The following is a 115,343-nucleotide window of genomic DNA, read 5'->3' on the forward strand; positions in this document are numbered from 1 at the left end:
AATTTGATGGCGGAGGAGGAGAGATTCGAACTCTCGAACGGTTTCCCGTCGCCGGTTTTCAAGACCGGTGCCTTCAGCCACTCGGCCACCCCTCCGCAATGAGGCGCACTATAAACATCCGCCCCGACGATGTAAAGCAGGTTTTAATTCAGTTGCTTTAAAAACAGGCAATTGATTTTTATTTGCCGTTAAAACCACCAGGGTGCGCGCTAAATCAGCACCTAATTGTGCAGGCTGGTTCGCTTTTCCCACTTTAGCCCTGACTCCGACACGGCGGCCAGATTGCAGCCCTGTTCCAGACATCAGACATCAGACATCAGACATCAGACATCAGACATCAGACATCAGACATCAGACATCAGACATCAGACAGCGAAGCTAAACACGATGAGTTCCCGCCCTGGGTTTTATTTTTTACCCGGAAAATTTGTTACACTGACCGCCGATCAACCACAGAGAGGTCACAGGGTGTTTTTTGAGGGTAAAGAAATTGAGCGCGATGCGCAGGGATATCTGAAATCGACGAGTGACTGGCATGAAGCCTTAGCGCCCCTGCTTGCCGCTGAGGAGGCGATTGTACTCACTGAGGCCCACTGGGATGTTATCCGGCTGGTGCGCAGCTTCTATCTGGAGTTCAACACCTCCCCTGCCGTCCGTATGTTGGTAAAAGCGATGGCGAAGGAGTACGGTGAAGAAAAGGGCAACAGCCGTTATCTCTTCCGTCTTTTCCCTCAGGGCCCGGCAAAGCAGGCCACTAAAATAGCGGGCCTGCCAAAACCCGCCAGATGCCTCTGAACCCTGCGCCCGCAGACGTGCGGTGATTAAGTGATGCGGCCGCATACGCGTAATCATTAATTTGTCGTAAACCCGCCGGGCTCGTCGCCCGGCGGGCAGGGTTCAGCAAGGACCTTATCCACGCGTGCGCTGCGTGGGCCCCCGGCTCTCAACCAGGTCAACAACGCCTCAACCCGTTCCTCTTCCCCCCATGCAACCACCTCAACGCTGCCGTCATCCAGATTCTTTGCGTATCCTTTCAGGCCAAGCGCCTTCGCTTCAAGCTGGGTGCTGTATCGGAATCCCACCCCCTGTACCAGGCCATGAACCCAGGCTCGTGTACACACTATCGCCATATTCCCTCCCGTAAAGACGCAGATTGCATTTTTCCGGCTGGCACCGGACAATAAACGCTGTTTTTCTGACTGTAAGCATAGCAAATATGAGTGTTCGTTTAATTCTTGCCAAAGGGCGTGAAAAGTCACTGCTCCGTCGTCATCCCTGGGTTTTTTCCGGCGCGATAGCCAAAATGGAGGGGAAAGCCCAATCGGGCGAAACCATTGATGTCTGTGACAGCCAGGGGAAATGGCTGGCCCGTGCAGCCTGGTCGCCCTCGTCACAAATCCGCGCCCGCGTATGGAGCTGGCAGCAGGATGAAACTATTGACGTCGACTTCTTTGTCCGTCGCCTTAAGGCCGCTCAGCAGCTGCGTAACTGGCTGGCCGCGCGTGACAATCTGGACAGCTATCGCCTGATTGCGGGCGAGTCAGATGGTTTACCGGGTGTCACCATCGATCGTTTTGGCCATTTCCTGGTGCTTCAGCTGCTTTCAGCCGGGGCTGAATACCAGCGCGCTGCCCTGATTTCCGCGTTACAAATCTGCTACCCCAGCTGTGCTGTCTACGATCGTTCCGACGTCAGCGTGCGTAAAAAAGAGGGCCTGCCTCTTACGCAGGGCACGGTGCTGGGCGACACGCCTCCCGACCTGCTGCCGATCACCGAACACGGTATGAAGCTGCTGGTTGATATTCAGACCGGCCATAAAACGGGCTACTATCTCGATCAGCGCGACAGCCGCCTCGCGACGCGTAGCTACGCAAAAGATCGTCGCGTGCTGAACTGCTTCTCCTACACCGGCGGTTTCGCTGTTTCAGCGCTACTGGGAGGCTGTAAGCAGGTCATTAGCGTCGATACCTCTCAGGGTGCGCTGGACGTGGCCCGTCAGAACATCGAACTCAACGGCCTTGACGTATCAAAAGCCGAATTCCTGCGTGACGATGTTTTTAAGCTGCTCAGACGCTATCGCGATGAGGGAGAAAAATTTGATCTTGTCGTAATGGACCCCCCGAAATTCGTTGAGAACAAAAATCAGTTAGCGGGAGCCTGCCGGGGCTATAAAGATATTAATATGCTGGCCATGCAGCTGTTGAATCCGGGCGGTATGTTGCTCACTTTCTCCTGCTCGGGACTGATGCCGACCGAGTTATTTCAGAAAATCATTGCCGATGCCGCGCTCGATGCGCAACGTGACGTTCAGTTTATCGAACAGTTCCGTCAGGCCGCCGACCATCCGGTGATCGCCAGCTACCCGGAAGGAATGTATCTGAAAGGTTTTGCCTGCCACGTGCTGTGACTTGAAAACATGCCCGCTGTCCCCATGTTATTGACAGGGCATTTTTCTCAGGAGGTTACGATGATTGCCAGCAAATTTGGACTTGGTCAGCAGGTGCGGCATCAGCTGCATGGTTTTTTAGGCGTGATAGTTGATGTCGACCCCGAATACTCTCTGGAGGATCAGGCGTTAGATGATACCACCACCAGCGGCTCGCTACGTCGTGCGCCCTGGTACCATGTCGTCATGGAAAACGCAGAGGGGGAAACGGTACACACCTATCTTGCTGAAGCGCAGCTCTCATGGGAACTGCCCGGCGAACACCCCGAACAGCCCTCCATGGACGAGCTGGCTGCCTCTATACGCCAGCAGCTCCAGGCGCCGCGCCTGAGAAATTAATTGTCGGGCTGAAACAGGCATCAGGTCTGATGCCGACACAGGTTTTCTGCCGCTATCCAAAGCCCGCGCTGCGGGCTTTGCTTTTTCCAGACGGACGCGGATCTCCTGTTACGCTTTTTGCAGGCCGAGGCGCGGTATTTCAATTTTGGGACAGCGGTCCATCACCACTTTCAGCCCGGCACTCTCTGCCAGTACCGCGGCTTGTTCATTGATTACCCCAAGCTGAAGCCAGAGCGATTTCGCCCCGATGGCAATGGCCTCCTGAGCCACACCGTAAGCGGCTTCCGAATTGCGGAAAACGTCAACCATATCTACCGGTTCAGGAATATCCTCGAGTTTTGCATAAGCCTTCTGGCCAAGCAGATCCTTCCCTGCAAGCTTCGGACTGACCGGCGTGACCTTATAACCCTGTGAGAGCAGGTAAGCCATTACCGTATAGCTGGCTCGCGCGGGTTTATCACTCGCACCCACCAGCGCAATATGCTGCGTACTGCCTAAAATTTCTGCGATCATTTTATCCTGCATAGCGCCCTCCTCTTTTTTGTCCCCTCTTATTTTATGCCCTTCTCCGTACTCCGTTAATGACCGGGCCGGTTTATTGCGTGTTCTCTCGCCTGAACCGCACTTAGAGTATGTAAAAATGTTAACACTGTGCCATAATGAAAGACTTTGATACATTCACTGTACTCGCATTTCCGCCTGCTGGAGAAAGAATGAAGCTGCGTCTGTCCCTGACAGGGCTACTGGCGATGCTGGTTGCGATAAGCACGCAGGCCACTACCCTGAAGCTTTCGCCTGATATCGATCTGTTGGTTCTGGATGGTCACAAAATATCGGGTTCGTTATTAAAAGGTGCCGAAGGCCTTGAGCTTGAACGTGGTCAGCATCAGTTTTTGTTTCGAGTCGAAAAAAATCTGCAAAAAGGGCCACAGCAGAATGAGATTTGGCTCTCAGCCCCAATGATTGTGACTTTTACCACGGTACATGCCCGTTCGGTTGCTATCCAGCTCCCCTCCCTGACCAGCCCCTCGTTAAGGAAGGCTTTTAACAAAAATGCAGATTTTCAGCTGGTCGATGAAAAAGGGACACTGATTGAGAGTCAGCGTGACCGCCTGAACACCGCAGGCAGTATTGATTTTGAACAGGCCATGGTTATCTACAATCTGAAAGGGAATGTCGCGTCGGTAGCACGTTTTGCCCGCCAGCCGAAGCCTGGCGCAGCGGCAAACGGCAGCCCGGACGATCTCGCCAGCAGTCAACATCCCGGTGGGCGGCTTCTTTATCTCTGGTATCAGCAGGTCGACTCCGCTACGCGCCAGCGATTTATGGTCCTTATGCAGGCACTGCGTACCAGTTGATGTATGCTACCCTGCCGCTTAAAATCGGCAGGTAAAGGGTTATCTCCCTCACCTTAAGTTGTGATATCAGGAAACCGGCATGGAACAAACCACTCGTACTATTCAGGAAAAAAAACATATTGCCCTGGTTGCGCATGACCACTGTAAAACGTCGCTGATGGAGTGGGTCGGTATCCATAAAGCGATACTCAGCGCCCACGCGCTGTACGCCACCGGCACCACGGGTAACCTGGTGCAGCGTGCGACCGGACTGCCGGTAACGGCCATGCTTAGCGGGCCAATGGGCGGCGATCAACAGGTTGGCGCACTGATTGCGGAACTGAAAATCGACGTGCTTTTTTTCTTCTGGGATCCGTTAAACGCCGTACCCCACGATCCGGATGTCAAAGCATTACTGCGCCTGGCAACCGTATGGAATATTCCGGTCGCGACGAATCGCGCGACGGCTGATTTCATCATCCATTCGCCACTTTTTACCCGGCCGGTCGAGATTAGCATCCCCGACTACCAGCGCTACCTGCAGGAGCGCCTGACCTGACCCTGTTGCAGCGGCTATTACCCCGCTGCAGCCATTATGGCTTGCGTAACACCGCCACGCCAAGCTGTCTGAACTCCTCCACAAAAACCGACGGATTATCTTTTTCATACAGCAGCCACGCCTGCTGCTTCGCACGGGTAAGGGCAACGTAGGCCAGTCGCCGCTCTTCGGCATCGGGAAATGCCTCTGGCTGCGGTAGCAACACCTGTTCGATCACCGATTCTCTTGCCTCAGCAGGAAAGCCCTCATTGCCCGCCTGCAGGCCCAGTAAAATCACATAGTCTGCCTGCTGCCCTTTACTGGCATGAATGCTGGTGAAATCTATCTTCAGCCTCGGCCAGCGGGTTTTCGCCTTATCCAGCAGCGGTGGACGCAGGTAATGGTAGCGGGCAAGGATCAAAATCCGCTCATCCGGCGCAGCGTAGCCGCTCATTTTGTCCAGCAATGCCTCCAGCTGTCCTTCCGGCAGCAGTGAAACGGCGCGTTTGCCCCCCTTACTCAGGCTGTTCAGCGGTTTTTTTAGCTGATGAGGATTACGCTGAATAAAGCGGTTTGCAACATCTCCGATGCGTTCGTTAAAACGATAGGTCGTATCAAGAAAGCAGCGATCGCCTTCGCCAAAATGGTGATGAAATGCAGTGGTTAGCGTCATTTCTGCCCCGCAAAACCGATATATTGCCTGCCAGTCATCGCCAACGGCATAGAGCGAGGTCTGTTTGTTTTGCCTTCTCAGTGCGGCCAGCAGCGCGGCACGCTGCGGCGAGATATCCTGAAACTCATCAACCAGAATATGCTTCCAGGGGCTGATGAAACGGCCTTTATTCAGAATATTCACCGCCAGGTGGATCAGGCCAGAGAAGTCCACCGCGCCCTCCTCTTTCAGCGCGCTTTTCCAGGCCTTAACAAGGGGGGCCATAAGTTTTACCCGTTTGGAGAAAACATCACGTATCGCCTCCGGTGCGAATGCAATCATCTCTGCCTGCGCCCCACCGTGCATACGCATTAAGCCCAGCCAGCGTTCCAGCCGGCTCGCCAGCTTTTTAGCCAGTCGATCATCCTGCCAGAACTCCCCTTCGCCAGGCGACCACGCCAGTTCATCCTGTAGCCACTGCCTCCAGCCGTTCGCGTGCGCTTTTTTCTCGCTGCACTGCTGACGCCAAACCGCAAGCAGTAGCTTTTGCCGCTCGGCACTGTCGGTCTCAAGCCTGCTTATCGTCGGCGATTTTTTACTTCCCTGGCTGATGATATTCAGAGCCAGGGAATGAAAAGTTCGGGCCTCTATGCCCTCCGTGTCCAGTCGCGCGCGGATACGATCGTTCATCTCACAAGCAGCCTGATGACCAAAGGCCAGCAGCAGGATTTGCTCTGGCGCAGCCTGCCGCCGCATTAACAGCCATCCCGCGCGCGCGACCAGCACCGAGGTTTTGCCGCTGCCAGCTCCCGCCAGTACCAGCAGTGAATCCTCGCCGTTGACCACTGCCCTAGCCTGAGAAGCATTAAGCGGCGAGGTTTCGACACTGTTGAAAAAGTCAGCATACTGCTCCAGCATTTTTTCTGTCCAGCTGGCATTACGCTGCTGGCGCAGTGCATCGCCGCTTTCCAGCCAGTGCAAACAAAACAGGGCCGCTTCCCGGCAGTTATCAAACTCGTTTAATCGCGTAACGGGCAGCGGTAAAGCGGTAAAGGCTTCTGTAATGACGCTGCGCCAGTCAGCGACATCACTGCGTTTCAGCCATTTGTCCTGCTGTTCAAGGGTGTGAAGTTTTTCGACGAGGCTGGTCAGTACGTCAGCGGCGACCCGGCTCATCTCTTCGCTCCAGAGCTGCCATGCGTGGCTGAGATGATGGTAAAAGCGCTGGGTTTCCTGCCATTCGGTGCCATGCAGCCGCACCACTTTGTCATCCGGCAGGGAGAATTCAAGTTCACCCCAGACCAGACCTCGCTTGCATTTGATGGCTAGCAGTTGATTAAACGGAATAAGGTACTCATGCTTTTCGCCACTGACCTCGACGCCGGCGTGCAGCAGCCGCACCCGATTGTAGGGATGTTGCGCCAGATGTTTACCCAGCGACGTTGCTTTCAGTTCCATGACGAGACCCTGGCTACTGTTGAATTCTCCAGGCGGTAGTTTACCCGGCGGGGGTGTACCGCTCCAGAGTTAAAAAACGGTATAATCAACCTATTATGCTATGCGATTTGTGTTCACCCTAAGGATTGTCCCCATGCGTACTGTTTTAAACATTCTGAACTTTGTTTTAGGTGGCTTTCTCACCACGCTCAGCTGGCTGCTGGCCACGGTATTGAGCGTGGTTTTTATCGTCACTCTGCCGCTGACCCGCTCCTGTTGGGAAATTACCCGGCTTTCACTGGTACCTTTCGGCAACGAAGCGGTACACGTTGACGAGCTGTACCCTGACCGGAAAAGCGCAGTGCTGAACTCGGGCGGGACGCTGCTAAATGTGCTGTGGTTTATTCTTTTCGGCTGGTGGTTATGCGTGATGCATGTTTTGACCGGCATTGCTCAGTGCATCACCCTTATTGGCATTCCTCTGGGTATTGCCAACTTTAAGATTGCCGCTATCGCACTGTGGCCAGTGGGCCGCCGTGTGGTGCCGGTTGAAGTGGCTCAGGCAGCCCGTGAAGCCATCGCCCGCCGTCGTTTTAACTGACCATGCAAATCACGCTTACGCGCGGCCTTCGGCGCTATGCTTACAATAGCGCACTGCTTTATAACCTGCGGATATTTATCGCCCTTGCTGGGACCACCGGCTTACCCTGGTGGTTAAATCAAATTACCTGGACCATTCCGCTAACGCTTGGCGTGGTCGCCGCTGCGCTGGCCGACCTGGACGATCGCCTGAGCGGCAGGTTACGAAACCTGCTGATCACCCTGGTCTGTTTTTGCGTGGCGTCGGTTTCAGTCGAACTTCTCTCCCCCCTGCCCTGGCTGTTTACCGCGGGTCTGGCGGTGTCAACCTGGGGGTTTATTTTGCTGGGAGCGCTTGGTCAGCGCTACGCCACCATTGCTTTTGGTGCCTTACTGATTGCTATCTATACCCTGTTAGGGATCGGTTTGTTCCCACAGTGGTATCTCCAGCCCGTGCTTTTGCTGGTGGGCGCTGCCTGGTACAACCTGTTAACCCTTACCGGCCACGTCATTTTCCCAATCCGTCCGCTACAGGAAAATATGGCCCGATGCTATGAGGGTTTAGCACTCTATCTTGATGCTAAGGCAGGCCTGTTCGATCCTGATGCCGAAGAGGGCGACAGCGATACTTTGATTGAGGTGGCAATGGCAAACAGTCAGCTGGTTGCCACACTGAATCAGGCAAAAATATCAATACAGTCCCGTCTGCGGGGTGACCGGGGCCAGCGTGGGACGCGCCGGACGCTACATTACTATTTTGTGGCTCAGGATATCCATGAACGCGCCAGCTCCTCGCACGTCCAGTATCACGCGCTGCGCCAGGAATATCGCTACAGCGATATTCTTTTCCGCTTTCAGCGCCTGCTATCCATGCAGGCCGGCGCCTGCCGCCAGTTAGCCACCTGCATTTTGATGCGGGAAACCTACCAGCACGATAGCCGGTTTGAGCGGGTGTTTGTTCATCTTCAGGCCGCGCTGGATCGGATAAAGCGCACACAGCCCGCCAGTAGCGAAGTGAAAGCCATGCACTATCTGCTGAACAATTTGCGGGCCGTCGATGCACAACTTGCCACAATTGAATCCGAGCAGCTGCAGGATGCAGGCACGCAAAACCACGACAGCACGCTTTCCAGTGAAGGACTGACGGGCTGGGCCGATATCAGGCTGCGACTAAGTCGCCACCTTTCCCCTGAATCGCCTTTATTCAGACACGCCGTACGCATGTCACTTCTGCTGTGCGCAGGCTATACCTTTATTCAGCTGACCGGGCTTCAGCATGGCTACTGGATACTGCTAACCAGTCTGTTTGTTTGCCAGCCTAACTACAATGCCACCAGGAGACGGCTGGCACTGCGTATTGCGGGCACGGTTATCGGTATCATTATCGGCCTGCCGCTGCTGTGGCTGGTGCCTTCTGTTGAGGGGCAACTGACCCTTATCGTGTTGAGCGGCGTACTGTTTTTCGCTTTCCGTCAGTCTCAGTATGCCCATGCAACTATGTTTATTACCTTACTGGTGCTGTTTTGCTTTAATCTACTGGGGGAGGGATTTGAAGTCGCTCTGCCAAGAATTATTGATACATTGCTCGGCTGCGCGCTCGCCTGGCTGGCCGTTGCCTTTATCTGGCCTGACTGGCGCTTCAGGCGGCTTTCCGCCGTCGCAGAACAGGCGGTAAGCGCCAACTGCCGCTATCTTGATGCCATTCTGGTGCAATATCACCAGGGTAAAGATAATCGTCTTGCTTATCGCATTGCGCGCCGTGATGCGCATAACAGCGACGCCGAGCTGGCATCCGTCGTGTCGGCGATTTCTGCCGAGAAAAATGCGGATATCCCCCTGCGGGAAGCGGCCTTCCGCCTGATGTGTCTGAATCACTCCTTTCTCAGCTACATCTCGGCGCTGGGGGCTCACCGGGAAAAAATTCAGCATCAACAGATGCTCAGGTTACTGGAGGATGCTGTCTGCTATGTTGACGACGTGCTACAGGTTGAAAGCGTTGATGAGATAAAAGCCACAGACGCACTGGCGCGCCTTTCTGAACGAATTGAAACGATGGAAGCCGAACCGGAAACGAAAGAGCCCCTCATTCTGCAACAGGTCGGCTTACTTATTGCGCTCCTACCCGAAATAGCGCTGCTGAAAAAGCAGGTCCTCATTAACAGGATTTAAGGGAATTACCCCCTTCATTGCGAGCACCGGAGCGTCATCCGGTGCCACTGACGCAGTTCTTCTTTAATGTCATCAGGCAGTGCCTGATGATGGCGCCCCAGAATGGCGCCCTGCAGCGCAAAAAGAACGTTAATGCTAAGATTCTTATTACCGGCCCGGAGCTTTAACCAGCTCTCCTTCGCCCCCTGCTCCTTTAACATTTGTACGCTGCAGATCCCCACTCTTCTTAGTTCGAGTTCAATACGTAGGCTCAGATTAGGCAGATCCTTAAGTCTTCGGTTCTGTAAAACCCCTTCCCGATGCTTACGTGCCCCTTGCAGGCAAAGTTTGGACAAAGCGATCAGCTGCTCCTGCTGGCACCAGAGCGCCGGATCCACGCGATAATAATCCAGCGTCACCGGTATTCCTCTTTTGTTAAAACAGAGAGGTTCCATCTGGCGCTCAACCAGATAGGGTTTGGCCTGTTCACAGGCACGCAGGTAAAGTTCCCCCTCCGCGATGAGCGCAAAAACCACTTTCCCCACTGACAGGCTGTAACCGCCAAATTGGCTGCGACTGTGGATATCTCCTAATGCCGCCAGGTCACGCTTGGCCTGCTCAATTTTTACTTTTGAATCATGCATTTCTCTCTCCTTGTGCCTAAGCCGTCCTTACGCAAAAACTTCATTCTTTGCTGCGCTGTAGAAAGTATGCAATGGGCGTTAAGGGTTCAATGAATAATTGCCTGAAAAGACATTTGCATTTCTTTTTTGCGAGGCATTTTCAAAAAATAAGGTTGATCTTTATTCACCCTGCCTATACTGTATATTCATACAGTAACCCTGAGGGCGAAGCCATTATGTATACTCATTCTCTGAAGCCACGCGCTCGCACCGCTGCGTTTAATACGACTCCAGCCTCTGCCGGTGACACACCTCATACAGAGGGCACAACGGGCCTGATCAGCGAACTTACCTACAGTGAGAATCAGCCAGGCATGACGCAAATGCTGTTACTGCCTCTACTGCAGCAGCTTGGTACGCAATCGCGCTGGCAGCTATGGCTAACACCACAGCAAAAATTGAGCCGCAGCTGGCTGCTGCAATCAGGTTTACCGTTGGATAAAGTCATGCAGGTGAGTCAGTCAGGCGCTATAACTACCGTTGAAGCGATGATTAAAGCACTGCAAACCGGCAATTACAGTGTGGTTTTAGGCTGGTTGCCCGGTGAAATTACGCTGGAAGATCGCCTCAGACTTCAGCATGCGGCTTCTGCAGGACACGCTCTGGGATTGATCATGCGGCCCGATCGGGCAAAAATCGCTATCTCCAGACCGTGCAATGGGCTAAAAATTCACTCTACTTTGTATCATTAAGTAAAAATAAGAATTTTCTCATGATTATTTTTCAATAACCCCGCGAACAGCGGCCGATAATGGGCTGACGCGGCGCGACAATGGTTTAGTGCCTCTTAATATCTCTTCTTTTAGGATGAAACCTGTCCACAAATGTGAAAATTTATGTGTGGAAGGAACTTTTTTTGCTGTTGTCGCTCACATCATACTTGTAACTTTGCTGGTACGTTGTAGACTTTACGTCGCCAGGGTGCTCAATAACCACCATTTTTTGGATGAGTCACAATCGAGCTTCATAACCCGGCGAAGGATTTAATCAAAGAGCTAATGAAAGCTCATTGCCTATTTGGATGATAACGAGGCGCAAAAATGAAAAAGACAGCTATCGCAATTGCAGTGGCACTGGCTGGCTTCGCTACCGTAGCGCAGGCCGCCCCGAAAGATAACACCTGGTACACCGGTGCTAAACTGGGCTGGTCTCAGTATCACGACACTGGTTACTACGGTAACGGTTATTCCAACAACGACGGCCCAACTCACGAGAGCCAGCTTGGCGCTGGTGCATTCGGTGGTTATCAGGCTAATCAGTACCTGGGCTTCGAACTGGGTTATGACTGGCTGGGTCGTATGCCTCACAAAGGCAACAACGTAAACGGCGCATTCAAAGCACAGGGCATTCAGCTGGCTGCTAAACTGAGCTACCCAATCGCTGACGATCTGGACGTTTATACACGTCTGGGTGGTATGGTATGGCGTGCAGACTCTACTCAGCAGAATACCCTGACTGGCAATCGTATCAGCGACCACGACACCGGCGTTTCTCCGCTGGCAGCTGTTGGTGTTGAATACGCACTGACCAAAAATTGGGCAACCCGTCTGGACTACCAGTGGGTTAACAACATCGGTGATGCAGGTACCGTTGGTACCCGTCCTGATAACGCTATGCTGAGCGTTGGTGTATCTTACCGTTTTGGTCAGGATGATGCTGCTCCGGCTCCGGCTCCAGCACCTGCTCCGGCTCCAGTTGTTGAAACCAAGCGTTTCACCATGAAGTCTGACGTTCTGTTCACCTTCAACAAGGCAACTCTGAAGCCAGAAGGTCAGCAGGCTCTGGATCAGCTGTACACCCAGCTGAGCTCACTGGATCCTAAAGACGGTTCAGTCGTTGTTCTGGGCTTCACAGACCGCATCGGTTCTGAGCAGTACAACCAGAAACTGTCTGAGAAACGTGCTCAGTCCGTCGTTGACTACCTCGTTTCTAAAGGCATCCCATCTAACAAGATTTCTGCACGCGGTATGGGCGAATCTAACCCAGTTACCGGCAACACCTGTGACAGCGTGAAAGGCCGTAAGGCTCTGATCGACTGCCTGTCTCCGGACCGTCGCGTAGAAATCGAAGTTAAAGGTATCAAAGACGTTGTAACTCAGCCACAGAGCTAAGTTCCTCCTTTGATAAAAAAACCCCGCTCCGGCGGGGTTTTCTTTTATAGCTCTTTGTTGAGCCGCTCTTCCTTCACCCGTCATTCCTGCTTAAAGTCGACTACCGCTTAACAACATTCCCAGCATTAACCCCTTTGCCTGGTTTGCCTGCCTCGTCTGTTTAGACCGCTTTCTCTGCTGCATGAAAGAAGTGACCCTGACCACTCAATGAACGCGCTGGTGCTGGCGTTTAATCTGGCTTACCCAGGATGGCCTTAAGATCCTGTTTGAGAGATGACATCTGGTTAGCGTACTGCTCTTTTCGCTCCGCATCCTCAATCAGCTGCACGATGGTTTCAGAGAGCGTGCTGCTCCTCCGCTGGGCCAGACCCGCCAGCCGCTGCCAGACCAGATATTCCAGATCGATCGACTTTTTACGGGTGTGTTGATGCTCCGCATTAAAATGGCGCTTGCGGCGTGCGCGTATGGTCTGCTTCATTCTGTTTTCGAGCGCAGGATTGATATGCCTGCTTATCCAGATAAGCACATCAACCGGTCTGTTTTCCATAGCCAGAAGTTCGTCGACAGCAACCTGCGCCGCGCTATATTCCAGATAGCGCGTAATGGCCTCACCCTCCCGGTGTTTTTTTACCAGGTATTTCCATTTCCAACCGCTTTCAAGATTTTCCAGTTGCTGATATTTCATCGGAATCTCATGCTGACTTCATAACGGGTTAAGAATAACAGTTTTTAACGTGCAGCCGCACACAAAACAAGGATGTTATCTTTATTGCGATCTGAACATGATGTGAAACACATGTCCCCGGTGCTTAACAGGCTGAAATCTTGTATAATGCCGCTTTTACTCATTTTAGAAAAATACGATAACTTTGACCAATAACAGATTAGAATGGCGTGCTTTACAGCCCGATATCGAAAGCGTCCAGCCCCTTTTTACGCAGGCTTTTGAAGCCGACGGCAGCTGTTTTGCTCTGGTGCAAGCGCGCCTGTTTAACGGTCTGAGCCTGCTTCTGCAAACGCCAGCGACATTCCCGCTGATGTTAATCAAGACGCCAGAAAATATTGAATATCAAATACTCATTGAGGAAGAGCTTACCCGCCTTGCTGAAGAGGACGACGAGTCGCTCTACGGTGGTCGTTATCAGGTTGAAGGGATGTCCGTTAGCTGGCAGCCAGCCGTCGCGCCAGAGGATAATTTCGCCAGCACGGGGGGGATTCATCGGGCAGACTGGATTGAAGCCGAACAGCTTTTCGGCTGCGTTCGTTTACAGCAGACTACCCTTCTTCCTGAACCCGGTCTGGTGCATAAGGCTAACGGCGGCACGCTGATTCTCTCATTACGTGCGCTGCTGGCTCAGCCGCTACTCTGGCTGCGATTGAAAAAGATTATGGCCACCGGGCAGTTCGACTGGCATTCTCCCGATGAAACCCGCCCTTTGCCCGCCGCAATCCCTTCAATGCCGATGCAGTTCCGTCTGGTTCTTACCGGCGACCGCGATGTACTGGCTGAGTTCCAGGAAATGGAACCCGAACTGGCCGCTCTCTCTCTTTATGGCGAATTTGAAGATAATATTCAAATTGTGGATGCGGGGGAGTTCACCCTCTGGCTGAGGTGGTTTAATGACATCGCCATCAGTCATGGTTACGGGCCCATCAAAGAAGACTTTTGGCCGGTAATGATTCGTGAGGCCGTGCGCTACACCGGAGACCAGGATACGCTACCGCTCTGTCCCGCCTGGATTTCACGTCAGCTACACGAAGCGGCGATGTACAGCGATGATAACAGCCTGAGCGGAGAAAATATCCTTAATGCCCTTGAAATGCGCGAGTGGCGTGAAGGCTTTCTGCCCGAGCGCGTGCGGGATGAAATTCTTCTCGATCAGATACTCATAGAGACGGAAGGCGAAATGATTGGGCAGATCAACGCCCTGTCGGTGATTGAGTTTCCAGGCCATCCGCGCGCCTTCGGCGAACCGTCGCGCATCAGCTGTGTGGTTCATGTTGGCGACGGCGAATTTACCGACGTGGAGCGCAAAGCCGAACTGGGTGGCAATATTCATGCGAAGGGCATGATGATCATGCAGGCGTGGTTGATTGCAGAGCTGGAGCTGGAACAGCAGTTGCCCTTCTCAGCGTCAGTCGTATTTGAACAGTCCTACTCGGAAGTTGACGGCGATAGCGCCTCCCTGGCTGAACTCTGCGCATTGATCAGCGCACTCTCCAGCCAGCCGCTGACTCAGCAAATTGCCGTGACCGGTTCGGTTGATCAGTTTGGTCGCGTACAGCCGGTCGGCGGGTTGAATGAAAAGATTGAAGGCTTCTTCCATATCTGTAATCAGCGTGACCTTAACGGCAGGCAGGGAGTGATTATCCCCGCCGCTAACGTGCGCCATCTCTCCCTGCAGCAGGAAGTGGTGGATGCAGTACGGGAAGAAAAATTTCATATCTGGGCAGTGGGCAGCGTAGATGAAGCCCTGCCGCTGCTCACTGGTACAGAATGGGATAAGGAAGAAGGTCCCTGCCTGTTACGGACCATACAGGAGCGCATTGCGCAAATTAACCAGCAGGAGCTGCGTCATCATCGCCCGTGGCCTCTGCGCTGGCTGAACTGGTTTAACCAGAACTGATTAGGCTTGTTCAGCGTACACCTGTTCGCTAAACTTCGTGCTTCACTAAAATAAGGCTTATTGACAACATGGTAGATAAACGCGAATCCTATACAAAAGAAGACCTCATTGCCTCTGGTCGCGGAGAATTGTTTGGGGCTGAAGGCCCCCCCTTACCCGCTGGCAACATGTTGATGATGGACCGCGTGGTCAAAATGACCGAAGACGGCGGCAACTACGGCAAAGGCTTTGTTGAAGCCGAGCTGGATATCAGCCCTGACCTCTGGTTCTTCGGCTGTCACTTTATCAACGATCCGGTTATGCCAGGCTGCCTGGGCCTGGATGCGATGTGGCAGCTGGTAGGATTTTATCTGGGCTGGCTGGGAGCCGAAGGCAAAGGCCGTGCGCTGGGCGTAGGCGAAGTGAAATTCTCTGGTCAGATACTGCCTACGGCTAAGAAAGTTTCCTACCGTATCCATTTCAAGCGGGTGATTAATCGCAAGCTGGTGATGGGCGTAGCGGACGGTGAAGTGCTGGTTGACGGGCATGTCATCTATACTGCCAGCGATCTGAAAGTTGGGCTGTTTAAAGACACAAACGCTTTCTAAAACGCAGAAACGCAAACCTCCGCTCAGGCGGAGGTTATTCGTTGGTTAAACAGGATGATTATACCGAAACCGTCCTGTCCTCCATGGCTTGTCGCCACCCTCCCAACCAGTGAGACCTCGGTTCTATCGTTTGATAGGGACATATCTCCTTGGATCGTCCGGTAATACCGGCCTGATAACCGCGTGAATGTGCCCGTTCGAGTCGATCTCGTTTCTGTCTCTTCATCATGCCTGTTGTCCCCTCTTCAGGTCAGGTGGATTCTGGTGGAAAGAAATCAGTGATTACCTGCTGCATAACCACTCTTAAGTTCTATCGCCATCAGCAAAAAAAATCAATGCGCAATTTTCACGCCATCGTCATCAAAATGACACGTCAGCGCGGAACGAGAACGCCACAAAATTGGCAGTTAAAGGCTTTAAATCGCTGTTTAAACATTAAAAAAGCCTTCGACCCCTGCAAATATCCGCTTGCAAAGATCAAAGGCTTACAGATAAAGATTAATTTATTTTAATTATTGCTAAGAATCGAATTAGCAATGACCTGTGCTTCCTGCTGCCATCCAGCCGCCAGCGTTTTTACCAGCGCATCGTAGCCATCTTTATTTTGCGGCAGCGTCAGCGAAAAACTGCGCTTTATGATCTGTCCCTGGTGCTCAAGGATCCAGTCCCCGCTGATAACCGCATGGCCGTCATAGCGCCCATGGAAGCCGGTTACGTTGACGTTTAGCTTATCCTGCGATTGTCCCAGCGGCGAAGCCGAAACCAGCCAGCCCGGCAGTGCTTCGCCAAGGTTGGCCACCAGCGTCTGCTGGAGCTGCTGATCCAGCGGGCTGGCCCAGAGGTTATTGCTGGCGATGACATACTGCACATCACTGCGCTGAAACACTACGCCGTTGCCCGCAAGGTAGTCGGGCACCGAGACATGCTCAACCCACACCGCCGGCCGGCTGGCGTCTTCACGGCTGCTTACCACCGTGCTTTTACTGGCTGACGGCAGCTGATAGTAGTTCATTTCCGGCGTACTGCTGCACCCAGCCAGCATTAGCGCCAGCGCAATGGGGATCCATTTCATCATTGTTTCGCCCTCTTCGGCTGTGGGTCCTGCCCTGGCTTAGCCTGAAAAACCAGCGCGTTACTTTTCGTATTCAGCGTCTTCAGGACCGGCTGAAGGTCGCGCATGACCTGATCGAGCCTCTGCATGTCGCCAACCATTTTAGTATAGGCCGGAGAGCCAGGCTGGAAGCCCTTCATGCTGCGATTCAGCTCGCGAAGGGTTTTCTGCATATCAGCAGGCAGATCCTTCATCGACTGACTGCTGGTTATCTGATTAACATTATCCAGCGTTTTCTGCAGTTCGCGCATTGTACGCTGAGTCTCTTTCAGCGTGCCGGTCGCCTGATTGATCATCGGGTTCAGCGGCAGATTGTTAATTTTATCCAGCGCATCCATCAGTTTTTGCTGGATCTGCGCCAGGCCACCGCTCATGGTTGGAATCAGCTCATAACCGGCAAAGGAGTCCGGACCAGTGAAAGGTTTGGCGTTACTGTAAAAATCGAGGTCAATATAGAGCGACCCGGTGATCAGGTTGGCCGATTTAAGCGAGGCGCGCAGGCCGCTTTTGATTCCGTCCTTAAGATGGCGTTCAATATCAAAGTCTTTACCCAGCATGCTCTGGAAGCGATCGGGTTCGATACGGATCAGCACCGGAATGCGGTAATCGTTGTTCAGTCGCTGAGCGATCTCCTTCGACTGGAACGGCACCTGAGCCACGGTCCCAAGACGTATGCCGCGGAATTCAACCGGTGCGCCCGCCTGCAGGCCGCGAATCGAGTCGCTAAAGAACATGACGAAGTCCTTATGCACCGTATAGAGCGAGTCCTGGATACTGCGCTGATCGTCAAACAGGGTGAATTCGCTTTTGTTTTCGGCGACCTTACCCAGCTCCCAGCCGTCGGGAACGTCAAAGCTTACGCCACCGCTAAACAGCGTGGTCAGCGACCCCATCTCCACGCGCATCCCTGAGGCTGACATATCTACCGCAATGCCGCTGTCTTTCCAGAAGCGCACATTGGTGGTGATCAAACGATCGTAAGGCGCAGCGATGAACAGCTGATAGGTCATCATGCGCTTGTCAGCGTCAAAATGGCTGGTTTCAACCGAACCCACGCGATAGCCACGGAACAGGACCGGATCGCCCGCGTTAAGCTGACCCGCTTTCTTGCTGTCCAGCGTAACGTGAATACCTTTGGCATCAGGTGGTGCCAGCGGGGGGGCATCAAGCAGCTGATACTGCTGCTTCATCTCACCCTTATTGCCGGGCTGTAATTCAATATAGGCCCCGGAGAGTAGCGTCCCCAGGCCGGTAACGCCTTCACGGCCAATGGTTGGCTTGACCACCCAGAAGGCGCTGTCGTTCTTAAGCAGTTTTTCCATTCCGGAATTAAGGCGGGCGGTGATCTCAACGTGATGCAGATCGTCCGTTAGTACCGCACTCTGCACGACGCCCACATCTACGCTGCGGCTCTTGATGGTGGTTTTACCTCCTTCAATACCCTCAGCATTGGTGGTAATCAGCGTCACCAGCGGCCCCTGATGACTGAAGTGATAAAAAAGGATCCACGCACCAATCAGCACGGTGACGATGGGGATTATCCAGACGGGTGACCAGCGCTTGATTTGATCAACCGTCGCCACGTCGTGATTATTTTCCTTCAATTGCAGGCTCCTCAAGACTCTTTTCTCGTACACGATCCCAGGTCAAACGGGGGTCAAAGGTCATGGCGGCAAACATCGTCAGGATAACCACCATGGCAAACAGCAGCGCGCCGGGCGCGGGATAGATGTTCATTAATCTCCCCATACGGACCAGCGCGGATAGGACGGCAATAACGAATACGTCGATCATTGACCAGCGACCAACGAACTCCACCACCTCGTAAATCTTGTGCATTTTTTCACTGTCGTGACGTCCCGGCCCCTGCCGGTTGGCATCCCAGCAGAGCCAGCAAATCGCCATCATCTTTAGTGAGGGAACCATAATACTGGCAATAAAAATTACCATTGCCACCGGGTAGGAGCCTTCACTCCAAAGCAGTACCACACCCGCCATAATGGTTGAGGTGATTTTACTGCCCAGCGCTTCGGTGATCATAATCGGCATCAGATTGGCGGGGATATAAAGCAGCAAGGATGTGATCAGCAGCGCCATCGTCCATTGCAGACTGTGCCGCCGCCTTGCATGACCCGTCGTACCGCAGCGGGGACAAACCTGGTGGTCGGCGGCCAGCACCGCCGTGCAGCAGCGGCAGGAACGCATGCCCTGACGTAGCCCGCTGATACCGGCTTCCGGCGCGGCTGGCAGCGCCGGAACGGGCGCGATTTGCCCCCACAGCCAGCGGCGATCGACGCACTGAAACGCCCGCAGCTGCATGATGCAAAACAGACACCAGGGCACAAAGCTGGTGCCCACGCCAATACTGCCGTAGGCCATCAGCTTCACAAAACTGACCAGCACACCGGCAAGAAAAATTTCAGCCATTCCCCAGCTCTTCATCTGGAAAAGCATGCGCGCCATGTTCCGCCTGAGCGTATCTGGCAGGCGAACAGCGTTTACCAGCAGCAGGATGATGACCATACACAGGGCGGGTACCGCCTGTACAAACAAAATAAACAGCGTTGCCAGGCTGCTGTAGTCTTCTGAAACCATCACCTCAGGAATGCGCAGCAGGGTTATTTCGCTGCTCAGTCCTGAGACGTTCATATTGACGAAGGGAAAAAGGTTAGCCAGTACCAGCATAAACAGGGCAGCCAGCGCATAGCCGGTGGGCCGCTTTCGCGGCTCCACCCAGCGCGAGACCAGCGTGGTCTTGCAGCGCGGACAGCTGGCCTTGCTGCCCGGCTTAAGTTCCGGTAACTGCGTCATCAGATCACACTGCGGGCAAAGCATCCATCGTTCAGCGTGGTGATTCGAACACATTGTTGACCTCTGAGTGACTTAGTTAATCATTTTTCAACGATTCAAGATATTCCCAGCGCTCGAAGGCCACTTCCAGCGCCTGCTCCGCCTGTGACAGCGCATCCAGTACCGGCTGCGTCACCTCATGGGGCTGGCTGAAAAAGCTGGCATCGGCCACCTGAGCCTGCAGGGATTCAAGCTGCTGCTCCAGATCTTCCATCTTTTGCGGTAGCTGTTCCAGCTCTCGCTGGACGTTATAGCTTAGCTTACTGGCTCCACGCTTTGCCGGCTCGCTTTTTACACTTTCCTGACGCGGAGTCGTCGCAACGGTTCTGGCCGCCGCGCGATTCTGCTTCCAGGCCGCGCGCTGGCGCTGCGCATCGTGATAGCCGCCCACGAAGGTGCCAATATCGCCCTGGCCATCGAAAATCCAGCATTCGGTCACGGTGTTGTCCACAAACTGACGATCGTGGCTGACCAGCAGTACCGTTCCCTGATAGCCATCAATCAGCTCTTCAAGCAGTTCCAGCGTTTCAACATCCAGGTCGTTGGTTGGTTCATCGAGGATCAGCAGGTTGCTGGGCTTAAGAAACAGGCGCGCCAGCAGCAGACGGTTACGTTCACCGCCTGAAAGCGCACGAACCGGCGTCATGGCGCGTTTAGGATGGAACAGGAACTCCTGCAGGTAGCCCAGAACGTGGCGCGGCTTACCGTTAACCATCACCTCCTGCTTACCTTCGGCCAGGTTATCCATCACCGTACGATCGGGATCGAGTTCGGCCCGATGCTGATCAAAGTAAGCCACTTCCAGCTTGGTGCCGATATGTACGCGTCCGCTGTCGGCTTTAAGCTGTTCCAGCATCAGCTTCAGCAGCGTGGTTTTGCCACAGCCGTTAGGGCCTATCAGGGCAATCTTATCACCGCGCTGAACCTGTACGCTGAAGTCGCGTACCAGCTGTTTCTCACCCATGCGATAGCTGACGCTTTCCAGTTCAAAGACGATTTTACCGGAGCGGCTTGCCTCTTCGACCTGCATGTTAGCTTTGCCCATCACTTCACGACGCTCGGAGCGCTCGTTACGCAGCGCCTTAAGCGCGCGTACGCGCCCCTCATTGCGCGTACGACGGGCCTTGATGCCCTGTCGGATCCATACCTCTTCCTGAGCCAGCTTGCGGTCGAATTCGGCATTCTGCATCTCTTCAACGCGCAGCGCTTCCTCTTTACCCAGCAGGTACTCATCATAATTCCCCGGCCAGGAGACCAGCTTACCGCGATCGAGATCGACAATCCGCGTTGCCATATTGCGAATAAATGAGCGGTCATGGGAAATGAAGATAATGCTGCCCTGGAAGGTTTTCAGGAAAGTTTCCAGCCAGTCAATGGTTTCGATATCCAGGTGGTTGGTTGGCTCATCCAGCATTAATACGCGCGGGTTACTGACCAGCGCCCGCCCGAGGGCCGCTTTTCGCAGCCAGCCGCCTGAAAGCGATGAAAGTGGCGCATCGGCGTCAAGTCCAATCTGCTTAAGCACATCGTGAATACGGGTTTCCAGCTGCCACAGATTCTGATGATCCAGAATGCTTTGCAGGCGCCCCATTTCATTCAGGTTTTTATCGCTCGGATCGGTCATCACCAGATGTGAGATGGCATGATAAGCTTTCAGGTACTCGGCCTGCTCGTTAACGCCTTCCGCGACAAAGTCATACACCGACCCCTTTACGTTACGCGGCGGATCCTGCTGCAGGCGCGCCACAACCAGATCCTGCTCATAGATGATGCGACCATCGTCGAGCGGCTGCTCACGGTTGATGATCTTCATCAGCGTGGATTTGCCCGCGCCGTTACGGCCGACCAGACAGACCCGCTCGTTTTCTTCAATATGAAGCTCGGTGTTGTCCAACAGCGGTGCATCGCTGAATGACAGGTAAGCACCATGGATACTGATCAGAGACATAAAACTTATTCCTTACCGGCGTGGGTTATCAGCCAGCAGTTATGAATTTGACGGTTACGGGCAAAGTCCTGAGACTGCGTTTTGCCGGTGATTTCCTGCGCGGTCAGGTTCAGCCCTGCCAGCCCATCATGGTCCATTTTGAACCCGCGCTTGTTGTTAGAGAACATAATGGTACCGCCCTTACGCAACAGGCGCTTTAAATCGATCATTAGCGACAAATGGTCGCGCTGCACGTCAAAACTCTCTTCCATTCGCTTGGAATTGGAAAAGGTTGGCGGATCGATAAAGATCAGATCGAACTGTTCATCAGACGTTTGCAGCCAGTTCAGACAGTCGGCCTGCATCAGCCGGTGCTGCCTGCCGGTGAGACCGTTCAAACGCAGGTTACGCTCTGCCCACTCCAGATAGGTACGTGACATATCTACCGTGGTGGTGCTCCGTGCACCGCCCAGGCCCGCATGGACGCTGGCGCTGCCGGTATAGGCAAAGAGGTTAAGGAAATCTTTACCCTTGCTCATCTGACCGAGCATTTTTCGTGCCACGCGATGGTCGAGGAACAGTCCGGTATCCAGATAGTCGGTCAGGTTCACCCAAAGCCTGGCGTTATATTCGGTAACCTCAAAAAAGTCGCCTTTCTCGCCCAGCTTCTGATACTGACTTTTACCCTTCTGCCGCTCGCGCGTTTTCATAACCAGCCGGTTAGGCGGCAGATCCAATACGCTGAGGGTGGCAGAAATGACATCAAACAGACGCTGACGCGCCTTCGCCGGTTCGATGGTTTTTGGCGGCGCGTACTCCTGCACGACCACCCAGTCGCCGTAGCGATCGACCGCGACGTTGTAGTCTGGCAGATCCGCGTCGTAAATGCGGTAGCATTCAATGCCTTCCTGCCGCGCCCACTTCTCCAGTTTCTTAAGGTTCTTACGCAGGCGGTTAGCGTAATCTTCGGCAATCTGGCCCACTGCGTTTGGCGACGTGTTGACCGCCAGCGCGTAGTTTTTTTGCACACAGTCCAGCGGGCCGTTTTTCGCCTTAAACTGGCGTTCGGCACGCAGTTGCAGGCAGCTCAGCAGCTCGGGTGAGGCGCTGAACAGGGAGAGATTCCAGCCGCCAAACTGATTTTTCATAATGCGACCCAGCTGGCTGTGCAGCGCAATCAGGGCCGGTTCGCTTTCAAGACGCTCGCCGTAAGGCGGGTTGGTCAGCACGGTGCCGGTTGGGCCATCCGGCAGAGGATTCTGCAGCTTAAGCGCATCCTGTACGGTATAGCTGATGATATCTGCCAGCCCGGCGCGGCGGGTATTCGCCCGCGCCCGCTCAATAACGCGGGAGTCATTGTCGAAGCCGTAAAAACGGGAGGATGTTTCCTGCAGGCCACGACGTGCACGCACCTGCGCTTCGCTGCTGACTTCACGCCAGAGCGCTTCATCAAACTTAGCCCATCCGGTGAATCCCCAGTGGGTACGGTGCAGACCCGGCGCGCGATCGCTGGCGATCATCGCCGCTTCAATCAGCAGCGTACCTGAACCACACAGCGGGTCGAGCAGCGGCGTGCCCGACTGCCAGCCGGAACGCATAACAATGGCCGCCGCCAGATTTTCCTTCAGCGGAGCCTGTCCCGTTTGCTGACGGTAGCCGCGCTGATGCAGGCCTTCACCGCTCAGATCGAGCGCAATGCTGGCGGTATCCTTATTGAGCCAGACATTGACACGAATGTCCGGCTGCTCGCGATCCACATCCGGACGCGCGAGGTTTTTACGGGTGAAGCTGTCAACGATAGCATCTTTCACCTTAAGCGCGCCGTACTGACTGTTGCGGATAACCTCGTTCAGGCCGCTGAAGTGAACGGCAAAGGTCTTATCGCTGCCGAACATCGCAGGCCAGTCGACAGCCTGAACGCCCAGATAAAGATCCAGATCGCTGTAAACGCTGCATTCGGTAAGCGGCAGCAGGATGCGCGATGCCAGACGGCTCCACATCAGGCTCTGGTACATCAGACGATCGTCACCCTGGAAATGTACGCCGCCCTGGACAATCTGGCAGCCTTCGGCCCCCAGGGTTTCCAGTTCACTTTTTAATAGCTCTTCGAGCCCACGCGCCGTACTGGCAAACAGAGAATTCATAGTGTCACTTGTCGTCTTCAGAAAATTGCTGCGCATTATAGCTAATCACAGGCCCATGTCATAAAGTTAGCTTCTTTTCGTTTGCGCCAGGTGAACTGCCCGGCTGTCTGACGCCTTTATTTAACCATGTTATGCCTGGAGTGCATTATGTTGAGCCTGTCCCGCCTGTTTATCCATCCGGTAAAATCAATGCGTGGTACGCAGGTTTCCCTGGCCCAGGCGCGGGAAAGTGGTCTGGTATTTGATCGTAGCTTTATGATAACCGAACCGGACGGAACCTTTATCACCGCTCGTCAGTACCCGGATATGGTGCTGTTCACGCCAGCACTGACGCCGGATGGGCTATTTTTGTCTGCCCCGGACGGCAGCAGCGCCAGTATTCGTCTGGCAGATTTCCAGCCGGTTCCGGCAGCGACAATGGTTTGGGGCAATACCTTTACCTCGCAGATTGCCCCCGAGGCTATCAATCAGTGGCTGAGCGACTTTTTCCCCCGCCCGGTGCAGCTGCGCTGGGTAGGGCCTGAGATGAGCCGGCGGGTAAAAAAATTTGCGCATGTGCCGTTAGGCTTTGCCGATGGCTTTCCATTTTTACTGATTAATGAGGCTTCGCTACAGGATCTGCGTCAACGCTGCCCCGCCGGGATCAGGCTTGAGCAGTTTCGTCCTAACCTGGTGGTGACCGGCGCCGCCGCCTGGGCGGAAGACAGCTGGTCAACGCTTCGCATTGGCGAAATCATTTTTGAGGTGCCGAAGCCCTGTAGCCGCTGCGTACTCACCACGGTCAGCCCGGAGCGGGGTCGCAAACATCCGGGCGGAGAACCTCTTGCCACGCTGCAAACGTTCCGCAGCGCCACCGATGGCAGCGGCGATATTGATTTTGGCCTTAACCTACTGGCCAGAAATAGCGGTATCCTCCGCGTTGGCGATGAGCTGGAAGTGCTGTCCAGCAAACCTGCCCGCGACTATGGTCCCGGTAAAGTGATTGAGACGCTTAACGTGGCCGCGGTTGCGGAAGGGAGCCTGTCGATAAACTGGGAGGATGAGCGTTTTACCGGCAATAACCAGCAGGTTTTGCTGGAGCAGCTGGAGATGAAGGGCTGTCGGGTGCCCTACTCGTGCAGAGCGGGCATTTGCGGCAGTTGCAAAGTCAGGCTTGTCGCCGGTGAGGTCACCCCGATGAAAAAAGGCGCAGTGCGTAGCGATGGCACGATACTCAGCTGCAGCTGCATTCCCGCCAGCGACCTGGTGCTGCGTTCTGCCAGATCCTGAGCCTGCGCATGTTCAGGCTCTGACCCGGTCCTGAGCCTGCATATGTTCAGACTCTAAACGGCTCTGGCGAAGCTGTGCACGGACTCTTTCGCCAGCGGAATAAGGCGATCGTGCATCACTTTAATCGCATCGCCCAGCGCCATACTGCGCCCGGCCAGCGTCAGTTCAGGCTGCGCAAGCAGGCAAAGCGCGGCCTTTTCACCCGCTTCGGCCACCAGCAGCGTCGCCCATTCACCGGTTTCACAGAGTTTTACACTCACCAGCTCGCCTTCAGCCGGTTGGCAATGGCCGGGATGGCTTTCAAAATGCCAGCTTTTAGGCATCAGGGGCTTCAGGAAGCGGCAGGCCACCAGCGCGTTAAGCACCAGCTGCGTACGCTGTTCGCTATCCAGGTGACAGCGCCGACAGCTCTCTTCAAAGCTGAAAAACATGGCGGCGTCATCAACGCAGAAGCCTGCGGCGTTAAAAGCATCCGGCGTCAATACCTTGCGCGTAAAGCGCGATCGGAACGTCGAGCCGTCCGCAAAATCCAGCATCATGCAATCCTGCTCTGCATCGAAATACCAGCGCCAGCTGTCGTCAGGTTTATTTCTCATGATGTATTCCATTGTAATACTTATTTACATTACGAACGCAAAATTAGCATAAGAACGTCAGGCGAAACCGCAATAAACCGCAATAAAGAGAGTCCATCGCGTCCAGTGAGTAAGTATTGCGGTTAAACAGGATAAAATATAAACGAGCCAGCGGGGAAAATAAAGCCCCAGGCTGATAACCTGGAAGCCAGGCCGTTATTTTCGGGATAATTGCGGCGGGGTATCGTACATAAAAACGGCAACGGGACGGGGAATTGTCGGAGAGGATGCGATTCGTCCTCTCCGCAAAAATAGCGCCTTTCGTCCAGGCACGGAAGGGCAAGCTCGCTTAAATGTGGCGCACAATCTCCCTGACCAGCGGCGGTCCTTTATAAATAAACCCGGAATAAACCTGAATGAGCGAAGCGCCAGCCGCTAATTTTTCCCGCGCTGAGACCAGTGAATCAATGCCCCCCACGCCGATAATTGGCAGCCGCCCCTGGAGTTCCTGCGACAGGCGACGAATTATTTCCGTACTGCGCAACTGAACGGGACGACCGCTTAGCCCTCCCGCTTCATCGGCATGTTTTAATCCGGCGACCAGTGAACGATCGAGCGTCGTATTGGTGGCAATAACCCCCTCAATATTATGGCGCACCAGACTGTCGGCAATTTGGCTTAGCTCTTCTTCAGAAAGATCGGGCGCGATCTTTACCGCCAGAGGGACATATTTATGATGCCGCGCAGCAAGATTTTTCTGCATCTCTTTAATCGCCTGTAGCAAATCATCCAGCGCTTCGCCATATTGCAGCGTACGCAGGTCTGGCGTATTGGGAGACGATATATTGATCGCGATATAACCGGCATAAGGATAAATTTTCTCCATGCAGATTAAATAATCTTCCTTACCCTGCTCAACCGGCGTGTCTTTATTTTTACCGATATTGATCCCCAGCACGCCGTCAAAATGCGACTTTTTGACATTTTCCACCAGCCGATCGACGCCGAGATTATTGAATCCCATACGGTTAATGATGCCTTCAGCCTCCAGCACGCGAAACATTCTTGGCTTATCGTTTCCCGCCTGCGGGCGCGGGGTCACCGTACCCACTTCAATAAAGCCAAAGCCCAGCGCGCCCAGCGCATCGATACATTCACCATTTTTATCCAGTCCGGCGGCCAGGCCCAGCGGATTTTTAAACGTCAGCCCCATGCAGTTAACGGGCCTGAAAGGCACCGTCTGTCGGATCAAATGAAGCAGCGGCGTCCCGGTAATGCGCTGCAATTGCTGTAGCGTCAGCTCATGCGCGCGCTCAGCATCAAGCTGGAAAAGCGCCTTACGGACCAGAGGGTAATACATAAAGGCTCCTGAATGCCCCCCAGCAAAGGGGGTGATTAAAAAGGAATTAAACGCCGAACTGTATGCCAGTGTGCCAGTGGCGTGACGCTGTGCGCGGGGCAAAATGGTAAAGTCCTTTTGACTCAATGTAAAACGATTGCACGCATCGCCTCCTGAATCTACAGGCGGCTCTTATTCGGAAAGTGACTTATAAATGCCGGATAAATCATTTAAGCCTGTTTCTTCACTCTGTCAGGATAAGCCTGTTCGTTATCTAATATGTTTAATCAATAACTTTTAGTTATAAGGAGAGGCGATGCGCGTTATTACTCTGGCGGGAAGTCCTCGCTATCCCTCACGCTCAACGGCGCTGTTAACCCTTTGTCAGCATGCGCTTGAGGCGCGCGGCGTGGAAGTCATTCCGTGGAATCTGCACAATTTCCCTCCGGAAGATCTGCTCAATGCCCGCTTTGATTCCCCCGCGCTGCTGGCATTCAAGGAAGACCTTGCGGATGCCGACGGCGTAATTGTGGCCACCCCGATCTATAAAGCCTCTTTTTCCGGGGCTTTGAAAACCGTTCTCGATCTTCTGCCCGAGCGTGCGCTTGAGCACAAAGTCGTTCTGCCGCTGGCAACGGGCGGCACCGTGGCACATATGCTCGCGGTGGATTACGCCCTTAAGCCTGTACTGAGCGCGCTTAAGGCGCAGGAAGTCCTGCATGGTGTATTCGCAGATGATACGCAGGTGACCCATTACGATCGGCAGCCAGCGCTTTCCCCGGTGCTTGAAGCGCGTATTGCCGACTCCATTGAAACTTTCTGGCAGGCGCTGTCTCGTCGCCATCAGCCGCTGGCCGTCGCCGTCTGACTAAGGAACCCGATCGTGAAGCTGTTTGCAAAAGTAATGGGCACCTTATTGCTCGTCGGCATCATGTTGCATAGTGCGCTGGCGGCCGACTCCCCTGCCCCTGAAACCTTCCGCATTGGTTATCAGAAAGGGTCGGTCAGTATGGTGCTGGCAAAATCGCACAATCTGCTGGAAAAACGCTTCCCCGGCACGCACTTCAAGTGGGTTGAATTCCCTGCGGGGCCGCAAATGCTGGAAGCGCTTAACGTTAACAGTATCGATCTGGGGAGTACCGGCGATATTCCGCCTATTTTTGCCCAGGCCGCCGGGGCTGACCTGCTCTATGTCGGCCAGGAACCGCCAAAGCCAAAGGCTGAAGTAATTCTGGTGGCGAACAACAGCCCTTATAAAACCGTTGCCGATCTGAAAGGCCATAAAGTGGCGCTACAGAAAGGTTCCAGCTCGCACAATCTCCTGCTCAGGGCGCTGGAAAAAGCTGGCCTGAAATTCAGCGATATTAAACCCGTCTGGTTAACGCCCGCCGATGCACGCGCGGCTTTCCAGCAGGGCGATGTCGATGCCTGGGCCATCTGGGATCCCTATTATTCCGCCGCACTGTTGCAGGGCGGCGTGCGGGTGCTTACCGATGGCAGCCAGCTTAATCAAACCGGTTCATTCTATCTGGCGACGCGCGCCTTCACCGAGGCCCACGGCGCATTTATCAGCCAGGTCCTGGAGACGTTCAGCCAGGCAGATGCGTTGACCCAAAGCGACCGCGACAACAGCATCGCCCTGCTTTCCAGCACCATGGGTCTGCCGAAAGCAGTGATTGCCAGCTATCTGGATCATCGCCCGCCAACGACGATCACCCCCGTTAGCGATAAAACGGAAAGCGCGCAGCAGCAGACCGCCGATTTATTCTACGCCAATCATTTAATGCCGGTGAAGGTGGATATTTCCAGCCGCATCTGGCACGCCCCGACCGTGAACTGATTAAGGAGTTACGCGATGAGTCTTTCCGTTTTCTGGTTTCTTCCTACCCACGGTGATGGTCACTATCTGGGCACCGCCGAAGGCGCCCGCCCTGTCGATCACGGCTATCTGCAACAGGTTGCGCAGGCTGCGGACAGGCTGGGTTTTGGCGGCGTATTAATCCCAACCGGACGCTCCTGTGAAGATGCCTGGCTGGTCGCGGCCTCGCTGATACCGGTCACCCAGCGGCTGCGCTTTCTGGTAGCGCTGCGCCCCGGCGTGATCTCACCCACCCAGGCCGCCCGTCAGGCCGCCACGCTCGACCGTTTATCGAATGGCCGCGCGCTGTTTAACCTGGTCACTGGCGGCGATGCCGACGAGCTGGCCGGAGACGGCGTGTTCCTCGATCATCGTGAACGCTATGAAGAATCGGCGGAATTTACCCGCATCTGGCGTCGCGTGCTGGCGGGCGAGACGGTGGACTATGAAGGTAAACACGTCAGGGTGCGCGGCGCGCGCCTGATGTTTAAGCCGGTACAGCAGCCGCGTCCGCCGCTCTGGTTTGGCGGCTCCTCAGAGCCAGCCCAGGATCTGGCCGCCGAACAGGTCGATGTTTATCTCACCTGGGGCGAGCCTCCCGCGCAGGTCAAAGAGAAGATTGAGCAGGTCCGCGCCAAAGCAGCGGCGCAGGGCCGCAGCGTCAGATTTGGCATTCGTCTGCATGTGATCATCCGCGAGACGAATGAAGAAGCCTGGCGCGCCGCCGACCGCCTGATCTCCCATCTGGACGATGCCACCATCGCCAGAGCGCAGGCCGCGCTGGCGCGAACGGACTCCGTCGGCCAGCAGCGTATGGCGGCGCTGCACGGGGGGCGCAGGGACAAGCTGGAAATCAGCCCTAACCTCTGGGCCGGCGTTGGTCTGGTGCGCGGTGGTGCCGGAACGGCGCTGGTGGGGGATGGTGAAACGGTTGCCGCCCGGATGCAGGAGTATGCCGACCTGGGCATTGAAACCTTTATTCTTTCCGGCTATCCGCACCTTGAGGAAGCTTACCGCGTGGGGGAGCTGCTGTTCCCCCACCTGGATCTTGAGGTGCCTGAAATTCCGCAGCCCCGGGCCGTTGTCGCTCACGGCGAAGCGGTAGCCCACGATTTTGCTCCACAAAAAGTCTCTCAGAGCTGAGGTAGTTATGAACAAGCCGCTTAAGCGTATCAACAATCAGCTTATCCCCTGGGCGCTGCCAGTCGCGCTGGTCGTCGTCTGGCAGATAGCGTCACAAACCGGCTGGCTCTCCAACCGAATTTTGCCCTCCCCCGAGGCGATTGTCGTGACTTTCTGGCACCTGACGGTCAGCGGTGAACTCTGGCAACACCTGGCCATTAGTAGCTGGCGGGCAGCCGTTGGCTTCGGTATCGGCGGGTCAATCGGGCTGATTCTGGGCCTGATCACCGGGATGTCCCGCCTGGGGGAGCGTCTGCTGGATACCTCAATACAGATGCTGCGTAACGTGCCGCATCTGGCGCTGATCCCGCTGGTTATCCTCTGGTTTGGCATCGACGAGTCGGCCAAAATTTTCCTGGTGGCACTCGGCACCATGTTCCCCATTTATCTCAATACCTATCACGGCATTCGCAATATTGACCGGGGACTGGTGGAGATGGCGCGCAGCTATGGGCTTTCAGGCTGGAGTCTGTTTATTCAGGTAGTGCTGCCGGGCGCGCTGCCGTCGATTATGGTTGGCGTACGCTTCGCGCTCGGACTGATGTGGCTGACGCTAATCGTGGCTGAAACCATCTCGGCGAACTCCGGTATCGGCTATCTGGCTATGAACGCCCGTGAGTTTTTACAAACCGATGTGGTGGTGGTCGCCATTATTCTCTACGCCCTGCTTGGCAAGCTGGCCGACGTCAGTGCGTTACTGCTTGAACGCTGGTGGCTGCGCTGGCATCCCGCTTATCAACTGAAGGAGGATTTCGCATGAGTGAGGTTAATACTTCTCCGGCGCGGCTCATTGCCGGCACGCCCCTGGCGATTAACGGCGTAAGCAAGCAGTACAATGGTCGTACGGTGCTGAACGACATCAATCTGCATATCCCCTCCGGCCAGTTTGTGGCGGTAGTCGGGCGCAGCGGCTGCGGAAAAAGTACCCTTCTCCGACTGCTGGCCGGGCTGGAAAAGACCTCGACCGGCGCACTTTTAGCCGGTAGCGCGCCGCTTAGTCAGGCGAAAGACGACACCCGGCTGATGTTTCAGGATGCGCGCCTGCTGCCGTGGAAAAGCGTGATCGATAACGTTGGGCTGGGCCTTAAGGGGCGCGCCTGGAAAGAGGCGGCCCGTGAAGCGCTGGAAGCCGTGGGTCTTGCAGAGCGGGCAGAAGAGTGGCCTGCGGCACTGTCAGGCGGTCAGAAACAGCGTGTGGCGCTGGCGCGTGCGCTTATCCACCGTCCCGGCCTGTTGCTGCTGGATGAGCCGTTAGGGGCGCTGGATGCCCTGACGCGCATTGAAATGCAGGACCTGATCGAATCCCTGTGGCAGAAGCACCATTTTACCGTGCTCCTGGTCACCCACGACGTAAGCGAAGCAGTGGCAATGGCAGATCGGGTGCTGCTGATCGAAGAGGGAGAGATTGGGCTGGATTTGACCATCGATCTGCCCCGTCCCCGCCGTAAAGGTTCCGTCAAACTGGCAGAGCTGGAAGCGAAGGTGCTGGACCGGGTGATGAAGCGCTCACCCGCCGAGGCAGAAAAGCATTACGCGCAGCGATAACGCGTGCGCATCTTTTACGTCATGCCCGGCCAGCAGGATGACAGTTGTGAGCATGACGTCCTCATTCGGTTGGCCGGTCCCCGCGGTACTAATTCCTCCTTAAATAAAAGAACCGCCGCTTCCCCGTTCAGCTGTGCTGACAGGGAAGCGGCGGTTCGGGCGTTTTTAGTTAAGACCGCTTTCGGCTACCGCCGCCCTTCAGGCATTAAGCGCTTTGGTTATCTTCTCGAAAAGGTCACCAGAAAGTTTGTCCAGTCCCTTTAGCTGTTCCAGCGCATTACGCATCAGCGTTTGACGCGATGCATCGTAGCGTTTAAGACGGATCAGCGGTTCAATCATCCTGGAGGCCACCTGGGGATTACGGGTGTTCAGATCGGTCAGGATCTCAACCAGGAACTGGTAGCCGCTACCGTCGGCCGCATGGAACGCAGCAGGGTTGCCGGAAGCAAATGCCCCAATCAGCGAGCGAATGCGGTTTGGATTACTCAGGGTAAAGGAACGATGTCCGAGCAGCGCCTTGACCTGACTTAAGACGTCCGGCGCAGGGCTGGTCGCCTGCAGGGCAAACCACTTATCCATCACCAGGCCATCTTTATGCCAGCGGTTATCAAACGCTTCCAGCAGCGCATCGCGGCAGGGCAGACCGGCCGACACCGCCGCCGACATAGCCGCCAGCGAGTCAGTCATATTATTTGCCTGTTCAAACTGCGCGGTGACCACTTTCTCAGCCAGCGCCACGTCGCCAAAGGCCAGATAGCTCAGACAGACGTTTTTCAGCGCGCGCTTCGACATATCAGCATGTTCCACCCGGTAGTCGAGGCTGTGGTGCGCATGATAAATTGCCAGCCATTCGTCAGCCAGTTCGGTTGCTAACAGACGCATCAGCGCGGCGCGCACGTCGGCAATCGCCTGTGGATCGATTATCTCGAACAGTTCAGCAATTTCATTTTCACCCGGGAGCGAAAGGATCAGCGCCATCAGTGCCGGATCGCTGTTCTCTTCCAGCAAGACGCCGCGGAAAGCATCGGCAACGTGCAGCGGCAACGAGAGCGGCTGACCCTGCTGATAACGTGCAACGTTGAGACGAATATAGATTGCCAGCAGGCTCTGTGCCGCATCCCAGCGGGCAAAGTCGTTACGTGCGTGGCGCATCAGGAAAGTGAGCTGTGCATCGCTCCAGTTATACTCCAGCTTCACCGGCGCGGAGAATTCGCGCAGCAGGGAAGGTATCGGCTGGAAGTAGACTTTATCGAAAACAAACGACTGGAACTCTTCCGTCACGTTCAGCACATGATGTACCGGATGCCCATTGTGCTGAAGCGGAATTACCCTGCCCTCGGCATCATAAAGTTCGATATCGAGCGGAATATGCAGCGGCTGCTTCTCTTTCTGATCGGCCGTCGGCGGCGTCATCTGGGTGACGTGCAGCGTATACTGTTCCAGCTCAGGATTATAGTCATCGCGCACGGTCAGCACCGGCGTACCGGACTGGCTGTACCAGCGACGGAACTGTGAGAGATCGACGTTAGATGCATCTTCGAGCGCCTGCACAAAGTCATCGCAGGTGGCTGCGCTGCCGTCGTGGCGTTCGAAGTAAAGCTGAATGCCCTTCTGAAAGTTCTCTTCACCCAGCAGGGTGTGCAGCATACGGATCACCTCTGAACCTTTCTCATACACCGTGAGGGTGTAAAAGTTGTTCATTTCAATAACCTGCTCAGGGCGGATCGGATGCGCCATCGGGCTGGCATCTTCAGCAAACTGGGCACCGCGCATGATGCGCACGTTGTCGATGCGGTTGACCGCACGCGACCCCAGATCGGAGCTGAACTCCTGATCGCGGAACACCGTCAGCCCCTCTTTCAGGCTGAGCTGGAACCAGTCGCGGCAGGTGACGCGGTTGCCGGTCCAGTTATGAAAGTATTCGTGACCGATCACCGCTTCAATGCCGAGATAGTCTTTATCTGTGGCTGTTTCCGCCTTCGCCAGCACGTACTTAGCGTTAAAGACGTTGAGGCCTTTATTTTCCATCGCACCCATGTTGAAGAAGTCGACGGCGACGATCATAAAGATATCCAGGTCATACTCCAGACCGAAACGCTCCTCGTCCCATTTCATGCTGTTTTTGAGCGAGGTCATCGCCCAGTCGGCGCGATCGAGATTACCGCGATCGACAAAGATCTCCAGCGCGACGTCGCGGCCTGAGCGCGTTCTGAAGCTGTCGCGCAGCACATCGAAATCGCCCGCAACCAGCGCAAAGAGATAGCAGGGTTTAGGGAAGGGATCCTGCCACTTCATCCAGTGACGCCCGTCTTCCATCTGCCCGCCATCTACGCGGTTACCGTTAGAGAGCAGATAGGGATAACGTGTTTGTTCAGCAATGATAGTGGTGGTAAAACGCGCCAGCACATCCGGCCGGTCAGGATACCAGGTGATATTGCGAAAACCTTCAGCCTCGCACTGGGTGCAAAGCGCATCGCCGGATTTGTACAGGCCATCCAGCGCGGTGTTTTGATCCGGATGAATGTCGTTGACAATTTTCAGAGTGAATGCGGCGGGAAGCTGGCTGATATAGAGCGCATCTGCTTCCTGGCGATAGTGCGGCCAGGGGGTGTCGTCGATCGTCAGCGAAATGAGCGTCAGATTCTCGCCATCAAGTCGTAATTCCCCCGCTGCCGGGTTCAGCCGTTTAATTTGGCTGATGGCGGTCACCTGCGTGGTGCTGGCGTCAAGGATAAACGTCAGGTCAATATCGGTAATAGTATAATCGGGCGCACGGTAATCATGGCGATTTTTGGCTTGCGGCAGTTGCGTCATAGGGCGTTCTCACGTCGACAATAAGTTAATCATTTCAAGTCTATTCCTGTTAGCGACATGTTGCCACGTACAATCCTGTCCCGACAGAAATAATACGCCCTATATACACATTTCATTAACAAGCGCACAGATTGCCCTCGACCTGTAGCAATGATTTATGCTGAGATTGCGTTCAATAAATGAGGATTCACGTTATACTCCTGCGTCTTTACTATTTTGAACCAGGGATAACGCTCTTCGCCAGAGGATGCTGAAACGCACCATGACACGACATGATTCCCCGATATTGACGACATTGCTTGATACGGATGCCTACAAGCTGCACATGCAACAGGCAGTGTTCCATCGTTACCAGAACGTCCCCGTCGTGGCGGAATTCCGCTGCCGGGGTGACGATTTGCTGGGTATTTATGCCGATGAGATTAGAGAACAAATCGACATGATGCGCACGCTGGCATTGACCGGCGACGAAGCAAGCTATCTGGCAGAACTGCCTTTTTTCAAAATGGATTATCTCACCTGGCTAAAAGCGTTTCGCTACGATCCCAGCCAGGTACGCGTTCGTAACCATCACGGCAAGCTGGATATTCGCATCAGCGGATCCTGGCTTGAGGTCATTATGTGGGAAGTCCCTCTGCTGGCGCTGATCAGTGAAGTGGTTCATCGCCACCGATCGCCTGGGGTGCAGACCGCCATGGCGGTTGACCGTCTGAACAGCAAGCTGGCTGATTTCGGCAGGATCACCGACTCGATGGATATGTCGCGCTTTAAGCTGATGGATTTTGGCACGCGACGTCGCTTCTCCGGCGACGTGCAGCGCGCTATCGTCAGCACGCTTAAGCAGAACTTCCCCTGGCTGGTCGGCTCAAGCAACTATGATGTGGCTCGCAGTCTGGCGCTGCCGCCGGTGGGAACCCAGGCGCATGAATGGTTTCAGGCCCACCAGCAGATAAGCCCGGTGTTGGCTAACAGTCAGCGCGCGGCTCTCCAGGCGTGGCTTGATGAGTATCCTGATAATCTGGGGATCGCACTGACTGACTGCATTACCATGGATGCGTTTTTGCGTGACTTTGGCCAGGCGTTTGCCAATCGTTATCAGGGTCTGCGCCATGACTCTGGCGACCCGGTGGAATGGGGGGAGAAAGCGATCGCCCATTACGAAACGCTGGGCATCGATCCGAAAACCAAAACGCTGGTGTTCTCGGATAACCTTGATCTGGCTAAAGCGGTCGATCTTTATGCGCATTTTGGGCAACGGGCAGACGTCATTTTTGGCATCGGCACCCGCCTGACCTGTGACATTCCACAGGTTAAGCCGCTGAATATTGTTATCAAGCTGGTGGAATGCAATGGCAAACCGGTCGCCAAGCTCTCCGACAGCCCGGGCAAAACAATTTGCCAGGACAAAGCCTTCGTTCGTGCCCTGCGTAAGGCGTTCGACCTGCCGCTGGTCAAAAAAGCCAGTTAACCCTTGCGTAATTAAGAGAGGAGGTTTCCCCTCTTCTCTTATCCCTGTCTCTTTCGTCAAGAAATCTCCCACCCGATAACGAATTCTTCTTGTGTCTCGCCAGTCGGCAAGTAACATAGCATCACCCCCAATTTAGGGTAATAATTTCCCCTTCTGAATAATAGTGAGAGACTTTTATGAGCGTTGTGCCTGTAGCGGATGTACTGCATGGCCGGGTCGCGGTTGACAGTGAAGTCACCGTACGCGGCTGGGTGCGTACAAGAAGAGATTCAAAAGCCGGTATTTCCTTCATTGCCGTGTATGACGGCTCCTGCTTTAATCCCGTCCAGGCTGTCGTCAATAATGCGTTGAATAATTATCAGGATGAAGTCCTGCGCCTGACTACCGGCTGTTCGGTGGCGATCACCGGAAAAGTTGTTGAGTCACCGGGTGAAGGTCAAAGCTTTGAAATTCAGGCCACTGCCGTTGAGGTCGTTGGATGGGTTGACGATCCTGATACCTATCCGATGGCGGCAAAACGTCACAGTATTGAGTATCTGCGCGAAGTCGCCCACCTGCGCCCGCGCACCAACCTGATTGGTGCCGTAGCCCGCGTTCGCCATACCCTGGCCCAGGCGCTGCATCGCTTCTTTGATGAGCAGGGCTTTTTCTGGGTTTCCACCCCACTGATTACCGCTTCCGACACCGAAGGCGCCGGTGAAATGTTCCGCGTATCGACGCTGGACTTTGAAAACCTGCCGCGTACCCCCGAAGGTAAAGTCAATTTCGACGAAGACTTTTTCGGCAAAGAAGCCTTTCTGACCGTCTCCGGTCAGCTTAACGGTGAGACTTACGCCAGCGCGATCTCCAAAATCTATACCTTTGGCCCAACCTTCCGCGCGGAGAACTCCAATACCAGCCGCCATCTGGCCGAGTTTTGGATGCTGGAGCCGGAAGTGGCGTTTGCCGATCTGGAAGATAACGCCGCGCTGGCTGAGGCGATGTTAAAATACGTGTTTAAAGCGGTACTGAATGAACGGGCCGATGATATGGCCTTCTTCGCAGAACGCGTAGACAAAGAAGCCATTTCTCGCCTGGAACAATTTGTAACGACCGATTTTGCGCAGGTCGATTACACCGACGCCATTGAGATCCTGATTGCCTGCGGCGAGAAGTTTGAAAATGCCGTTTCATGGGGCATTGACCTCTCCTCCGAACATGAGCGCTACCTGGCTGAGAAACATTTCAAAGCCCCGGTCGTCGTCAAAAACTACCCTAAAGACATTAAAGCCTTCTATATGCGTCTGAATGACGATGGCAGGACCGTTGCGGCTATGGACGTTCTGGCTCCGGGCATTGGTGAAATCATTGGTGGTTCACAGCGTGAAGAGCGGCTGGACATTCTGGATGCGCGCCTGGCAGAAATGGGACTTAATAAAGAAGATTATTCCTGGTATCGCGATCTACGTCGCTACGGCACGGTACCGCATTCAGGTTTCGGATTAGGTTTCGAACGTTTAATCGCTTATGTCACTGGCGTACAAAATGTAAGAGATGTTATCGCGTTCCCACGTACGCCGCGCAACGCCAGCTTCTGATTCCAACATTAAATATAAGAAATTCATATATATAAATAAGGCCAGCCTCGCTGGCCTTTTTTTATTTTTGTAAATCATGAGATGCTTCACAAAGTTCAGTGATTTTTACATTTTGTAATACATATTTTCTAATTGTAACCAGAATACGATATTAGTAGCATTTTCGGGCTAGATTAACCGCGCTGCGAATGGAAAGATGCGTGCAGACACAGGAAGACACCAAACTCTCTTCGGGGTTCTGTAAAGAATTGTTGACGGCAGTGGCAGGTGTCCAAATAACTCCAATGAGGGTAATAAAAATGATGAAGCGCAACATTCTGGCACTGGTTATCCCGGCACTTTTAGCAGCAGGTGCAGCCAATGCAGCAGAAATTTATAATAAAGACGGCAACAAGCTGGACCTGTACGGTAAAGCGGTTGGTCTGCACTATTTTTCTGATAACGACAGCAATGATGGCGATCAGTCATACGTTCGTTTTGGTTTTAAGGGCGAAACGCAGATCAACGATATGTTGACCGGTTATGGCCAGTGGGAATACAACTTTAACGCCAACAATTCTGAAGGTTCTGATGCGCAATCTGGCAACAAGACGCGTCTGGGCTTCGCCGGTCTGAAATTCGCTCAGTACGGCTCTATCGATTATGGACGTAACTACAGCCTGCTGTATGATCCAATGGGCTGGACGGATATGCTGCCAGAATTTGGCGGTGACTCAGCTTATACCGACGAAGGTATCCTGGGTGGTCGTACGACGGGTGTCCTGACCTACCGTAATACTAACTTCTTTGGCCTGGTAGACGGATGGGACTTCGCCCTCCAGTATCAGGGTAAAAACGACCGTGACGATACTCGTCGTTCAAACGGTGATGGCTACGCCATTTCTACCAGCTACACCTCACCAATGGGCCTGGGTGTGTCCGGTGCCTATGGTTCATATGACCGTACCAACGCCCAGGCCTCTGGCGTGCGTACCCTGAATGACAGCAGCGGCAACGCGGTAGTTGACGCTAATGGCAACGACGTTACCATTAACAATGGCGCAGGCAAGCGCGCTGAAGCATGGGCAACCGCCATCAAGTATGACGCTAACAGCGTTTATCTGGCTGCAATGTACGGTGAAACGCGTAACGCTACGCCGTTTACCAGCTCTCAGGTCACGTTCAACAACGATCAGACCGGCAGCATCAGTTCTTTTGCTAACAAAGCACAGAACATTGAGCTGGTCGCACAGTACCAGTTCGATTTCGGCCTGCGTCCTTCACTGGGCTACGTGCAGTCTAAAGGCAAAGACATCGGCAACGGTATTGGCGATGCTGACCTGATCAAATACGCTGACGTTGGTGCGACGTATTACTTTAACAAAAACATGTCCACCTACGTTGACTACCAGATCAACCTGCTGAAAGACAACAACCCACTGGGTCTGAACACCGATGACACCGTAGCAGTAGGCCTGGTTTACCAGTTCTGATTGCACGGCGGGATGGCCTTTTCATCTCCGCGCTGTGATAAAATGGGGCTTCGGCCCCATTTTCATTTGCTCCGCAAGACAGAAGGATTTTCACCCGTACACTCCATCCCTTCACTTTAAATCATTGCGTTTCACTTACATCACAGCCGCGTCGAATCGCTCAACTTTCTGTCACTTCCCTTTATGCAATTTCATTACGCTTCGCCTTAACCTGACATCTCCCGCCCATCGCCCGATATCTGTCAGCCTAACGTGAAAAGCGAGTAATTTATTATCCTCTGGTGCTTACATAAATAACTTTACTTTCCCTGTTTTCCCCGCAAACGGTTGGCATTTTGTGCCCTCAGGCGGTAATCTGGATGCTCACTTCGTTTCAGATGACGCTTACGGAATTTGACTATGTTTGAACGTATTGCAGCAGCACCCGCCGACCCCATTCTTGGTTTAGCCGATCTTTTTCGCGCCGACGATCGTCCAAATAAGATCAATCTCGGCATTGGCGTTTATAAAGACGAAACCGGTAATACGCCAGTTTTGACCAGCGTAAAAAAAGCTGAGCAGCACCTGCTGGAGAACGAAACCACTAAAAATTACCTCAGTATCGATGGGCTGGCCGATTTTGCGCGCTGCACTCAGGAACTACTCTTTGGCGAAGGTAGCACGGTTGTTAGCGCCCAGCGCGCGCGTACGGCTCAGACGCCAGGCGGTACCGGTGCGCTACGCGTAGCAGCCGATTTTATTTCGAGCCAGACTGACGCAAAGCGTATCTGGATCAGCAACCCCAGCTGGCCAAACCATAAGAATGTTTTCGAAGCCGCTGGCCTGGAGGTCTGCGAATATCAGTATTACGATGCGTCCACACATTCACTGGATTTCGATGGCATGGTAAGTACACTGCGTGACGCAAAAGCGGGCGATATTGTACTGTTTCACGGCTGCTGCCATAACCCTACCGGCGTTGATCCTTCCGCTGAACAGTGGACGGCGCTGGCTGAACTCTCCCGGGCCAGCGGGTGGCTGCCCCTGTTTGACTTCGCCTATCAGGGCTTTGCCCGCGGTCTGGAGGAAGATGCTGAAGGCCTGCGTATTTTCGCTGCCCGCCATCAGGAGCTGTTGGTCGCCAGCTCCTACTCCAAGAATTTTGGCCTCTATAATGAGCGCGTCGGGGCGTTGACCCTGGTCGCCAGCGATGCCAACGTTGCCGCTACCGCTTTCAGCCAGGTTAAATACACCATCCGTGCTAACTACTCTAACCCGCCAGCACACGGCGCGGCGGTAGTCGCCACCATTCTGAGTAATAAGGCGCTGCGTGCCATCTGGGAGCAGGAGCTGACTGATATGCGTCAGCGCATCCACCGTATGCGCCAGCTGTTTGTGAATACGCTACAGGAGAAAGGCGCGAAAGGCGATTTCCGCTTTATCATCAGCCAGAACGGTATGTTTTCATTCAGCGGCCTGAGTAAAGATCAGGTGATTCGCCTGCGCGAGGAGTTTGGCGTTTATGCGGTTAATTCCGGCCGCGTTAACGTTGCGGGGATGACGCCGGATAATATGTCACCGCTTTGCGAAGCCATCGTGGCGGTTCTTTAAGGGCATTACGGTACGCGGAAAAGACCGGAGGTGTCGCCTGAGGGTGGGGCTCAGGGCTGCAAAGGCCTGGGGTGTCGCCAACAGGTGGGGCCCGGTGCCTGCCGGTCCTCGCGCCGCGCGTGGCGCGGTTCCTTCGTTCCGCTCGTCGACCTTTCGGACCGGGCATGACGGGACATCCCTGTCCCGGCATGCCCTTGTGCCAGCATCCCTGCTGGCCCATCCGGGTCTTACTCTCTTCACTCAGCGCTGCGGATTGCCTGTCACCGGCCCCACCCGCCTGCTCCTTTTGCATGGTGCTGGCTACGGGTAAAAGCGATTCATAGTGCCACTGTAAACTCTTCATTAGATTTGGAAGCGAACAGAGACAAACGACTAAGACAACCAATGTTATTTGAAACAGCTCAGAAACATTCGCGTTGACCGGGCTTACCTGGAAGTGGTTCCCACACTTGCGGACAGACCAAAAGATCTATTGAAACAGCAGACAGACAAACGATTTTGCTGAAAGCAATTCAGAAGCCTGTGCTAAGTCATACGGCTTTACTTAAAGCGATTCAGAAGACTGCGGAAAGTCATACGGTTTCAAACAAAGCGGCTCAGAAGCCTGAGAGGTGGATAATCCCTGCGGGTGACGGGCAATCCGCAGCGCTGCGGCGCAGACATAAGGCCAGGCGAGGGCAGCAGGGATGCTGCACTCAGGGAACGGCGGGCAGGGATGCCCGCTCGCGACCGGGCCGTCCGGCCTGGCGTCGGAGCCAAAGGCACCACGCAACGCGTGGCGTGAGGACGCCCGTCACCCGCTGGGATTATCCACCGGAACAGCAGATATCACCGCCTGCAAAACTAACCCACAAACCATGGAATTATCCACCGGAACAGCAAATATCACCGCCTGAACATCTGGACGACAACCGCTGGAATTGACCACTCGCCGGAAATACTACTGCAGGAAAGGGTTTGAAATACGCTCGCGTCCCAGAGTGGACTCAGGTCCGTGCCCGGGCAGAAAGGTTACGTCATCACCTAACGGCAAAAGCTTAGTTTTAATGGCTTTGATTAAATCGCTGTGACTGCCCTGCGGAAAATCGGTACGTCCAACGCCGCCGTTGAAAATGACGTCGCCTGAAATCAACAGGCGTGAGGCGCGATTATAAAAGACAATATGGCCGGGGGTATGGCCAGGACAAAGCAGGATCTCGAGCAGCAAATTACCTACCTGCACGGTCTCACCCTCTTCCAGCCAGCGATCGGGCGTCAGCGGAGCGCAGTTGGGAAAACCAAACATCTGAGACTGTGTGGGCAGCCCCTCAAGCCAGAACGTATCCGCCTTGTGCGGACCAACGACCGGGACGCCGTAAAACTTAGCCAGCTCTGCGGCGGCACCCACATGATCAAGATGACCGTGCGTCAGCAGGATCTGGCTGACGGTAACACCCTGCTCTGTAACCTGCGCCTGTATTTTCCCGGCGTCGCCACCAGGATCGACAATCGCTGCCGTGTTCGTCTCGGGGCACCAGATTAGCGAACAGTTCTGCTCAAACGACGTCACCGGAATAGTTTGATAATTCATAACGCTCCATTACCGGCTCATCGGAGGACTTACCGGGATCTCATTACGACCAGCTCCGTACCGGGCCGGTATCAATATGCACAAAGTTACTTCTTGGATAGTATCCTACACCACCCGCCCGCATGGAAAGCGCGGCCTTGCGAACATTGCTTAATGAAACGCCTTCAATGTGGAAATCCATTGCCTGTCCGAGCGTATGAAAGCTGTGCTTCGCCACGCCTTTGCTGTGAGTGCGCAGGGCATTATTGGTCGCCAGAGAACGATAACCTGAAATGAGTTGTACCGGTTTACGGGTATCAAGCATCGCCTGGAGGCGGTAAAGATGGTCGAAGAGGCGGGGATCGATGCTCTTGATCTGATTAGCCCGGTAGTCGCGGAAAAAATGGTTTAGCCGCGTAAGCTCATCTTTATCGTAACTTTTACCGTTAAAAAACTCGGTCTTAAGCGTTTCACCGGTATTGAGATTATTGAGCGTTAAAATACGGGGGCGGGAGGTGGAAAGCGAGGCGAAAGCCTGTCCGGGGAGCAGTGCGCAACCGAGAGCCGCGCCGCCCAGCGTCAGCCATCTGCGGCGTTGAGAGTCGAATTTATCCATCAGTCAGTATTACCCAGCATAAATGGTCAGATAGAGTGCGAAATAGTTAACGTTCGCAACCATAACCGCGACCATCTGGTGAGTCAACCCGTGGAAAGTGAGCAACGCAGCAAGAGTCTGAAACTCCTGCTGCGCAGTTGAGCTTATCGTTTGACGACAAAAAACGTTAACTCCTGTTTAATCAGTTATTAGAGCAATAACTGACCAGCAGCTGCCAGTGCCTGCGCCCCGGAACGTGCGGTGTTATCATAATTGTAAATATCTGTACGATACTGCGGCTCACCGTCGTCGGCTATCCACGCTGTCAGATAATAGAGATTGACCGGAATACGATGCCTGATAGGGACATAGCGGGTATCGCCCTCTTTCAGGGTGCTGGAAATGCGCACATTATTCCAGCCAGCATCCTGCAGCAGCAAATTAGCAAGATCGGAAGCTTTGTTCACCCTGACGCAGCCTGAGCTGAGCGCGCGGATGTCTTTCTGGAAAAGATTATGGTTCGGCGTATCGTGCAGATAGATAGCATCCGAGCTGGGCATATTAAATTTGTAGCGGCCAAGCGAGTTTGTTGCGCCCGGCGCCTGGCGGATGCGATAAGGGAAAGAGGCTGCGGAAATTATATTCCAGTCAATGGTTGTGGGATCGATAACCTGCGCCTCGCTGTCCCATCCCGAAAGCAGCTGGTAGTTGTGCTTATAAAGATAGGAGGGATCAAGCTTCACTTTAGGCACAATATCCTTGCGCACCAGAGTGGTCGGCACATTCCACGGTGGATTCAGCACCACGTTATTCAGGGCGCTGCGCATTAGCGGCGTTTTACGATCCGGACGTCCAACTATCACCCTCGATGCCAAAATCTGATTGCCATTGAGATAGTAGATCAGCGAATAGTTGGGAATATTGACCATAATGCCGTTGTGCATGTCATCAGGCAGCAACCGCAGCCGCTGAATATTCAGCGCCAGAAGCGCCGCCCGCCGCTGCGGCGAAACGTTAAGCCACTCACGGGTACGCAGGCCGATAGCACCGTCGGCTTCCAGCCCCTGCCAGCGCTGGAAGCGCTTCACGGCGGCAACCAAATCTTCGGAATAGACCAGGGTCGGGTTCGCGGGAGGCGCAGCGCCCTGAAGATCGCCGGCCGCATTGGGCGTATCGGCTTTCACACCCCCAGACTGCGGCGATGCTGACGGGCTCACCGCCACGTTGACATCGCTGACGCTGACCGGCACGGTCGAGGTTGGTACAGCATCCTCATCCGGCCTGGGTACCTGTGCATCGGCTGAGAGCATACCGGTACGCTGCAAAATTTCACGCAGCGCAGGGACGCTGTCACTCATCTGGCCCGGCCGCAGAGTCTCCCGCCCCGACAATTGAGGCCAGGGATGGGTATCTGCCAGCAGCGTTTTAAGCGCCTGGTGCATACGTGGGTACTGGGGGTGCTGTGGGGCCAGCGAAGTGATAAAGGCTTCATCGCGTCCTGCCGCTACGGCTCTCTGCCACTGATTAATCACCGACTGTCCAGGCGCCTCAATCTTGTAAGGCACATTGCTATAGAGCCAGGTCTCTCCTTTAAGCGGTACATTCGAGACGAATTGCAGATAGCCCAGCATGGCATCCGACAGAACTGTATCCCGCGCCTGCCCGGTAACGGCCGGGTCGGTCAGCAGTTTTATCCATTGCGTAAACTGTGGCTGAACGCCCGATATGGCGACTTCGGCCAGCTGCTGTTGAAACTGCCGGACGGCCTGACGATCCTGCCACATCGGGCGCATACCATGACTGGCATAGATCGACGCCAGCTGGCTGAGATAGAAAGGGCGATAACCGGCTGGCAGGTTTGCCAATAGCTGTGACTGAGCCTGAGAGTGGGTTACTGATACGTTAACCGGCGCGGAGACAGGGGGAATACCTGCCACGGCGGGGTGACTCCCCCCCAGGGAGAGCGCCAGACAACAACCCAACAGGGATAACCTTGCAGTAAACGATTTTGCCAGCAACATCCCTTGCCTCCTGAGCAATGTCTGAACGAACGGGCCTTCACTTCGTGGTGATTATTATAAGTGTAGAAAAGAAAACGGCATCAGCGTGAACCGCTAATGCCGTAGGTAGAGTAATCTGCCGCCAGCTTTTTATCTATATCTGACCGCGGAAAATTTCACCCGCGCTCAGGACGAAGCCAGGTGCTCGGGCGCCTCGTCTGTCATATTCGCGGCAGTCGGTTCCGCAGCAAAACCGCGCAGCCCCACTACGTGAACGTGTTCGACATTATTAACCACTTTACGCACCAGTTTATAGGTAGTTCCCTTCTCCGGACTGATGTTTTCCGGCGCAGCGATGATCAGCTGCATTCCCAGGCGGTCGCACAGTTCAAACAGCGTGGCGATGGATTTCGCATCAAGGCGCGCGGCTTCATCAAGGAACAGCAGTCGACAAGGAGAAATATCCTTGCCGCGCAGGCGTCGTGACTCCTCTTCCCAGCTCTGCACCACCATGACCAGAATAGACATCCCGGTACCGATCGCTTCGCCGGTTGAGAGCGCCCCACTCTCTGCTCGTAGCCAGCCATCAGAACCGCGATTTACCTCAACTTCCATTTCAAGGTAGTTACGGTAATCCAGCAGCTCTTCACCGATGGTTTGCGGCGTACGCTGTCCCATATCAATCTGCGGGTTCAGGCGCTGATAGAGTTTAGCCAGCGCCTCTGAGAAGGTCAGGCGATTGCTGTTAAACAGATCCTGATGCTGCTCATGCTCTTCCGACAGCACGTCCAGCAGCGTCGCATGAGTTTCCCGCACGTTAACGTTGAGCCGGACGCTTTTCACCTGGCCAAAGCTGACGCTTTGCAGCCCCTGGTTGAGCTGGCGAATACGGTTCTGCTCGCGCTGAATGGTTTTGCGGATAATGTTCGCCGCGCTGCGCGAGCTGATTGCCAGCATCTTCTCGCGCGCCGTCAGCTCTTCGGTCAGACGGCCCAGCTCAATTTCCATCTGCTCAATCGCTTCGACCGGATCGTCGGTGCGGATAATATCCTGCCGGATACGCTCACGCAGGTGCTGATAAACGGCGATAAAGAACTGAATTTTGCGCTCAGGACGTTTAGGATCCTCCGACAGGCGCAGGATGTCGCGCAGGTGCTCATTGTCTGCCACCGCCAGACGCAGCGCACCCAGCGCCTTATCCGACATGGATCGCAACTCATCTCCGCCCAGATAGGCCAGCTCGCGGCGATGCAGCCTGCGCTCAACGCCGTTATCTTTCACCAGGCGCAATACTGCCACCCAGCCAGACTTGGCGCTCACCACCTGCTCACGGCTCTGGTGGTAGTCACGTTCTACGCGACGCAGTTTTTTCTGAAGCGCATCCATTTCTGCTTCACAGAAGGTGAGCTGTTTTTCCAGCTGATTGCGCCGTGCGCGGTTGTTGCTCAGGGCGGTATAGAGTTCATCGCGGCGCAGGCGCGCGCGCTCTTCGGCGCTGGCATCGGCCTGAACGCCGATATCCTGCATCTCCTGCTGAAGCTCTTTCAACATATCGCGCTTGGCGTCGTAAGAACTTTTCAGCGACGCCAGCACCTGAGAATACTGGGTAAACTGCGCCTGATGACCACGCAGCTTTTCACGCGCCCGCGCCCGCTCAGCCTCGGCGTGTTCAAGACGCTGACGCAGCTTCTCATTCAGATCGCTATTGCCATCCAGCATACCCGCCGAATCCACATAGCCAAAATGCGCCCGACGCTGGACGACTTCGGTCAGGGCAAACGCCTGCTGACGTGCATCGCGCTGCACCTGACTGGCCTGGGCATAGTCAAGCTTGAGCTGCTCGTGCTGCCCGGGATCGCTTTGCAGCACCGAAAGCAGCGGCTCAAGCTTCGCCAGGGCGCTTCCCTGCTGTTGCAGGAAACGGGCCGCTTCCTGCGCTTCGTCCAGCCGCTCCAGCAGCTCGTCGTAACGATCCTGGAGCGTTTCATCCATCAGCAGGCTGACGCGAGGCATCAGACGGTTCAGCTGAGAAATGCCCTCCTTCGCCTGTTCAAACTGCTGACGCTGCTGCTGATTTTCCTCTTCATGCGCACTTATTGCGCGCTCCAGCTCCGCGCGACGCGCATTGTGCTGGCGCAGAGCGGCTTCCGGATCCGGGTCAAAGGCCACACCGAGATGGGTGCCGATAAAGCGGCTGAACGACTGATGCAGTCGCTGCGTTTTCTGCACGTCAAAGGAGAGCGTGGCATAGCGTTCGGCCAGCGTCTCACGCTCCGCATGCAGGAGTTCAAGCTGATTTTCACGGGCTGCGCGGCCAAACAGCGGCACTTTTGGAAAGCGGGAGTAGCGCCACTGGCGCTCACCCGACTTCACCACCACCGCTTTATTCAGCTCCTCGACGTTAAATACGCTGTCGTCAAACGACTGCGGATCCCCTTCGATGAGATAGAGATCCTCGGGACACTCCTCCAGCCCATCCAGCTGCTCACGGATCCGCGACAGATCGGGAACGACAATCGCGTGGCGGGCAGGACCGTAAAGCGCCGAGAAGTACGGGGCATCGTCGATCGTCACATCGTCATAAATTTCTGACAGCAGCACGCCGCCAAAGCGCTCGGCCAGCGTATTCAGGCGAGCGTCTTCGGCCCCTCCCGGCTGGCTGAGACGTTCGATTTTGTTCTCAACCCTGCGTTTGCGGCTGGAAACCTCGTCACGCTCAACGGTCAGTTCACGCTCGCGCTCCAGCAGCATCTGCATAAACTCAGTCACCTGCTGGCTGTTTTCCAGCGCCTGCCCCGACTGTTCACTCAGCTGGCTGAGAATATCCTGCGCGGCCAGCCACTGCGGTGCCTGCCGCGTCAGGCGGGCGATGCGTTCACGCACCTGTTCCAGCTCCTGACGCATCTCCATGCGGCGTTCACCGGCATCCGCAACGCTTTCGCCCAGCGCCTCGATTTGAGCCTCCAGGCCGTGCTGCAATCCTTCAAGCTCCTGCGGATCGACCTGCTGACCCTGGCGCTTGCAGAAATCATTCAGCAGCCGCTCCGCATCCTGCTGCTCGCGCAGCCGCTGCTCCATTTCGGTCAGGCGCCCACGCAGGGACTGAAGCTGGTCGGCGTGGTAGCGCTGATTACTGGCGTCGCGCAGCAGCTCGCGCCCGGTCTGATACGCTTCGCTGCGGCTGACGGGTCCGGCAATGCGGGTCACCAGTTCAAACGCCTGTTCAAACTGGCTGTGCGCCGCCCCGGCCACGCTCATTTTCTGTTCCAGCATCAGCAGGCGTTCTGTCGCCTCCTGCTCTTTTGCCTGGAACGTTTCCTGCCACTCTTCCGCATTTTCCACGCTCAGAGCGGGGATCTGGCAGAGCTGCTGCGCGCGTTGCAGCGCCTGCAGCGCCTGCTGATACTGAATCGCGCGGGTTTGCTGCACATCCAGCGCCTGCTGATAGTCAGCAAGCTGGCTTTTCAGTTCATCAACCTCCAGCTCCGCCGCCTCAGCGCGCGCCTCGTTGTCCTCATGCACCTCGCGCGCTTCGGCCACGACCTCGCTCTGCTCCTCCAGCCGGAAGGTCAGTTCGTCGATATCACCTTCATAGCGTTCGATTTTTTCCTGCTGACGCATGGCGGTCTGTACCAGACTGAGATGATCGCTGGCACTCTGGTAGTCAGTTTCAAGGTCGCTTTCCGCTGCGCTGTGCTCAGCCAGTTCGCGCGACATATCAACGTGCCGATACTGCTCGGCGGCAAGCTGTTTGCGGCTGCTTAGCAGTTCACTGCGCTGTAGCAGCGCGCCATCAAGATGAATACGACGCTCGTTGGCGTGACGCATATAGTCCGCAGCAACGTAGCTGGTCGCTTCTGAAATCAGGTGCTTGAACAGATCGCGATCGGACTGCGTGACGCGGATAGCCTCAAGGGTCATGCGGTTTTCGCGCAGGGCGGCTTCCATATCCTGAAACGCCTTGCGCACGCCGCTGTTTTCCGGCAGCAGGTAATCGCGCAGCGAGCGGGTAATCGCGCTGGATATACCGCCGTAAAGCGAGGCTTCAATCAGGCGGTAGTATTTGCTACGATCTGCCGCTGAGCGCAGGCGTCGGGCCACGATGCCCATATCAAACATCATGGAGTGGTAGTCGGTAATGGAGTTGTACTGCTTAAACTGTACGCTCTCCATCGCTTCGAACTTCTCTTTCAGCTCGCTGAGCGGCAGGACCCGCGCCTGACGCGCGTTGACGGTTTCGGTAAGAATTTCCGTCGGGTTGATTGAGGTCGGCAGTCCGTGAATGCTGAAAGGCTTGATATCGACCTTGCGATCGCGCCCGGCAACCTGTTGCAGACGTACGCCAACGATCACCCGCTGGTGCACCGAGTTGACCACGTCCAGTGCCGCATAGCAGACGCCTGGGCGCAGCTTACCGTGCAGCCCCTTGTCGCGGGAGCCGGAAGTGGCGCCCGCCTCGGTAGTATTACGGAAGTGAAGCAGCGTCAGATCGGGGATCAGCGCGGTGATAAATGCAGCCATGGTGGTGGACTTACCGGCACCGTTACCGCCGGAAAGCGTGGTGACCAGCTCATCGAGATCGAAGGTTCGGGCAAAAAAACCGTTCCAGTTGACCAGCGTCAGCGAGCGAAATTTTCCGCGTTCAATCATTCCTGTTCATCCTCTGCGTTGTCGGAGGGGTGATTCTGCGCCTCTCCTTCCCCATCGCTTTCATCATTCAGCATCAGGCCGCCATCAATCGCCATCGCCTCACCGTCCCTGATCATTCTCAGCTGGGCTGCACGCGCGTCGTCTCCGCTGCGTACGTCGGCTCCAAAGCGAAACACCGATTCAATAATGCGAAACTTGCTGCTGTCATTGGCCATAAACCACACCATGCCCAGGCGTCGCAGGCGATTGAGCGACGCGCGCATTTTTTCCTGCAGCTTCTGGCGGTCCAGATCGGAACCGGTTGAGCGCTGGTTAACCAGCTTCAGCAGCTTGCTTTCATCTGCCAGCGTCACCAGTTCGTCATACAGCTCCTGCTGGGTGAAGATTCCCTCATTTGCCAGCCGCTCCGGACTGAGATAGAGGTAGCAGAGGATCTTGCCTACCATCATATCCAGCTCTGAGAGCACCGAGCGCGGGATCAGCGTAGTTGAACGCGGTCGCAGATAGAAAAAACCTTCGGGTGCGCGGATAAGCTCAACGTGATAGCGCGCGTAGAACTCTTCCAGATACTCCTGGTAATCCATCAGAAAAGCGTGGTTGTCCAGCTCTTCAATCCCGACGTGTCGGCCCGCTCTTAGCTGGCTGTCCAGCGCCGGGAAAAGTGGGTTAGCCAGCGCCTGCGCCAGCTTAACCGGCATTACTTGTTCAATATTTATCGATGACATGCGCCTGCACCCTGGCTCCGTAATCATTAATGACCTGCCACTCAGCGGGCAGGCCGGAGAAATCTGCTTCAGCCACGCCTAAGCGAACGGCCTGATCGACAACGATTCGCGCCACGTCAAAATGGCGCGCGCGCGGATACTGCTCCAGATAATCACGCATTACCGCACCGAGATTGAGCGGTTTTTGCTGCGCCTTATAGATGGCCAGCGCCTCGGCAATCATGGCGGCCAGCTGCTCGCGGATCTCGCTGAACTCTTCGTATTCCAGCTCGGAAGGCAGCTCGCCGGTCACCTCTTCGTTGCGCAGCGTCAGCTCTTCATCACGCACGTCATACAGGCGATCGGCATTGGCGTAGGTTAACGCCCAAGGCTGATCGAAATAGTTTTGTACCGACTGGCGAAGTCGTTGCGCAAATACGCGGTTTTTATCCATATCAATGGCGGTACGGATAAATTTATGGACGTGGCGATCGTAACCGATCCACAGGTCAATGGCCTGCTGGCCCCAGCTGATAATTCGGTCAAGCTTGTTTTGCAGATCGAACACCAGCTTGTCAATGAAGCCCAGATCGGGGCTGTTCATGGTCGCATCCTGAATGCGTAGCAGATTAGCCTGTAGTTTGTCGCCCGCGGCTTCCAGCGTGTCCTGTAGCTCGCGCAGCGTACCCGAGGTTTCATTAAGCAACAGTTCGCAGCTGGAGATGGCCGCGCGCCAGTCCTTATTCAGCAGCTGCGCGATATCGTCTTTCACCGCCTGCTGCTGCTCATCCATGATGCGCTGGGTAATGTCGATACTGTCAAAAATTTCCGCCACGGAGTATTTCAACGGAGCAAAGACATTACGGTGCCAGTGAAACTCATCGCCATCTTCCGCCGCTGCGTCCGCCGCGCGCTTGAGTTCGCCCGCAACGATAGAGAGCTGCATTGAGAGTCTGAGCGTGGAAAATTCGCGCTGGCGAATGTAGTAGTCCGTAATACCGATCGCCAGCGGGGTCAGCCGGTAAATGGCGTTGCCTTCGGAAAATTCACTGGTAAAGCGGTTAAGCAGGCGCTGCCGCACCATGTCGTTGATAGCATTATTGGCACGACTGGTCAGCGTTTCGCTGGTTTGTTCAAATCCTTCACTGACGTGACGGAAGGCATCAATCAGTTCACCTTCGCTCATTTCACCGTCCATACGCTCCCCGTTAAGGGTGGCTATGGCCAGCAAAAACGCCAGCCTTTCGGTAGGCAGTGAGACGGAAAAGTCATTTTTTCGCGCCCAGGCGACCAGCTCCGGTACGGTCTGGGAAAGTTCACTCATGGTTCGTCCTGTTTGTGGGTTTCCGCGCGGTAACGTGGATGTAACGGCCCAAACTTAAAAAGGGTTCCTGACGACAAAAACGTTTCTCCAGCGCCAGAATCTCGTCAAATCGCTCAGTCTGCTTGTTTTTATCGCGCAGGTAGTCGTGAAATACGCGAACGCCGGCTTTATTTTCTATGCTGAACCCGGCCTCCTCCAGCCAGCGATAGACCTGCTGTGGGTCACGGGGGAAATCGGGAGAGAGTGTTTTTCGCTTACGTTTGCGCAAATCCGCCTGCATATAACCAAAATTCCCCAGCACCAGAGTTTGCATCATCAGGCCGTTGAGATTGTAAAACATCAGCGACAGTACGCCGCCTGGAGCCAGCGCGTCATAGAGTGCCGCAAGAACGGCCTCGGGATCTGCCACCCATTCCAGCACCGCGTGAAACAATACCAGATCGGCAGGTTTATCCAAATGTTGTGCAACCTGTTGTGCGCTAATTTGTTTAAATTGCATGTTGTCGCTCACACCTTTTTCTTCGGCATGACCACGCGCGCGCGTTAACATCTCGCCGGAGAGATCGCAGAGCAGCACGTTATGGCCCCTGGCAGCCAGGCCACAGGCGGTTTGCCCTTCGCCGCCGCCCGCATCGAGAACCTGCAGCGCGCCCGATGGCAGCGTTGCCAGAATATCCTCAAGCTCCTGCCAGACGATGGCCTGCCGGATGCGGCCTTTGGTGGTACCGTAAATATTCTTAGAAAATTTTTCAGCGATATCATCAAAGTTGCGATCCTGCTGCATGTTCTGGCTCCGGCGGTTCGGTAGGTGATTCAGGGCGCTATTTTGACATACACTGGCGGAGAATGAACCTTTCAGTCGCCGCTTCGCTTTTGGGTGGCGTTTTTTCGGACAAATGGAGCTTTTTTCCATGCTTTTTGCGTTAAAAAAAGCGATTGGCGGGCTGTTGCTGCCCCTGCCCGCGCTGCTGATTCTCATGGCAGGAGGGATTTTATTACTCTGGTTCAGCCGCTGGCAGAAAACGGGCAAAATTACCCTCTCCGTTGCCTGGCTGCTGCTGCTGGCGCTGAGCCTGCAGCCGGTGGCGGATTTACTGCTGGCACCGATTGAAAACCAGTATCCCGCCTGGAGAGACCAGCAGAAGGTCGACTACGTTGTGGTCCTGGGCGGCGGCTATACCTGGAATGCCGCGTGGGCGCCCAGCGCCAATATGCTGAATAACAGCCTGCCCCGTCTGGCAGAGGGGATCCGACTGTGGCGTGAGAATCCGGGATCTAAAATGATCTTTACCGGTGCCGCTGCACAGACCAATCCGGTTAGCTCCGCAGAGGTTACTGCCCGCGTTGCACAGTCGCTGGGTGTGCCGGAGGCGGATATTATTCGCCTGGATAAACCGCGAGATACCGGGCAGGAAGCCCGTGAAGTGGCAAAAGTGGTCGGCGACCGCCCTTTCCTGCTGGTGACCTCAGCGTCACACCTGCCGAGGGCAATGATTTTCTTTCATCAGCAGGGACTGCATCCTCTGCCTGCGCCAGCAAACCAGCTGGCTATCGACTCCCCGCTGAATATCTGGGAGAAAGTACTGCCCTCTCCGCAGTGGCTGGGGCACAGCGATCGGGCCCTGTACGAAACAATGGGCCGACTCTGGCAGCGGATGACGGCGGGCAGTGACCCGGATTTAGCTAAGCCAGGGGAGCAGTGAACGTGCGGCGCGGTCGAATGTCGCCCGATCGAACTGACCGAAATGTATCAGGCTGTCAATCTGATCCCACATCAGGTAGAGCCAGCGCCGGGCGATAAAGCCTTCGTCTACGGGCGCCCGCTGAAGATAGCGATATAACAGTGATTCTGCCGGCCCCTCCTCACACAGGCGAAAAAGGTCATACTCACGCGGTGCCCAGAGCATCCGACCGGGATCGCAGATCGACAGCAGTCGATCGTCCCGGCTCTTAATCAGGCTGCGCAGCCTGAGATCGCCATGCACCAGCACGCAGGGATCCTTAAAGGCGGCCATCAGGCCGGCAAGAGCTTTACGACTGCGCTTCAGCACGGCGTAGTCCTGCTGCGACAGTGCCTTCGGCTGCATAAATCCCAGCGTGGACCACAGTACCGAGACGCGCTGCGCATACCACGTGGGCCAGGTGTTCTCCTGCGTGCTGTCGACGCTGCCCACCAGCCCGTGGCTCTCCACCCGATGCCAGGTCAGGAGGGCATCGACGATCTGATCCCGGAGCTGATGCCAGCGGGCCGGAGAACGCGCAGGGGCCTCCACCGATACGCCCTCCATCCTTTCGATAAGCAGGACCTCATGCTGCGGCGGCCGCTGACTGGTCACCAGTCCCCAGACCCGCGGCATATGCACGGTACCCTCCCGCGCCAGTATTGAGAGTTTACCGGCTTCCTGCGCGGCCATCCCTTTGACGGTGAAATATTTCGCCACCAGCGGCATGGAGTGGCCCTCCCGGTCGTACAGGAAGTAAAGGCTGGCGTAAGGCTGTTTGCTGATGCGCTCCAGGCGACTGAGATGCTCGCCCAGTACCAGCGACAGTTCGGAAAGAAGCTGTTCCATTACTTCTCCTCAGCGGTGTAAACGAGGCTATTGGGTTTACAGATCGTGGCGGCGGTGAGGCAGAGTGATGAGCGGAAAAAAATCAGCGGGGCCTGGGCTGGCCCCGAAAAGTTACTGCATGGCTGCCCGAACGCGCGCCAAATCTTCTGGTGTATCCACTCCCACGCTGGGAATAGCTCTGGCAACGTCAACGTGGATCTTTTCACCGTACCACAGCACTCTCAGCTGTTCCAGCAGCTCAATCTGCTCCAGCGGGCTGGGCTCCCAGCTCACGTAGCGACGGATAAACCCTGCACGGTAGCCGTAAATTCCAATATGACGAAGGAACCCATCGCCGATGGTGTCACGTGACGCGGCAAAGCGCTCACGGTCCCACGGGATCGGCGCGCGTGAGAAGTACAGCGCGTAGCCTTTCGCGTCACGCACGACCTTCACCGCATTGGGATTGAACGCTTCTTCGGCGGATTCGATCGGTACCGCCAGCGTAGCCATATCTGCTTCACTGTTAGCCAAATTCTCCGCCACCTGACGAATGATAACCGGTGGGATTAGCGGCTCATCGCCCTGTACATTGACAATTATCGTCTCGTCAGCAAACTGATAGCGTTCGATCACCTCTGCCAGACGTTCGGTACCGGACTGATGATCGGCACGGGTCATGCACACCTCTCCCCCTGCGGCTTCGACCGCGCGCGCGACCTCTACATTGTCGGTCGCCACAATCACCCGATCTGCACCCGACTCCAGCGCACGGGCCATCACGTGAACCACCATCGGTTTACCGTGGATATCAACCAGCGGTTTACCCGGCAGGCGGGTGGAGGCGAAGCGCGCAGGAATGATTGCCACAAAACTCATGGGTGGATCTCTTCCAGCGTCAGCGCGCGTGATTCGGTTTCCAGTAATACCGGAATACCTTCGCGCACCGGGAAAGCCAGACCATCAGGCTTGCAGATAAGTTCCTGATTAGCTTTGCTGTAATAGAGTTTGCCGTGGCAAACAGGACAGGCAACAATTTCAAGTAAACGGTGATCCATGGTATCTCCCTGGTGGACCCGATCGGACAGGATAGTCAGAATATCATAGCTCGGCCCAGAGCAGTTACCCCCTGACGTCAAACTTACAGCATCCAGCCGTTGCCCCACTCTTCGGCCAGCGCGGCAGGAAGATTTTCCAGCAATATCGACTCTGCACCCTGCCAGCGCGCAAAGCGTGAGATGGCCTGTCGCAAATCGTGCAGCATTCCCTGAGCCAAACTCACCCCTTGCTCCAGCCAGAGCTGCCTGACGACCAGGATTTTCTCTTTACGCAGCATTTTGGCATCCATTCTTGCTTTGAGCGCCCCGCGATGGAGGATCGGCAGTACAAAGTAGCCGAACTGACGCTTTGCGGCTGGGATATAGCACTCGAGGCGGTAATCGAAATTAAACAGCTCCCGCGTCCGTTTGCGATCCCACACGACCGGATCAAAAGGAGAGAGAATCGCGGTATGAGTGGGCTGTGGAATGGCTTTCAGCAGGGGAAAAAGTGACTGATGGATATAACAGCGCCCCAGGGTTTCAACCTCTGCGGGCATTACCTCGCCGTTCTCCAGCCAGCTGGCCAGGGTTTCACTGACCGGCGCACGCTTGAGGCGATAATAATCCGCCAGCCAGCCGGGCTTAAACAGGCCAAGGCTGACGGCGGTATTGCGCAACATCTGTCCTACCGCCTCCTCCTCACTCAGTGCGTGCAGCGCATCGTCCCACTCTGGCAATACGCGCTGACGAAGATCGTAGACCCGCTGGAAATTACGCCGCTCTGTCACCATCAGCTCGCCTGCGCTGAAGAGATTTTCGAGGTGTTTTTTGTGCGGCTTCCACGACCACCAGCCTGGTTTTTGCCCTGCGGGCGCGGTGAAATCAGCCGATCTGACCGGTCCGTTTTCCTCAATGTGCTGTAAAAGCTGGCTGATTTCCTGCTGCCACGTTTGCATCCACTCGCTGCTGTATTTCCAGCCGAGACGCTGCGGGCTGAGCATCCGGTGGCGCAGCAGCGGATAATCTTCTGCCGGAATAAAACAGGCTTCATGCGCCCAGTATTCGAACAGTTTTCCGCTGGAGAGCGCCTCACCCAGCCAGGCCTGCGGGTAGTCGCCCAGTCGACTGAACAGGACCAGATAAGGACTGCGGGCAACCACGTGAATTGTATCTATCTGCAACAGAGACATCTGACGCAACGTGCTAAGCAGGTCGCACAACTGCGCTTTGCGCTTCGGAGGTCGCAGTAAACCCTGCGCCGCAAGATGGAGCTGGCGAGCCTGTTTCAGAGAGAGATGAAGGGTGGACATACGGCATCCCGTGGCAAATGTTGCACTGAGTTTAGCGTAATTTGCGTGAGTAATACGAGCAAGTGAATGATGCATCCCGTCACTCAGGATGCACTGCGTTTTGCGTGGTTAGCCGGAGTGATACGAGCAGGTAAAGAAGCATCCCGTCACTCAGGATGCACGATGTTGCGCGTGGTTAGCATGAAAGGTGTGTGGTGATGCGCTCCAGCAGCGTGGCGGCCTGTGATGGTGGGAGATGAGCCTCCACCGGCAGATACCACCAGTTATCGGCGGCAAAGGCGCGTGCTTTCACTGCGTCTTTTTCAGTCATCAGCAGCATCTGGCCCGGCTCCGTCAGCGCCGCTAACTGCGCAGCGCTATAGTTTTGATGGTCGGCAAAGGGCACTTCTCTTACCGGGCGCACGCCCTGCTGGCGCAGCGTGGCAAAAAAGCGCGGCGGGTGGCCAATTCCGGCCATGGCCACCACGTTGTTAAACGCAGAGAGCGGCTGTACCTCATGGGTTTTCACATTCACCGCCTGGCCGGGTAGCAGCGTCATCGCGATTTCACCCGCCTGCGCCTCGCCACCGTTGGTAATAACGGCATCTACATCACGCAGGCGGGAAACGCGTTCGCGCATCGGTCCGGCTGGCAGCCAACAGCCGTTGCCAAATCGCCGCTGCCCATCCACCACCACCACCTCGACATCCCGGGCCAGTGCATAATGTTGCAGCCCGTCGTCGCTAATAATAACGTCAATATTCCCTCTCGCCAGCAGCGCCTGTACCGCTTCGCGCCGGTTTGGTGACACTGCCACGGCGGCCCCGGTGCGCTGAAATATCAGCACCGGCTCATCGCCAGCCTGTTGGGTGGAGGTGAAAGCGTCAAGCACCAGCGGGTAATGCTCTGCGCGCCCGCCGTAACCGCGGGACACCACGCCGGGGCGGAAGCCACGCTTTTGCAGCGCTTCCACCAGCCAGATAACCACCGGCGTTTTTCCGTTGCCCCCGGCGGTGAGATTACCCACCACCACAACGGGGACCGGTGCCCGCCAGGCTCGGCGCCAGCCCCAAACGTAGCTGAGGCGGATCAGATTAGCGATCAGCCCATACAGCAGGCTCAGCGGCAGGAGCAACAGATAAAGCGGCGACCTGCCGCTCCAGAGACGTTCAATCATTGACCAAACTGCATTTTGTGCAACTGGGCATAGACGCCCTTGTGCAGCAGCAGATCGCTATGGCTGCCACGCTCAACGATGTAACCATCTTCCACCACCACAATTTCATCCGCTTTTTCAATGGTAGAAAGACGGTGAGCAATAACCAGTGAGGTGCGGTTTTTCTGCAGTTCGTCCAGCGCGGACTGGATCGCGCGTTCTGATTCCGTATCCAGCGCTGACGTCGCTTCATCCAGGATCAGAATTGGCGAATCGCGCAGCAGCGCACGGGCGATAGCAATACGCTGACGCTGACCACCGGAAAGCAGCACGCCATTTTCGCCGATGATGGTGTCCAGCCCCTTATCCATTTTGTTGATGAAGTCCATTGCATGGGCCATCGACGCGGCTTTCTCAATGTCAGCGCGGCTGTACTTCTCGCTGCGCGCATAGGCAATGTTATTGGCGACGGTATCATTGAACAGATGCACGTTCTGCGAAACCAGCGCCACCTGATCGCGCAGGGAGCTGAGGGTATATTCACACAGATCGTGACCGTCCAGCAAAATCTCACCCTGCTGAATATCGTAAAAGCGCGTCATCAGACTGGCGATAGTGGACTTACCCGATCCTGAGCGCCCCACCAGGGCGACCGTTTTGCCCTGTGGAATCGCAAGATTGATATGGTGTAAAGCCGGGGCTTCACGGCCAGGATAGGTAAAGGTAACGTCGCGAAACTCAACGTCGCCTTTCGCACGCTCCAGGGTACGGGTGCCGGTATCCACTTCCTGTTCGCTGTCCAGAATAGAGAACAGCGTCTGGCAGGCGGCCATACCGCGCTGGAACTGGGCGTTAACGTTGGTCAGTGATTTAAGCGGACGCATTAGCGCGATCATGGATGAGAATACCACGGTGATCGTACCGGCCGTCAGCGTTGCCATCACGCCTGGGAAGCTGGCGGCATAAAGCACGAAAGCCAGCGCCAGGGAAGCAATTAGCTGAATAATTGGATCGGAAATAGAAGAAGCCGAAACCAGCTTCATGCCCTGCTGGCGCATGCGGTTACTTACCCGACCAAAACGCTCGCTTTCGACCTCCTGACCGCCAAAGATCAGCACTTCTTTATGCCCCTTAAGCATCTGTTCAGCGCTGGCCGTCACATGACCCATGGTGTTCTGCATGTTTTTGCTGATGTTGCGGAAGCGTTTTGACACGGTGCGAATGGCTAACGAGACAATGGGCGCAAGGACGATTAAAATCAGCGACAGCTGCCAGCTGTAGTAAAACATCATGATAAACAGGCCAATAATCGAAGCACCTTCACGCACCACGGTCACCAGCGCGCTCGATGAGGATGAGGCCACCTGTTCGGAGTCGTAGGTGATGCGGGAAAGCAGCGTCCCGGTAGACTGCTGATCGAAAAAGGCCACCGGCATCCCCATCATATGGCTGAAAAGCCGACGACGCATGCCCATTACCACGTTACCTGACACCCATGAAATACAGTAGCTGGATATGTAGCTGGTGACACCACGGATCAGCATCAGACCGATAACAGCCAGCGGCATCCAAATCAGTACGGATGAGTCCGCCTTGCCAAAACCCTCATCCAGGAGCGGTTTCAGCAGTGACAGCATTAAGGTATCGCCCGCTGCGTTGAGTACCAGCGCAACCGCTGCCACAATCAAACCCGTTTTGTACGGCACGATCATCGGCCAGAGGCGACGGAATGTCTGCCAGGTGGAGAGATCTTTATCCTGATGCATTATTTAACCAGCTTTAAATGAAATAGCCGCTTATTCTACCTGGAATAACGTGGTACGCCAAACCACTGATGGTACCAACGGGGCATTATTTGCGCTCTTAACCCTTTGACAAACCAATTTTCAGCATAAAAATGCACACTCACCTGCCCCTCAACCGCCGTGTCACGCCACTGATAGTGATTCTGTTTGTAGCGCACGATCACGCGCTCAGCAGGGAGTCGCCAGGCGCTGTAACGCGCCACCGAAGCAAGCGCCACCTTAGCGGAAACCGCTCTGAGAAAAGGCGGTGAAGAGGAGGTTCCGCTGCCGTGATGCGCCACCTGCAATACGTCAGCGGGGAGATCGGCGGCATAATACCTTACCAGGTGATGTTCCGTTTTTGACTCGATGTCGCCAGTCAGCAGCACACGCCATTTCCCGTCGCTCACAGCGACCACGCAGGAGTGATCGTTACCGGCCCGCGTTTCCCCCTTCTCCGGCCACAGTACGCGAAAGTTTAGCGCCTGCCACTGCCAGACTATGCCCCGGTGACAGGGCAGATGCCCCTCTTTAACGGGGTTGCTGCGAACGCGGGCGGCCGGAAACGTGCGCTGGACACTGGCCAGCCCTCCCATATGGTCAAGGTGCGGGTGGCTGATAATCACCTGCTCCAGCGTCAGGCCCTGCCACTTTAGCCAGGGCAGGATCTGGCTGAGTGCTGCATCGCCGCCCTCCCAGCTATTCCCGGTATCGTAAAGCGTGGCCTGCCCTCCCCGGGATATCACCACTGCCAGCCCATGCCCCACGTCCAGCATATCGACTCGCCAGTCTGGACGGAGCGCACCAGAACGAAAGCTGAGCAGCGATAGTGTGAAGGCCACCAGCGTCAGCGGTGAGGATCGCCATCCGCCAAAGCGTACAGCGAGTATGAACACCCATGCCAGCCCGCTCAGCCATAGCGCCAGGGTATTCACGTCCAGCCAGCCCGTCGGTAGCGCCCTCAGGGGGACAAAGGTCATGGCCAGCGTTTTGTCGGCGCCCCACCACAGCAGCTGACTGAATGGCGTAAGGGGGGTAACAATGATGGCGCAAAGCAAAAGAGGGACGGTCAGCAGCGTAATCACCGGGATGGCCCAAAGATTCGCCACCAGCGCGCTGAGGCTGAAACCATGGAATATGACAATCTGAATCGGTAGCAGCAGGAGGAACATGCCAAACTGTACATGTAACAGCCGCAGCAGCAGCCAGCGTTTTTTCCGCATATACCTGGTCGGAAGGGGAAACCAGTGAAACCAAATTAGCAGGCCCGCTACTGCCATGGCCGAGAGCCAGAGACTGTCTGAAAGCACGCTTAGCGGCTCAAAGAAGAGTATCAAACCAATGCAGATGCTCCATACCTGCCAGTTGCTGCAGCAGATCCCCCCCAGCCGGAGCAGACTCCAGGCGCTGAGTGCCAGCATCGCACGAATTGCAGGAGGATTGCCGCCGGAAAGCCAGGTGTATATCAGCGCTGCCAGCAGGCTGAGGATCGCAGGGAAGCGGTAGCCAATCCCTCCCGGGGCAAACCCCAGCTGCATCAGTCGGGCAATCGCCCAGCCCAGACTGGCCGCAAGCCCAATATGCATTCCCGATATCGCCATCAGATGCGCCGTACCGGTTTCCCGCAACAGCTGGCTGGTTTCACGGTTGATATCGCCCCGCTCACCGAATGCCAGTGCCGAGATTACAGACTGCCAGGGTAAATGCCCGTAGTTTTGCCTGCCTGCGGTTATTACACGATGCCGCCAGCTGCACGTCGGTGTTACGAGAGCAGAAGAAAGAATTTTTCCCGTCAGCGGCGTCTGATTAGCCAGTGCGAAACGCTGCGCATCAAAGCCACCCTCATTCAGCCGTGCGTGAACGGGTCGCAGCCTGAGCCTCATCTGCCAGCGTTGACCTGCACAGTATGGGACAGGTTCACTCTGCGCTTTCACCAGTGCATAAACAGGCGGAAAGACCAGCCTGCCGCCGACCTGTAGAATGCGTAACTTCACCCGCTCAGACTGGGGCAGAAGCTGTTCGACACGCACCACTGTGTCAACCGGGCCAGTGCTTAACGCTGTAATCTGCTGCTCTACGCTGCGGCCTGCGCTGACCGACCAGACGACGATCAGCATAATCACCGCCAGATCGGTTGCCCCCCTCCTTCGCAGAATCAGCAGCAGGCCCGCCGTAATCATCAGCAATGCGTCAAATCTGCTCCCCGGCAGCGATGGCAGGATCGTCAGTGGCAACGTGGCAATAATGATCCACACAGCCAGTCTGGTCAGAGAATACGGCATCTCGGCACTCCTTTATTCCGGGAATACCAGTGTCCATGTACCAGAGAAGGAAGTCAGCGGCGGAATAAGTAGGCTGGGGCAGGTGCCGCAAACTGTTTGGGCGTGTAACAGCTAATAGGGGAAAATTGCGCGACCGCTTCCATTACGGCTCGGTAAATATGATGCAACCATGAAAAATGGACGCTTATATTCCCGGAAGAGGAGAGGCGTCTGGCAGACATTTATTGCAGGCAAAAAAAAACGACACCGAAGTGTCGTTTTATCACTGTAACGCTGCAAAGCTTAACCGTAGATATTTGCGCGATCGCGCAGCTCTTTTCCCGGTTTAAAGTGTGGAACGTACTTCCCTTCCAACTCTACTTTGTCGCCCGTTTTCGGGTTACGGCCGGTACGCGGAGCGCGATAGTGCAAAGAGAAACTGCCGAAACCCCGGATTTCAATGCGTTCGCCATCAGCTAACGTGGTAGCCATATGCTCAAGCATCTCTTTTACCGCATCCTCAACGACTTTCGCCGGAATATGAGAGTGCTGGCCAGCAAGTCGTTCAATCAGTTCTGACTTGGTCATAAAACCTCCGGTTAATCCTTGGAAAAGCTCTGACAGTAACGGTTATCAGGGCGACCTGCGCCGCCCCGATGGCAAAAGCTATTACTCGCCTTTAGCAGCTTTGAATGCTTCAGCCATAGCGCTGGAGAAGTTGCCTTCTTCCTGTTTGGTGTTAACAGTGTTGATGGCTTCTTTCTCATCAGCCTGGTCTTTCGCACGAACAGACAGGCTAACAACGCGGTTTTTACGGTCAACGCCAGTAAATTTCGCTTCAACATCGTCGCCGACGTTCAGAACCAGAGTCGCATCTTCAACGCGATCCAGCGAAGCTTCAGAAGCGCGAAGGTAACCTTCCACGCCGTCTGCTAATTCAACTGTAGCACCTTTAGCATCAACAGCAGTCACTTTACCGTTAACAATCGCGCCTTTCTTGTTCAGAGAGACGTAGTTGTTGAACGGATCTTCTGCCAGCTGCTTAACGCCCAGGGAGATGCGCTCGCGCTCTGCGTCAACCTGCAGAACCACAGCTGCGATTTCGTCGCCTTTCTTGTATTCACGAACTGCTTCTTCTCCGGTAGCGTTCCAGGAGATGTCAGACAGGTGAACCAGGCCGTCGATACCGCCGTCCAGGCCGATGAAGATACCGAAGTCAGTGATTGACTTGATTTTACCTTCAACGCGGTCGCCCTTGTTATGGGTTTCTGCAAACTGCTGCCATGGGTTGTTTTTACACTGCTTCAGACCCAGGGAGATACGACGACGTTCTTCGTCGATATCCAGAACCATAACTTCAACAACATCGCCAACGTTAACAACTTTAGACGGATGAATGTTTTTGTTGGTCCAGTCCATTTCTGAAACGTGTACCAGGCCTTCAACGCCTTCTTCGATTTCAACGAAGCAGCCGTAGTCGGTCAGGTTGGTTACGCGGCCAGTCAGACGCGTGGTTTCCGGGTAACGCTTAGCGATAGCAACCCATGGATCTTCGCCCAGCTGCTTCAGACCCAGAGAAACACGGGTACGCTCGCGGTCGAACTTCAGCACTTTAACGTTGATTTCGTCACCAACGTTCACGATTTCGCTTGGATGCTTAACGCGTTTCCATGCCATATCAGTGATGTGCAGCAGGCCGTCAACGCCGCCCAGATCAACGAATGCACCGTAGTCAGTCAGGTTCTTAACGATACCTTTAACTTCCATGCCTTCCTGCAGGTTTTCCAGCAGCTGATCGCGCTCTGCGCTGTTTTCGGATTCGATAACGGCACGACGTGAAACCACCACGTTGTTACGCTTCTGATCCAGCTTGATTACTTTGAACTCAAGCTCTTTGCCTTCCAGGTGCAGCGTGTCGCGTACCGGACGAACGTCAACCAGTGAACCTGGCAGGAACGCACGAATACCGTTCAGCTCAACAGTGAAGCCACCTTTAACTTTGCCGTTGATAACACCGGTGACAGTTTCAGCGTCTTCGTAAGCTTTTTCCAGCGTGATCCATGCTTCGTGACGCTTAGCTTTCTCACGGGACAGCAGGGTTTCACCGAAGCCGTCTTCCACTGCATCCAGAGCAACGTCAACTTCGTCGCCAACCTGGATTTCCAGTTCGCCGGCTGCGTTTTTGAACTGCTCTGCAGGGATTGCAGATTCAGATTTCAGGCCCGCATCAACCAGAACGACGTCTTTGTCGATAGAGACAACAACGCCACGAACGATGGAACCCGGACGGGTTTCGATAGTTTTTAGGGATTCTTCAAATAGTTGAGCAAAAGATTCAGTCATATTGATAATCTTATGGATTCTTCAATTTAACGTCCACCTGACATCCTGACGGGTGGGGTTGTTTCACATGCCCCATGACGTCCATATCACAGGGTTAGATAAACTTTCGGGTCACCTGGACCCGGGTTTCACTGCGGCAGAGCGAGTTTCTCACGCGCATAATTAAGCGAAATTTCAATAACCTGCTCAATCGTCATGCTGGTTGAATCCAGCACCAGCGCGTCCTCTGCCGGTATCAGTGGCGCAATGGCGCGATTACGGTCGCGTTCATCACGTTCTTTTATCTCGGATAAAAGGCGCTCAAAGTTAACACTAAAGCCCTTATCCTGCAACTGTAGCATACGCCGTTGGGCGCGCTCTTCTGAACTGGCATCAAGGAAGATTTTTACCGGGGCATCCGGAAAAACCACGGTTCCCATATCGCGACCATCGGCAATCAGGCCAGGCGCCTCGCGAAAAGCCCGCTGACGGCGAAGAAGCGCTTCCCGCACCCGTGGAAAGACGGCGACTTTTGATGCCGTATTACTCACGTCCTGAGTACGGATTTCAGCCGAAACGTTTTCACCTTCCAGGATCACGTCCAGTTCACCTTCGGTAGAGACAAAGCGAACGTCAAGATGAGCTGCAATCGGTACAAGGGCCTCTTCGGACGTAATGTCCACCTGATGATGAAGCGCTGCCAGCGCCAGCACACGATAGATTGCGCCGGAATCCAGCAGATGCCACTGCAACGCCTCTGCCATCGCTTTACACAAGGTCCCTTTACCGGCACCGCCTGGACCATCAATCGTGATCACCGGAGCTATAGCCGTCATGTCGTTCTCCTGTAGCTGGAATGCCTGAGAAAAACGCCTCAGGCAAATATCGCCGCGTATTATACGCACCTTAAGCCAGGATCGTTACCCCTTAAGCATAGCCGCTACTAAAAAACTGCACGGCGTGCGCAAATTGTCGTCAGAGAATATCAGGCGCCCGCTGAAATGAGGCTGAATATCCGCTGCACTTTCCGCAGCGGATTTACAGATTTATGCCAGCGTGCTGATGCGGGAAAGCTGCTCAAAATAATCCGGGAATGTCTTGGCGGTACAGCCCGGATCGAGGATGGTGACCGGCGAAGGAGAGAGCGCGACCAGGGAGAAGCACATTGCCATACGATGATCGTTATAAGTGCCGATTTCTGCATACTGAATAGCGGCGGGCGGCGTCACACGAATGTAATCGTTCCCCTCTTCCACTTCCGCGCCAACCTTGCGCAGTTCGATGGTCATCGCGGCCAGGCGGTCAGTCTCCTTGACGCGCCAGTTGTAGATATTGCGCAACACCGTGGTGCCTGTGGCAAACAGCGCAGCGGTAGCAATGGTCATGGCGGCATCGGGAATATGATTCATATCCAGATCGATTGCGTTCAATTCGCCGCGCGTGCAGGCGATGTAGTCGTCGCCCCACTCGATTATGGCCCCCATTTTCTCCAGAACGTCAGCAAAGCGAATGTCGCCCTGAACGCTGTTGCGTCCGATTCCGGTCACCTTAACGGTTCCCCCTTTCACGGCGGCGGCCGCCAGAAAATAGGAAGCGGATGAGGCATCTCCCTCTACCAGGTAATTGCCCGGCGAGACGTAGCTTTGATTGCCGGTAATATGAAACGCGCCGTAATTATCATGTTTCACGCTGACGCCGAAGGTCGCCATCAGGTTAAGGGTGATATCAATATAGGGTTTGGACACTAAATCGCCTTTAATAACGATTGTGGTGTCCCTTTTCGCCAGCGGCGCTGTCATCAGCAGCGCCGTCAGAAACTGGCTCGAGACAGACCCATCCACTGTTACCTCGCCGCCGTTAAACCCGCCTCTGAGGCGCAGAGGGGGATAGTTATCCTGCTCAAGGTAGTCGATCTCCGCCCCGCCCTGACGCAGCGCGTCAACCAGATGGCCAATCGGACGCTCCTTCATACGCGGCTCGCCGGTCAGCACGATATCATTGCACCCCAGGCAAAGTGCGGCGGCCAGCGGTCGCATCGCCGTTCCGGCATTACCGAGAAAGAGCTCCAGCGGCCCCTGAGCCTGTAGCGGGCCTGCCTGACCGGTGACCTCACAGACGGTACGATCGGCGGAAAGCTGATAGTTCACGCCAAGCGCCTGTAAGGCATTCAGCATATGGCGGACATCATCGCTATCCAGCAGGTTGGTCAGACGCGTCGTGCCCGATGCCAGCGCGGCCAGCAGCAGGGCGCGATTGGACACGCTTTTAGAACCCGGCAGATTGACGGTACCCTCTACCAGGGCAATGGGTTGTAAAGTCAGGGAATCCATTTAAGAGCTTTTCTCCAGAATCAATACGGTGAAACCCCGCAGCTTCGCGAGGTTTCAGTGAGGATAACTCACGCCGTTGCTACGCAGGGCGGTTCAGCCGTGGCGGCGTTCAAAGTCTTGCATAAAGTCGGTCAGCGCCTGGACGCCTTCCAGCGGCATAGCGTTATAGATTGAGGCGCGCATGCCTCCTACCGCGCGATGCCCCTTCAGCGCATGCAGACCCGCCGCCAGTGACTCCTCAATAAACAGATCGTCCAGCGACGCGTCGGCCAGCAGGAAAGGCACATTCATCCGCGAGCGGTTGCCAGTGGCGACGTCATTACGATAAAACGCACTGTTGTCGATGGTACCGTAGAGCAGATCGGCTTTTGCCTGGTTGCGCTTGTCCATCTCGGACACGCCACCCTGCTCTTTCAGCCACTTAAACACCAGTCCGGAAAGATACCAGGCAAAGGTCGGCGGCGTGTTGAACATGGAGTCGTTATCGCTGAGCACCTGGTAATCAAGTATGGAGGGCAGCACTTTTCTGGCTCTACCCAGCAGATCCTCACGCACCACTACCAGCGTCAGGCCAGCCGGACCGATATTTTTTTGCGCACCCGCATAGATGACGCCGTAGCGGGACACATCAATCGGATGTGAAAGAATGGTTGAAGAGAGATCGGCGACAACCACTTTGTCACCAAAGTCCGGCTCTTCATGAATCGCGAGGCCGTCGATGGTTTCGTTCGGGCAATAATGAACGTAGGCTGCATCATCGGAAAGCGCCCAGCTGCTCATCGGCGTATTCGCGCGCAGGCCATCAACGGTGGTTTTGGCATCAATCACGTTCGGGGTACAGTATTTAAAGGCTTCTTTGATCGCGCTGTGCGCCCAATACCCGCCGTCTATATAATCTGCCGTGGCGTGCTCACCCAGCAGGTTAAGTGGAACCGCCGCAAACTGCGCGCGCGCGCCGCCGTGACAGAATAACACCTTGTAATTGTCTGGAATTTTTAGCAAATCGCGAAAGTCTTTTTCGGCATCCTGCGCGACCTGAGTGAATTCTTTACTGCGGTGGCTTATCTCCATAACGGACGTCCCTGAACCCTGCCAGTTACGAAGTTCCTGTTCGGCACGACGAAGCACTTCTACCGGCAGCATTGCCGGGCCGGAGCTAAAATTGAATACCTGACTCATTTCCCTCACCACTTTCAGATCAAACGATTCTCTTCTGCTATCGGTTTTATCATTGCCTCCCCGCTGCTGCAATGTTTTATCCTGACAGTACACCCGTTCCCGCCGCGTTATCATGACCACGGCGGAGAGCGATATAGCGATTCACTAAGAAACCCCGTATCATTACGTGCTTTCTGCACAACCCAAAAAGAGTGGGACTATGACGCAAACATTTATTCCAGGCAAAGACGCCGCGCTGGAAGATTCCATCGCGCGCTTTCAGCTAAAATTGCAGGACCTGGGCTTCAATATTGAAGAAGCCTCGTGGCTGAATCCGGTGCCGAACGTCTGGTCCGTCCATATTCGCGACCGCGACTGCCCGCTATGCTTTACCAACGGCAAAGGTGCCACGAAGAAAGCGGCGCTGGCCTCTGCGCTGGGGGAGTATTTCGAGCGTTTGTCGACCAACTACTTTTTTGCTGATTTCTGGCTGGGTAATAAAATTGCCCAGGGCGATTTTGTGCACTATCCCAATGAAAAATGGTTTCCTCTGACCGACGATGACGCGCTGCCTGAGGGCATTCTCGACCCGCGTCTGAAAGCGTTCTACGATCCAGAAAATGACGTAGCCGCCAGCGATTTGATCGATCTGCAATCCGGTAATGCCGAACGCGGTATCTGTGCCCTGCCCTTTACCCGGCAGTCAGACCAGAAGACGGTCTACATCCCGATGAATATTATCGGCAACCTGTACGTCTCCAATGGGATGTCGGCAGGGAATACGCCCGATGAAGCTCGCGTGCAGGCCCTCTCGGAGGTCTTTGAACGCTTTGTGAAAAACCGCATTATCGCCGAGTCAATCAGCCTGCCCGCCATTCCCGAAGACGTGCTTAGCCGCTATCCGGGCGTTGTGGCATCCATTGAAAAGCTGGAGGCGGAAGGGTTCCCTATTTTCTCCTATGACGCTTCTCTTGGCGGTAACTATCCGGTTATCTGCGTGGTGCTGTTTAATCCACAGAACGGCACCTGCTTTGCCTCGTTCGGTGCGCACCCTGACTTTGGCGTAGCGCTGGAGCGTACGGTTACCGAGCTTTTACAGGGGCGCAGCCTGAAGGATCTCGATGTGTTTACGCCTCCAACCTTTGATGACGAAGAAGTGGCTGAACACACCAATCTGGAAACGCATTTTATCGATTCCAGCGGATTAATTTCATGGGACCTGTTTAAAGACGATGCGGATTATCCCTTTGTCGACTGGCATTTTGAGGGTTCCACTCAGGAAGAATTCACCACGCTGATGGGTATCTTCAACGCGGAAGATAAAGAAGTCTATATCGCCGATTATCAGCATCTTGACGTTTACGCCTGCCGCATCATTGTGCCGGGCATGTCTGATATTTATCCCGCAGAGGACCTGCTGCTGGCAAATAACAGCATGGGCGCTCCACTGCGCGACACGCTGCTTTCCCTGCCGGCAAGCCAGTGGGAAAAAGAGGACTATCTGGCCCTCATCGAGCGTCTGGACGAGGATGGCCACGATGACTTCACCCGCGTACGTGAACTGCTGGGGCTGGCAACCGGCAAGGACAACGGCTGGTATACTCTGCGTATTGGTGAACTAAAAGCGATGCTGGCGCTTGCCGGCGGCGATCTCGACCAGGCGCTGATCTGGACCGAGTGGACCACCGATTTTAACGGGTCGACCTTCTCTCCTGCCCGCGCGAACTATTACCGCTGCCTGCAAACGCTGCTGTTGCTCAGTCAGGAAGATGAACGCGATCCGCTACAATATCATACGGCGTTTGTTCGTATGTATGGTCAGGACGCCGTAGAAGCTGCCTCCGCCGCCATTAGCGGGGAAGCCCCTTTCTATGGCCTTCAGCGCGTTGATGAGGATCTGCTGGCCTTCCCGGCCCACCAGTCGCTGCTCGCCGCATATGAAAAGCTGCAGCGTGCTAAACGCACAGCCTGGCAGCAGAATTAACGCCTGAGGCTTCGGCGATAACACCGATGTAGTCAAAGGGCAGCAGCAAATGGCGTAGCTGCTGCCCATTAAATTTCGATTTTACCGTAACTCTCCCCCTTCTCTCCCTTTTTGTCGTGCCGATAGCCGGACAGACGCGTCCAGCCCCTCTTTGCTCCGTCGAAATGTCCTCCTTGCTTTATACGTATTTTATTAACTCAATACCCTTACGGTTAGCACGCAGGAAAAGAGACAAAAGGTGCTACTTTCAACTTTATTTTAGTCACTTAAAAAGTTTTTATTTCATATAATTCAGCAGGTTAATGATAATAACGCCATTAAAAACAGGGCTTTAGGCCCAATCGCACGGTAGCCGTATGATCCAGGTCAATTTCTTACCCCCTGGGCTTTGTTACTATTTCAACGCTGACTAATTTTGGGAGACGTTAGTGTGAAAGCTGGCAACCCGTTCGAACTACTTCTACCGTCTGAAATGGCAAAAGTTGCCGAGGAAGCCGGTGTCTATAAAGCATCCAAACACCCCTTCACCACTTTTTTTCTGGCCATTACCGCTGGCGTATTTATTTCAATTGCCTTTGTTTTTTACATTACGGCCACCACCGGAGCCGAAGCCCTTCCGTGGGGCATGACCAAGCTGGTAGGCGGTATCTGCTTTTCACTGGGGCTGATGCTGGTTGTTGTCTGCGGCGCCGATCTTTTCACCTCCACGGTGCTGACCATGGTCGCTAAGGCCAGCGGACGCATCACCTGGGGACAGCTGGCGCGCAACTGGATTAATGTTTATGTCGGTAACTTTTTTGGCGCGGCTTTCTTTGTCGGATTGATCTGGTTCGCGGGGCAGTATATGGCGGCCAACGGGGCATGGGGGCTGAACGTTCTGCAAACGGCCGATCATAAAATGCACCATACATTTATCCAGGCCGTCTGTCTTGGCACCCTGGCGAATCTGATGGTCTGCATGGCGGTATGGATGAGCTATTCGGGGCGTACACTGACCGACAAAATGCTGGCGATGGTGCTGCCGGTCGCGATGTTTGTCGCCAGCGGTTTTGAACATAGCATCGCGAATATGTTTCTGATCCCGATGGCTATCGTTATCAGGGATTTCGCCTCTCCTGAATTTTGGCAGGCAACGGGCACTACGGCGGCCCAGTTTTCGCACCTCACCGTTAAAGACTTTATTACTGATAACCTGATCCCGGTCACTCTCGGCAACATTATCGGCGGCGGTTTGCTGGTAGGCCTGACATACTGGGTCATCTATCTGCGAGATGGCGACCATCACTGATCGCCGACATTCATTTAGCTCCCGCGGCCAGGGCTGGCGGGACGGAAGAACTCAACGTAATTAAGGTAGGTATCAAATGAGCACACACAATGAAAAACAGGCCGCAGCCTGGGCGAGCTTTGCAGAAGGTGAATGGCAGAACAGCGTTAACGTTCGTGACTTCATCCAGAAGAATTATACGCCTTATGAGGGTGACGAATCTTTTCTGACCGGTGCCTCTGAAGCCACTACCGCCCTGTGGGATAAGGTAATGGAAGGCATCAAGCTGGAAAACCGTACCCATGCGCCGGTAGATTTTGATACCGACCTGGCCTCTACCATCACCTCACACGACGCGGGCTACATTAATAAAAAACTCGAGAAAATTGTGGGTTTACAAACTGAAGCCCCGCTGAAACGCGCACTTATTCCGTTTGGCGGCATCAAAATGGTTGAGGGTTCCTGCAAAGTTTATGGCCGTGAACTGGATCCTGGCCTGAAAAAAGTCTTTACCGAGTATCGTAAAACCCACAACCAGGGCGTATTTGATGTGTATACCCCTGACATTCTGCGCTGCCGTAAATCTGGCGTGCTAACGGGTCTGCCCGATGCCTACGGACGTGGCCGTATCATTGGCGACTACCGCCGCGTGGCGCTGTACGGCATTGATATGCTGATGAAGGACAAGTTTGCGCAGTTTACCTCGCTGCAAAGCGATATGGAAAACGGCGTCAACCTCGAAGCCACTATCCGCCTGCGTGAAGAGATTGCTGACCAGCATCAGGCCTTACAGCATATTAAAGAGATGGCGGCAAAATATGGCTGCGATATCTCCGGGCCTGCAACCAATGCACAGGAAGCTGTGCAGTGGACCTACTTCGGTTACCTGGCGGCGGTTAAGTCGCAAAATGGCGCCGCCATGTCTTTTGGTCGCGTATCTACTTTCCTGGACATCTACATTGAACGCGATCTGCAAGCCGGTAAAATCACCGAGCAGGATGCGCAGGAGCTGATTGACCACCTGGTCATGAAGCTGCGTATGGTGCGCTTCCTGCGTACGCCGGAATATGACGAGCTGTTCTCAGGCGACCCAATTTGGGCGACGGAATCGCTGGCCGGTATGGGCGTGGATGGTCGCACCCTGGTGACCAAAAATAGCTTCCGCTTCCTGAATACGCTCTACACCATGGGGCCCTCTCCAGAACCGAATATGACCATTCTGTGGTCTGAGAAGCTACCGCTCAACTTCAAAAAATATGCTGCGAAAGTCTCAATCGACACCTCGTCAGTTCAGTATGAAAATGACGACCTGATGCGTCCTGATTTCAACAATGATGATTATGCTATCGCCTGCTGCGTAAGCCCAATGATTGTCGGAAAACAGATGCAGTTCTTCGGTGCCCGCGCTAACCTGGCAAAAACCATGCTGTACGCAATTAACGGCGGCATGGACGAAAAAATGAAAATGCAGGTTGGTCCAAAAGAAGCCCCGATGATGGATGAGGTGCTGGACTACGATAAAGTGATAGCCCGGATGGATCACTTTATGGACTGGCTGGCAAAACAGTACGTGACCGCACTGAATGTGATTCACTACATGCACGATAAATACAGCTATGAAGCCTCGCTGATGGCGCTGCACGATCGTGACGTCTACCGCACTATGGCCTGTGGTATCGCAGGTCTGTCGGTGGCGGCGGACTCACTTTCCGCCATCAAATATGCAAAAGTCTCTACCATTCGCGATGAAGACGGCCTTGCCGTTGACTTCAAAATTGAAGGTGAATACCCGCAGTTCGGTAACAATGATTCCCGCGTCGATGATATCGCCTGTGACCTGGTTGAGCGCTTTATGAAGAAAATTCAGAAGCTGCACACCTATCGCGATGCGGTGCCTACTCAGTCAGTACTGACCATCACCTCTAACGTGGTTTACGGCAAAAAAACCGGTAATACTCCGGATGGTCGTCGCTCAGGCGCGCCGTTCGGACCCGGTGCTAACCCAATGCACGGTCGCGATCAGAAAGGTGCCGTTGCCTCCCTGACCTCGGTGGCGAAGCTCCCGTTTGCCTACGCGAAGGATGGTATCTCTTACACCTTCTCTATCGTGCCTAACGCACTGGGCAAAGATGAGGACGTACGTAAAGCCAATCTTGCCGGATTGATGGATGGGTATTTCCACCATGAAGCCAGTATTGAGGGCGGTCAGCATCTTAACGTTAACGTGATGAACCGTGAAATGCTGCTGGATGCGATGGACAACCCGGAGAAATATCCACAGCTGACCATCCGTGTTTCAGGCTACGCGGTACGCTTCAACTCGCTGACCAAAGAGCAGCAGCAGGATGTGATTACGCGTACCTTTACTAAATCTCTGTAAGGTTTACGCTGAGAATTAAGGCTCCACGACAGTGGAGCCTTTTCCAGTCTTCTTTGCCAGCCGCCTTCGGGTTCACCCTTCTCAGACTGCGGGCAAAACAGACTTAACGCAGCTCACAGACTGCGAGCCTGCCACCGTGCGGGACTAACGTGGAGAATTCATCGCAATGTCAGTAAAAGGTCGCATCCATTCATTTGAATCCTGCGGGACCGTCGACGGCCCCGGCATCCGCTTCATCACCTTCTTTCAGGGCTGTCTGATGCGCTGCCTCTATTGCCACAACCGCGATACCTGGGATACGCACTGCGGTAAAGAGATAACCGTTGAAGAGCTTATGAGGGATGTCGTTTCCTATCGTCACTTTATGAACGCGTCCGGCGGCGGCGTAACTGCATCCGGTGGAGAAGCAATTTTGCAGGCGGAGTTTGTACGCGACTGGTTTCGTGCCTGCCATGCTGAAGGGATAAATACCTGTCTGGATACCAATGGCTTCGTTCGCCGCTACGATCCGGTTATTGATGAGCTGCTGGACGTCACCGATCTGGTGATGCTGGATCTCAAGCAGATGAACGACGACGTGCACCAGATCCTCGTGGGCGTCTCCAACCACCGCACGCTCGATTTTGCCCGCTACCTGGCGAAGAAAAAAATCCGTACGTGGATCCGCTACGTGGTAGTACCCGGCTATTCGGATGATGATGATTCTGCACACCGTCTTGGTGAATTTACCCGCGACATGGGAAACGTGGAGAAGATTGAGCTGCTCCCCTATCATGAGCTTGGCAAGCATAAATGGATTGCAATGGGTGAGGAGTATAGGCTTGATGGTGTACACCCACCGAAAGCAGAGACCATGGACCGCGTGAAGCATATCCTTGAAGGCTACGGCCACAAGGTCATGTACTGACAGGAAAAGCGGCCGGGCGGTGACGCTGTACAGCGTCGCCGGACACGGCCACTGTTTTACCGCCGGGCTTTTTGCTGCCGTTTAGAACGAGCAGCCAGCCTGCGGCCTCTTGACTACCTGCCCCTACTCAGGCGTGTGCCACCGGCGTAGCCTGCTTGTCTTCCTTACGCAGTAGCATGACCAGGTAGACCAGAGCAACGGCTGCAATCATCACGAAGAGTACGCGATCCGAATAGTTTTGCATCAGCACCGAGGTCATTGCCGGACCCAGCAGGCTGCCAGTCGTATAACTCAGCAGTAGCGCCTGATTCATCGCTACCAGTTCATGATGCGCCACGGTCTCACAGGCCCATGACATGGCGACCGGATAAAGGGTGAACCCGGCGCAGCCGAGGATAAACAGGGCTGGCGCCATCGCGGCGTGAGCCATCATTGCCAGCGCGCCAAGGATCACCACAAATACCTGCACACGCAGCACCAGCAGGCGACCATAGCGATCGGCCAGACGTCCCACCGGCCACTGCCCGACAATTCCGGCGCTGACCAGTAGCGCCATCCAGTATCCGACCGTGGCATCGCTCATCCCCTGATGCGAAAGATAGAGCGGCATCAGGCCATAAAGCGAACCGAGAAGGATCCCGGAGATGATGCAGCCATTGATGCCGAGACGCGCGCTGCGACGACGCAGCATCGGCCACATGCGTCCGGGAGCGGCCTCTTCGTCGTCCCCTTTCGCCGTGATGCGGGTAAATACCAGCGGCAGCATGGCAGAGATCACCAGGGCGGTGACCCAGGGAAGAACCGTCAACAGCGCCGTGCCTCCTTTACTCACCACCAGCTGTCCGACAACGGTGCCAATATAATAAACGATCATATAGGCGGCCAGCAGCTGACCACGATTGCGCAGGGTACCGCTGCACAGCAGAGCGCTCTCCACTACCACCCAGATCAGAGCACAGCCTATGCCGGCGACGAAGCGCCACAGCGTCCAGGCCCAGAAGCCACTTTCCAGCCCCAGCGCCGCCGTTGCCAGTGCGAACAGCACCGAAGCCAGATAGTAGCTGCGGTTGAATCCCAGCCGTTTAATGATTATCCCTGCAATCAGCGTGCCCGCCAGGTTACCGGTGTAGTAGGCCGAACTGACCACGCCTACCTGCCAGGTAGGTAGAGCATCATGCGTGAGCCACAGTGGCACCAGCGTATTCAATACGGCGATGGAAATGGTCATCAAGAGCAGGCCGCAAAGCAGCACAATGACAGGGCGGGACCAGGTGGACATTGTCAGTTAATAACCAGAAACAGGGAAGATTTTGCGCGCATAATGCCATCGGCATAATTAATGTCAATGGGCTGAAATCACGCTCAGCACGATTTGCCAGCGGACGCCTTAAACCGCCGATAAAAAAGCCCGCGGGCATTGCTGCCAGCGGGCTTTTAAACAAGGCTGATACGACGGTTAGCCGATCGAAGTCAGACCCTTCATATAGGGGCGCAGCACGTCAGGAACCCTGATAGTGCCATCGGCCTGCTGGTAGTTTTCCAGCACCGCCACCAGCGTACGCCCAACGGCCAGACCCGAACCATTCAGCGTATGCACCAGACGTGGTTTCTTCTCCGTTTTGGTGCGGCAGCGAGCCTGCATACGGCGCGCCTGGAAATCACCCATATTGGAGCAGGAAGAGATTTCGCGATAGGTATTCTGCGCCGGAAGCCATACTTCCAAATCGTAGGTCTTACAGGCACCGAAGCCCATATCGCCGGTGCACAGCAGCACCTTGCGATACGGCAGGTTGAGCTGCTGAAGCACTTTCTCGGCGTGACCAACCAGTTCCTCAAGGGCCTGCATGGAGTCTTCAGGACGCGTGATCTGAACCATCTCCACTTTGTCGAACTGATGCATACGAATCAGACCGCGCGTATCGCGACCGTAAGCGCCCGCTTCGGAACGGAAACAAGGCGTGTGGGCAGTAAACTTCAGCGGCAGCGACTCCTCTTCCAGAATTTCATCGCGTACCAGATTGGTCAGCGGAACTTCCGAGGTGGGAATTAATGCGTAGTCGCTGCTGGAGGCTTCTTCTTCCAGCGGACGGGTATGGAACAGATCCTCACCGAACTTGGGCAGCTGACCCGTACCGTACAGCGACGCGTGATTCACCAGATAGGGCACGTAGGTTTCGAGGTAGCCATGCTGCCCGGTATGCAGATCCAGCATAAACTGGCTGAGCGCACGATGCATCAGGGCTATCTGCCCTTTCATCACCACAAAGCGCGAACCGGTTAGCCTGGTCGCAACGGCAAAATCCAGACCGCCGGCCATTTCACCCAGTTCAACGTGATCGCGCACGGTAAAGTCCAGGTTAGCAGGCTCGCCCCAGCGGCTGACTTCCAGGTTCTCACTGTCGTCTTTACCGTCAGGCACTTCATCAGCCGGTATATTCGGCATCGCCAGTGCAACGTCGCGAATCGCGTTCTGCAACGTCTCAAGCTCAGCTTTCGCGGCGTCCAGACGTTCACCCAACGCGTTCACGTCCTGACGCAACGGCTCAATATCTTCCCCACGCGCTTTGGCCTGGCCGATCGTTTTGGATCGGGAGTTACGTTCTGCCTGCAACGTTTCTGTTTCGACCTGCAGAACTTTACGACGCTCTTCGTGAGCGCGTAACGTATCAACGTCCAGCTTAAAGCCCCGACGTGCCAGTTTTTCAGCGACTGCGTCTGGCTCATTACGCAGCAGATTGGGATCGAGCATGCTAGTCCTGTGCTTAATATGATTGAGTGAATAAAAGCGGGACGCATTCGACCAGCGAATGCGTTGAATTCCTTGCTAACCTTACCGCAACGCCACTGTCAACGATAGCGTTTTGTCGGGCTATTTTGATCCTGCTCAGCAAGCCAGGTGAGCTTTTCACCAATTTTGCCTTCAAGACCGCGAGAGGTCGGCTGATAATAGCGAGTGTGGGACATTTTCTCCGGAAAATAGTCCTCTCCTGCCGCATAGGCATGAGGCTCATCATGCGCATAGCGATACTCCGCGCCCAGCCCCATCTCTTTCATCAGTCGGGTGGGTGCGTTACGCAGATGTTCCGGCACATCATAATCAGGATTTTCCCGCGCATCGCGCATCGCTGACTTGAATGCTGTGTAAACGGCATTACTTTTCGGCGCACAGGCCAGGTAGACGATTGCCTGCGCGATCGCCCTTTCGCCTTCCGCCGGGCCGACGCGGGTAAAACAGTCCCATGCCGAAATAGCCACCTGCATGCCGCGCGGATCGGCGTTGCCGACATCTTCCGACGCAATAGCCAGCAATCGACGGGCAACGTACAGCGGATCGCCACCGGCGGTGATGATCCTGGCATACCAGTAAAGCGCCGCATCGGGAGCGGAACCGCGAATTGATTTGTGCAGCGCCGAGATAAGGTCGTAGTAGCGATCGCCCTTGTTATCGAATCTGGCGCTGCGTTCACCGCTGACCTCATTCAGAAGCTTTGGCGTCAGCTCACGCTTGCCCTGTGCGTTGACTTCAGCCATATCGGCCATCATCTCCAGCGTATTGAGGGCACGGCGTGCATCGCCGCTCACCAGCGCGGCAATCATGCGCCGCGTGGCCTCTGGCAGCTTGATATTTTCTGCGCCGTAGCCGCGTTCGCTGTCGCTCATTGCCTGGGTCAGCACCGTTTCGATATCCTCATCGGTGAGCGATTTCAGCAGATACACTCTGGCGCGGGACAAAAGCGCTGAATTCAGCTCGAACGAGGGGTTTTCCGTGGTGGCGCCGATAAAGGTAATGGTGCCATCTTCGATATGTGGCAGGAAAGCATCCTGCTGGCTTTTATTGAAGCGGTGGACCTCATCAACAAACAGAATCGTACGGCGTCCGGCATTACGGTTCTGCCTGGCCCGTTCAATGGCCTCGCGGATATCCTTGACCCCGGACGTCACCGCAGAGATGCGTTCGACATCGGCCTGACCATAATGACCAATAATCTCGGCTAACGTGGTTTTACCCGTACCCGGCGGCCCCCACAGGATCATCGAATGCAGATGCCCCGCCTCAATGGCGCGGGGCAGCGGTTTGTCAGACGCCAGCAAATGTTGCTGCCCGATGTACTCAGCCAGCGTACGTGGCCGCATGCGTGCGGCCAGAGGCTGAAATTCATTATGGGAGAAATCCAGAGACAGAGTGCTCACGCTGACCTCACTTACGCTGGTCGTCCAGCGTTACGCCCTTCGGCGGCGTAAAGCGGAATTTATCGGCTGCGATCGCGCCATTTTGCTGGCTCTTAAGCGCGTAGCTGCTGCGCTGGCCGTCCTGCTCTACCGCGCTGAACTGGTTGATGGTGCCGTTGGTAGAGACATTGATGGTGAACTGTTTCAGGTTGCCATCCGCAGACTTGGGCGTTAGCTCAAAGTTATCGCCCAGTTGCTTAATGTTGTACTGCTTCCAGTCACTGTCCTGATTACGTGCAATCAGCATAAAGGGCGTATTGCTGGTGGCATCTTTCAGCCAGGATGCACTCACCTGCTCCACAAACGGATTGTAGAACCACAGGGTTTTACCGTCAGAAATCAGGGTACTTTCGTCCGGTGCCGTCATATGCCAGTTGAACAGATCTGGCCGCCTGACCCACAGTTCACCTTCGCCGTCCTGCACCGACTGGCCGCTGCCATCGGTCACTTTTTGGGTGAAACTGGCGTGAAAGCTTTTGACCTTATCCAGACGCTGCTGCAGGTCAGAAGAAGCATCGGCGAATACGCTGGACGATGCAAAGGCAGCCATCACGCAGCAGGAAATCATCAGTTTTTTCATTACGGCATCCTTATTAAAACTTTTTTATCCCATAAGCGGGGAAGCATTCGTGGATAACTGTAGCCAGGGCCGGAGGATTACAACAGGAGATTATTCTGGTCGCTGGCAATAATAGTGTTATGGGGGCATCTGCGGGAAACTCAACGGGCCAGGTTTTCCTGGCCCGTCTGTAGCGGTCTGAAAGGTTAAAAACTACCACTACATCTCATGAGGCGGCGGGGAAAGCACCTCGCGGTTGCCGTTGTGGCCCGGAGAGGAAACAATACCCTGCGCCTCCATCTGTTCGATGATCCGCGCGGCACGGTTATAGCCAATGCGGAACTGCCGCTGGACCCCTGAAATAGAGGCGCGGCGTTTTTCAACCACGAACAGTACCGCCTGATCGAACAGCGGATCCAGCTCCTCTTCGCCGTCCAGACCCAGACCACCACTTTCACTCTCCTCACCCGCCGTAATACTCTCAATATACTGAGGGCGACCACGTGCCTTCCAGTCCTGCACCACCGCGTGAACTTCCTGATCGCGGACAAAAGCGCCGTGAACACGAACCGGCATTGATGAGTTAGGCGGCATATAGAGCATATCCCCCATGCCGAGCAGGGATTCCGCGCCACCCTGATCGAGGATCGTGCGCGAGTCAATCTTGCTGGATACGGTAAACGCGATACGGGTAGGAATGTTGGCTTTAATCAGGCCGGTAATCACATCGACCGACGGGCGCTGTGTGGCAAGAACCAGGTGGATCCCTGCCGCACGGGCCTTTTGCGCGAGGCGGGCAATCAGTTCTTCAACTTTTTTACCCACCGCCATCATCAGATCGGCAAACTCATCGACCAGCACCACGATGTAGGGCAGCTTCTCCAGCACCGGCGGCGTGATATCCATGCTGTCTCCCGGCTTCCAGAACGGATCGGGAATGGGTCGGCCCATCGCTTCTGCCTGCTCGATTTTCTCGTTATAACCAGCAAGGTTACGTACGCCCAGCGCCGACATAAGCTTATAGCGGCGTTCCATCTCGCCAACGCTCCAGCGCAGCGCATTAGCCGCATCCTTCATGTCCGTAACCACTTCGGTCAGCAGATGAGGAATGCCTTCATAAACTGAGAGTTCCAGCATTTTCGGATCGATCATAATAAAGCGCACTTCTTCCGGGGTGGCCTTATAGAGCATGCTGATGATCATGGCGTTTACGCCAACTGATTTACCCGATCCGGTGGTACCCGCGACCAGCAGGTGCGGCATTTTTGCCAAATCGGCGACAACCGGCTGTCCGGCAATATCCTTACCTAATACCACCGCCAGCGGCGAGGGGTTGTCGCGGAATTTAGCGCATTCCAGTACCTCACGCATGTAAACCGTCTGGCGATGCTTATTAGGCAGCTCCAGGCCAACGTAAGGTTTACCCGGTATTACCTCAACCACGCGTACCGCCACGGCAGAGAGCGAGCGCGCCAGGTCACGGGAGAGATTAGAGATACGCGCGGCTTTCACGCCCGGCGCCAGATCCAGTTCGAAACGGGTAATGACCGGGCCGGGAGAGATGCCCACCACTTCCGCCTTGACGCGGTAATCTGCAAGACGTGCCTCAACCAGCCGCGCCGTTTGCTCAAGAGCGAACATATCAACCGGTTCTGCCTCCACGGGCGGCGCCGACAGCAGATCCAGCGTCGGCAACGGCGTGGTAGGTTTCTCCAGCGGCTGTTCGTGGCGGACCAAAAATGGATGGAAAAGGCTGTCAGGCGCTTTTGCCACGGGTTCAGGCTGTGGCGCAGCGGGTTCAGCCTGCGGGGCAGAGGTCTGCCACGAGGGCGCTGCTGGCTGTGGCGCAGCGGGTTCAGCCTGCGGGGCAGAGGTCTGCCACGAGGGTGCCGCGGTTTGGCGAGCTGGCTGCTGGCTGTGCTGCTGCCACTGGGGCTGTGCAGGAGGCTGCTCGGGTTCGGCATCCGGTACGGCAGAGAGCGTGAACAGGGGCTCACGGGGACCCTCATCAACCAGATCGTCCAGCGGAGAGAAATCAAAAGCACCGGCAGTATTCAGATTCGCGGTCGACAGCGGGCGCTCCGCTGCCTCACCGTAACGCTGCTGCTGCTGCTCACTGAACTGCCGTGCCAGCGCGGCCTGCTGCTGTAACGCTTCATCCTCACCGGTCAACTCTTCGCCATAGCGAACCTGCTGCTGCGCCATAAAGGCTTCGCGCAGGTGCGCTTCTTCCTGCATCGCCTCTTCATTCTGAGGAACGGCACAGGACGAGTCGGTTCCTGCCTGCTGCTGGCGCAGCTCCTCTTCTTTCGCTTTCTCCTCGGCAATACGCTGAGAAGGCAGTTTAATGCCATAGGAAGCCAGCTCACGCCGCGTGGGCAGCTTAACCGGATTTGGTCGGGGCAGCGAGGGCCCGATCCCCTGCTTCACCTGCGGATTGCGGCCCTCACTGGTGGCACTGAAGCCAGGCATAAACGCTGCCGCTGAGGCGGCCGTCGCGGCCAGCGGCGCAGCATTATTCCCCGCCGTGCCTGCTGCAATATCAGCAGGCTGGACGGCAGGTGAGGCTGTAAACTCAAAGGGTGAAGGAGAAGTAGCCTCACGCCAGTTACCAATCTGCGGACCATCGTCCTCATCCTGTACGGGTCTTGAAGGTGCTGGCGTGTCAGCCGGGACCTCAAAGCGATAAAGTTCCGGGCCAGGCTCTTCCTGTGCAGCAGAGGCGGGAGCGGTATTGTATACGGACGCGCCCTCTCTGACAGGGACAGCGGTCGCGGGGTCAGTAGCCGCAGCTGCCACACGGGCGGCGGCTGCGCCAGCCGAAGCCAGCTGCGCATTGTTATCACTCTGCGCTGATGAATGGCGGGTTGCAGGGGCCAGCAGCACGTCGTCATCACTTTGCCCGGCCGGCTGACGGGCAGCGGAAGCCAGCAGCACATCGTCATCACTATGCCCGGCTGGCTGACGGACAGCAGGGGCCAGCAGCACGTCGTCATGTCGCCCGGAGGGTGAGCGGGCAGCCACGGATGATATTTGCTCCGCGTCTTCGTCCTCATACTCGTCTTCATGCCAGCGGCGATCGTCACGAGAACGATTGCTGGCGAACGTCAGTACGCCCATCACTACGCCGCCGATTTTCTCGGCAATAGTCAGCCATGACCATCCGGTATACAGCGTTAAACCTGCAGCCCAGATACACAGCAGCGTTAGCGTACCGGTGGCCCCGTTAAACCATGGCGCCATCGCATTGACAATCAGGCTGCCAATAACCCCACCAGAGGCGAAGTACCAGATATCATCAGCGTTTAGCGCTGCCAGCCCACAGGTAGTAATCACCAGCGCCAGCACGCCAATCAACCGCAGACCGACCGCAAAATAGTCGATATAGTCCTGAGAATGACGCTGACTGAAGGTTATCCAGCACAGGCCCAGTATCACCGGGGGGATTGCATAGGCCATTACGCCAAAAACAAAGAACAGCGTATCCGCAAGCCATGCGCCAATACCGCCGCCCAGGTTATGGATAGGTTCATGCCAGGCAGTCTGAGACCAGCTGGGATCGGAGGGGTTGAAGCTCACCAGTGCAACCATCAGGTAAACGGCGAAAAGAGCCACAACAATCAGCAACGCTTCCAGCAGGCGACGCCCGCTGCTCAGAGGTTGCAGGGAAACTTCTTTATCTTCTGTGTATTCCTGGCTCAAGAGTTCTCTCCAGGTGCCCGTAAACTATGAAGGAAAAAACGCCGGGCAAGCCCGACGCTGAACCTGTATGAATTCACAGGAGTGTACCCAAATCTGACAGAATTTGCACCTGCCCTGTGTTACCGCGTCTTAATGACCAGACGGTTACTTTGTTTCACTTCTTCCATCACCACATAGGTCCGCGTATCGTTCACGCCCGGCAGGCGGAGCAGGGTTTCACCCAGCAATTTACGGTAGGCCGACATATCCGGTACGCGCGTCTTCAACAGATAGTCAAAATCGCCTGAAACAAGATGACACTCTTGAGTTTCCTCAAGTTTTTGTACGGCGGCGTTAAATTGTTCAAATACGTCAGGCGCGCCACGATTCAGAGTAATCTCAACAAATACCAGCAGCGAGGCATCCAGGTAATGTGGATTCAGCTGAGCGGTGTAGCCCAGAATAAACCCCTGCCTTTCCAGACGACGAACACGCTCAAGGCATGGCGTCGGCGATAGCCCCACGCGTTTAGACAACTCGACGTTTGAAATTCGGCCATCTTTCTGCAGTTCATTTAGAATGTTGCGGTCGATTCTGTCGAGGTCTTTACCCGGTCGTTTTTTATTGTCTACCATTATTATTGTCTCTCTCAATGCCTTCCCTTTACCTGCCATACCCTGTACAAAGCCGCTATTACAGGGTTGTTTAAGTGAAGTCTGGCGCCTGTTGCGATTTTAAAACGCCCATCCGTATGACGCATGCTGTCTGTCCACACCATGCGTCATGACCAATGACAGACTGAGTTTATCCGATAACGGCTAAAACACGGGAGAAACCCGGTTTTGTCAGCCAGGATACCCTCTGCTTCCATTACTGTTTTCGCAAAAGACCAGCCGATTGTCAAAGTAAAACAACTAAAATCAGTACAACATTCCAAACGCCGGACTGCATAACTGTTTTTAAATGACTATTTCCGTATTTCTGCACCATATAATGGCTCTCATCGCCCCATTTTGGGGCATTAGTCCCAGTAACAGCGCAGCCTGAATGGTTAAACCTTTTACATCTATTGTTAACAAAATTGCAGAACGCTTTTTTTGCAGCGGTAAATTCCCTACAATCAAAAAAAAGTTTGCCAGTTAAAAAAACGAGGGGCTCATGAGCACGGCCAAACACAGTAAATTACTCATCCTGGGTTCCGGCCCGGCAGGCTACACCGCGGCGGTGTATGCTGCGCGAGCGAACCTGAACCCGGTATTGATTACCGGTTTAGAAAAAGGCGGTCAGCTGACCACCACCACTGAGGTGGAAAACTGGCCTGGCGATCCCCACGATCTGACCGGCCCGCTGCTGATGGAACGCATGCAGGAACACGCCGAAAAGTTTAATACGGAGATTATTTTCGATCATATTCATAGCGTCGACCTGCAAAATCGTCCCTTCCGTCTGACCGGCGACAGTGGTGAATACACGGCTGACGCGCTGATCATTGCCACCGGCGCCTCCGCCCGATATCTGGGCCTGCCGTCAGAAGACGCGTTCAAAGGACGCGGCGTGTCAGCCTGTGCGACCTGTGATGGTTTCTTCTACCGTAATCAGAAAGTTGCGGTCATTGGTGGCGGTAATACAGCGGTTGAGGAAGCACTCTACCTGGCGAATATCGCCGCTGAGGTTCATCTGATTCATCGCCGTGACAGCTTTCGCGCAGAGAAGATCCTGATCGATCGTCTGATGGAGAAAGTCCGCTCCGGCAATATCGTTCTGCATACGCACCGCACGCTGGACGAGGTGCTGGGCGATCAGATGGGCGTTAGCTCGCTGCGCCTGCGCGCCACGGATGACGTTGAAAAAACCGAAGAGTTGCAGGTCGCCGGGCTGTTTGTTGCCATCGGCCACAGTCCTAACACCGCCATATTTAATGGCCAGCTCGAACTGGAAAATGGTTATCTGAAAGTTCAGTCTGGCCTGCAGGGTAATGCGACCCAGACCAGCATTCCAGGCGTGTTCGCCGCAGGCGACGTAATGGACCATATCTATCGTCAGGCGATCACCTCAGCCGGGACCGGATGCATGGCTGCGCTGGATGCGGAGCGCTATCTCGACGGATTGGTTAAAAACTCTCAGTAAGTTGTTAAAACACTGCTTCAATTTTCCGGAAGGCGACCTTTGCAGGTCGCCTTTTCTTTTTGTGCGCGGTAAAATCTCAGGAAATTTCCCCCATTGATTACCGGGATATGGAGTGCAGGTCTGCCCTCCTCCCGTCGCACCGGCAGGTCATGAACAAAACAAGACAACAACATCTATTACGCTGGCTAAGAAGTCAGAGCATGCAGGGTAAAGGCTGGCTGCGCCTTTCAATGCTATCAGGCATGCTCAGCGCCGTGCTGGTGGTCGGCCAGGCCTGGCTGCTGGCTACGCTGCTTCAGGCCCTGATTGTGACGGGCCTGCCACGCGAGAAACTCATCGCGCAGTTCATGCTGTTGTTGGTCTGCTTCTTTCTGCGCGCCCTGCTGGCCTGGGCGCGTGAAAAAGTTAGCTTCGAGTATGGCAAAGCCATTCGACAACGCCTTCGTCGCACCATACTGGACAGGCTGCACCAGCTTGGCCCGGCCTGCATCCAGGGAAAACCCGCGGGCAGTTGGGCGACGTTACTGCTGGAACAAATTGAGGATATGCAGGATTACTACGCCCGCTATCAGCCGCAGATGCTGCTGGCCGCGTTTATCCCCCTGACTATTCTGATTGCCCTTTTCCCGGTTAACTGGGCTGCCGCGCTGATTCTGCTGGCTACTGCACCACTGATCCCGCTGTTTATGGCTCTGGTGGGCCTGGGCGCGGCAGAGGCAAACCGGCGCAACTTTAGCGCGCTGGCTCGTCTGAGCGGTCACTTTCTTGACCGCCTGCGCGGGCTGGAAACCCTGCGCCTGTTCAACCGGGCAACGGCCGAAACCGCACAGATACAAAAGGCTTCCGCCGATTTTCGTCAGCGCACCATGGATGTGTTGCGCCTGGCCTTTCTCTCTTCTGCGGTGCTGGAGTTTTTTGCCTCACTGTCTATCGCGGTGGTCGCGGTTTATTTCGGCTTTTCCTATCTGGGAGAACTCAATTTTGGTCACTACGGCACCGGTATCACGCTGTTTGCCGGCTTTCTGGCGCTGATACTGGCACCCGAGTTCTTTCAGCCGCTGCGGGATATGGGCACCTTCTACCACGCGAAGGCGCAGGCGGTGGGCGGTGCGGACGCGCTGGAAACCTTCCTCAGCAACGCCGGCACTCTCCCGGCACATCAGGGGACTGCCCTTATTGACCCTTCAGCGGGCATCGCCCTTGAGGCGCGAAATGTGGTGATTACCAGCATCAGCGGTAAGGTTCTGGCAGGTCCGCTGAACTTCTCCCTTGCTGCGGGCCAGCGCGTTGCCGTAATCGGCCAGAGCGGGGCCGGGAAAACCTCCCTGCTGGGTCTTATTCTTGGCCATTTACCCTACCAGGGATCGCTGCTAATTAACGGCGTTGAGTTGCGCGACATCGAACCAGGCTTCTGGCAGCAGCAGCTTGCCTGGGTAGGACAGAACCCGCAGCTCCCTGCCCCCACGCTGCGTGAAAATATTGCTATGGACGGCAGCGACCATCCGGATCGTCTGCTTCAGGTTACCTCCCTTGCCGGCGTTGATGAGTTTCTTCCGCACTTACCTGCCGGGCTTGAGAGTGAAACGGGAGAACACGCCCGGTATCTCTCTGTGGGTCAGGCCCAGCGTATTGCCGTTGCGCGCGCGCTGTATAAACCCTGCCGCCTGATGCTGCTGGATGAGCCGGGTGCCAGCCTGGACAGCCACAGTGAACAGCAGGTCAATCAGGCGCTCCACAACGCGTCGTTTAACCAGACGACGCTGCTGGTTACCCATCAGCTTGAACAGCTGGATCGCTGGGATGAAATCTGGCTGATGCGTGAAGGTAAAATTATTCAGCGCGGCACCCATGGTCAACTCGTTCAGTATCCGGGTGCCTTTACTGAACTTGTCTCACACCGACAGGAGCGCGCTCAATGACCACGCTGGCCCCGTTTTTCGCGCTGTATCGTCGCCACTTCTGGCGTCTGTCGCTGGGTATTGTGCTGGCGATTATTACGCTGCTGGCAAGCGTCGGCCTGCTGACGCTGTCAGGATGGTTTCTGGCCGCCGCATCGCTGGCGGGCAGCGCCGGACTTTACAGCTTCAACTATATGCTGCCTGCGGCAGGCGTGCGCGGCGCCGCAATCGTCCGCACGGTCGCGCGCTACTTTGAGCGGCTGGTCAGCCATGATGGTACGTTCCGGGTGCTTGAGCATCTGCGGGTCTATACCTTTAGCAGGTTGATCCCCCTTTCACCCGCCGGGCTGGCTCAGTTCCGCCAGGGAGATTTGCTAAATCGTCTGGTTGCAGATGTCGATACGCTCGATCATCTCTACCTGCGGGTTATCTCGCCGCTGATTGGCGCACTCGTTGTGATCATCGCCGTTACGGGCGGTCTGAGCTGGCTGGACGGCAGGCTGGCGCTGACGCTGGGTGGCCTGATGCTGCTGACGTTGATCCTGCTTCCGCCGCTGTTCTACCGTGCCGGACGCCCCACCGGAGAAGCGCTGACTCAGCTGCGCAGCCGCTATCGCACCGAGGTCACCCGCTGGCTGACCGGGCAGGCAGAGCTGACGCTTTATGGCGGTGAAGCCGCGTACCGCAGCAGGCTGGATACCACCGAAGCGGCATGGCTGCGCGCCCAGCGCCGTCAGGCCAATCTCTCCGGGCTCTCTCTTGCCCTGCTGACCCTGATAACCGGTTTTACACTGGTGCTGATATTCTGGCTGGCCGCCGGCGAGTCAGACCTGCCGGGCGCACCGATCGCCCTGTTTGTCTTCTGCACCCTGGCGGCGTTCGAAGCGCTGGCACCCGTAGGCGGTGCATTCCAGCATTTGGGCCAGGTCATGGCCTCTGCCCGCCGCGTAACGCAGATTGTCAGTCAGCGGCCTGCCGTCCAGTTCCCCTCTGCCAGCCCTTCCGTTGGGGGATCGGTGCGGCTTGAACTGCAACACGTCAGCTTCAGCTACGATGGCAGGCATCAGGCGCTGCAAAACCTGTCGCTGAGCATCGCCGAAGGTGAGCATGTCGCCCTGCTTGGCCGTACCGGCTGTGGCAAGTCCACGCTGCTCCAGTTGATTACCCGAGCCTGGGATCCTCAGCAGGGCGTTATCCTGCTGAATGATCAGCCGCTTGCTGCATGGAGTGAGGAGAGCCTGCGCCGCGCCATCAGCGTGGTCACGCAGCGTGTTCACCTGTTTAGCGACACGCTGCGCGGTAATCTGCTACTGGCATCTCCAGAGGCAACCGATGCCCGGCTCTGCGATGCGCTTCGTCAGGTTGGCCTGGCTGCCCTGCTCGAGGACGACCAGGGGCTTAACGCGTGGCTGGGTGAAGGGGGCAGAGGGCTTTCGGGCGGAGAGCTGCGTCGCCTTGCCATTGCCCGTGCGCTGCTGCACGGCGGTAGCTTAATACTGCTTGATGAGCCTACGGAGGGGCTGGATGCGGAAACAGAGAAGCATATTCTTATCCTGCTGCGCCAGATAGCAGAACACCGAACCCTTATTATGGTGACCCACCGGCTGCAGGGGCTGGAGCATTTCGACAAGATTTGCCTTATGGATAGCGGTGAAATTACTGAACAGGGAAATCATCACGAATTAATCTCAAAACGCGGGCGCTACTGGGATTTTCACCAGCGGATTGCGCTATAGTTTCTCCTCGCGTTCGACAGAGATTTTATCATGCGTCTGATCCAGCTTTCGAGGGAGTCGCTTAACTTCCCTCCTCCTGAAATGGCCCTGCGTGAGCCTAATGGCCTGCTGGCAATGGGCGGCGATCTCAGTCCGCCTCGCCTGCTTAATGCTTATCATCGCGGTATTTTCCCCTGGTTTTCACCCGGCGATCCGATACTCTGGTGGTCACCCGATCCGCGCGCGGTGCTCTATCCCGGACGTTTCCATCTCAGCCGGAGTATGAAGCGGTTCCACCTGCGGTCGCCCTACAGGGTTACGCTGAATCAGCGCTTTACTGAGGTTATCGAAGGCTGCGCCACTGATCGCGAAGAAGGCACCTGGATCACCCCGGAAGTTAAACGCGCCTGGCAACGCCTTTTTGATATGGGGCATGCCCAGTCAGTGGAAGTCTGGCTTAATAATGAGTTGGTTGGCGGCATGTACGGCCTGGCGCTGGGGCAGATTTTTTGCGGCGAGTCGATGTTCAGCCTGCGTGAGAATGCATCGAAAACAGCCCTGCTGGTCTTCAGCCACTATTTTGCACAACAGGGTGGCCAGCTGATTGACTGTCAGGTGCTGAATCCGCATACCGCCTCACTGGGTGCAGAGGAGATCCCTCGCGCTGATTATCTGCAAATTGTTCATGCATTGTCCGATCGTGCACTTACTGAAGGCTGCTGGCAGCAGCAGACCCTTTTTTGATGCGATTTCTTGATGTTTTACACGCAACCTGCGAGAACAGTGGTATAATATGCGCGTTTGGTATGTCGTCCGCCCTTCGCTTTACATCACTGGCGAGCCGGGCTTGGCCTGGCAGGGAATATTAACGCAACTTGTCTTTACGCTTTTCAGCCCGCGCAAAAGCGGTTGAAAAACGCATTCTTAGCCCGCAATTCCCTCACGCGTTGACACCCATACACTACTCAGAATTAATCGTGAGCTCCTCTCTCAGCCGCGCTGCAGAGGGGCTGATGCTGGTGAATTCACCAACAATTCTTTACATAATACTTGAAATTCGGCATTATCTTGCCGGTTCAAACTAAGGTTGTAACACCCAGAGGATTCGATGGCCAAAGAAGACAATATTGAAATGCAGGGAACCGTACTGGATACGTTACCCAACACCATGTTTCGCGTTGAGCTTGAAAACGGACACGTGGTTACCGCTCACATCTCCGGTAAAATGCGCAAAAACTATATCCGCATCCTGACGGGCGACAAAGTCACTGTAGAGCTGACCCCGTACGACCTGAGCAAAGGCCGCATTGTCTTCCGTAGTCGCTAATACGCATTTAGTCGTGCTGCCGCATCTGTCGCAGCACCCATAAAAAAAGGCCGGTTAATCCGGCCTTTTTATTTATCTGCTTCTCATGCAGTTGACGCTCTGCTAGTGAACCGTCCCTTCCGTTTTACGTTTCTCCGCGCTAAGGAAGTGGTAAGTCAGCTTGTTGTTCTCTTTATCCAGGGCGACAGAGACAGAGCCACCGTCGACCAGCGAGCCAAACAGCAGTTCATTCGCCAGCGGTTTCTTGAGGTTTTCCTGTACGGTACGCGCCATTGGACGCGCGCCCATCGCTTTGTCATACCCCTTCACCGCCAGCCAGTCGCGGGCCTCATCGCTGACTTCCAGCGATACGCCTTTCGCATCCAGCTGCGCCTGGAGTTCAACAATGAACTTATCCACCACCTGATGAATCACCTCGGTATCGAGATGTTTGAACCAGATAATGTTGTCCAGACGGTTGCGGAACTCCGGCGTAAAGATCTTCTTAATCTCTTCCATCGCGTCAGTGCTGTTGTCCTGATGGATAAGACCAATGGATTTACGTTCGGTTTCCCGCACGCCAGCGTTCGTGGTCATCACCACCACCACATTACGGAAATCAGCTTTGCGACCGTTATTATCGGTCAGCATACCGTTATCCATAACCTGTAGCAGCAGATTGAACACGTCCGGGTGCGCTTTCTCAATTTCATCAAACAGCACGACCGCGTGCGGATGCTTAATAACCGCATCAGTCAGCAGACCGCCCTGATCGAAACCGACATAGCCCGGAGGCGCACCAATCAGTCGGCTGACGGTATGACGCTCCATATATTCCGACATATCGAAACGCAGCAGCTCAATACCCAGCGCCTTCGCCAGCTGTACCGTCACTTCGGTTTTCCCGACGCCGGTTGGCCCGGCAAACAGGAAAGAACCTACCGGTTTGCGATCCTGACTCAGGCCTGCGCGGCTCATCTTGATCGCTTCGGTCAGGGCTTCAATAGCATTGTCCTGACCAAACACCAGCATCTTCAGGCGCTCGCCGAGGTTTCTCAGCGTGTCGCGATCGGTCGCAGAAACGCTCTTCTCGGGAATACGCGCGATGCGCGCCACCACCGATTCGATATCCGCCACGTTGACCGTTTTTTTACGCTTGCTGACCGGCATCAGACGCGCCCGCGCGCCCGCTTCATCAATGACATCAATGGCCTTATCGGGCAAATGACGATCGTTGATATACTTCACCGCCAGCTCCACCGCGGCGCGCACGGCTTTGGCCGTATAGCGGACGTCATGATGCGCTTCGTACTTCGGCTTGAGTCCGTTAAGGATCTGCACCGTTTCATCCACCGACGGTTCGGTAATGTCGATTTTCTGGAAACGACGCGCCAGCGCACGATCTTTTTCGAAGATGTTGCTGAACTCCTGATAGGTCGTCGAGCCCATTACCCGAATTTTACCGCTCGAAAGCAGCGGTTTGATCAGGTTCGCGGCATCAACCTGCCCACCCGATGCAGCCCCCGCACCAATGATCGTATGGATCTCATCGATAAACAGAATGCTGCTGTTATCCTGTTCGAGCTGCTTTAACAAGGCCTTGAAGCGTTTTTCAAAGTCGCCGCGATACTTGGTCCCGGCCAGCAGTGAACCGATATCCAGCGAATAGATGGTGGCATCTTTCATCACATCCGGCACTTCGCCCTGGACGATACGCCAGGCAAGCCCTTCAGCAATGGCGGTTTTACCCACGCCGGATTCACCCACCAGCAGCGGGTTATTTTTACGACGGCGGCACAGCACCTGAACGGTACGCTCCAGCTCTTTATCGCGCCCAATAAGCGGATCGATTCCGCCTACACGAGCAAGCTGGTTAAGATTGGTGGTGAAGTTCTCCATACGTTCCTCCCCCCCTGCCTGCTCTTCGTTAACGGGATTTTCCGCACCCGGCGCCTGGCCAGGTTCGTCTTTGCGCGTGCCGTGTGAAATGAAATTGACCACGTCAAGGCGGCTGACCTCATGCTTACGCAGCAGATAGGCAGCCTGGGATTCCTGCTCGCTGAAAATAGCGACGAGTACGTTAGCCCCCGCCACTTCGCTGCGGCCAGATGACTGAACGTGAAAAACCGCGCGTTGCAGTACACGCTGGAAGCTCAGCGTAGGCTGTGTATCACGCTCTTCTTCGCTGACCGGCAAGACCGGGGTAGTTTGTTCGATGAAGGCTTCAAGCTCCTGCCGGAGAGCCACAATATCTACCGTACAGGCTTCCAGCGCCTCTCTGGCCGACGGGTTACTGAGCAGCGCCAGTAACAAATGCTCGACGGTCATAAACTCGTGACGGTGCTCGCGCGCTCTGGCGAAAGCCATGTTTAAACTGAGTTCCAGTTCTTGATTGAGCATAGGCACCTCCCCCAATAGATCGCCTTATTCAGGCTTTTTCCAGCGTACACAGCAACGGATGCTCATTCTCCCTGGCATACTTATTGATATGAGCGACCTTGGTTTCTGCCACTTCAGCAGTAAAAACACCGCAGATCGCCTTTCCCTGGTAGTGAACCGTAAGCATCAGTTGCGTTGCACGTTCTACATCATAAGAAAAGAACTTTTGCAGTACGTCAATAACAAATTCCATAGGTGTATAATCGTCATTGTTTAAAATAACTTTATACATCGAAGGTGGCTTGAGGCCTTCGCGCAATTTGTCATCTGCAAGCTGTTCAAAATTAAGCCAGTCGTTAGTCTTTCCCATACGTACCCGGTTTGTAAACGTTGTCTGCGCACGCCAGCCCGTCATCATTCAGGGTAAGTTTAACACACCCAGAATTTTGTCCCGGCCCGATGCGCTTTTGTCGCAAATTTCTGCTTAGCGACCTCCATCACAAAATCGTCAATAGCGTTAACTGCCTCATATTTTGATGATTTTGTTCCTGCCATACCGTCCACGATGCTTGACGCACTAAGCCATTTATCTACAGTACAGGCATAAGCTGGATGCGTTTTAACCAGCTTTGAGGCTATCTGCCTCGCCACCCCACTCAATTGAATGTCTTGCGAGGGATGTAGAAGCATGGAGACGGGTACTGTTAAATGGTTCAATAATGCCAAAGGCTTCGGCTTTATCTGTCCGGTCAGTGGCGGCGAAGATATCTTCGCACACTACTCAACCATTCAGATGGACGGTTACAGAACGCTGAAAGCCGGACAGCAAGTCCAGTTTGATGTGCATCAGGGGCCAAAAGGCAATCACGCCAGCCTGATCGTTCCTGTAGAAGAAGCGATGGCTATCGATGCCTGACCTTATCCTTAACACATTCTGACTAACCCTTGAATAAAATGCCAGCGACTCAGGCTGGCATTTCTATCCGTTACGTTTACCGACTTTATTAAGATTGGGATGCTGCGACATATTTCAAGGCCGCAAAATCGGAGTTATTTCCACTATTTTTCCTGATGCCACTCCCCTCTGGTTTTCCTGATGCCACTCCCCTCTGGCCCTGTGCTTTACTCAACATCGAAATTTAGCTAGTTTAACGCCACATTTTTTTTCTCATGGATGACCAGGTGATCTACTCCGGACTGTTAACGATTCTGCTACCCCTGATCGTGGGCTACCTGCTACCGTCAAAAAATCCGGCGGTGATAAGAGGGGTTAACAGGCTGCTGGGCTGGATGGTTTACATCATTCTGTTCTTTATGGGCATCAGCCTGGCCTTTCTGGATAACCTCGGCAGCAACCTGCTGGCTATTTTCCACTACTGCCTGGTGAGCGCCGCCGCCATTCTGGTTTGCAATCTGCTGGCGCTGCGCCTGCTTGAAGCGCGTCGGCCCTGGCAGCACGCACATCGGACCCAGCTCCTGCCCTCGCGCGTGCATATGGCGCTGGAATCGCTCAGGCTGTGCGGCGTGGTCATTGCTGGATTTCTGCTGGGGCTGTGCCACTGGCCGGTGCTGAAATTCGCCAGTCAGGCCAGTGAGTACGCCCTGCTTTTTCTGCTCTTTCTGGTGGGGCTTCAGCTGCGCGGCAGCGGAATGACCCTGCGCCAAACCCTTCTTAACCGCCGGGGAACGATTGTCGCCATCGTCGTCTTCGTCAGCGCGATGGCAGGCGGCGTCATCGCTGCGCTTATCCTTGGGCTGCCGGTAAAAACCGGCCTGGCCATGGCCTCCGGTTTTGGCTGGTACTCGCTCTCAGGCATTCTGATGACCGAATCCTTTGGGCCCATTATCGGCAGCGCGGCTTTTTTTAACGATCTCCTGCGTGAACTGCTGGCGATAATGCTGATCCCAGCCCTGATCGCTCACCATCGCTCCAGCGCCCTCGGCCTCTGCGGCGCAACCTCGATGGACTTTACGCTGCCGGTGCTTCAGCGCAGCGGCGGGTCAGAGATTGTTCCTGCAGCTATCGTTCACGGCTTTGTACTAAGTCTGCTGGTTCCGGTGCTAATCGCTTTCTTCTCTGCCTGATTTATCGCTCAGGCGTATTCGTGCGGTTTCGGCCGTGCTGAGACGCCACTTTGCCTCCTGTCGACTATGCTCCAGTATTTATTATTTGTCAGAATATGACCTGCTGACACCAGAAAGGAGCTACAGATGAAACAGTCCGTTGCCGCCCTCGTGGCTAAAACATTGGAAAGTGCTGGCGTTAAACGTATCTGGGGCGTGACCGGCGATTCCCTTAATGGCCTGAGCGACAGTCTTAATCGGATGGGAACCATCGAATGGATGCCCACGCGCCACGAAGAAGTTGCGGCCTTCGCCGCCGGAGCGGAAGCACAAATCAGCGGCGAGCTGGCCGTCTGCGCGGGGTCCTGCGGGCCGGGCAATCTGCATCTGATTAATGGTCTTTTCGACTGCCATCGAAATCACGTGCCCGTGCTGGCCATTGCCGCACATATCCCCTCCAGTGAAATAGGCAGCGGCTATTTTCAGGAGACGCATCCTCAGGAGCTGTTCCGCGAATGTAGCCATTACTGCGAACTGGTTTCAAATCCTGAGCAACTGCCTCAGGTGCTCGCTATCGCCATGCGTAAAGCCATTCTTAACCGGGGCGTTTCGGTGGTAGTTCTGCCGGGGGATATCGCCTTACAGGCTGCGCCGGAAGGGGCGACTGCTGACTGGTATCCGCCCCAGCTGCCGGTGGTTCAGCCGCCCGCAGGCGAGATGGATAAGCTGGCCGTGCTGCTGAACGAGGCCAAAAACATCACCCTGATGTGCGGTGCGGGCTGCGCAGGCGCGCACGACGAGGTGGTCCGTCTGGCCGAAACGCTGAAGGCGCCGATCGTGCATGCGCTGCGCGGCAAAGAACACGTGGAATATGATAACCCGTACGATGTCGGTATGACGGGCCTGATTGGCTTCTCATCCGGGTATCACGCCATGATGAATGCCGATACGCTTATTCTGCTGGGCACCCAGTTTCCCTATCGCGCGTTCTACCCTGCCGATGCCAAAATTATCCAAATCGATATTAACCCTGGCAGTATTGGCTCGCACTGCCATGTGGATATGGCGCTGGTGGGGGACATTAAATCAACGCTGAACGCCCTGCTTCCCCAGCTGGAGATCAAAAGCGACCGCCATTTCCTGGATAAAGCGTTGTCACACTATGCCGATGCGCGCAGGGATCTCGACAGCCTGGCTAACGCTAATGATAATCAGGCAATCCACCCGCAGTATGTGGCTCAGCAGCTCAGCCGCTATGCTGATGACGACGCGATATTCACCTGTGACGTAGGCACGCCTACGGTCTGGGCTGCCCGCTATCTGAAAATGAACGGTAAGCGCCGACTTATCGGTTCGTTTAATCATGGCTCAATGGCCAATGCAATGCCCCAGGCACTTGGCGCACAGGCCATTGACAGGCAGCGTCAGGTCGTCGCCATGTGCGGTGACGGTGGCTTTAGCATGCTGATGGGCGATTTCCTCACCGTGGCGCAGCTTAAGCTGCCGGTTAAGCTAGTGATCTTCAACAACAGCGTGCTCGGCTTCGTGGCCATGGAGATGAAAGCCGGCGGCTACCTGACCGATGGCACCAGTCTGGAAAACCCTGACTTCGCCGCCATTGCTCAGGCCTGTGGGGTCAAAGGGATCCGCGTGGAACGCGCCTCGGATCTCGACGGCGCCATTCAGGAAGCAATGGCATTTGACGGCCCGGTGCTACTGGATGTCATTACGGCCAAAGAAGAGCTGGCGATGCCGCCACAGATTAAAATGGAGCAGGCAAAAGGGTTTAGCCTCTACATGCTGCGCGCCATCATCAATGGTCGCGGTGATGAAGTGGTAGAACTGGCTAAAACCAACTGGCTGCGGTAAAACATTTGCAGGTCTTTTTTTATACGGACGCTACGGCGTCCGTTTTTATAAGAGGAGCGCAGAGATGATTGATTTACGCAGTGATACCGTCACCCAGCCGAGTCAGCCGATGCTGTCCGCCATGATGACCGCTGAAACGGGCGATGACGTTTACGGTGACGACCCGACGATGAAGGCGCTGGAGGCGAAGGGTGCCGCAATCAGCGGGAAAGAGGCCGCGATATTTTTGCCCAGCGGCACCCAGGCCAATCTGGTAGCGCTGCTGTGCCACTGTCAGCGCGGCGAAGAGTATATCGTCGGACAGCTGGCGCACAATTATAAGTATGAAGCGGGCGGTGCCGCCGTTCTGGGTAGTATTCAGCCTCAGCCGGTTCTGGCTGCTGCCGACGGGACGCTGCCGCTCGACGTGGTGGAGCAGTTTATCAAGCCGGACGATTTCCACTTTGCCATTACCCGGCTGCTTAGCCTGGAGAATACCCACAATGGCAAGGTGCTGCCGCTCAGCTATCTGGCGCAAGCCTATGACTTTACGCGCAGTCATCGCCTGGCGTTGCACATTGATGGCGCACGTATCTTTAACGCCAGCGTGTCGCTGAACGTGCCGCTTACTGACATTACCCGCTACTGCGATACGCTCACCATTTGCCTGTCGAAAGGGCTGGGAACCCCGGTCGGGTCGCTGCTGTGCGGCAGCGCCGACTATATTCAACGTGCGCGCCGCTGGCGCAAAATGACTGGCGGCGCGATGCGCCAGGTGGGGATCCTCGCGGCGGCAGGCCTGTATGCGCTTGAGCATAACGTCACGCGCCTGCGGGAGGACCACGATAATGCCGCCTGGCTGGCTGAGCAGCTGCGGGGGATCGGCGTGAACGTGATGCGACAGGATACCAATATGGTGTTTGTCCGCCTGCCGCAGGCGCAGGTTGCCCCGCTGAAAAGCTGGATGCGCGAGCACGATATTGTGTTGAGCACCGGGCCCGTTACCCGGCTGGTCACGCACCTGAATATTGATCGTCCCGCGCTGGAAAAGCTGGTACGCCACTGGCAGACATTTTTAGCGCAGCAGCAGGGGTAAACCGTGCTATCTCCTACGCCTGCTCTGCACCATATTTATCCAGCAGCGCCTTTACAATAGCTTCACACTCGGCGTCCGGCAGGCCCCGATAGTCCCCTGGCCGGAAGTGCATCTGAAAGGCGGCGATCACCTGCTGCTGCTGCCGGGCTGACATCCCGGGCGTGACCTGGTAGCCGTAGCGCGCCAGTAGCGTCAGCAATTGTTCCGCATTCACCGCCTGTTCAGGCGGCCTGCCAGCAAGCCAGAACCTGACCCGATCGGCGTCGGGCCAGGCGCCCACGCCCTGGCTCGCCAGCCACTGCCAGGGAAACAGCGGGCCGGGATCCTGCTTGCGCTGGGGAGCAATATCGCTGTGGCCCACCACGTTCTGCGGCGAAATACCGTAGCGCCGGATGATGTCACGCGACAGCGGCAGCAGCGCCGCAATCTGCGGGGCGGCAAACGGATACCACTCGCGTCCGTGGAACGCCGAGCGGCGATAGCCCTGATTCTCCAGTTCAATACCTACCGAGGTATCGTTTATGCGGGTTGCGCCGCGCCAGTAGCTGCTGCCCGCATGCCAGGCCAGCTGCTGTTCGGGAACCAGCCGGGATACGGTGGGCTGGCCCCCTTTACGGGGGGGAGCCGCGGCGATCAGATAATGTGCGCTCACTTCGCGATCGGTCAGGGTAGCCAGCGAAGTGGGGTAATCCTGCGCCGTATAGTGGATCACCAGCATTTTTATGCGCGGTCGCGCACCCAGAGCATTCTGACGCGTATCCACCACATAACCCGCGTGCCGCTCAAGCCCGGTTGAGCTACAGGCGCTCAGTAGCAGGGCCAGAGCCGTTAGCAACAGGGGCGTAAAAATGTTCATTTTCCCTACCTTTGAATGTTGATTTCGTCCATAACCCAACGGCTTCGTAAGCGTCTATACTTTATGCTAAAACAACGTCATTACTTTATGCTAAAACAACGGCATCCCGAAACAATAAGGAAGATAAGATGAAATACCAGGCGATCGCTGCTTTGGCTCCACTGGCGCTGCTGCTTAGTGCCTGTACCACGGTACAGCCGGCGTACAAGGATACCGGCACCCGGATGAGCCCCTGCGTTGAAGGTGGCCCGGATACCGTAGCGCAGAAATTCTATGACCTGCGCACCGGGCAGCCAACCCAGGGCTTACCCAACGCCCAGCTGCTGGCAAAATATCGTCCCTATCTCAGCGATAAGCTGTATCAGACGCTGTTAAAAGCCAGCGGTGAAAACGGCAGGGATCCGGCCCTGATGCAGGGTGATATCTTCTCCAGTCTGCCAGCGGGACCAGATTCAGCCAGCGTGGCAGATGCCTCAACCATTCCGAATACCGATGCACGCAATATACCGCTGCGCGTCTCTCTTAGCCGCAGCGGTAGCAAGCCGGTCGAATGGCAGGATGAAGTGCTGATGGTGCGTGAAGGCACCTGCTGGACGGTTGATGATATTCGTTACACCAGCCAGGCTCCTCACCTGGACGGTGGATCATTAAGCCAGCGACTGCTGAAATAGTTTCTGCTTCATGCCGCCGCCCGGCGGCATGACTACCCCAGTCCTTTATACCGGTTCTAAACTCAATATCTGCACAAAGATTGCATAATTATGCCGTCAACGATAAGATTCGCAGAATCAATTGCTATTCACTTATTGCGCATGAGTATTCAACTTAACGGAATTAACTGCTTTTACGGCGCCCACCAGGCGCTGTTCGATATTCAGCTCACCTGCCCCGAGGGCGAGACGCTGGTTTTGCTGGGTCCAAGCGGTGCCGGTAAGAGTTCCCTGCTGCGCGTACTCAACCTGCTGGAGATGCCCCGTTCCGGCACCCTGAGCATTGCAGGTAATCACTTCGACTTCAGTAAACCCCCGTCTGAAAATGCTATCCGCGAGCTGCGCCAGAACGTGGGGATGGTATTCCAGCAATATCATCTGTGGCCGCATCTGACGGTGACACAGAATCTGACTGAAGCCCCCTGTCGCGTACTGGGACTGGATAAAGATGCGGCTCATGCCCGGGCGGATAAGCTGCTTGAGCGCCTGCGGCTGACAAAATTTGCCGATCGCTTCCCGCTGCATCTCTCTGGTGGCCAGCAGCAGCGAGTAGCTATTGCCCGGGCGCTGATGATGGAGCCTGCCGTGCTGCTGTTCGACGAGCCGACCGCCGCGCTGGATCCTGAAATTACCGCGCAAATTGTCTCCATCATTCAGGAGCTGGCCCAGACCCGGATCACGCAGGTGATTGTGACCCATGAGGTTGAAGTTGCCCGTAAAACCGCCACCCGTGTGGTCTATATGGAAAATGGTTTTATTGTTGAACAGGGTGATGCCCGTCGTTTTTCACAGCCGCAGACCGATGAGTTTGCACACTATCTCTCGCACTAATGCAGGACACCATAATGAAAAAAATTGTACTTGCCGCGCTGTTAGCGGGTTTAAGCCTGAGTGCCACCGCCGCAGAAACCATTCGTTTTGCCACCGAGGCATCCTACCCTCCGTTTGAGTTTGTCGACTCTGATAACAAAATTCAGGGCTTTGACGTCGATCTGGCCAACGCGCTCTGTCGGGAAATGGACGCAACCTGCACCTTTACCAATCAGGCCTTTGACAGCCTGATCCCAAGCCTTAAGTTCCGCCGTTTTGATGCCGTAATGGCCGGAATGGACATCACCGCCGAGCGCGAAAAGCAGGTGCTGTTCACTAAGCCGTATTACGATAACTCGGCGCTGTTCATTGCGCAAAAAGGCAAAGTAGCCTCCGTGGACGCCCTGAAAGGCAAGCGCGTTGGCGTGCAGAATGGCACCACGCACCAGCGCTATCTGGCGGATAAAATGAGCGGCGTCACCACCGTGCCTTATGACAGCTACCAGAATGCCGTTCTCGACCTGAAAAATGGCCGCATTGATGCGGTATTCGGTGATACCGCCGTGGTCAATGAGTGGCTGAAGCAGAATGCCAACCTGGCTGCGGTCGGCGATAAGGTGACTGATAAAGCCTATTTCGGCACGGGCCTCGGCATCGCCGTGCGCCAGGGTAATACCGACCTGCAGGGTAAATTTAACGCCGCCCTCGAGAAAATCAAAGCCGACGGCACCTTCAAGGCTATCTACAGCAAATGGTTCCAGCAGTAATTTCTGAATGAGCGAACTCTATCCACTCGCTGGCGCCGCCGGTATGACCGTCGGCCTTGCCGTTTCTGCGCTGATCCTCGGTCTGATTCTGGCGATGCTTTTTGCCGCCTGGGAATCGGCTCGCTGGCGCCCTTTCGCCTGGATCGGCACGGGACTGATGACCCTGTTTCGCGGCCTGCCTGAAATTCTGGTGGTGCTGTTTGTCTATTTCGGCGCTTCCCAGCTGCTGCTGACGCTGTCGGACGGCTTTACGCTCAATTTTGGCTTCTTTACGCTGCCTGTCCAGGTGCAGATTGAGAATTTCGACGTCAGTCCGTTTCTCTGCGGGGTGATTGCGCTTTCCCTGCTCTACGCCTCTTATGCCTCGCAGACCCTGCGCGGCGCGCTGAAAGCGGTCCCACAGGGGCAGTGGGAGTCGGGTCAGTCGCTGGGTATGAAAAGAGCGGCGATATTTTTCCGGCTGATCCTGCCGCAAATGTGGCGACATGCGCTGCCGGGGCTGGGTAACCAGTGGCTGGTGCTGCTGAAGGATACCGCGCTGGTTTCACTGATCAGCGTGAATGACATTATGTTGCAGACTAAAAGTATTGCCGCGCGTACGCAGCAGCCCTTTACCTGGTATCTGATTGCTGCAGCCATTTATCTGGTGGTTACCCTGCTAAGTCAGCAGGTTTTGAAACGCCTTGATGCGCGCGCCACGCGTTTTGAGCAGGGGAGTATCTGATGCTGAGCTATCTGCCTGACCTGCTAAAAGGGCTGCATACCAGCCTGACGCTGACCGCCGCCTCGCTGGCGCTGGCGCTGTTACTGGCACTGCTGTTTACGGTGGTGCTGGCGCTAAAAACACCGGTGCTGAGCCTGCTGGTCCGTGGCTATATCACTCTTTTTACCGGTACACCGCTGCTGGTGCAGATATTTTTGATCTACTACGGTCCCGGACAGTTTCCCTCTCTTCAGTCGATCCCCTGGCTGTGGCATTTTCTTTCCCAGCCCTGGCTTTGTGCCCTGCTCGCACTCTCTCTCAACAGTGCAGCCTATGCCACCCAGCTATTTTATGGCGCCGTGCGCGCTATTCCCGCCGGGCAGTGGCAGTCCTGCGCAGCGCTGGGCATGGATCGCAAAAATACGCTGCGTATTCTGCTGCCCTATGCATTAAAACGCGCCCTGTCCTCCTGGTCGAACGAGGTGGTGCTGGTATTCAAAGGGACGTCGCTGGCTTACACCATTACGCTCATGGAAGTCATGGGCCAGGGGCAGCTGTTGTATGGTCGAACCTATGACGTAAGCGTGTTTGCCGCAGCAGGCGTGATCTACCTGTGTGTTAATGGTCTGCTGACGCTGCTGATGCGGTTTATCGAGCATCGCGCGCTGGCCTTTGAACGCCGTAACTAACCTTCCCCGTGGGCAGCCACCGGGGATCGTCAGGAAAAGGCCCTTCTTTACGGGCTAATCCTGGGATAGCGCCCTTACCGCCTGAGGCATACTGGATTGCTGAAATAACGCAAGGACCGTTACGCTCATGCTTAAATTCGCTCTGACCCTGGTGCTTGTCTGTCTCAGCATTCAGGCGCAGGCAGGATCTTCCCTGCGCTTCGCAACCTCTGCTAACAATCCGCCTTTTGAGTATCTGAATGACCGGGATCTGCTGGTTGGCTTTGATATCGATCTGGCAAACGCGCTTTGCCAGCGCCTGAAAATGGCCTGCCTCTTTACCAATAATACTTTTGATCGCCTGCTGCCCTCCCTTAAATATCATCACGATGATGCCATTATCTCGGGTATGGATATTACCGATGAGCGCATGAACGACGTCGATTTTACCCAGCCCTATTTAGGCAACTCCAGCCTGATGGCCGTGCCAAAAGGGCGCTTCTGGCAGCTTGCCCAGCTCAAAGGCAAACGCGTGGGGGTACGCAACCTCTCCACCCAGCAGGCCTACCTGAGGGACAGATGGCCTGAGATTATTGCAGTGACCTATGACAGCTACCAGAATGCCCTGTTGGATATCAGCAAACGTCGGCTGGACGGGATCCTCGGCGATACGATGGTGATCAGATGCATGCTGAAAGCGCATCCGCAGCTGGTGACGGTAGGCGGAACCCTTTCAGACAGTCGCTACTTTGATAATGGCATGGGCATTGCAGTACGAAAAGGCGACGACGATCTGAGAAAGGCGCTGAACCAGGCGCTCCAGAGCCTTACGGATGACGGCACCGTGCGGCGGCTGGCGCTGCACTGGTTTGATCCGGCGCACGAAAGCTAGCACAGATCCTTCTGCGCCTTACCCGCCCCCGGGCTTAGCCGTCCCTGCGCGCCCGCTGAATATCGCGTAGCCGCTGCTTTTCTTCGTATGCCATTAATCGCCAGGCGATAAAACCGACGATGCCGACGACAAACAGAATCAGCGACGCCAACGCATTGATCTCCGGATTTACGCCCCGGCGCACGGTGGCAAAAATTTGCATCGGCAGGGTGGTCGCCCCCGGTCCGGTGACAAAACTGGCGATCACCAGATCGTCCAGCGACAGCGTAAACGCCAGCAGCCAGCCGGTTACCATCGCTGGCGCAATCATTGGCAGGGTTATCACAAAGAAAACCTTAAGCGGCGCAGCGCCCAGGTCCATCGCGGCCTCCTCAATCGAGCGATCCAGCTCGCGCAGGCGGGCATTGATCACCACCGCCACATAGGCCGTGCAAAAGGTCACATGGGCCAGCCAGATGGTCAGCATGCCGCGGTCAGCGGGCCAGCCAATGGCATGACCCATTGCCACAAAAAGCAACAGCAGCGACAGGCCGGTTATCACATCCGGCATCACCAGCGGCGCGGTGAGCATAAATGCGAAACCGGTAGCCCCTTTAAAGCGGCCAAAGCGCACGATCACCACGGCAGCAAGAGTGCCTGATAGCAGCGCCGCCGTCGCCGCCAGCGCGGCAATACTCAGGCTTAGCGCCACGGCGTCGATCATCGCATCATCGTGAAACAAAACCTGATACCAGTGCAGGGAGAAACTCTCCCAGGCGGCAAGCTGCGATGAGTTAAAGGAATAGAAAACCAGCAGTGCCATCGGCGCGTACAGGAAAAAAAAGCCCACTATCAGGATAGCGGTACGCCACGGCGAGCGGATTGTCGGCAGGTGACTCATCCCTTTTCCCCCATCTCTTTATTCTGATGCTTGTGAAACCAGATGATAGGCAGGATAAGGATCAGCAGAATAATCACCGCCAGCGCAGAGGCGACCGGCCAGTCGCGGTTGTTGAAGAACTCCTGCCAGAGCACGCGTCCAATCATTATGCTGTCAGGACCGCCGAGCAGTTCGGGGATCACGTACTCGCCAACGGCGGGAATAAATACCAGCATCGATCCGGCAATGATGCCACCCTTTGTCAGTGGCACAATCACCTGGAAGAAGGTTTTCAGCGGGCGGGCGCCCAGATCTAACGAGGCTTCCACCAGCGAATAATCAATACGCGTGAGCGCGGTGTACAGCGGCAGCACCATAAACGGCAGGTAGCAGTAAACGATGCCAATGTAGACCGCGAGGTTGGTATAAAGAATGGCCAGCGGATGGTCGATAATACCGGTCCACATAAGAAAACGATTAAGAATGCCATTATTATTAAGAATGCCCATCCAGGCATAGACCCGTACCAGAAACGAGGTCCAGGAGGGCAGGATAATCAGCAGCAGCAGAATATTACGGGTGCCCGGCGCGCTATGTGCGACCGCCCACGCCAGCGGATAACCGATCAGCAGGCAGATAATCGTCGATACCGCCGCCACCTGCAATGAGTGCAGATAGGCATCCACGTACAGCGGATCGTCAGTCAGCGTCAGGTAGTTGCCCAGGTTCAATACTATCTGGAGCTGACCGTCAGCCCAGGTGACCAGATCGGTATAGGGCGGGATCGCGCGGGCGATATCGGCAAAGCTAATTTTCAGCACAATCAGGAAGGGCAGCAGGAACAGCAGCACCAGCCAGAGCCACGGCAGGGCAATCACCAGCCGTCGCCCCTGCCGCCTCTGCAGGCGGTCAAAAACATTGCTGAAGCGGTGCCGCGGACGGGCGCTGTTTTCGATCTCACGTTGAGCCATCGCTCCCCCTAAATCGTCAGTACGACGCAGCTGTCGGCATCCCAGCGGAGACGCACTTCATCGCCCCAGGTGGGCACGCCCTGACGGAAGCGATGGGCATTTTGTAGCTGGGCAATGACGGTCTGGCCACTGCGTAATCTGACGTGGTAGACCGAGAGATCGCCTAGGTAGGCGATATGTACCACCTCCCCCATCGCAACGTTGATCTGTTCGGCCGGGATCTCATCACACAGCATCACTTTTTCCGGGCGAAGCGCCACGTGAACCGGTACGCCATCCACTACCGAAACATCGGCGCTGACTTTTAACGGCGAAAGCAGTCCCGGGCAGTCGATCAGTAAACCATCAGCCTGTCGCTCGCGGAGCAGGCCCTCAAACAGATTCACCGTGCCGATAAATCCGGCGCTGAAGCGGGTGGTCGGATGCTCGTAAATCTCTTCCGGCTCGCCAATCTGCACAAACTTGCCGCGATTCATAATCGCGATGCGTCCGGCCATGGTCATCGCCTCTTCCTGATCGTGGGTGACCATCACGCAGGTGGCGCCCACGCGCTCGAGGATATCCACCACTTCGAGCTGCATACGATCGCGCAGCTTTTTATCCAGCGCCCCCATTGGCTCATCCAGCAGCAGCAGCTTAGGCCGCTTAGCCAGGCTGCGGGCCAGTGCGACTCGCTGACGCTGTCCACCTGAGAGCTGGTGCGGCTTGCGGCTGCGGTACTCCTGCATATGCACCAGCGCCAGCATCTCTGCCACCCGGCTGATAATTTCCGCTTTCGGCAGGCGATCCTGCTTCAGGCCGAAGGCGATATTCTGCTCGACGGTCATATGTGGAAACAGCGCATAAGATTGAAACATCATATTGACCGGCCGCTGATAAGGCGGCACGTGTGAAAGGTCTTGCCCGTCCAGTACGATCTGGCCGGAGGTCGGCGGTTCAAAGCCCGCCAGCATCCTTAACAGCGTTGATTTACCGCAGCCAGACGGGCCGAGCAGCGCGAAGATTTCGCCTTTATAGATGGTCAGGTTGACATCATCAACCGCGTATTGCCCATCGAAGGATTTAGTCAGGTTGCGGATCTCAAGCAGCGGGGTCAGGGCCCTGGCTGCTTTAGGTTGCGGACGGACAATAGCCTCATTCACTAACTTAACTCTCCGGCACTCTGAGGATCACGGCCAGCACGCCGTATTAAATAGAGGGCAGAGGCCATTTAGCACCTCTGCGGTGTGAGCTTTACGCTGGCGGCGGTTATCTGCCACGTTGTATGAGCGTTGCCCGGGCAGCCGTTACTTGCCGCTTTTAACTCGCGTCCACGCGCGGGTGCGTACGCGGTCCAGTTTCGGATCCTGTACCTTCAGCACGAAGAGTTTCGCCATCGTTTCGGGCGTCGGGAAGATGCCCGGGTTATTGCGAATATCTGCATTGATAAAGGTGAGTGATGCCTTATTACCATTAGCGTAGAACACCTTGTCAGAGATGTCGGCAATGACCTTTGGTTCCAGTAAATAATTGAGGAACTGATAGGCCTCATCAACATTTTTAGCATCTTTGGGAATGGCCAGCGTATCGAAGAAGGCCAGCGCCCCCTCTTTTGGAATACTGTAGGCAATATTGACGCCATTTTTCGCATCGGCCGCGCGTTTCTTCGCCTGCAATACATCCCCGGCCCAGCCGATCGCCACGCAGGTATTCCCATTGGCGAGGTCGTTTATATATTGGGACGAGTGGAAGTAGCGGATATTGGGTCGCAGCTTCATCAGCAGATCCGTTGCCGCCCCCGAGTAATCTTTGGGGTCGCTACTGTCAGGATCCTTACCGAGGTAGTTAAGCACGGTGGCAAAAATCTCTTCCGGCGCATCCAGGAATGAGACGCCGCAGCTTTTCAGCTTTTCGAGGTTTTCCGGCTTAAGCACCAGATCCCAGCTGTTAACCGGTGCATCCTTACCCAGCGCGGCCTTTACTTTATCAACGTTGTAACCGATGCCGGTGGTCGCCCACAGATAGGGAATGGCGTATTTATTACCCGGATCGTGCTGTTCCAGCTTTTTCAGTATATCGGGATCGAGATTGTTATAATTTGGCAGCTTAGTTTTATCCAGCGGTTGAAATATACCGGACTGAAGCTGACGGGCGAGAAAACTGGACGAAGGCACCACCACATCGTAGCCGGTACTGCCCGCCATCAGCTTACCTTCCAGCACTTCATTAGAATCAAAAACGTCATACACCACGTGGACCCCGCTTTGCTTTTCAAAACCGGGAACCGTATCGGGTGAAATATAATCAGACCAGTTATACACATGCAGCGTCTTATCGGCCGCACCAGCACCCGCTGAAACGGCCAGCAGCACGGCAGCCGCCACGCCCGACAGCCACTTTTTAGGTTGATTAAGCATATTTTCCATTCTCCACACCAGGGATAACCAGGGTTTTTCAAACGAGCAAAACGGCAGGCGCCCGGCACGACAGGGAGAGTCAGTGAATGTTTATTCACTCTGCCGCCGGGATGAAAAACGCCAGCCCAGTTCACGTCATGCATACAACGTTGCTTCGCAAGAATAGTCCTCACTGGCACTGGAGGCCAGCCTCTGGCGTAAAAAACAGCATTTATCGAATTTTCATGCACTTTCCCTCTACGGGATCGGCCAGACCCGGCCTGATTGACGATAATTATTGGGAAGTAAAGGGCATTCGGCAGGATAAAAAAGGGTTTTGGGCAGGAAAACAGCGGGCAGGCGATAAAATCAGGGAATAACCGCCTGCTAAAAGGAGGCGGTTAAACAGGCTGGCAGCATCGCCCGAGGGTTAAGCGCACAGCCTAATGCAGCAGAGCGTGAGAGGTGACAATGGCGCTGCGATCCTCTTCATCGTCATCGCCGACCACCAGTAGCTGATTAGCAAAGGCTTCCAGCACCACCATTGAAATCTGTTCTTCGCTCTGCTTCATAAAGTGAGCGAACTGACCACAGGTGACACCCGCCGTAACATTCAGCGACTGGCAGACAATCAGCTTGGGCAGATTGTCATCCTGAATATCGACAAAAGCTTTTACGGTCAGCGAGCTGGCATTAATCTGTGAAAGATCCCCCACCAGCGGGATAAGCGCGGTCGGTTTAACTTCTGCAAGCGCGGAAAACAGGATGACGCCATCCATCAGATCGAGCTTGGCATCAAATACCCCATCAAAATTTTGCATATGCGGCAGATGGAGCGCCTGGCATGAGTCACACTCAAACCAGGTGATGCTTTGCTGATCCAGCCAACGTCGTATTACGTCAATATCTGGAACGACGAGTGAATCCATGTGATTTGTCTCATACCACCTTAAAATTGCGCCCTAGCTTACGGAAAAAAGCGGTCAAACACCAACGATTGCGAGGTAAATAAGTACACGTCTGCGCGTTTTCAGACAGAAACCGGGGCGTTCCCCGAAGACAGCCTTAAGCATTAGCGCGTTGCCCAGCCCTGCTGATGCAGATACGCCAGCATGAACGGACGGCTCTCTTTGATAATCGTCTTCTGGATATGCTCGCTCCAGCTCTCGCGACGCGGGTTACTTTCGCGCGTAAGGTAATACTCTTCCTGCGCGTTGTCGTAGTCCGCCAGCACCTGCGGATCGATTGGCTGATAGCGGTTTTCATGAACCAGCATCGCCGTCGGCATCCGTGGTTTATGCTGCGGAGACTGATCCGGGGTGCCGAGGCAGAGACCGAACAGCGGCAGAACATATTTCGGCAGGCCAAGCAGCTCAGTCACCTCGGCAATGGCATTGCGAATGCCGCCAATAAATACGCCGCCCAGACCTAATGACTCGGCGGCGACCATGGCATTTTGTCCCATCAGTGCGGTATCAACGCAGCCGAGCAGCAGCTGCTCAGCCAGCCCCAGCTGTGCGTCAGGGCAAATTTGCTGATTACGATTGAAATCGGCGCAGAATACCCAGAACTCCGCGGCCTGGCCGACATACTTCTGACCGCCAGTCAGCGTAACCAGCTGTTCGCGCAGCTGCGGGTCGGTGATACGGATAATCGATGAGCATTGCAAAAAGCTGGAGCTTGAAGCCGACTGTGCCGCATTAAGAATCGCTTCGCGCTGGTCATCTGCAATGGGTTTGTCTGTAAAAGCGCGAATTGAGCGATGAGAGCAAAGCAGCTCGATGGTTGGCGTCATGGTGCACTCCTGTTTTACGCGCGACGGCGTAGTGAAAGCGTTAATACACTGAGGAGACCAAGGGTAGCAGCTGGAGTGGTTACGGGTAACGTTGAAAATGTATAATTCCTTGTCAAACCGCCGCAGCCCCCGTCAAATGCCCTATAGCCTGGGCGAATCAGTGCGACAGGTAATACCTTCTTCCCTTATTCATTTGATGCGGGCATCATAGGCAACAGCGACCTGTAAGATGTGATCTACATCACATATAAAATTTCGACCCTGAGGAGAAACACATGTTTGCAGTAATTTTTGGACGCCCGGCCTGCCCATACTGTGTACGCGCGAAAGAGCTGGCAGAGAAACTTACCGAAGAGCGTGAAGACTTCAATTTCCGCTATGTGGATATCCATGCTGAGGGGATCACAAAAGCCGACCTGGAAAAAACCGTGGGTAAACCGGTCGAAACCGTGCCGCAGATTTTCCTCGATCAGACTCATATCGGCGGCTGCACTGAATTCGAAGCCTACGCTAAAGAGAACCTCGGTCTTTTCCAGTAATCAGGCACAGCTCCGCGCTGACGGGGCAGCCATAAAAAGAGGGCCGATACTCTGTCGGCCCTCTTTTTTTACGCCTTTTCTGCCCTGAGCGAATGTCTCAGTCCTGCCCCTGGCGGTTAATCGTGCTGATGCGTAATCAGGGAACGACACAGCATCACGACCAGCGCCCCGGAACCACACCAGAACATCCCGCTGGTCATAAATGCCAGCTCCTGAAGCAGCGCGATACACCCGTTAACAAGGTGCAGATGCAGAATCAGCAGACAGCATGGCGTCGCCAGCAGTGGGCCCAGCAGAGCTACCGTCAGCGGAGACTCTTTCGTGGTTAGCGCCGCAATCGCACCCGGGATAGCAAACATCAGCAGACCCAGCTGCGCATGGGAATAGGCGTGCGTTTCAATACCCATTTCATAACGTACCGCCAGGAAGATGATGCAATAAAGGATAAAACAGCCTGCCACGCCTATCCAGGACACACCTTTAAACACCACAGGATCTTCTCCCGGTAATTTATCTCGTATGCTGGCCAAAATAGTCCACCGCCTTGTCTCTGTTAAAGAAGTTACAAAGAACCGCGAAAATGAGCGCGGCTTTTACTGGCTGAAAAAGAGTGAAGCGATTAAAATGGCGACCGTTTTACAGATGCTGAACTGTAATACGCGGATAATCCTGAACGTTGCCGCTGCTCTGACGGCAGCGCGTCAAATCTAGCGCAAAAAACCCTTTTTTTCAACACGTTACTGGTAAATAAGAAGTTAAACCGTGAATATAAACGTCGCAGAGTTGTTAAGTGGAAATGACATTCTGTTATTATTTGTCGTTCTGGCTCTTGGGCTATGCCTGGGTAAACTGCGGCTTGGCTCTGTCCAACTGGGCAATTCCATTGGCGTTTTAGTGGTTTCTCTTCTGCTTGGCCAGCAGCATTTTGGGATCAATACCAACGCCCTTAATCTGGGCTTTATGTTATTTATTTTTTGCGTTGGCGTCGAAGCCGGACCCAACTTTTTCTCAATTTTTTTCCGCGATGGCAAAAATTATCTGATGCTGGCTACTGTGATGGTTGGCAGCGCAGTGATCATTGCGCTGGGCCTGGGAAAACTGTTCGGCTGGGACATCGGGCTGACTGCCGGCATGCTGGCAGGCTCAATGACCTCCACGCCGGTGCTGGTCGGCGCGGGCGATACGCTGCGACAAACGCTGCACACCGGTCCCCTGCTGACTCAGGCGCAAAATAATCTTAGCCTCGGCTACGCCCTCACCTATCTGGTGGGACTGGTGAGTCTTATCGTCGGCGCGCGCTATATGCCGAAGATGCAGCATCAGGATCTTCCTACCAGCGCTCAGCAGATTGCCCGTGAGCGCGGTCTGGACCCTGACAGTCAGCGCAAAGTTTATCTGCCGGTCATCCGCGCTTACCGCGTCGGCCCTGAGCTGGTCGCCTGGACCGACAGCAAAAACCTGCGTGAACTCGGGATCTATCGCCATACGGGCTGCTATATCGAACGTATCAGACGCAACGGCATTCTCGCCAGTCCTGACGGCGACGCCGTGCTGCAACAGGGCGATGAGATCTCCCTTGTGGGGTATCCCGATGCTCACTCCCGCCTTGATCCCAGTTTTCGCAATGGCAAAGAAGTCTTCGATCGCGATCTGCTGGACATGAAGATCGTTAATGAAGAGATCGTGGTTAAAAATAATAATGCGGTTAATAAGCGTCTTAGCCAGCTCAAGCTGACCGACCACGGCTGCTTCCTTAACCGGGTTATTCGCAGCCAGATAGAAATGCCAATAGACGACAGTATTATTCTGAATAAAGGCGACGTTTTACAAATAAGCGGTGAGGCACGGCGCGTAAAATCCGTTGCCGACCGTATAGGATTTATCTCAATTCACAGTCAGGTCACCGATCTTCTCGCCTTCTGCGCCTTTTTTATTATCGGGCTGATGATTGGTATGATTACCCTGCAATTCAGTAACTTTAATTTTAGTATCGGCAATGCTGCGGGGTTATTATTTTCCGGGATCCTGCTCGGTTTTCTGCGCGCCAACCATCCGACTTTCGGTTATATCCCACAGGGGGCACTGACGATGGTGAAAGAGTTTGGCCTGATGGTCTTTATGGCGGGCGTGGGGCTAAGTGCAGGAAGCGGCTTATCGCATGGCCTGGGGGATACCGGCCTGCTGATGCTGGGGGCGGGGCTGGTGGTGAGCCTGCTGCCGGTGGTTATCAGCTTTATGTTCGGCGCCTGGGTGCTGAAAATGAACCGCGCGCTGCTTTTTGGCGCCATTATGGGCGCCCGCACCTGCGCCCCGGCAATGGAAATTATCAGTGACACCGCCCGCAGTAACATCCCGGCCCTTGGCTATGCCGGAACCTATGCCATTGCTAACGTTTTGCTCACCTTAGCCGGGACGCTGATCGTTATAATCTGGCCAATCGCAGGCGGCTAAAAAATATTTAGGATTTTCTGAGAACTTTTAATTCAGCGCGCAGTCCTAATTAGTGCCACTGCTTTTCTTTGAAATCCCCAAATTGTGGAGCCCGTTAATCGAATGATTAGCGGGTTTTTTTCTTTTTAGTTCTCCTCCCTTCGGTTGTTCTTAATGTTTCCTTAATCGCATTTCAGCACCATGCGTTTTTGTCTTCATGAAAAACTCGCTTATGTCACTGCCCTTAATACTTAACAAACGCACAACCGCTTTACCAATTAGGAATAGGTCTGTTTACCTTTTACCTGTTCGCTTTTACCTTATCCAGCTGTTATGGCTCACGATCGCCGCCGTTCTGTTTACGTGGATATCGCGAGATGGCCGCTGGGATATGGCTATCAGCCGTGAATGGTTTGACCCGCTGACGCAGCAGTTTCCGCTAAAGGAGAACCGCTGGCTCAACCTGATTAACCATATGCTGCTGAAGGATACGGTGATTGTACTGGCGGTGGTGGCCCTGATTACCGGTATTGTCAGGCGAAACAGCAGACTGATACTGGTCACGGCGTTAATCGGCGTTGGCCCGCTGGTTGTCGGGATCCTTAAAGCGACCAGCGCGCACTCCTGCCCCTGGGATCTGATCGAATTTGGCGGTAAAGCAGTCTCTTACCCGCTGCTTTCGTCTATTCCGCCGGGGAGCGGCCCGGGTGACTGTTTCCCGGGTGGGCATGCGTCAAGCGGCTTTGGCGTAATGGCGCTGTTTTTCTGGTTCAGGCCACAGCGTCCAAAACTGGCCTGGCTCTGTTTTTTTGCCGGTGCTGCGCTCGGGATACTAATGGGTTTTGGTCAGATTATGCGCGGTGCGCACTTTTTGTCCCACAATTTATGGGCTGGCTGGTGGGTTTGGCTAAGCCAGTGTTTTACTTTCGGATGCGTTTCGTATCTGCTTAATATGACGAGGAAATAATCATGATGGAAGCGCTAAACCGGTCGCTGTTTCTCTGGATCAACGCCACACCAGAGTCGCCCGGATGGCTGATTACCCTGGCAACCCTTATCGCCCGCGATCTGATTGCAATCGTGCCGGTGCTTATCGTTGCACTGTGGCTCTGGGGCCCCAAAGGCCAGCTAAACTCTCAGCGCGAACTGGTGTTGAAAACCGGTATCGCACTGGGCTACGCGCTCACTATCTCATGGTGTATTGGCAACCTGTACCCGCATCCGCGTCCCTTTATGATCGGGCTGGGTTATCAGTTTCTGCATCACGCGCCCGATGACTCTTATCCAAGCGATCACGGCACGGCAATTTTCACCTTTGCCATTGCCTTTATGTGCTGGCATCGCGTCTGGTCCGGCATCATGCTGATGCTGATCGGGGCGGCCATCGCCTGGTCACGAATTTATCTCGGCGTACACTGGCCGATGGATATGCTCGGCGGCCTGCTGGTTGGTATGCTCTCCTGCCTGTTCGCTCAGGTAGCCTGGTATTTCTGCGGCAGACGACTGCTGGAAAATATCTCCTGGCTCTATCGCGTGGTCTTTGCGTTCCCTATCCGTAAAGGCTGGGTGCGCGACTAACGTGACAAAAAAGGGTGGAACACTGTTCCACCCTTCAGCTTTCTTCTCCGCATAATTTGAGTGGGTTACGATGTAGCCCGCAGATAAAATCCGCAAACAGCCCACGATTTAAGCAATCAAACCCGCCGATAACTCAGTTTAATAAACCAGTAAAACCGCATCCAGCCAGCGATTACACCCCATCATTAGCGCGCAGCCAGTATATAACCCCAGAAACATTGTCATAACTGTGATTAGGATCGCCAGAAACTCCCTTCTGCCCTCTTCCTTCTTCTCATTCTGGTGGTAGAGTGTCGCCGTCTCGGGAAAAGAGTGAACTAAATTGCGCAACCGCGGCAGGTGATATCGCAGGCAGGAGCGGTTTACTTCACTGTTTTTAATATGGAGATCATTATGGAATCATCTAAGGCGGCCACGCTTAATGTGCCATTAGCAGACGAGGCTGCGGCCTGGCGCAAAAGCGATACAATGTGGATGCTGGGACTGTACGGTACGGCAATAGGCGCGGGCGTACTATTTTTACCGATTAATGCCGGTATTGGCGGCCTGATTCCGCTGGTTATCATGGCGCTGCTCGCCTTCCCCATGACCTTTTTCGCGCATCGCGGTCTGTGCCGCTTTGTTCTCTCCGGTAAAAGCCGCGGCGAAGATATTACCGGCGTGGTGGAAGAGCATTTTGGCGCCGGTGCCGGGAAGCTTCTGACGCTGCTCTATTTCTTTGCCATCTACCCTATCCTGCTGGTCTACAGCGTGGCGATCACTAATACCGTTGAAAGTTTCCTTACCCACCAGCTGCATCTTACGGCCCCGCCGAGAGCGCTGCTGGCACTGATCCTGATCGTCGGGCTGATGACCATCGTGCGCTTCGGTAAAGAGATGATCGTGAAGACCATGAGCGTGCTGGTCTATCCTTTTGTACTGGTGCTGATGGGCCTGGCACTCTGTCTGATCCCGCACTGGAACAGCTCCCTGTTTCAGCATGTCAGCATGGCGGGCAGCGGTAAAGGCCTGTGGATGACGCTGTGGCTGGCCATTCCGGTAATGGTTTTCTCCTTTAACCACTCGCCGATTATCTCTGCCTTCGCCGTTGCAAAACGTGAAGAGTATGGCGACTACGCTGAAAAGAAATGTTCGCGTATTCTTGCCCGCAGCCATCTGATGATGGTGCTAACGGTGATGTTTTTCGTTTTCAGCTGCGTCCTCAGCCTGTCACCGGCGAACCTTGCCGAAGCGAAAGCGCAAAATATTTCGATTCTTTCCTACCTGGCTAACCATTTTGATACGCCGCTGATGGCCTGGCTTGCGCCGGTTATTGCGATGGTGGCGATCACGAAATCCTTTCTTGGGCACTATCTCGGTGCGCGTGAAGGCTTTAACGGCCTGATGGTAAAATCGCTTGGCAAACGTGGGAAGGATCTTTCAGAGCATAAGCTGAACAGAATTACCGCCCTCTTTATGCTGCTCACCACCTGGCTGGTAGCGACGCTAAACCCGAGCATCCTGGGGATGATTGAAACCCTGGGCGGCCCGATTATCGCGATCCTGCTGTTCCTGATGCCGATGTATGCCATTCATAAGGTGCCGGCTATGCGTCAGTACAGCGGTAAAATCAGCAACCTGTTTGTGGTGCTGGTGGGCCTGATTGCCATTTCTGCCATCGCCTGGGATCTGTTTTAGCTGTAACAAAAGAGCGGCCACGCAGGCCGCTCTTTCTTACCCGCCATTATTGCTGCCGATCAGGAAAACCACTTCCCAAACACGCTACTCAGTTTCATCATCACGAAATCCCAGGCGCGACTGAAGAAGCCCCCCTCTTCGACTGCCTCCATCGCCACCAGCGGCCGCTGTTCAATGGTCTTGCCATTGAGCTGGAAGTCGATGACGCCAACCTGCTGATTTTTCTTAAGCGGCGCGGTGAGCTGCGGCTGAGAAAGCGTAAAGCTGGCTTTCAGATTTTTCATCTGCCCCTTAGGCAGGGTAATCGCTGCATCCTTCGCAACGCCGAGATTGACCTCTTTTTTATCGCCAAACCAGACCCGCTGAGTGGAAAAGGGCTTGTCGGCCTTAATCGGCGTAACGGTTTCGTAAAAACGGAAGCCCCAGGTCAGCAGCTTTTCACTTTCACGAAAGCGAATACCGTCGGTCGCCGCGCCCAGCACCACTGAGATCAGTCGCTGATCGCCATCCGTCGCCGAGGCGACAAGATTATTTCCCGCGCCGTTGGTATGGCCGGTTTTAATGCCGTCTACCTTAAGGTTGGTGCTCCACAGCAGGCGATTGCGGTTGTACTGGCGGATATGGTTAAAGGTGAACTCTTTCTCTTTATGCAGGGCGTACTCTGCCGGAACATCGCGAATTAGCGCCTGGCCAATCAGCGCCATATCGCGCGCGGTACTGTACTGCCCGTCAGAATCCAGGCCATGCACGGTTTTGAAATGGGTATTTTGCAGGCCCAGCGCCTTGACGTAATTGTTCATCAGCCCGACAAAAGCATCCTGGCTCCCCGCCACATAGTCAGCCAGCGCAATGCTGGCATCGTTACCGGACTGGATGATAATGCCCTTATTCAGCTCGGAGACCGGAATGCGATCGCCCGGCTTCAGAAACATCAGCGACGAGCCCTGCAGGATAGGATTGCCCGTTGCCCAGGCGTCTTTACCCACGGTGACCATATCGTCGTTGGTAATTTTACCCGACTTGATCGCCTGCCCGGCCACATAGCTGGCCATCATTTTGGTCAGGCTGGCGGGATCGAGACGATCGTCGGCATGAGATTCCGTCAGCACTTTACCGCTATTGTAATCCATCAGGATCCAGGCTTTTGCATTGATCTCGGGCGGCGCGGGTGCCTCTTCTGCATGGGCGAATGATAAGGTCAGCAGCATTAACGACGCGGAGGTGGAGAGCGTGAAGCTTAGGGAGATGAGCGATTTCTTCATGGTGGGACCAGATATCCATTTGAAAGGTAAGAATTTTCACAGCGATGACGGGCACTTGTCCTGCTACGCTATCGTTTCTATGCTCGAATTTGAA

Annotated in this window: 99 protein-coding genes and 1 tRNA gene; 48 read left to right on the plus strand and 52 right to left on the minus strand. The window is 55.1% G+C overall.

Annotation, left to right across the window (positions count from 1 at the left end; translation table 11 throughout):
• Positions 1-7 precede the first annotated feature (7 nt).
• Together ACLRGG_RS12755 and ACLRGG_RS12760 are read right to left on the minus strand one after the other, a co-directional pair.
• Positions 8-95 (minus strand) — tRNA-Ser (locus ACLRGG_RS12755).
• A 13-nt stretch (positions 96-108) separates the two neighbouring features.
• On the minus strand, positions 109-252 hold the full coding sequence (locus tag ACLRGG_RS12760; RefSeq protein ID WP_416250120.1) for a hypothetical protein: 144 nt from the start codon (positions 250-252) through the stop codon (positions 109-111).
• A gap of 216 nt (positions 253-468) precedes the next feature.
• Between ACLRGG_RS12760 and ACLRGG_RS12765 the strand changes: the two genes are divergently transcribed.
• Complete coding sequence (locus ACLRGG_RS12765; RefSeq protein ID WP_416250121.1) at positions 469-795, plus strand: TusE/DsrC/DsvC family sulfur relay protein; 327 nt, start codon at positions 469-471, stop codon at positions 793-795.
• A gap of 56 nt (positions 796-851) precedes the next feature.
• On the opposite strand, the gene yccX is transcribed toward ACLRGG_RS12765, so the two are convergent.
• The gene (yccX, locus tag ACLRGG_RS12770; RefSeq protein WP_416250122.1) at positions 852-1,130 is read right to left on the minus strand and encodes an acylphosphatase; all 279 of its coding nucleotides are present in this window, start codon (positions 1,128-1,130) and stop codon (positions 852-854) included.
• Between the two features lie 86 nt (positions 1,131-1,216).
• Here yccX and rlmI point away from each other — a divergent pair, with 86 nt between their 5' ends.
• Positions 1,217-2,407 carry a 23S rRNA (cytosine(1962)-C(5))-methyltransferase RlmI gene (gene rlmI / locus ACLRGG_RS12775; protein WP_416250123.1) on the plus strand — a complete coding sequence of 397 codons (1,191 nt, stop codon included), beginning with the start codon at positions 1,217-1,219 and terminating at the stop codon, positions 2,405-2,407.
• Positions 2,408-2,467: 60 nt separating this feature from the next.
• A complete protein-coding gene (gene hspQ / locus ACLRGG_RS12780) occupies positions 2,468-2,785 on the plus strand; it encodes a heat shock protein HspQ (RefSeq protein ID WP_416250124.1) in 318 nt (105 codons plus the stop codon).
• Between the two features lie 108 nt (positions 2,786-2,893).
• Here hspQ and ACLRGG_RS12785 read toward each other — a convergent pair whose 3' ends face one another.
• A complete protein-coding gene (locus ACLRGG_RS12785; RefSeq protein ID WP_416250125.1) occupies positions 2,894-3,310 on the minus strand; it encodes a CoA-binding protein in 417 nt (138 codons plus the stop codon).
• Between the two features lie 188 nt (positions 3,311-3,498).
• Between ACLRGG_RS12785 and ACLRGG_RS12790 the strand changes: the two genes are divergently transcribed.
• Together ACLRGG_RS12790 and ACLRGG_RS12795 are read left to right on the plus strand one after the other, a co-directional pair.
• A complete protein-coding gene (locus tag ACLRGG_RS12790; protein ID WP_416250126.1) occupies positions 3,499-4,143 on the plus strand; it encodes a YccT family protein in 645 nt (214 codons plus the stop codon).
• A 79-nt stretch (positions 4,144-4,222) separates the two neighbouring features.
• Positions 4,223-4,681, plus strand: a complete 459-nt coding sequence (locus ACLRGG_RS12795) for a methylglyoxal synthase (RefSeq protein WP_416250127.1) — start codon at positions 4,223-4,225, stop codon at positions 4,679-4,681.
• Positions 4,682-4,715: 34 nt separating this feature from the next.
• On the opposite strand, the gene helD is transcribed toward ACLRGG_RS12795, so the two are convergent.
• Complete coding sequence (gene helD / locus ACLRGG_RS12800; protein ID WP_416250128.1) at positions 4,716-6,770, minus strand: DNA helicase IV; 2,055 nt, start codon at positions 6,768-6,770, stop codon at positions 4,716-4,718.
• 133 nt (positions 6,771-6,903) lie between these two features.
• On the opposite strand from helD, the gene ACLRGG_RS12805 reads away from it, so the two are divergent.
• Together ACLRGG_RS12805 and yccS are read left to right on the plus strand one after the other, a co-directional pair.
• On the plus strand, positions 6,904-7,350 hold the full coding sequence (locus ACLRGG_RS12805; protein WP_416250129.1) for a YccF domain-containing protein: 447 nt from the start codon (positions 6,904-6,906) through the stop codon (positions 7,348-7,350).
• Between the two features lie 2 nt (positions 7,351-7,352).
• A complete protein-coding gene (yccS, locus tag ACLRGG_RS12810) occupies positions 7,353-9,497 on the plus strand; it encodes a YccS family putative transporter (RefSeq protein WP_416250130.1) in 2,145 nt (714 codons plus the stop codon).
• Between the two features lie 14 nt (positions 9,498-9,511).
• On the opposite strand, the gene ACLRGG_RS12815 is transcribed toward yccS, so the two are convergent.
• Complete coding sequence (locus ACLRGG_RS12815) at positions 9,512-10,120, minus strand: TfoX/Sxy family DNA transformation protein (RefSeq protein WP_416250131.1); 609 nt, start codon at positions 10,118-10,120, stop codon at positions 9,512-9,514.
• A 215-nt stretch (positions 10,121-10,335) separates the two neighbouring features.
• Between ACLRGG_RS12815 and sulA the strand changes: the two genes are divergently transcribed.
• Both sulA and ompA read left to right on the plus strand, forming a co-directional pair.
• A complete protein-coding gene (gene sulA / locus ACLRGG_RS12820; protein WP_416250241.1) occupies positions 10,336-10,851 on the plus strand; it encodes an SOS-induced cell division inhibitor SulA in 516 nt (171 codons plus the stop codon).
• Between the two features lie 348 nt (positions 10,852-11,199).
• Positions 11,200-12,270: a porin OmpA gene (gene ompA / locus ACLRGG_RS12825; RefSeq protein ID WP_067702950.1), complete on the plus strand. Its 1,071-nt coding sequence runs from the start codon at positions 11,200-11,202 to the stop codon at positions 12,268-12,270.
• Between the two features lie 229 nt (positions 12,271-12,499).
• On the opposite strand, the gene matP is transcribed toward ompA, so the two are convergent.
• The gene (gene matP / locus ACLRGG_RS12830; RefSeq protein WP_416250132.1) at positions 12,500-12,955 is read right to left on the minus strand and encodes a macrodomain Ter protein MatP; all 456 of its coding nucleotides are present in this window, start codon (positions 12,953-12,955) and stop codon (positions 12,500-12,502) included.
• Positions 12,956-13,139: 184 nt separating this feature from the next.
• Here matP and ACLRGG_RS12835 point away from each other — a divergent pair, with 184 nt between their 5' ends.
• Entirely contained in the window at positions 13,140-14,897 is a 1,758-nt protein-coding gene (locus ACLRGG_RS12835) for an AAA family ATPase (protein WP_416250133.1), read from the plus strand.
• Between the two features lie 68 nt (positions 14,898-14,965).
• On the plus strand, positions 14,966-15,484 hold the full coding sequence (gene fabA, locus ACLRGG_RS12840) for a bifunctional 3-hydroxydecanoyl-ACP dehydratase/trans-2-decenoyl-ACP isomerase (RefSeq protein ID WP_067702941.1): 519 nt from the start codon (positions 14,966-14,968) through the stop codon (positions 15,482-15,484).
• Positions 15,485-15,542: 58 nt separating this feature from the next.
• Here fabA and rmf read toward each other — a convergent pair whose 3' ends face one another.
• From rmf to rlmKL, 6 genes are all read right to left on the minus strand, one after another.
• Complete coding sequence (gene rmf / locus ACLRGG_RS12845) at positions 15,543-15,710, minus strand: ribosome modulation factor (protein WP_073980969.1); 168 nt, start codon at positions 15,708-15,710, stop codon at positions 15,543-15,545.
• A 282-nt stretch (positions 15,711-15,992) separates the two neighbouring features.
• The gene (gene pqiC, locus ACLRGG_RS12850) at positions 15,993-16,559 is read right to left on the minus strand and encodes a membrane integrity-associated transporter subunit PqiC (protein WP_416250134.1); all 567 of its coding nucleotides are present in this window, start codon (positions 16,557-16,559) and stop codon (positions 15,993-15,995) included.
• A complete protein-coding gene (gene pqiB / locus ACLRGG_RS12855; protein WP_416250135.1) occupies positions 16,556-18,199 on the minus strand; it encodes an intermembrane transport protein PqiB in 1,644 nt (547 codons plus the stop codon). The genes pqiC and pqiB overlap by 4 nt, the downstream gene beginning before the upstream one ends.
• The gene (gene pqiA, locus ACLRGG_RS12860) at positions 18,186-19,460 is read right to left on the minus strand and encodes a membrane integrity-associated transporter subunit PqiA (RefSeq protein WP_416250137.1); all 1,275 of its coding nucleotides are present in this window, start codon (positions 19,458-19,460) and stop codon (positions 18,186-18,188) included. Before pqiA ends, pqiB begins: the two co-directional genes overlap by 14 nt.
• A 22-nt stretch (positions 19,461-19,482) precedes the next feature.
• Positions 19,483-21,393 carry an ABC transporter ATP-binding protein gene (locus tag ACLRGG_RS12865; RefSeq protein ID WP_416250138.1) on the minus strand — a complete coding sequence of 637 codons (1,911 nt, stop codon included), beginning with the start codon at positions 21,391-21,393 and terminating at the stop codon, positions 19,483-19,485.
• Positions 21,394-21,398: 5 nt separating this feature from the next.
• Positions 21,399-23,516 carry a bifunctional 23S rRNA (guanine(2069)-N(7))-methyltransferase RlmK/23S rRNA (guanine(2445)-N(2))-methyltransferase RlmL gene (gene rlmKL / locus ACLRGG_RS12870; protein WP_416250139.1) on the minus strand — a complete coding sequence of 706 codons (2,118 nt, stop codon included), beginning with the start codon at positions 23,514-23,516 and terminating at the stop codon, positions 21,399-21,401.
• A 147-nt stretch (positions 23,517-23,663) separates the two neighbouring features.
• Between rlmKL and ACLRGG_RS12875 the strand changes: the two genes are divergently transcribed.
• The gene (locus ACLRGG_RS12875) at positions 23,664-24,785 is read left to right on the plus strand and encodes a YcbX family protein (protein ID WP_416250140.1); all 1,122 of its coding nucleotides are present in this window, start codon (positions 23,664-23,666) and stop codon (positions 24,783-24,785) included.
• A gap of 53 nt (positions 24,786-24,838) precedes the next feature.
• On the opposite strand, the gene ACLRGG_RS12880 is transcribed toward ACLRGG_RS12875, so the two are convergent.
• Together ACLRGG_RS12880 and pyrD are read right to left on the minus strand one after the other, a co-directional pair.
• A complete protein-coding gene (locus ACLRGG_RS12880) occupies positions 24,839-25,381 on the minus strand; it encodes a cell division protein ZapC (protein ID WP_416250141.1) in 543 nt (180 codons plus the stop codon).
• A gap of 328 nt (positions 25,382-25,709) precedes the next feature.
• On the minus strand, positions 25,710-26,720 hold the full coding sequence (pyrD, locus tag ACLRGG_RS12885; protein WP_416250142.1) for a quinone-dependent dihydroorotate dehydrogenase: 1,011 nt from the start codon (positions 26,718-26,720) through the stop codon (positions 25,710-25,712).
• Between the two features lie 295 nt (positions 26,721-27,015).
• Between pyrD and ssuE the strand changes: the two genes are divergently transcribed.
• Genes ssuE through ssuB form a run of 5 tightly spaced genes read left to right on the plus strand, consistent with a single transcriptional unit; the run spans position 27,016 to position 31,284 of the window.
• Positions 27,016-27,567 carry an NADPH-dependent FMN reductase gene (ssuE, locus tag ACLRGG_RS12890; protein WP_416250143.1) on the plus strand — a complete coding sequence of 184 codons (552 nt, stop codon included), beginning with the start codon at positions 27,016-27,018 and terminating at the stop codon, positions 27,565-27,567.
• Positions 27,568-27,603: 36 nt separating this feature from the next.
• Positions 27,604-28,539 (plus strand): sulfonate ABC transporter substrate-binding protein, encoded by a 936-nt coding sequence (locus ACLRGG_RS12895; RefSeq protein ID WP_416250242.1) that lies wholly within the window; start codon positions 27,604-27,606, stop codon positions 28,537-28,539.
• 15 nt (positions 28,540-28,554) lie between these two features.
• Positions 28,555-29,700, plus strand: a complete 1,146-nt coding sequence (gene ssuD, locus ACLRGG_RS12900) for an FMNH2-dependent alkanesulfonate monooxygenase (RefSeq protein ID WP_416250144.1) — start codon at positions 28,555-28,557, stop codon at positions 29,698-29,700.
• A 7-nt stretch (positions 29,701-29,707) separates the two neighbouring features.
• Positions 29,708-30,499 (plus strand): aliphatic sulfonate ABC transporter permease SsuC, encoded by a 792-nt coding sequence (gene ssuC / locus ACLRGG_RS12905; protein ID WP_416250145.1) that lies wholly within the window; start codon positions 29,708-29,710, stop codon positions 30,497-30,499.
• The gene (gene ssuB / locus ACLRGG_RS12910; RefSeq protein ID WP_416250146.1) at positions 30,496-31,284 is read left to right on the plus strand and encodes an aliphatic sulfonates ABC transporter ATP-binding protein; all 789 of its coding nucleotides are present in this window, start codon (positions 30,496-30,498) and stop codon (positions 31,282-31,284) included. The genes ssuC and ssuB overlap by 4 nt, the downstream gene beginning before the upstream one ends.
• A 198-nt stretch (positions 31,285-31,482) precedes the next feature.
• On the opposite strand, the gene pepN is transcribed toward ssuB, so the two are convergent.
• On the minus strand, positions 31,483-34,098 hold the full coding sequence (gene pepN, locus ACLRGG_RS12915; protein WP_416250147.1) for an aminopeptidase N: 2,616 nt from the start codon (positions 34,096-34,098) through the stop codon (positions 31,483-31,485).
• Between the two features lie 247 nt (positions 34,099-34,345).
• Between pepN and pncB the strand changes: the two genes are divergently transcribed.
• The 5 genes from pncB to ACLRGG_RS12940 all read left to right on the plus strand — a co-directional run bounded on the left by pncB (position 34,346) and on the right by ACLRGG_RS12940 (position 41,101).
• Complete coding sequence (gene pncB / locus ACLRGG_RS12920; protein ID WP_416250148.1) at positions 34,346-35,566, plus strand: nicotinate phosphoribosyltransferase; 1,221 nt, start codon at positions 34,346-34,348, stop codon at positions 35,564-35,566.
• Between the two features lie 176 nt (positions 35,567-35,742).
• A complete protein-coding gene (gene asnS, locus ACLRGG_RS12925) occupies positions 35,743-37,143 on the plus strand; it encodes an asparagine--tRNA ligase (RefSeq protein ID WP_416250149.1) in 1,401 nt (466 codons plus the stop codon).
• Positions 37,144-37,442: 299 nt separating this feature from the next.
• Positions 37,443-38,615 carry a porin gene (locus ACLRGG_RS12930; RefSeq protein ID WP_416250150.1) on the plus strand — a complete coding sequence of 391 codons (1,173 nt, stop codon included), beginning with the start codon at positions 37,443-37,445 and terminating at the stop codon, positions 38,613-38,615.
• 399 nt (positions 38,616-39,014) lie between these two features.
• A complete protein-coding gene (locus ACLRGG_RS12935) occupies positions 39,015-40,205 on the plus strand; it encodes an amino acid aminotransferase (protein ID WP_416250151.1) in 1,191 nt (396 codons plus the stop codon).
• A gap of 686 nt (positions 40,206-40,891) precedes the next feature.
• Complete coding sequence (locus tag ACLRGG_RS12940) at positions 40,892-41,101, plus strand: hypothetical protein (protein WP_416250152.1); 210 nt, start codon at positions 40,892-40,894, stop codon at positions 41,099-41,101.
• 44 nt (positions 41,102-41,145) lie between these two features.
• Here ACLRGG_RS12940 and ACLRGG_RS12945 read toward each other — a convergent pair whose 3' ends face one another.
• The 7 genes from ACLRGG_RS12945 to cmoM all read right to left on the minus strand — a co-directional run bounded on the left by ACLRGG_RS12945 (position 41,146) and on the right by cmoM (position 51,811).
• Positions 41,146-41,775 (minus strand): MBL fold metallo-hydrolase, encoded by a 630-nt coding sequence (locus tag ACLRGG_RS12945; RefSeq protein WP_416250153.1) that lies wholly within the window; start codon positions 41,773-41,775, stop codon positions 41,146-41,148.
• 43 nt (positions 41,776-41,818) lie between these two features.
• Positions 41,819-42,370, minus strand: coding sequence for a peptidoglycan L,D-endopeptidase MepK (gene mepK / locus ACLRGG_RS12950; RefSeq protein ID WP_416250154.1), 552 nt, complete (start codon positions 42,368-42,370; stop codon positions 41,819-41,821).
• A gap of 188 nt (positions 42,371-42,558) precedes the next feature.
• Complete coding sequence (ldtD, locus tag ACLRGG_RS12955; protein ID WP_416250155.1) at positions 42,559-44,370, minus strand: L,D-transpeptidase; 1,812 nt, start codon at positions 44,368-44,370, stop codon at positions 42,559-42,561.
• A gap of 165 nt (positions 44,371-44,535) precedes the next feature.
• Positions 44,536-48,999 carry a chromosome partition protein MukB gene (mukB, locus tag ACLRGG_RS12960; RefSeq protein ID WP_416250156.1) on the minus strand — a complete coding sequence of 1,488 codons (4,464 nt, stop codon included), beginning with the start codon at positions 48,997-48,999 and terminating at the stop codon, positions 44,536-44,538.
• Positions 48,996-49,724, minus strand: coding sequence for a chromosome partition protein MukE (gene mukE, locus ACLRGG_RS12965; RefSeq protein WP_416250157.1), 729 nt, complete (start codon positions 49,722-49,724; stop codon positions 48,996-48,998). The genes mukB and mukE overlap by 4 nt, the downstream gene beginning before the upstream one ends.
• Positions 49,705-51,027, minus strand: coding sequence for a chromosome partition protein MukF (gene mukF, locus ACLRGG_RS12970; RefSeq protein WP_416250158.1), 1,323 nt, complete (start codon positions 51,025-51,027; stop codon positions 49,705-49,707). The genes mukE and mukF overlap by 20 nt, the downstream gene beginning before the upstream one ends.
• Positions 51,020-51,811, minus strand: a complete 792-nt coding sequence (gene cmoM, locus ACLRGG_RS12975) for a tRNA uridine 5-oxyacetic acid(34) methyltransferase CmoM (RefSeq protein ID WP_416250159.1) — start codon at positions 51,809-51,811, stop codon at positions 51,020-51,022. Before cmoM ends, mukF begins: the two co-directional genes overlap by 8 nt.
• A gap of 127 nt (positions 51,812-51,938) precedes the next feature.
• Between cmoM and elyC the strand changes: the two genes are divergently transcribed.
• Positions 51,939-52,730 (plus strand): envelope biogenesis factor ElyC, encoded by a 792-nt coding sequence (elyC, locus tag ACLRGG_RS12980; protein ID WP_416250160.1) that lies wholly within the window; start codon positions 51,939-51,941, stop codon positions 52,728-52,730.
• Here the strand turns inward: elyC and ACLRGG_RS12985 are convergent.
• From ACLRGG_RS12985 to serC, 12 genes are all read right to left on the minus strand, one after another.
• The gene (locus ACLRGG_RS12985; RefSeq protein ID WP_416250161.1) at positions 52,707-53,597 is read right to left on the minus strand and encodes a YcbJ family phosphotransferase; all 891 of its coding nucleotides are present in this window, start codon (positions 53,595-53,597) and stop codon (positions 52,707-52,709) included. The genes elyC and ACLRGG_RS12985 overlap by 24 nt on opposite strands.
• Positions 53,598-53,708: 111 nt before the next feature.
• Entirely contained in the window at positions 53,709-54,455 is a 747-nt protein-coding gene (gene kdsB, locus ACLRGG_RS12990; protein WP_416250162.1) for a 3-deoxy-manno-octulosonate cytidylyltransferase, read from the minus strand.
• A complete protein-coding gene (locus ACLRGG_RS12995; RefSeq protein WP_416250163.1) occupies positions 54,452-54,634 on the minus strand; it encodes a Trm112 family protein in 183 nt (60 codons plus the stop codon). The genes kdsB and ACLRGG_RS12995 overlap by 4 nt, the downstream gene beginning before the upstream one ends.
• An 83-nt stretch (positions 54,635-54,717) precedes the next feature.
• Complete coding sequence (locus ACLRGG_RS13000) at positions 54,718-55,926, minus strand: winged helix-turn-helix domain-containing protein (protein WP_416250164.1); 1,209 nt, start codon at positions 55,924-55,926, stop codon at positions 54,718-54,720.
• Positions 55,927-56,101: 175 nt separating this feature from the next.
• Positions 56,102-57,082, minus strand: a complete 981-nt coding sequence (gene lpxK / locus ACLRGG_RS13005; RefSeq protein WP_416250165.1) for a tetraacyldisaccharide 4'-kinase — start codon at positions 57,080-57,082, stop codon at positions 56,102-56,104.
• Positions 57,079-58,827, minus strand: coding sequence for a lipid A ABC transporter ATP-binding protein/permease MsbA (gene msbA, locus ACLRGG_RS13010; protein ID WP_416250166.1), 1,749 nt, complete (start codon positions 58,825-58,827; stop codon positions 57,079-57,081). Before msbA ends, lpxK begins: the two co-directional genes overlap by 4 nt.
• A gap of 35 nt (positions 58,828-58,862) precedes the next feature.
• Entirely contained in the window at positions 58,863-61,127 is a 2,265-nt protein-coding gene (locus ACLRGG_RS13015; protein WP_416250167.1) for a ComEC family protein, read from the minus strand.
• Between the two features lie 282 nt (positions 61,128-61,409).
• Complete coding sequence (gene ihfB / locus ACLRGG_RS13020; RefSeq protein WP_067702844.1) at positions 61,410-61,694, minus strand: integration host factor subunit beta; 285 nt, start codon at positions 61,692-61,694, stop codon at positions 61,410-61,412.
• Between the two features lie 81 nt (positions 61,695-61,775).
• Positions 61,776-63,449: a 30S ribosomal protein S1 gene (rpsA, locus tag ACLRGG_RS13025; protein ID WP_067702841.1), complete on the minus strand. Its 1,674-nt coding sequence runs from the start codon at positions 63,447-63,449 to the stop codon at positions 61,776-61,778.
• 128 nt (positions 63,450-63,577) lie between these two features.
• A complete protein-coding gene (gene cmk, locus ACLRGG_RS13030) occupies positions 63,578-64,264 on the minus strand; it encodes a (d)CMP kinase (RefSeq protein ID WP_416250168.1) in 687 nt (228 codons plus the stop codon).
• A 210-nt stretch (positions 64,265-64,474) separates the two neighbouring features.
• Positions 64,475-65,758 (minus strand): 3-phosphoshikimate 1-carboxyvinyltransferase, encoded by a 1,284-nt coding sequence (aroA, locus tag ACLRGG_RS13035; protein ID WP_416250169.1) that lies wholly within the window; start codon positions 65,756-65,758, stop codon positions 64,475-64,477.
• Between the two features lie 93 nt (positions 65,759-65,851).
• Positions 65,852-66,937: a 3-phosphoserine/phosphohydroxythreonine transaminase gene (serC, locus tag ACLRGG_RS13040; RefSeq protein ID WP_416250170.1), complete on the minus strand. Its 1,086-nt coding sequence runs from the start codon at positions 66,935-66,937 to the stop codon at positions 65,852-65,854.
• A gap of 199 nt (positions 66,938-67,136) precedes the next feature.
• Between serC and ycaO the strand changes: the two genes are divergently transcribed.
• From ycaO to pflA, 4 genes are all read left to right on the plus strand, one after another.
• Positions 67,137-68,900, plus strand: coding sequence for a 30S ribosomal protein S12 methylthiotransferase accessory factor YcaO (ycaO, locus tag ACLRGG_RS13045; RefSeq protein ID WP_416250171.1), 1,764 nt, complete (start codon positions 67,137-67,139; stop codon positions 68,898-68,900).
• A gap of 430 nt (positions 68,901-69,330) precedes the next feature.
• Entirely contained in the window at positions 69,331-70,188 is an 858-nt protein-coding gene (focA, locus tag ACLRGG_RS13050) for a formate transporter FocA (protein ID WP_416250172.1), read from the plus strand.
• 76 nt (positions 70,189-70,264) lie between these two features.
• The gene (gene pflB, locus ACLRGG_RS13055; protein ID WP_416250173.1) at positions 70,265-72,547 is read left to right on the plus strand and encodes a formate C-acetyltransferase; all 2,283 of its coding nucleotides are present in this window, start codon (positions 70,265-70,267) and stop codon (positions 72,545-72,547) included.
• Between the two features lie 166 nt (positions 72,548-72,713).
• Positions 72,714-73,454, plus strand: a complete 741-nt coding sequence (gene pflA / locus ACLRGG_RS13060) for a pyruvate formate lyase 1-activating protein (RefSeq protein WP_416250174.1) — start codon at positions 72,714-72,716, stop codon at positions 73,452-73,454.
• Between the two features lie 127 nt (positions 73,455-73,581).
• Here pflA and ACLRGG_RS13065 read toward each other — a convergent pair whose 3' ends face one another.
• The 6 genes from ACLRGG_RS13065 to lrp form a co-directional block, all read right to left on the minus strand.
• The gene (locus tag ACLRGG_RS13065) at positions 73,582-74,733 is read right to left on the minus strand and encodes an MFS transporter (RefSeq protein WP_416250175.1); all 1,152 of its coding nucleotides are present in this window, start codon (positions 74,731-74,733) and stop codon (positions 73,582-73,584) included.
• Positions 74,734-74,910: 177 nt separating this feature from the next.
• On the minus strand, positions 74,911-76,203 hold the full coding sequence (gene serS, locus ACLRGG_RS13070) for a serine--tRNA ligase (RefSeq protein ID WP_416250176.1): 1,293 nt from the start codon (positions 76,201-76,203) through the stop codon (positions 74,911-74,913).
• A 98-nt stretch (positions 76,204-76,301) separates the two neighbouring features.
• A complete protein-coding gene (locus ACLRGG_RS13075) occupies positions 76,302-77,645 on the minus strand; it encodes a replication-associated recombination protein A (RefSeq protein ID WP_416250177.1) in 1,344 nt (447 codons plus the stop codon).
• A 7-nt stretch (positions 77,646-77,652) separates the two neighbouring features.
• Positions 77,653-78,264: an outer membrane lipoprotein periplasmic chaperone LolA gene (gene lolA / locus ACLRGG_RS13080; RefSeq protein ID WP_416250178.1), complete on the minus strand. Its 612-nt coding sequence runs from the start codon at positions 78,262-78,264 to the stop codon at positions 77,653-77,655.
• A 198-nt stretch (positions 78,265-78,462) separates the two neighbouring features.
• A complete protein-coding gene (locus ACLRGG_RS13085) occupies positions 78,463-81,945 on the minus strand; it encodes a DNA translocase FtsK 4TM domain-containing protein (protein WP_416250179.1) in 3,483 nt (1,160 codons plus the stop codon).
• Positions 81,946-82,064: 119 nt separating this feature from the next.
• Entirely contained in the window at positions 82,065-82,559 is a 495-nt protein-coding gene (lrp, locus tag ACLRGG_RS13090) for a leucine-responsive transcriptional regulator Lrp (protein ID WP_006118610.1), read from the minus strand.
• Between the two features lie 523 nt (positions 82,560-83,082).
• On the opposite strand from lrp, the gene trxB reads away from it, so the two are divergent.
• The 5 genes from trxB (at position 83,083) to infA (ending at position 88,991) form a co-directional block, all read left to right on the plus strand.
• A complete protein-coding gene (gene trxB / locus ACLRGG_RS13095; RefSeq protein WP_416250180.1) occupies positions 83,083-84,051 on the plus strand; it encodes a thioredoxin-disulfide reductase in 969 nt (322 codons plus the stop codon).
• A gap of 149 nt (positions 84,052-84,200) precedes the next feature.
• On the plus strand, positions 84,201-85,970 hold the full coding sequence (gene cydD, locus ACLRGG_RS13100; RefSeq protein ID WP_416250181.1) for a heme ABC transporter permease/ATP-binding protein CydD: 1,770 nt from the start codon (positions 84,201-84,203) through the stop codon (positions 85,968-85,970).
• Positions 85,967-87,685, plus strand: a complete 1,719-nt coding sequence (gene cydC / locus ACLRGG_RS13105) for a heme ABC transporter ATP-binding protein/permease CydC (protein WP_416250182.1) — start codon at positions 85,967-85,969, stop codon at positions 87,683-87,685. The genes cydD and cydC overlap by 4 nt, the downstream gene beginning before the upstream one ends.
• A 30-nt stretch (positions 87,686-87,715) precedes the next feature.
• Complete coding sequence (gene aat, locus ACLRGG_RS13110; protein WP_416250183.1) at positions 87,716-88,408, plus strand: leucyl/phenylalanyl-tRNA--protein transferase; 693 nt, start codon at positions 87,716-87,718, stop codon at positions 88,406-88,408.
• 364 nt (positions 88,409-88,772) lie between these two features.
• Complete coding sequence (gene infA / locus ACLRGG_RS13115) at positions 88,773-88,991, plus strand: translation initiation factor IF-1 (protein ID WP_002211347.1); 219 nt, start codon at positions 88,773-88,775, stop codon at positions 88,989-88,991.
• A 102-nt stretch (positions 88,992-89,093) separates the two neighbouring features.
• Here infA and clpA read toward each other — a convergent pair whose 3' ends face one another.
• A complete protein-coding gene (clpA, locus tag ACLRGG_RS13120; protein WP_416250184.1) occupies positions 89,094-91,370 on the minus strand; it encodes an ATP-dependent Clp protease ATP-binding subunit ClpA in 2,277 nt (758 codons plus the stop codon).
• Positions 91,371-91,398: 28 nt separating this feature from the next.
• On the minus strand, positions 91,399-91,719 hold the full coding sequence (clpS, locus tag ACLRGG_RS13125) for an ATP-dependent Clp protease adapter ClpS (protein WP_067703691.1): 321 nt from the start codon (positions 91,717-91,719) through the stop codon (positions 91,399-91,401).
• A gap of 318 nt (positions 91,720-92,037) precedes the next feature.
• On the opposite strand from clpS, the gene cspD reads away from it, so the two are divergent.
• The 4 genes from cspD (at position 92,038) to ltaE (ending at position 96,357) form a co-directional block, all read left to right on the plus strand.
• The gene (gene cspD, locus ACLRGG_RS13130; RefSeq protein WP_416250185.1) at positions 92,038-92,265 is read left to right on the plus strand and encodes a cold shock-like protein CspD; all 228 of its coding nucleotides are present in this window, start codon (positions 92,038-92,040) and stop codon (positions 92,263-92,265) included.
• Between the two features lie 269 nt (positions 92,266-92,534).
• A complete protein-coding gene (locus ACLRGG_RS13135; RefSeq protein WP_416250243.1) occupies positions 92,535-93,434 on the plus strand; it encodes a LysO family transporter in 900 nt (299 codons plus the stop codon).
• 126 nt (positions 93,435-93,560) lie between these two features.
• Positions 93,561-95,282 (plus strand): ubiquinone-dependent pyruvate dehydrogenase, encoded by a 1,722-nt coding sequence (gene poxB, locus ACLRGG_RS13140; protein WP_416250186.1) that lies wholly within the window; start codon positions 93,561-93,563, stop codon positions 95,280-95,282.
• Positions 95,283-95,346: 64 nt separating this feature from the next.
• A complete protein-coding gene (ltaE, locus tag ACLRGG_RS13145) occupies positions 95,347-96,357 on the plus strand; it encodes a low-specificity L-threonine aldolase (RefSeq protein WP_416250187.1) in 1,011 nt (336 codons plus the stop codon).
• A 13-nt stretch (positions 96,358-96,370) separates the two neighbouring features.
• Here ltaE and ACLRGG_RS13150 read toward each other — a convergent pair whose 3' ends face one another.
• The gene (locus tag ACLRGG_RS13150) at positions 96,371-97,213 is read right to left on the minus strand and encodes an N-acetylmuramoyl-L-alanine amidase (RefSeq protein WP_416250188.1); all 843 of its coding nucleotides are present in this window, start codon (positions 97,211-97,213) and stop codon (positions 96,371-96,373) included.
• Positions 97,214-97,341: 128 nt separating this feature from the next.
• On the opposite strand from ACLRGG_RS13150, the gene ACLRGG_RS13155 reads away from it, so the two are divergent.
• From ACLRGG_RS13155 to ACLRGG_RS13180, 6 genes are all read left to right on the plus strand, one after another.
• Positions 97,342-97,884 (plus strand): lipoprotein, encoded by a 543-nt coding sequence (locus ACLRGG_RS13155; RefSeq protein ID WP_416250189.1) that lies wholly within the window; start codon positions 97,342-97,344, stop codon positions 97,882-97,884.
• Positions 97,885-98,025: 141 nt separating this feature from the next.
• Complete coding sequence (gene artP / locus ACLRGG_RS13160; protein ID WP_416250190.1) at positions 98,026-98,754, plus strand: arginine ABC transporter ATP-binding protein ArtP; 729 nt, start codon at positions 98,026-98,028, stop codon at positions 98,752-98,754.
• Positions 98,755-98,768: 14 nt separating this feature from the next.
• Positions 98,769-99,500 (plus strand): arginine ABC transporter substrate-binding protein, encoded by a 732-nt coding sequence (artJ, locus tag ACLRGG_RS13165; RefSeq protein ID WP_416250191.1) that lies wholly within the window; start codon positions 98,769-98,771, stop codon positions 99,498-99,500.
• 7 nt (positions 99,501-99,507) lie between these two features.
• A complete protein-coding gene (gene artQ / locus ACLRGG_RS13170; RefSeq protein ID WP_416250192.1) occupies positions 99,508-100,224 on the plus strand; it encodes an arginine ABC transporter permease ArtQ in 717 nt (238 codons plus the stop codon).
• Positions 100,224-100,892, plus strand: a complete 669-nt coding sequence (gene artM, locus ACLRGG_RS13175) for an arginine ABC transporter permease ArtM (protein ID WP_416250193.1) — start codon at positions 100,224-100,226, stop codon at positions 100,890-100,892. Before artQ ends, artM begins: the two co-directional genes overlap by 1 nt.
• 127 nt (positions 100,893-101,019) lie before the next feature.
• Positions 101,020-101,763 carry a transporter substrate-binding domain-containing protein gene (locus ACLRGG_RS13180; RefSeq protein ID WP_416250194.1) on the plus strand — a complete coding sequence of 248 codons (744 nt, stop codon included), beginning with the start codon at positions 101,020-101,022 and terminating at the stop codon, positions 101,761-101,763.
• 34 nt (positions 101,764-101,797) lie between these two features.
• Here ACLRGG_RS13180 and potI read toward each other — a convergent pair whose 3' ends face one another.
• The 4 genes from potI to potF all read right to left on the minus strand — a co-directional run bounded on the left by potI (position 101,798) and on the right by potF (position 105,989).
• Positions 101,798-102,643 (minus strand): putrescine ABC transporter permease PotI, encoded by an 846-nt coding sequence (potI, locus tag ACLRGG_RS13185; protein WP_416250195.1) that lies wholly within the window; start codon positions 102,641-102,643, stop codon positions 101,798-101,800.
• Positions 102,640-103,593, minus strand: a complete 954-nt coding sequence (gene potH, locus ACLRGG_RS13190) for a putrescine ABC transporter permease PotH (RefSeq protein WP_416250196.1) — start codon at positions 103,591-103,593, stop codon at positions 102,640-102,642. Before potH ends, potI begins: the two co-directional genes overlap by 4 nt.
• Before the next feature lie 8 nt (positions 103,594-103,601).
• Positions 103,602-104,735, minus strand: coding sequence for a putrescine ABC transporter ATP-binding subunit PotG (gene potG / locus ACLRGG_RS13195; RefSeq protein WP_416250197.1), 1,134 nt, complete (start codon positions 104,733-104,735; stop codon positions 103,602-103,604).
• A gap of 144 nt (positions 104,736-104,879) precedes the next feature.
• The gene (gene potF, locus ACLRGG_RS13200; RefSeq protein WP_416250244.1) at positions 104,880-105,989 is read right to left on the minus strand and encodes a spermidine/putrescine ABC transporter substrate-binding protein PotF; all 1,110 of its coding nucleotides are present in this window, start codon (positions 105,987-105,989) and stop codon (positions 104,880-104,882) included.
• Between the two features lie 86 nt (positions 105,990-106,075).
• Between potF and ACLRGG_RS13205 the strand changes: the two genes are divergently transcribed.
• Positions 106,076-106,348 carry a hypothetical protein gene (locus tag ACLRGG_RS13205; protein ID WP_416250198.1) on the plus strand — a complete coding sequence of 91 codons (273 nt, stop codon included), beginning with the start codon at positions 106,076-106,078 and terminating at the stop codon, positions 106,346-106,348.
• A 63-nt stretch (positions 106,349-106,411) separates the two neighbouring features.
• Here ACLRGG_RS13205 and ACLRGG_RS13210 read toward each other — a convergent pair whose 3' ends face one another.
• Both ACLRGG_RS13210 and nfsA read right to left on the minus strand, forming a co-directional pair.
• Positions 106,412-106,897: a YbjN domain-containing protein gene (locus ACLRGG_RS13210; RefSeq protein ID WP_416250199.1), complete on the minus strand. Its 486-nt coding sequence runs from the start codon at positions 106,895-106,897 to the stop codon at positions 106,412-106,414.
• A 143-nt stretch (positions 106,898-107,040) separates the two neighbouring features.
• On the minus strand, positions 107,041-107,763 hold the full coding sequence (gene nfsA, locus ACLRGG_RS13215; protein ID WP_416250200.1) for an oxygen-insensitive NADPH nitroreductase: 723 nt from the start codon (positions 107,761-107,763) through the stop codon (positions 107,041-107,043).
• Between the two features lie 275 nt (positions 107,764-108,038).
• On the opposite strand from nfsA, the gene ACLRGG_RS13220 reads away from it, so the two are divergent.
• Positions 108,039-108,302: a GrxA family glutaredoxin gene (locus tag ACLRGG_RS13220; protein WP_067702747.1), complete on the plus strand. Its 264-nt coding sequence runs from the start codon at positions 108,039-108,041 to the stop codon at positions 108,300-108,302.
• A gap of 116 nt (positions 108,303-108,418) precedes the next feature.
• On the opposite strand, the gene ybjM is transcribed toward ACLRGG_RS13220, so the two are convergent.
• Positions 108,419-108,793, minus strand: a complete 375-nt coding sequence (gene ybjM / locus ACLRGG_RS13225) for an inner membrane protein YbjM (RefSeq protein ID WP_416250201.1) — start codon at positions 108,791-108,793, stop codon at positions 108,419-108,421.
• 271 nt (positions 108,794-109,064) lie between these two features.
• Here ybjM and ACLRGG_RS13230 point away from each other — a divergent pair, with 271 nt between their 5' ends.
• The 4 genes from ACLRGG_RS13230 to ACLRGG_RS13245 all read left to right on the plus strand — a co-directional run bounded on the left by ACLRGG_RS13230 (position 109,065) and on the right by ACLRGG_RS13245 (position 113,987).
• Positions 109,065-110,753: an aspartate:alanine antiporter gene (locus ACLRGG_RS13230; protein WP_416250202.1), complete on the plus strand. Its 1,689-nt coding sequence runs from the start codon at positions 109,065-109,067 to the stop codon at positions 110,751-110,753.
• A gap of 196 nt (positions 110,754-110,949) precedes the next feature.
• Entirely contained in the window at positions 110,950-111,699 is a 750-nt protein-coding gene (locus ACLRGG_RS13235) for a phosphatase PAP2 family protein (protein WP_416250203.1), read from the plus strand.
• A gap of 5 nt (positions 111,700-111,704) precedes the next feature.
• Complete coding sequence (ybjG, locus tag ACLRGG_RS13240) at positions 111,705-112,310, plus strand: undecaprenyl-diphosphate phosphatase (RefSeq protein WP_416250245.1); 606 nt, start codon at positions 111,705-111,707, stop codon at positions 112,308-112,310.
• A gap of 393 nt (positions 112,311-112,703) precedes the next feature.
• The gene (locus ACLRGG_RS13245; protein WP_416250204.1) at positions 112,704-113,987 is read left to right on the plus strand and encodes an HAAAP family serine/threonine permease; all 1,284 of its coding nucleotides are present in this window, start codon (positions 112,704-112,706) and stop codon (positions 113,985-113,987) included.
• Between the two features lie 59 nt (positions 113,988-114,046).
• Here ACLRGG_RS13245 and ACLRGG_RS13250 read toward each other — a convergent pair whose 3' ends face one another.
• Positions 114,047-115,195, minus strand: a complete 1,149-nt coding sequence (locus ACLRGG_RS13250; protein WP_416250246.1) for a serine hydrolase — start codon at positions 115,193-115,195, stop codon at positions 114,047-114,049.
• Positions 115,196-115,343 lie beyond the last annotated feature (148 nt).

This window comes from Erwinia sp. PPS120, assembly GCF_047918655.1.
Lineage (GTDB): Bacteria > Pseudomonadota > Gammaproteobacteria > Enterobacterales > Enterobacteriaceae > Erwinia > Erwinia tasmaniensis_A.

Excerpts from the sequence above, each read along its gene's own strand:
- yccX (WP_416250122.1), bottom strand. The coding sequence starts at position 1,130 with ATGGCGATAGTGTGTACACGAGCCTGGGTTCATGGCCTGGTACAGGGG.
- rlmI (WP_416250123.1), top strand. The coding sequence starts at position 1,217 with ATGAGTGTTCGTTTAATTCTTGCCAAAGGGCGTGAAAAGTCACTGCTC.
- hspQ (WP_416250124.1), top strand. The coding sequence starts at position 2,468 with ATGATTGCCAGCAAATTTGGACTTGGTCAGCAGGTGCGGCATCAGCTG.
- ACLRGG_RS12785 (WP_416250125.1), bottom strand. The coding sequence starts at position 3,310 with ATGCAGGATAAAATGATCGCAGAAATTTTAGGCAGTACGCAGCATATT.
- ACLRGG_RS12790 (WP_416250126.1), top strand. The coding sequence starts at position 3,499 with ATGAAGCTGCGTCTGTCCCTGACAGGGCTACTGGCGATGCTGGTTGCG.
- ACLRGG_RS12795 (WP_416250127.1), top strand. The coding sequence starts at position 4,223 with ATGGAACAAACCACTCGTACTATTCAGGAAAAAAAACATATTGCCCTG.
- helD (WP_416250128.1), bottom strand. The coding sequence starts at position 6,770 with ATGGAACTGAAAGCAACGTCGCTGGGTAAACATCTGGCGCAACATCCC.
- ACLRGG_RS12805 (WP_416250129.1), top strand. The coding sequence starts at position 6,904 with ATGCGTACTGTTTTAAACATTCTGAACTTTGTTTTAGGTGGCTTTCTC.
- yccS (WP_416250130.1), top strand. The coding sequence starts at position 7,353 with ATGCAAATCACGCTTACGCGCGGCCTTCGGCGCTATGCTTACAATAGC.
- ACLRGG_RS12815 (WP_416250131.1), bottom strand. The coding sequence starts at position 10,120 with ATGCATGATTCAAAAGTAAAAATTGAGCAGGCCAAGCGTGACCTGGCG.
- sulA (WP_416250241.1), top strand. The coding sequence starts at position 10,336 with ATGTATACTCATTCTCTGAAGCCACGCGCTCGCACCGCTGCGTTTAAT.
- ompA (WP_067702950.1), top strand. The coding sequence starts at position 11,200 with ATGAAAAAGACAGCTATCGCAATTGCAGTGGCACTGGCTGGCTTCGCT.
- matP (WP_416250132.1), bottom strand. The coding sequence starts at position 12,955 with ATGAAATATCAGCAACTGGAAAATCTTGAAAGCGGTTGGAAATGGAAA.
- fabA (WP_067702941.1), top strand. The coding sequence starts at position 14,966 with ATGGTAGATAAACGCGAATCCTATACAAAAGAAGACCTCATTGCCTCT.
- rmf (WP_073980969.1), bottom strand. The coding sequence starts at position 15,710 with ATGAAGAGACAGAAACGAGATCGACTCGAACGGGCACATTCACGCGGT.
- pqiC (WP_416250134.1), bottom strand. The coding sequence starts at position 16,559 with ATGATGAAATGGATCCCCATTGCGCTGGCGCTAATGCTGGCTGGGTGC.
- pqiA (WP_416250137.1), bottom strand. The coding sequence starts at position 19,460 with ATGTGTTCGAATCACCACGCTGAACGATGGATGCTTTGCCCGCAGTGT.
- ACLRGG_RS12865 (WP_416250138.1), bottom strand. The coding sequence starts at position 21,393 with ATGTCTCTGATCAGTATCCATGGTGCTTACCTGTCATTCAGCGATGCA.
- rlmKL (WP_416250139.1), bottom strand. The coding sequence starts at position 23,516 with ATGAATTCTCTGTTTGCCAGTACGGCGCGTGGGCTCGAAGAGCTATTA.
- ACLRGG_RS12875 (WP_416250140.1), top strand. The coding sequence starts at position 23,664 with ATGTTGAGCCTGTCCCGCCTGTTTATCCATCCGGTAAAATCAATGCGT.
- ACLRGG_RS12880 (WP_416250141.1), bottom strand. The coding sequence starts at position 25,381 with ATGAGAAATAAACCTGACGACAGCTGGCGCTGGTATTTCGATGCAGAG.
- pyrD (WP_416250142.1), bottom strand. The coding sequence starts at position 26,720 with ATGTATTACCCTCTGGTCCGTAAGGCGCTTTTCCAGCTTGATGCTGAG.
- ssuE (WP_416250143.1), top strand. The coding sequence starts at position 27,016 with ATGCGCGTTATTACTCTGGCGGGAAGTCCTCGCTATCCCTCACGCTCA.
- ACLRGG_RS12895 (WP_416250242.1), top strand. The coding sequence starts at position 27,604 with ATGGGCACCTTATTGCTCGTCGGCATCATGTTGCATAGTGCGCTGGCG.
- ssuD (WP_416250144.1), top strand. The coding sequence starts at position 28,555 with ATGAGTCTTTCCGTTTTCTGGTTTCTTCCTACCCACGGTGATGGTCAC.
- ssuC (WP_416250145.1), top strand. The coding sequence starts at position 29,708 with ATGAACAAGCCGCTTAAGCGTATCAACAATCAGCTTATCCCCTGGGCG.
- ssuB (WP_416250146.1), top strand. The coding sequence starts at position 30,496 with ATGAGTGAGGTTAATACTTCTCCGGCGCGGCTCATTGCCGGCACGCCC.
- pepN (WP_416250147.1), bottom strand. The coding sequence starts at position 34,098 with ATGACGCAACTGCCGCAAGCCAAAAATCGCCATGATTACCGTGCGCCC.
- pncB (WP_416250148.1), top strand. The coding sequence starts at position 34,346 with ATGCTGAAACGCACCATGACACGACATGATTCCCCGATATTGACGACA.
- asnS (WP_416250149.1), top strand. The coding sequence starts at position 35,743 with ATGAGCGTTGTGCCTGTAGCGGATGTACTGCATGGCCGGGTCGCGGTT.
- ACLRGG_RS12930 (WP_416250150.1), top strand. The coding sequence starts at position 37,443 with ATGATGAAGCGCAACATTCTGGCACTGGTTATCCCGGCACTTTTAGCA.
- ACLRGG_RS12935 (WP_416250151.1), top strand. The coding sequence starts at position 39,015 with ATGTTTGAACGTATTGCAGCAGCACCCGCCGACCCCATTCTTGGTTTA.
- ACLRGG_RS12940 (WP_416250152.1), top strand. The coding sequence starts at position 40,892 with ATGCTGCACTCAGGGAACGGCGGGCAGGGATGCCCGCTCGCGACCGGG.
- ACLRGG_RS12945 (WP_416250153.1), bottom strand. The coding sequence starts at position 41,775 with ATGAATTATCAAACTATTCCGGTGACGTCGTTTGAGCAGAACTGTTCG.
- mepK (WP_416250154.1), bottom strand. The coding sequence starts at position 42,370 with ATGGATAAATTCGACTCTCAACGCCGCAGATGGCTGACGCTGGGCGGC.
- ldtD (WP_416250155.1), bottom strand. The coding sequence starts at position 44,370 with ATGTTGCTGGCAAAATCGTTTACTGCAAGGTTATCCCTGTTGGGTTGT.
- mukB (WP_416250156.1), bottom strand. The coding sequence starts at position 48,999 with ATGATTGAACGCGGAAAATTTCGCTCGCTGACGCTGGTCAACTGGAAC.
- mukE (WP_416250157.1), bottom strand. The coding sequence starts at position 49,724 with ATGTCATCGATAAATATTGAACAAGTAATGCCGGTTAAGCTGGCGCAG.
- mukF (WP_416250158.1), bottom strand. The coding sequence starts at position 51,027 with ATGAGTGAACTTTCCCAGACCGTACCGGAGCTGGTCGCCTGGGCGCGA.
- cmoM (WP_416250159.1), bottom strand. The coding sequence starts at position 51,811 with ATGCAGCAGGATCGCAACTTTGATGATATCGCTGAAAAATTTTCTAAG.
- elyC (WP_416250160.1), top strand. The coding sequence starts at position 51,939 with ATGCTTTTTGCGTTAAAAAAAGCGATTGGCGGGCTGTTGCTGCCCCTG.
- ACLRGG_RS12985 (WP_416250161.1), bottom strand. The coding sequence starts at position 53,597 with ATGGAACAGCTTCTTTCCGAACTGTCGCTGGTACTGGGCGAGCATCTC.
- kdsB (WP_416250162.1), bottom strand. The coding sequence starts at position 54,455 with ATGAGTTTTGTGGCAATCATTCCTGCGCGCTTCGCCTCCACCCGCCTG.
- ACLRGG_RS12995 (WP_416250163.1), bottom strand. The coding sequence starts at position 54,634 with ATGGATCACCGTTTACTTGAAATTGTTGCCTGTCCTGTTTGCCACGGC.
- ACLRGG_RS13000 (WP_416250164.1), bottom strand. The coding sequence starts at position 55,926 with ATGTCCACCCTTCATCTCTCTCTGAAACAGGCTCGCCAGCTCCATCTT.
- lpxK (WP_416250165.1), bottom strand. The coding sequence starts at position 57,082 with ATGATTGAACGTCTCTGGAGCGGCAGGTCGCCGCTTTATCTGTTGCTC.
- msbA (WP_416250166.1), bottom strand. The coding sequence starts at position 58,827 with ATGCATCAGGATAAAGATCTCTCCACCTGGCAGACATTCCGTCGCCTC.
- ACLRGG_RS13015 (WP_416250167.1), bottom strand. The coding sequence starts at position 61,127 with ATGCCGTATTCTCTGACCAGACTGGCTGTGTGGATCATTATTGCCACG.
- ihfB (WP_067702844.1), bottom strand. The coding sequence starts at position 61,694 with ATGACCAAGTCAGAACTGATTGAACGACTTGCTGGCCAGCACTCTCAT.
- rpsA (WP_067702841.1), bottom strand. The coding sequence starts at position 63,449 with ATGACTGAATCTTTTGCTCAACTATTTGAAGAATCCCTAAAAACTATC.
- cmk (WP_416250168.1), bottom strand. The coding sequence starts at position 64,264 with ATGACGGCTATAGCTCCGGTGATCACGATTGATGGTCCAGGCGGTGCC.
- aroA (WP_416250169.1), bottom strand. The coding sequence starts at position 65,758 with ATGGATTCCCTGACTTTACAACCCATTGCCCTGGTAGAGGGTACCGTC.
- serC (WP_416250170.1), bottom strand. The coding sequence starts at position 66,937 with ATGAGTCAGGTATTCAATTTTAGCTCCGGCCCGGCAATGCTGCCGGTA.
- ycaO (WP_416250171.1), top strand. The coding sequence starts at position 67,137 with ATGACGCAAACATTTATTCCAGGCAAAGACGCCGCGCTGGAAGATTCC.
- pflB (WP_416250173.1), top strand. The coding sequence starts at position 70,265 with ATGAGCACACACAATGAAAAACAGGCCGCAGCCTGGGCGAGCTTTGCA.
- pflA (WP_416250174.1), top strand. The coding sequence starts at position 72,714 with ATGTCAGTAAAAGGTCGCATCCATTCATTTGAATCCTGCGGGACCGTC.
- ACLRGG_RS13065 (WP_416250175.1), bottom strand. The coding sequence starts at position 74,733 with ATGTCCACCTGGTCCCGCCCTGTCATTGTGCTGCTTTGCGGCCTGCTC.
- serS (WP_416250176.1), bottom strand. The coding sequence starts at position 76,203 with ATGCTCGATCCCAATCTGCTGCGTAATGAGCCAGACGCAGTCGCTGAA.
- lolA (WP_416250178.1), bottom strand. The coding sequence starts at position 78,264 with ATGAAAAAACTGATGATTTCCTGCTGCGTGATGGCTGCCTTTGCATCG.
- lrp (WP_006118610.1), bottom strand. The coding sequence starts at position 82,559 with ATGGTAGACAATAAAAAACGACCGGGTAAAGACCTCGACAGAATCGAC.
- trxB (WP_416250180.1), top strand. The coding sequence starts at position 83,083 with ATGAGCACGGCCAAACACAGTAAATTACTCATCCTGGGTTCCGGCCCG.
- cydD (WP_416250181.1), top strand. The coding sequence starts at position 84,201 with ATGAACAAAACAAGACAACAACATCTATTACGCTGGCTAAGAAGTCAG.
- cydC (WP_416250182.1), top strand. The coding sequence starts at position 85,967 with ATGACCACGCTGGCCCCGTTTTTCGCGCTGTATCGTCGCCACTTCTGG.
- aat (WP_416250183.1), top strand. The coding sequence starts at position 87,716 with ATGCGTCTGATCCAGCTTTCGAGGGAGTCGCTTAACTTCCCTCCTCCT.
- infA (WP_002211347.1), top strand. The coding sequence starts at position 88,773 with ATGGCCAAAGAAGACAATATTGAAATGCAGGGAACCGTACTGGATACG.
- clpA (WP_416250184.1), bottom strand. The coding sequence starts at position 91,370 with ATGCTCAATCAAGAACTGGAACTCAGTTTAAACATGGCTTTCGCCAGA.
- clpS (WP_067703691.1), bottom strand. The coding sequence starts at position 91,719 with ATGGGAAAGACTAACGACTGGCTTAATTTTGAACAGCTTGCAGATGAC.
- cspD (WP_416250185.1), top strand. The coding sequence starts at position 92,038 with ATGGAGACGGGTACTGTTAAATGGTTCAATAATGCCAAAGGCTTCGGC.
- poxB (WP_416250186.1), top strand. The coding sequence starts at position 93,561 with ATGAAACAGTCCGTTGCCGCCCTCGTGGCTAAAACATTGGAAAGTGCT.
- ltaE (WP_416250187.1), top strand. The coding sequence starts at position 95,347 with ATGATTGATTTACGCAGTGATACCGTCACCCAGCCGAGTCAGCCGATG.
- ACLRGG_RS13150 (WP_416250188.1), bottom strand. The coding sequence starts at position 97,213 with ATGAACATTTTTACGCCCCTGTTGCTAACGGCTCTGGCCCTGCTACTG.
- ACLRGG_RS13155 (WP_416250189.1), top strand. The coding sequence starts at position 97,342 with ATGAAATACCAGGCGATCGCTGCTTTGGCTCCACTGGCGCTGCTGCTT.
- artP (WP_416250190.1), top strand. The coding sequence starts at position 98,026 with ATGAGTATTCAACTTAACGGAATTAACTGCTTTTACGGCGCCCACCAG.
- artJ (WP_416250191.1), top strand. The coding sequence starts at position 98,769 with ATGAAAAAAATTGTACTTGCCGCGCTGTTAGCGGGTTTAAGCCTGAGT.
- artQ (WP_416250192.1), top strand. The coding sequence starts at position 99,508 with ATGAGCGAACTCTATCCACTCGCTGGCGCCGCCGGTATGACCGTCGGC.
- artM (WP_416250193.1), top strand. The coding sequence starts at position 100,224 with ATGCTGAGCTATCTGCCTGACCTGCTAAAAGGGCTGCATACCAGCCTG.
- ACLRGG_RS13180 (WP_416250194.1), top strand. The coding sequence starts at position 101,020 with ATGCTTAAATTCGCTCTGACCCTGGTGCTTGTCTGTCTCAGCATTCAG.
- potI (WP_416250195.1), bottom strand. The coding sequence starts at position 102,643 with ATGAGTCACCTGCCGACAATCCGCTCGCCGTGGCGTACCGCTATCCTG.
- potH (WP_416250196.1), bottom strand. The coding sequence starts at position 103,593 with ATGGCTCAACGTGAGATCGAAAACAGCGCCCGTCCGCGGCACCGCTTC.
- potF (WP_416250244.1), bottom strand. The coding sequence starts at position 105,989 with ATGCTTAATCAACCTAAAAAGTGGCTGTCGGGCGTGGCGGCTGCCGTG.
- ACLRGG_RS13205 (WP_416250198.1), top strand. The coding sequence starts at position 106,076 with ATGTTTATTCACTCTGCCGCCGGGATGAAAAACGCCAGCCCAGTTCAC.
- ACLRGG_RS13210 (WP_416250199.1), bottom strand. The coding sequence starts at position 106,897 with ATGGATTCACTCGTCGTTCCAGATATTGACGTAATACGACGTTGGCTG.
- nfsA (WP_416250200.1), bottom strand. The coding sequence starts at position 107,763 with ATGACGCCAACCATCGAGCTGCTTTGCTCTCATCGCTCAATTCGCGCT.
- ACLRGG_RS13220 (WP_067702747.1), top strand. The coding sequence starts at position 108,039 with ATGTTTGCAGTAATTTTTGGACGCCCGGCCTGCCCATACTGTGTACGC.
- ACLRGG_RS13235 (WP_416250203.1), top strand. The coding sequence starts at position 110,950 with ATGAAAAACTCGCTTATGTCACTGCCCTTAATACTTAACAAACGCACA.
- ybjG (WP_416250245.1), top strand. The coding sequence starts at position 111,705 with ATGGAAGCGCTAAACCGGTCGCTGTTTCTCTGGATCAACGCCACACCA.
- ACLRGG_RS13245 (WP_416250204.1), top strand. The coding sequence starts at position 112,704 with ATGGAATCATCTAAGGCGGCCACGCTTAATGTGCCATTAGCAGACGAG.
- ACLRGG_RS13250 (WP_416250246.1), bottom strand. The coding sequence starts at position 115,195 with ATGCTGCTGACCTTATCATTCGCCCATGCAGAAGAGGCACCCGCGCCG.